Here is a 111034-nt window from a genome sequence, read left to right on the forward strand (position 1 = left end):
TTTCGATTGGCCAGGGGCAGGCAAGGAAGAGATGTTCCGCTACCAGAAGGTCGTCAATGAACAGGATTTTGCTCCGCTGGAGGTCGTGCATTTCCTCCTCCTTTCTTTGCGGCTTGGGCGTCACGTCAAGGGTACGTTCCGGCTGACCAAGCGCGGCGCAGAGCTCCTGCATTCGTCTGGGCGATTGTTTGCAGAGTTGATTACTTACTACGTGCTCCGCGTCGATCATGCGTCCTACGCCCGTTTTGACGACCGTCCATTCGGGAAATGGGATGTGTGGATGAACGTGATGAATGTCGAGGCGGATCATGGCACGACCGAGGCCGCCCTTTTTGAGACCTTCTACGGTGAACCAGAGGAGCACACTGCAGGCTGGCGCGAGATGGCGAGCGTTTACCTCTTTTGTTTTGCGGCCCCTCGACTGGGCGGGTTTGATCTTGCTGATACGTGACGCGCACGCCGAGGCGCGCGTCTGCCATGTGGTCAAGACCCTGATCTCGTGCTGATCGCCCCCGGCTGACCGCTTGGCCGCTGTCAGGCCGAGATCTTTTCCGAAGCCGAGACCTGCAGCTGGCCTATTCAGTGAAGGATCGTCGTGCTGAGGCCCGCTTCATCCAATCGCGCCCGCCAAAGGCGACGAGAGCGAGATATATCTGAGAAGCGTTTAAATTCGGTTTGAATACGATGGTCAGTCGGTGGCCTGCACCGCCATGGCGCACGAGCCATCCGTTCAGCTTGCCGCTGAGCCGAGCTCCGGATGTCGGGTTTGCGGCAATTTCTTGAATAAGGGCATCGACTTCATCCAGGCGTCGGGCCGCTGCGGCAACGTCACCGTCGGTCACCTCGATAATGTGGTCAACGATACCGATGAGGTCCCGTTCGAAGAACGGATGCCTGACAAAACGCATCAGGTCTTTCGGGCCGTTGCGGCAAGATGCGCCCGAGCGCCTGCAGTGACCTCAGAGGCTTGGCCAACGGGGTCCCATTGATCGAGAGGCAGAGACAGGCGACGCTCCAATTCTGCCTCAAGCAAAGTACGTTCACGGTCACGCTCCGCCTTGGCTTTTGCCAGCTCACCGGAAACTGCCGCGCTCACATTTGGGTACTCTCCAGCTTCGACCAGTTCCTTGGCAAAGGCATAGGCCGCGTCGGTGAAACTGACAGATTGCTTTTGAACGCTCATAGTACCTCCTCCGGTGCTCCAACAGACTACTATCAGCAGTCTCCCTCTACAATAACTGTCAGAGGCTGGCAGCGCGGACGTATCCGAAAGCCGATTTCTTCGCCCTCTCCCGCGCGGCTGCCAAGTCGCAGGGGAGAACGGCCCTTCGGTCCGTCGCGCATTCGGCCATGCGGCCTCACCGCGGCGTCGCACCCGGCATCCCGGTTTGCCCGCCTCGCGAGCACGTCCCTCCCCGGCCGCTCCGCCGGATTGCGCTCTGGTCTGTTTTGGCCAGAGGCCAAAACGATCCCGCCGCTTCATCCGTCTCCCGCGTCCGGTCGGGCCGTTTGCCTGCTCTTGTCGGGCAAACCTACCGTCAAAACACACACACATGAGTGCGGAAGCATATCCTCCGGATGGCCCCCAAATCAGCCCGCGTCAAGGATCGCAAAACTTTTCGGCGAGGGCGGAGCCTGTGGCGAGGGGCAGTCCTGTGCGTGAGGCCGCGCATGTGTTGGGTGCTGCGCGTGGAAAACTTTTGCGCCCGGCAAGCCGGCGGCTGCGCCGTCCCTGACCCGGGCAGATTCGGAAACCAGGCATTCGGCCATGCCCCCACACTCACGTGGTGGCTCCACAACCGAACACCGGAGACCAGACATGGCTTACGACACCGCAAACACCTACGAGACCATCGAGCTTTTCGGGCTGACCGAGAAGGACGCGCAGCTCCCGATCCCCGAGGATCACATCCTGACTGACCGCATTATCCGCGAGAGCTTCGAGGCTTTGCTCGGGCCGCTGCGCGGGACCGGGCTGAAGCGGAAATCGAACCGCTGGCCCATGGGCTCGGCGACGATCCTGCAGCGCCGCAAGGTGGCGCTCGGCAAGGAAGGTCGACCGCACCGCCGACAAGATCGGCGCGCTGGCAAAATCCCACGACGGATCGGAGATCGCCGAGACGGCGCTCGAAGAGGCGCAGGCGCGCATTCTGCAGCTGCGCGAGATTACCGGCGCCATCGAGGTGATGAGCGAGGCGGCGGCGGAATGCTACGAGATCGAGACGGGCCACGCCTTCATCCCGGCAGCAGGATCGCGCGCGAGCGTCCGGGCGCAGGAGACCGGGGCGGTCTTCGAGGCGCGGCAGCTCCTGGAGCAGCACGACCGCGAGACGGCTGCGAAGTCGAAAGTCGAGGGGGTGCCCCTGATCGTCTCAGGCGCCACCGACTGGACCGATGTCGATGTGATCTTCAACACGCTCGACAAGGTTCGCGAACGGATCAAGCAGAACCGCAACCAGGAGATCTTCCTCTGCCACAAGGGTGGCAAGCATGGGGCCGAGATGATCGCGGCCCGGTGGGCCCGAGCCCGCGGTGTCGCGCAGGCGCGCTTCGATCCGCGCTGGTCCGCACATGGGCGAGCCGCACCGTTCAAATGCAACGACGAGATGCTGGACGACAAGTTCGCGGCGACGGGGGTTGTACTCTTCGGCGGCAACGGGGTCGCGCTGAACCTTGGGCAGAAGGCGGAAGCGAAAGGTCTGACAGTCATGCGGGTTGCGGCTCCGGCGAAGAAGGCCGTGGAGGATTGAAGAGAGGGGGTCGCGCTTGGCGCGGCCCTTTCGTCATGTCTCAAGGGCGGTGTCGCTGCTGTATCGCGCAACGCTGATCAAGAGACGTGGCAGCGGGGGCCTGGCCTTTGCGTTTCCTGGTGCCCGGTTTCGGGGTGGTTTTGAAGGGGTCGGTCGCACATCCTGGAAGCTCAGTTTCCGTCTTGCCTGGCAGTTTCCTGTTTTGATAGGCATAAGCGTGCCAAGCAAAAGATGAAAATGATAGGCATGGCCCCCCTCAGCGGTATCGCGATGAGCGCCTACACCGATCTGGTGCGACTCCTGAAGGATGACGCCTTGTCCGGTGTGGAGGGCAAGCCAACGCTCAAGGAGCGCGGCGAAGGCCTATTGGTACGCGGCCCGCCGCGTCGGAATCGAGATGCGGTTCATTTATATCGGAGAAGACAGCGACGAGACACGCGCGCGCATCGACCGGATCGAAGAGCTGCGCGCAACGGCCAAGGAGCGGCAGGCCGAGCGCTCGCGGCTGGTCCGGCTTTTGCGCGCCGAAGGCATGACGCCCACCGACCGGGCGACCGGCTCGATCCTCTCCGCCATGGCCGCTGTCGGCACCTTCCGCCTGGGCGGCACTATTGTCGGGACATATGCGTTCCGGCTCTATGAAGGCGAGCTTGGCATCCGCCTGCCTCTTGGCGGCATGGCCAACACCGGCGATATCGACATCGCGCAGTTCGAGAAGCTCAGCGTCGCCTTGCAGGATCAGGTCGATCCGGGTCTGGCCGAAACCTTTTCGGCGCTGAAGTTCGATCCCGTGCCCGGGCGCGACAAGGGCCGGACCTGGCGATAGGGCGCAGGGCGGCAGTGGCCAGCTGGTCGAGTTCCTGACACCCGCTTTCGGGGATGAGACCGTCCGGGATCTGCCCGCCCTCGGGGTGGGCGCGCAAGCGCTCAACTACCTCAACTTCCTGATTGCCGAACCGATCCCTGCGGCGGCCCTCTATCGGTCCGGCGTTCTGGTGCAGGTGCCGCGCCCGGAGCGCTTTGCTGTCCTACAAGCTGATCATCGCTGACCGGCGACGCGACGGGGCAGGCAGCCTCAAATCCGCAAAGGATCGGGAGCAGGCGGCCTTCCTGATCGAGGCGATGGCCGAGGACCGCCCGGATGATCTTGCCCGGGCCCTTGCCACTGCGTTGGAGGTCGGCCCGCGTTGGCGAGGGCACATTGGAAATTCGCTGGAAGCGCATGCCGGAGACGAAGATGATCCTCGAGAGCCTGGGCGCGTGATCGCCAAGGTGGCATCGGCTGCCGTGCTGGGTGTCTCCAAGAGACCTCTTATGGCATTATTGACCAGACCGACGCCGGGTTGTGTCTGTGACCCGAGGCTCTTGCCAGCGCCCCATTCCCGTCGGAATGGCTTCGGATTGTCGCAATAGTGCAGCTTGCCAAGGGCATCGCAATCATGATTCCGAGATACTCGATATGCGTGTGGCTTGGCCCGGGACCAGCGGCGTCTCGGCTCTTGTCCCAGAGCCATAAATGACATTTGTTGCGAAGCACAACACAAGGACAGTTTTTCTAGTCAATGCCCTTTTCTCCGGAACGCACCAAAGAAATTCAATCGCGCATTGATGCGCGTTTGCGGTCTGGGCAGGCAAACGATTGGGAAGTGTCGTTTCTCACAAACATGGCTGAACGGTTTACGCGGTACGGGACAGAGACGCGTCTGAGCAAAGCTCAGTATGCCAGCCTGCACAAAATCCTGAAACTGGAGCGGGAAGAACCAGCCCAGGCAAACTCAGCTGCCGACAACAGCACCTCTAGAACAGCACCAAAGCGCAGTTCCAGATCTGTTCAGGCGAGACCCCGTCCTATCTCCTTGCCCCGCGTGATCACTGCGCCTCGGCGTGCCGCGCGCAAGGCTCAACGCCAAATCATGGTGCCGTTGGTTATCGCTGTCGCGCTCTTCGCGTTGGTTGGATCATTGTTTGAGCCATCAAAGTCACGATCCACACCCTACAGCCCGTCAGCGGTTCCCGCATCGCAAACGACAAAAACCGCTTACGTCTATGTGACAGGGACACGTGTCAATCAACGTGCTGGGCCGTCTACCTCGAATGCTGTGATGGGCGCATTGAGCGAAGGGACACGCGTCGAAAGCTTCGCGATGAGGGGCAGTGGACCCAAATTCGGTCCAACTGGAACGGGCTGGATGTCTTCCAGTTTCCTGTCGCCGGTCTCGCCAACTGCAGAGCGACCCGCTTCCCAGGACCGGTTGCTTCGAGCCAGCGATGTACGGATCATTGATGGTGATACGATTGATATTCGAGGCCTGCCAGCGAACGTGCGTCTCGTCGGGTTCAACGCGCCTGAGACATGGAGACCGTCCTGCACTGCGGAGCGTCAGGTCGGGGAACGCGCAACAGCGCGTCTCGGTCAATTGGTGCAGGGTGCGGCGTCAATTGAGTTTGAGCGCGTGGCCTGTTCCTGTCGGCCCGGGACAGAAGGCACGGATCAGTGCAATTTCGGGCGACTCTGTGGCTCGTTGTTTGTCGACGGTCGGGACGTGGGCAGCATGCTCATTGCTGAAGGTTTGGCCGTGCCATACCGATGTGGCCGCACCAGCTGTCCCCCACGCCCTCAATACTGGTGCCGATAACAGGGGTGCCCACCCGACACAGACGACGGATCTTCGCTCGCGGCTGAAAGCTGACCTGCCATGTGCTGAGCGCGAAGGATTGTTTTCCAGACGCGTTGGACCAGAACGAACCAAGCCGATCTCAGATCGGGGTCAACGGGTTTGGTGACGACTTCAAAGTGGCGGCGCAAATTTGGGCCCCTCCTTCGCTGATAGATGCGGATCGCACGGGGTCGGCCCGTCCGTGCCCTCCGCTTCGTTCGGCAAGCGCAAATACGGCTTCCACGGCGGGGCCGCGGACCCTCCGCATTTGCGCTTGCGACCGGGCCTCTTGCCCCCGTGCTGTGAGATCCCCATCGCAAAAAGGAGAGACACAAATGACCAACCACTACGTCGCCACCGTCCCCGTCAAGTTCACCGACAATGACGGCCAGGAACGCACCCGCTTCCAACGCGTGGGTGCCATGTTCCGCAACACCCGCAACGGGGATGGCTCGGAGTTCTTCAGCCTCAAGCTCGACTTCCCCGTCGCGGTCTCGGAGCTGGTGATGTTCCCGCCGAGCTCAAGGGAACCTAGAGTACATCCTCTCACGAGGATGGGCGCGCAAAGCGCGGCCCTGTCCCTGTTCCAGGGACGCCGCCACCGGCAGGGGCGGTCGCCACCGGCGACCGCCCTTGGTGCCGGTCGATGCGTATTCAGGGACGATCGCCGACCGGAGGATCAGGTCGCGACAGGGCCGCGTCCCTGCGGGCCGCGGGGGAAGCGGACACCAAGGCTGCCTGAGACTGGGCGCGACGTTAGCATATTATTGACATCTCGGTATAGTATCGTAAGGTAGGGGCAGCCTTGGTGGAAGGTGGCAGGAAATAGGGGTCTTTTCTTCCGCATGTCTCGAACAAAGCGCCTGACAGAGATCGAAAAGATGCAGATCGTCCGCGAGGCCGCGGACGGTGTGTCGACGTCTGACTTGGCAGAGCGCTTCGGGGTGACGGCGCGGGCCGTCCGCTACGTCTTGAAAGCCGATGCCGAGCGCCAGGCAGATGCGGCCATTCCGGTTTCCGCCGTCAGTGTGAAGGTGACGGTCGCGGAGCTTGCAGCCCTCGACGCGGTCCTTGCGACAGCCGGAATCGAGAGCCGTGCCGACGGGCTGCGGCGGCTGATCCAGGCGGCAGGCGGGGTGTTCGTTCCGGACGCGCAGTTAGCGGCGGAGATGGCGCGCTACCGCGCGTCTCTGCACGAGGTCGGCAATGGAGTCGTGCAGATCGCCAAGCAGATGACGCTGGCCAACCGGCAAGGGCAGGAGCCTGGGCAGGGGGCTGGTTCGGAGTTCACGGAACTACGTCTTGCGCAAATGCGTGGGCTGGCGCGGTTCATTCTGGATTCCGCTGACGAGATTGACTTGGCGATCCGGCGCCGTCGCGACGCGATGCAGCTCGAGGCCACGGCCGTGCTGAGGGAGTTTGCCCATGCGGCTGAATGATGCCGTTGACGCCGTCACGGGCGAGGTCTTCCGGGATGGCTGGAGCCGGATCCGAGGCTCGATGCAGGGGCTGCACGTGGCCAAGCAGACCCAGCTTGTGCGTGCGGCAGCAGGGCACCGGCCTGCGGTCTTCAAGGCGATCCGCAGCGGCGGTACGCATGCCAAATCACAGCTGGCAAACCAGCTCGAGTACCTCACAACCAAGTCCACCCATATCGTGGACAGCAGTGGGTTTCTGGATGGCAAGGCGAAGCTCGAGGCGGGCGAGATCAAGGATCTCACCGCGCGCTTTGCCAAGCGGTGGGATGCGGGCTTCAAGCCCAAGCTTGGCCAGACCACCCATCTGCTCATGTCCTTCCCCATGGGCACACGCGGCGAGGATGTGCGCGACATCGCAACGGACGTGGCCGAGCGGTTCTTCCAGACCGACGAAGGGCATTTTGACTATATCATCGCGGTGCATGAGGACCGCGATCACCTGCATGCGCATCTGGTGCTGAACCGCCGGTCTCAGGAGGGGAGTTCTTCTTTCTGGGGCGCAACCATCGGTTCAACTACGACGATTTCCGCCTCGCCATGGTGGAGGAGGCGGAGAAGTACGGTGTGCGCCTGGAAGCCACGCGGCGGGTGGACCGCGGGGTCGTGCATTACCCGGCCCGAACCCGCGAGGTTTATGCCGCGAAGGAGGAGGGCAGGGTGCCCGCCGTCCGGGAGCGCGTGGGGCAGGACCTGACCCGGACGCTGGCGGAGATCGCCAACACCAGAACCATCTACCATTCGCTTGCCGCGGAAGCTTCGCGCGAGGCCCGCGAGGATATTGCCGCGGCGCTGTTCCGCGCGGGCGAGGTGCTGGCGCATGGCGGGCAGGTGGAGCGAACAGGAGATGTGTATATGGCCGAGGATCAAAGCTTCGAGGATCTGAGAAGCCTCTATGCGGAAAAGCTCGCGCGGGTGCAGGGCATGATCGCCGAGAAGCCGGATGCCGAACGGCCCGCGCTGGAGAAAAGCCTCATCGCGATCCAGGCGCAGGTGCAGCACATGCAGCCTCTTGGATTGCGATCATCTACGCTGTCAGAGGCCCCCTCGGAGGGCGGGATCTATTCCGAGGCCAATATCGACCCCAGCCAGCTTGAGCGTCTGGCCGAGCCCGGCCTGAGATCGCGCATCGACACCGCGCTGCGGGGCACGGGGATCAGCACAGCGGAAGTGGTGGCCCGGATCGAGACGGGGCGCCTCAAATGCAGCGCTCGAGCATCAATGGATCGCCGATGATCTTGCCAAGGTGGCCGAGGCGCGGGATCTCAATCTCGAACGCCGCGCCGATCTGGAACAGGCGCGCGACATTCTCAACGATGTCCATGTGGACCTCGGCACGCTTCTGGAACGGGAACAGGTGCTACGCCGGGATGGGGTCATGGAAGCGGAAACGGTCACGGAGCGTTTCCATTATCAGCGCGACGCGGTCCGGGCGATGGAGGGGACAATCCGTCAGGAGATGCGCGCGGAGGGTCTGACAGCGCAGCAGATCGAGGATCGGGACTGGGAGGTTGTCTCGCGGGCGGAGCGCCGGATCGAGACGGAGCAGCGCACGTATCTCGAGGCACACCCGGATCTGCTCGCACGCCCTGGCGATGTGATCGACCGGTCTGAGCCCTACCGCGAAACCATCACCGACGCAGCCCAGGCCGATGAGATTGCCCGCGAAGTCGACCGGATCATGGACGGGCGCGATGTCCGGACGCCGGTGGCGGAGGCGGTCTCGGAAAGTTTTCGGGACCGGTACCCGGACATGCCCGCGCATCTCGCCCGCGGGCTTGGGGCGACATATGCGGCCGTCGTGGACGCGCGGGACACAGCGGCGATCGATGAGCTGCGGCGTGAGGCGGAAATGGACAGTCGCACTATCGTTGCAGAGATCACGCGAGGCGTTACTGATCAGTTCGACAGGGCGCCGAGTGAGTTCGCGCGCTTCGAACGTGTTGTCGTTGAGCGTGATCTTCTGGCGAATGACCGCCCGCACGAGGGGAGCGGCGTTGATCTGAGTTCGGCTGTTCAAGACTTGCACGATGATCTCAAATCGGGGCGGCTGGATCGGGTCACGGCGCAACGGGCAGAGGTTCTGATCCAGGATACAATCGTTCAGCACGGCGATCGCATGTCCCGCGATGTTGAACGTGACTATTTGGAGAGAGCCGCCGCCCGTGACACCGCTCTTCTGACGGGCAGCGACGGCGACAGGACCCTCACAGAGCTTGAGTATGAAAACATCAAATCGGAGCGGGAGGGGCTGGGTACCCTCATGCGGGAGTATGCCCCGGCTTCTGAACGCGAGCGCATTGGCGCCGATGAGATCCGCCGCGTCATCAACCATGAACGCGCGGCTAATTGGTCGTCGCCATTCGAGGATGCTGAGCAGCGCGCCAGCTATCGCGAGGCAATCGAGCGAGACTTGGATGAGGCCCGGATCGACAGGTTGCGCGATGGCGACGTCGATGTCCTGAAAGACCAGATCGAAGACCGGCTCGACCGGCTCTACGCGGCAAAGCACTACTTGCAATCCGCCGCCACCACGGCGAACAGCGACGCGACGCGTGCCGTGGTCGAGGAGATCGCCGATCGGGAATACGAGCTGCACCGGGCTGACCTCACCGATGGCGAGACCGAACGCGGGGAGACCCACTGATGGGACCGCTCGCACCGGCAAAGCTCGCCTTCGGGGTCCTGTCGGTCGCGCTTGTGGCGGTGGCCATGGGCTACGTGATCGCCTCGGCCGTTCTGACCTTCCAGGATGTCGGCTTCCAGGCCGAGATCGACTTTTTCTATATCGCGCGCAACTACCTTTCGATCCGGACGTACCGGCCCGAGGACTTCCGCCTGATTAACCTCATCATGGGCGGTGCAGGGGTGGCGGGGCTTCTGATGAGCCTCGCGATGTCCGGATCGGCTCTTACGCGGTTTGGTCAGACCCACTGGCAGACCCGGCGTGAATTGAAGCGCAACGGATTCTTCGGCAGCCCCGGCACCGGTTTCATCATCGGCAAGCTGGGCAAGCCCGGACTCGCGGGCGCCATTCCTCTCCTCGACGGATCTTCCCGCATGCGCTGATCGTCGCGCCCACCAGGCGCGGCAAGACCACGGGGTTCGTGATCCCGAACCTTCTGACCTGGCAGGGGTCAGCGGTCGTGCTTGATGTGAAGGGCGAGTGCTACGAGGCGACCTCCCGCCATCGCGCATCCCAAGGCGACCGCGTCTACCGTTTCGCGCCGACCGACTGGGAAGGCCAGCGCACGCATCGCTACAACCCGCTCCTGCGCATTTTTGAACTGAAGGACCCTGCCCGCCAGCAAATGGAGCTGCAGCTTCTGGCGACGCTGTTCCTGCAGAGCGACAACGACCGTGTGCAGGGCCTCCTGAAAGGTGGCATCGATCTCTTCGTTGCGGCGGGGCTTCTGGCGTTCCAGCGCCGCCGTCCCACGCTAGGCGAGATCTACCGGATCTCCGCCTCGGGCGGGAACAAGCAGAAGGAATATCTCGCCCGGGCGCATGAGGTCGACAACCGGGCGGCCAAGTTGATCTTCATCCGGCTTGCCTCGACGAACAATGACACGCTGACCTCTTATGTCTCGCTTCTTATGACCTCCGGCCTCGATCAGTGGCAGAACCCGGCGATCGACGAGGCGACCTCGGTCTCCGACTTTGATTTCCGGACAATCCGTCAGACCCCCTTCAGCGTTTATCTCGTTGTCCAGCCCCTCATGGTGAAGCCCCTGGCACCGCTGATCCGGCTCTTCTTCTCCGATCTCCTCTCCGCCATGCAGGAAAAGGACCCCGGGCCGAATGAGCCCTGGCCCGTGATGATCATGCTCGATGAGTTCAATCGCTTGGGCAAGATGCCCATCGTGGTCGAGAGTATCGAGACCCTGCGCACCTATCGCGGCCACCTGGCCGTGGTCACGCAAACCATCCCCGCCCTCGATGAAATCTACGGGGAGAACACGCGTCGCGCCCTACAGGGCAACGCGGGCGTGAAGCTTTACCTCACGCCCTCGGATGAGAAGACCGTCGAGGAGCTGAGCAAGGCGGTCGGCAAGACCACGAAGACCGTCGTCACGCGCTCGCAGTCCATCGGCAAGAACCCCTTTGAAGGGCGCAGCCAGTCCACACGGACCGAAGAAAGTTCGCTGTTGCCCGAAGATGAAGCCCGCCGCCTGCCGCTTGATGAGATCGTCATGGTCATAGATGCGCAAATGCCTGTCCGCGCAAAGCGGATCCAGTATTTCGACGATTGGCTGCTCAAGGCGATCCATGATGCGCAGTCGGGGGAACTGCCGTTTCCGGAGCCGGGGGAGGAGGGTCGCAGGGAAATCTGCCACTGAGTGTTCAGGCGATGCCGATGGCGCCTCGGTCAACGGGAGGAACTGAAAAAGAAGCCGAGCCTGAAAACGCGGATCATGCGCGGAGTGAGGCGAAACAGTCGCCGACGCGAGCCGACGGCTCGCCGAAGACGGCCGCGGCCGTGGTGCAGGCGGTTGTCGCCGAGGAACAGCGCCAGATGGAGATGGATTTTGAAGGGTCGCTGCCTGTAGATGGTCTGGCAAAGACGGAAGATGACGCCCAGGTGCGGGCTGCATTGGATAGCCTAGATGATTTGCAGTCTACGATGACCAAAAGGTTGGAAGGTGCGCATGTGGAGCAATCATAGGCCTGTCGTGCAGCGAGCTTCACAACGAAAAATTCCATTTTTAGATTGTATGCCGCAGGCAAGATGCACTCAGAATGATGGCAATTTTTGCCATATATTATGACATGAAATGCCATATTATGATATGTGGATCAAATGAAGGAGGATGACCCATGGCGACGATGAATGTTTCTCTTCCCGATCCAATGAAGACGTGGATTGAAACGCGCCTGAAAGATGGGAACTTCAGCAACACAAGCGACTATGTGCGCCACCTCATTCGCCGCGATCAGGAACGCGCGCAGGCGATCGAGGCTTTGCAGAAAGCCATCGACGAGGGTGTACAGAGCGGGGAGCCAGAGTCGTTCGATTTCAAGGCCTTCAAAGCACGCATGCGGGAGCGATATGCCCGCACGTGATCTGACGGCGTATCGGCTGACGCCTGCGGCACAAGGCGACTTGGCAGATATCTGGCTGTACACTTTGCAGCAGTGGTCGATCGAACAAGCTGATCGTTACGCGGACATTCTGGAAGACACCTTTGACAGGTTGCTGTTCATGCCGGAAATGGCGCGTGACCGCACTGAGTTCGATCCGCCTGTTCGTATCCATCCAAGTGCGGACCATCTGATCCTTTATCGGATCGACCGAGATCATCTGGTGATCTTGCGGGTGCTGGGAGCAGGGCAGGATTGGCAAGCAATCCTGAGGGCTGCTGATCAGTAGCTGGGTGCATTATGTGTGGTACTTGAGGAATCATCACCGTCGCCCCAACCGCCCAAGTCTTGCTAGCTGCGCCAGCATTTGAGCGCCTGTTCCAGACGATCCTGCCCCGCCTTGAGGACCGCCCGACCCCATGCCTTGCCGCACTGGCATCTGCTGCACGCCGAAGAACTGCCGCGCCCTGAGGGCTGCGTATTCTGCTCCACTGGCACCGCCGGTCAGGTAGCGTTTGTAGGCTTGCTGGCTGCCCATGGAGGCGCGGGCGAATCTGTAGCTGCCGCCGAGGCCCCCGGAGAGCGCCGGCATCATGATGTTGCCGGAGATTGCGCGGACGATGAACGGGGTCGCGATTATGAACCCCTTGGCCATGAGCACCATGATGAAGAAGGGCATGAGCGCGCCAATGTTGGACGCGCCTTCCGGATCACCCAACTCGCCGATGAGGGCCGAGGAGACGCCGGTGATGGTCGCGAAGACCCCTGCAATCGACGATTGGGTAGAGCGCGAAAGAGATGAGCGCGGATAGCCAGCGCGCGAAATAATCTTTGGTGACCTCGAAGAGGGTCAGGAAGATCATGACTGGGGCAATCCCGATCAGAAGCGCGATCATCAGGCGAGAGGCCACCAGGATGAAGGCGGCCAGCCCGCCGAGGATCGAAAGCAGGAGGACGCCAACGATGTCCAGCATGGCGCCGGCCATCCAGTTCAGCTCAGACCCGGCAGCGTTCAGGTAGTCGCCAAGTTCCACGATCAGGCGGTCGAATTCTTCGGCGAAGGTGCCCGAGGGACCCGGGCTGCCGCCGCCGACCGAGGCCACCAGCGCGCCCGCGATACTGTCGATCCCGTAGAGAATGGCAGACGAGAACGCGTTGAACTGCATCCAGTTGGTCGCGAATATCCCGATCAGGCCCGATCTTGACCGCAAGCCAGAAGGCCGTTCGTGCCCGTCCATGGCCCGGTATTGGTAGATCATGTTCAGGAATACGAGGATCACCACCAGTGTTGTTCCCAGCACCAGAAGCGTGCCGACTGTTGTCGCGACTGATCCGAACTGGGTTTCGGCAGCGGTGTCGAGATAGGCTTGGGAGGTTTCAACGAAGTAGGTGACGACACTCATCGCGGGGTTGCCCTACCAATTGTCTGCGGCGTCGCAGATGGCCTTGGCCGCAAGGCGGACCTCATTGGCGCGACGGTTGTGGCCGTTCGAGGCTTGCAGCATCTCCCATCTTTCGTCGTTCGCGTGCCTCTCACGAAACACGGTCTCGGCCGCGTCCCAAGACGGGAACCGGATCTCGCAGGTCGCAGCTGCCGGTCTCGACGATGCGCTCAAGGTTCTGGGCGCGGTAGATGTCCTGGACCAGCACGCGTTGATAGGCTTGGCGCGGGGGGATTTCTTGCATCCAGACGGGTTCCGCTGGTCTGTCCGGACAGACATCGAAGTTGCGCTCGAGTGTCGGCACCAGGTTGCGCTCGGCGAAAGCTGGCGCGGCTGTCAGGCCCAGGGCCAGCGCGGTCAGGGCAAGGGGACACCTAGTCTGCCTCATGCCGTGGCTCCAATGGTTGTCGTTTCGCGTTTCAGAAAGACCGTGAGCCCGATATTGGCGAATTCCGAGGAGCTGATCGACACCACCTCCCACCCGTCTGCGCCCTTCTCGTTCAGGCCGGTCCGCATGTCGGCAAGGCTGGTCTTGCGGGTCATGGGAAAGGACAGGATGTCGTATTCAAAGGTTTTCATGGGGAAGTTCCAATTTCAGTTGCGCCCGGGAGGTAGAATTCGGTGATGCCGCGTTTGCCGTCATGACGACCGGCCTGGATGATCACATCGATGGAGTTCTCGATGTACTGGATCATGTCGGCATAGGTCATCGGGATCTCGGTCTTGAGGGCCGCGATGGCGAGACGCTGCACGGCGAGTTGCGGGGTTTCGGCATGCAGCGTGGTCAGGGAGCCGCCATGGCCGGTGTTGATGGCTTCCAGAAAGGTCATGGCCTCCTTGCCGCGGACTTCGCCGAGGATGATCCGGTCGGGGCGCATGCGCAGCGTTGCGGTGAGCAGCACATCGGCGGTCTGGAATTCTGCGTCGCGGTTGGCGATGAGGGTCACGGCATTTGGCTGGGTCGGCAGAAGCTCGGCCGCTTCTTCGATGGTGACGATCCGTTCCTCGGTCGGGAACGTAGGAGAGGATCTTGCGCGCCGCGACGGTCTTGCCGGTCGAGGTGCCGCCGGAGACGATCATGTTGAGCTTGTTCTCGACGCAGAAGGCCAGCGCATCATCGATCACACCTGCGGCCACCACGGCGCGCAAGGCGCGCTTCTTTTCCACGCGCAGTTCTTCGAGTTTGCGTTCCTTTCCGTAGAGGAAATCGAGCGCAATGCCCTCGAGCGGCAGGCTTGAGAAGAACCGCAGGCTGATCGACATGGCCGAGAGCACGGCGGGCGGGGTGATGACCTGTGCGCGGATCGGGCGACCTGCGATAGGTGATCGAGACCGAGACGATGGGGCGGTCCTTGCTCATCGTGGTATTTGCAGAGGAGGCGATCTGGTTGCCGAGGTCCCTGACCTGAACTCCGGTCAGCGTTTGATCCATCGCGCGCATGAAATGATCGCCCTGGAACTCGCCCCAACAGGTCCCGTCGGGATTGATGCAGATCTCGATGACATCGTCGCGGGCGGCGGCGTCGATCCGGTCGAGCGAGGTCTCGAGATAGCTCAGCGACATCGGTTCAGAATATCTCCAGATCGCGGTCGACCATGACGGTGACGCGCGCGCCCTGGTCGACATAGATGACCGGGCCGATAGAGAGGTAATCGCCAATGACGCTGTCCGTGGCATCGGCCAGATCATCGCCTACGTCTTCGAGAACGTCGGCGGTAGCTTCGTCCTGGACATCAGAGGCGGCGGCACCAGGTGCTGCGGAAATCAGCGAGATCAGGGCTGCGGACCCGAAACGCTCGGCGAAGCGTGTGTCCACGAAACCGCTGACACCGGAGCGACCCAGTTCATCGCCCCCGAAGGAGCTGATCTGGACGGTCTGGCCCGCGGGCAGGATGATCCGGTCCCAGGCGATGGTGACGCGGCGCTGCGCGATATCGACAGCCGGCGCGGTAGCGTCCAATGAGACGGGAGCCTCGGGGGATCAATAGGCGCGCGCCATCGACGCTGTAGACATCCTCGGAGACCACGGCGCGGGTCTGGCCGGGCAGTGAGCTGTCGAGGGCGGTTTCCATGACAGCCTGGATCATGGTGCCCTGGATGATGGTGTTCGAGGGATTGGCGATCACCTCGGCTTGCGTCACCGTCGAGGGCAGCGCGCCGTTCAGCACGAAATCTGTCACCTCGCCGAAGGTGCGTTCGGTCAGAGCCGTTTCATTCGCACTGGACGTGCCGCCGAAGGCGATGGTCGGCGAGCGCGATGCGCGCGTCCTGGAAAGCGCGTTCCTCGGCAGCGCGGCGTTCCAGCTCGGCCATGCGCCGGGCTTCTTCCTCGCGGCGCAGTCGCTCTTCTTCGCGCGAGCGCAGCTCATCCTCCGTGGGGCCCGTTGGGGCGGGTTGCGGGCGGCTGGCCTCGAGTTGGGCCAGTTCCAGATCCATGCGCAACTGCTCAAGGCTTCGATCCCGCGCCGCCAGTTCGTCCTGGAATCGTTGCTGTGCGGCTTCCGAGGCGGCCTGTAGTGCCGCGATCTGGGCTGTCAGCGCATCGATGGCTTCTGCGGCGGCGGTATCTTCCTCGACGACCGGTTCTGGGGCGTTGCGCAACTCCTCGATCTGGGCCTGCAGGGCGGTGATCTGCGCCAGAAGCTTGGCGTTGGGCTCGACCGGATCGGGTGCGACGAACACAACCTCGGGCTCGGGCGTTGGCAAGGTCTCGATGGCGCCAAAGCCGTCACCCTCGCTTTGGAATACATCCGGTGTGGCCGTGGGCAGGACTTCCTCTTCCTCGGGCTGTGAGAGGAGATAAAGCAGTGCACCGCCCGCGCCGATGACGAGGACCACGACCAGGGCGAGAAGGAGTGACCGGCGCTGCGGTGCAGTGGGGGCGCGGGCACTGTCTTTCTCAAGGGTGGCGAGGCGTTTTTCCAGCTCAGTGTTCTCGGTGTCGCTCATGAGGCGGCCTCCGCGGACGGGATCGCCTCGATGCAGACCACCTCTTCGCCCAGTCGCAGGACCCATTGGCGGTTCACGCCAGTGACGCGGATCACGCCGTCCTCTGGGGTTTGCGTGTTGACCGTGCGTTCACGGCCGCTCGCGTAGCGGAAGATTGCGGGCACGGGCGCGTTTCTTGGAAACGCGAAATACGTGAAAGTCCCATCATCCCAGATGCGGGTTGGCGTGAACTCGGTGCGTGCGCTGGCACCGTAATTGTAGTTGGGAGCTTGGGCCGCGATGGCCCGGGTTGGGCGGGCAGTGTCGTCCGGGTAGCGAAACTGCACCACGTAGAAGGTGGGGCTGCGGACCTCCTGGACGTTGAAATAATAGCTGCGCCGATTGGTGTAGACGGTCACGTTGGTATGAACGTCGCGCGCGACGGGCTTGATGGCGAAGGCCTGGCCGCCCGGGACGCCATCGATCTCGAAGCCCTCGGTGTCGCCCGCAATGATCGAACGGATGCTTTCACCCTCACCGAATTCGACGGTGGTGACATGGGTGAGCGAGACGCTGAGGCGGTAGACTTGGGCCTCCTGGTAGGTGGCCAGCCGCACGCGGTTATCATGCGGGCCCCCACGCGGGATGGCTTCGGCGAAAGCGAGGCCCGGCAGGAGGGCAAGCCAGAGAAGGAGCAGGCTGAAACGAGACACGGTCAATTCTCCAATCTGTCGGAGCGGATGGAATATTCGAGCACGGTGAAGCCGAAGGGGTTGGTCCAGACCTCGTCGATGGAGCGACGGGTCTCGGGGCGGAACTCGAAGAGAAGCGTGGCGGTGAAGAGTCCGGTCTGGGTGCCGCCCAGTGGATGTCAGACGCTTGCGCAGGCGCACGGTGGCACGGTTCGTGCCAATCCGGTTGATACTGAGGATTTCCACATCGAGCCGCGCGTTCGGCCCGTAGACTGTGGGTGGGTAGTTCTCATTGGCACTGTTCCAGATCTGGCGCAGCCCGCTTTCGGCGGCCCCGTGCGAGCGGCGCAGCACGCTGCGGATACGCAGATCGTTGTCGAGCTGGTTGTAGACCTCCCGGTCGGTCACGTAGCGGAAGACTTCCGCCTCGATGATCGCCTGGTTGGCGGTGACGGAGGTTGCGCCCACCGAGGCCTCGGGGAGCGCAAAGCCGGTGGCAGGATCATAGGGGACAACGACGGGGGGTGGGTCGACATCTAGGATCGCAACCGTCGCCGCACCCAAGCATCCGAGGATGCCGAAGATGAGCCCTATCAGCCCAAGGCGCTGCCAGAGCCGTTCGCGGCGCAGCGCGCCGTAGACCAGTTCCTCCTCGATGATGGCGGTGTTCACTCGCCACCCGTCATGCCCCCGCGATCACTCGGCCCGCAGGTCCGGCAAGGTGAAATCCATGAATCGCTGCTCTTCGGCAATGGTGGCGGCATCGATCACGCCGCCAGTGCCGTCGCCGACGGTCTGTACGGCTTCGAGCTGCCACATGGCGACAAGCGCAATGGCGAGCTCCGCCGTCACGCGCGTGTTGAGATCGATGCTTTCCTTGAGTTCGTCCATGTCGTCGATCAGCCCGACCAGCCGATCGACGCGTTCAAGGGATTGCCCGGCATCCTCGTAGCTGTTCTGGGCGGCGGCCGAGACCAGCGCGCCGGTCGTGGCCTGCGTGGCCACGCGGTTCGGCCCCGGGATTGCCGCTGGTGGCCATTTCCGAGAGCGTGTCTTCATCGAAGCCGAGATCGGCCAGCACCCGGTCCATCTGGGTTTCGATCTCGCCTGGCGCCGGAGCCGGACAGGCCGGAGAAGTCCCCTGTCTTGATGGCCTCGATGGTGGCGAGGATGTCGCCGAATTCCTGGTCGAGAAGGCCGTTCAACTCGTCTTCCATTTCCGTGCGGATGATTTCGGGGAGCTCGGCAAGGCGGGTGAGCGCCTCGTAGGTGCGCTGCAACTCGGCAAGTTGATCCGTGAGTGTGGCAAGCTGTTCGCGGAGCTGCGTCAGCTGCTCGTTTTGCAGGATCTCGTCCTCGATCATCTGCCGCAGCTGCTGGATGTTTTGCGCGATGTTCTGGGTATCGACGACGGGCACGCCCTGTGCCGCGGCAGGGGGTCATGGGCGCTGATACTGCAGGCCAATGCCCGAGCACCATGGCTAAGGCCCGTGTTCAAGAGCGGCAGGTCTCATCAGTCAATCTCCCTGATCGTGAACTCCATGAAGGCGCCTTCGGCCATGCGGGCGCTGGCCTGGGCCAGATCTTCGGCGGAGAGCAGCTGGGTACGGGCGGCCTGAAGCCGGATGCGGGCAGCCACGAGGCGCACGAGTTCGGCGCGGGCATAGGTGTTGAGCGCGACGCTCTCCTGCACATCCTCGGTTTCGGAAATCCGCGTGACGATGTCGGAAATGCGCAGCGCGGCCTGGCGGATCGCGGCGGGTGAGTTGCTGCCATAAAAGGCCGCCCCATGACCTGTGAGTGAGAGATTGGCATTGGCCAGACAACACCGGGTCGATCGTGCCGAGCGCGTCGATCCCGCCGATGCGGCTCAGGTAGAGGTTGTAGCGCTCCGGGATGACCTGACACGTAATGCTGGGTCTCGCGGAAGGGCGGCACGCCGCCATACTCAAACACCCGGCCCGGTCCGGCGTTATAGGCGGCGAGCGCGTTGATGATATTGCCATCGAAAGTGTCTGAACTGGGCCGCCAGATAGCGCGCGCCGCCATGTACCTGCAGGTAAGGGCTGTCATAGTATTCCGGGTTGATGCCCAGATCGCTGGCGGTGCCCGGCATGATCTGGGTGAGACCATAGGCGCCGACGGGAGACCGTGCACCGATCGTAAACCGGCTTTCCTGCCAGATCAGCGCTTGCAGCAGCGCGCGCCATTGGACGGGTGAGAGACCTGCGCGGGCCAACACCGGCAAAGCCGCTGGTTTCCTGAGCCACGCGTATGATGAGCTGCTCGATAGTCTCGGAGGCGTCCCCGAACATCTGCGCGCCGCCGGGGTTGGGGTCGATCTCGGCCGTGCCATAGACCGCTTCCGCCGATCGGTCTGGATCACCGTTGCCGCTCTCCAGCCCCGAGACCATGGCCGGTAAGCCCTGACCGCCAAAGCTTGTCTGCGCATCAAGGATGCGTTGCAGGGTCTCCAGCTGTTCGCGTTCAATCTTGGCGATGAGTTCGCGTACGGCAAGCTTGTCCGCCTGCAGGGCCAAGTCTGCCTCGCGATCGCCGGTCTCGATGGTATCGCGCGCGGTCAGCCCGCTGTCATTGGTCGGCACGCCTTGAGACGGCGGCCAGACCGGGCAGCAGGCAAAGCGCCAGTATATGGGAGCAGCCTAGACGTCAATGCCGCCCTCCGGCGTGCTGAGCGGCGCAAAGTGGCAGTCCAGGGCCGCCGCACCCGTCGCGCCTGTCGAGGCGAGAAAGGAAAAGCAGTTGGCCTGCGGTTCGCGATACTGCGCACAAGAGGCGAGCAGGCCGAGTGCGGCCACTGACAAGAGAATACGGATCATGAAAGCCTCCAGAAGTCTGGGCGGTCGCGGTAATCGGCGCCGACGAGGGCCTCGCCTTTCTCCATGCCGCCAAGGATGGTGAGATTGGGACCGAGGGCGCTCAAATCGGCATCGACGACGATTGAGCCCTGATCGTCGCGGATCAGCGCCAACCGGCTGTTGCTGCCCGTGTTGAGAAGGACATCGAGTTCCTTCTCTGTCAGGTTCAGCATGGCGTAATCCGCAGGTTGCGCGCGGATGTTGGGCAGCAGGATCTGCGTCGGCACGGCCTCGACGATGGTCTTGCCGGTCCGGGTGCGCTCGAGCTGGCTTGCATATTGCGTCATCATCACCGCGACGGTGTTCTGCTTGCGCGCGGTCACCAGCCAGTTCGACAGCCGCTCGGCGAAATACGCGTTGTCGAGCGCCTTCCAGGCCTCGTCGATCACGATGATGGTGGGGCGGCGATCCTCGATCTCGCGCTCGACCCGGCGGAAAAGATAGGAAAGGACGGCCATCCGCTCCTTGTCAGCCTCGCTGTCGAGAATGCCGGTGAGATCGAAGCCCACCACATCGCCTTCGAGCGAGAACGTGTCCTCGAGGCTCTGCCCGAAGATCCAGCCATAGCGGCCGTCTTCGGTCCACTCGAGCAGGCGCTGGTGCAGATCGCCACCATCATCGGTGGACACGAACAGCGACGCGAAATCCCGCCAGTTCCGCAGGGCCGGGTTTGTGGCCTGTGCGTTCTGGCGCACAACTTCCTGGATGCGATTGGTCTGCGCAGGTGCCAGGGGCTTGTCGGCGCGATAGAGTAGGGTTCCGAGCCAATCCGAAAGCCATGCCGCCCCGCGCGCATCGGTCTCGGTCCAGAGCGGGTTGAGGCCCGTGGGTTGGCCGGCTTTCAGCGACGCGTAGCGCCCGCCATTGGCACGCACCGCCATTTCCATACCGGATCGGTAGTCGAAGACGAAGATCCGCGCCCCTGCGCGACGGGCTTGGGTCATGAGAAAGGCCGACAAGCACCGATTTGCCCGACCCGGGCCGTCCCATGATCAGCGTGTGCCCGCTGGTGGGTTCTTTCTCGGGCGAGCCTTGCTCGTGATAGGAAAACCGGTAGGCGCTCTGCTCGGGTGTAGGCAAATATGTGATGACCCGGCCCCAGGGCGTTTGCTCAGACGGTTTGCCGAGCTGCGTCCGGTGGAAGGCCGCAAAATCCGCGAAGTTGCGGTTGGTGACGGCGCTGGCGCGGACGCGCTTGGGCTGATTGCCGGGGTGCTGGCTGAGGTAATGCGCCTTGGCCGCGACCCGCTCGCCGATCATTTTCACGCCTTCGGCTGCGGCAGCGTTGACGATCTCGGCGCTGAGGGTCTGCAGCTCTTCGAGCGTGTCGCAGAAGAGCGTCACGACCATGTGGTGCTCGCCAAAGCTCTGGCGCTTGGCCTCGAGATCATCGGCGGCGATGTCGAGGGCGTCCATGAGCGAGAGGGCCGCGTCCTGGCTGGCCTGCATCTGGCGCTTTTGCCGCTTGATGCGGCCCGCCATGAGGTTCGAGTTGATCGGGGTGAAGGAATGCGTGACGATCATGTCGACCGGCAGGTTCAGCATGTCGAACATGGTGCAGGAGGTGCCTTCCGAGTATTCCCCGATGGTGAAACTCTTGCCGTAGCGATGTCCCACGACGCCTTCGGAGAGCTCGAAATGATCGCCCTGAAACGTCACGCGGGTATTGGCGACGTTGACGGACAAAAAGCCGTAGGTGTTGGCAGGCGTAGAGCGGCAGCTCCCGGCCCGTGTTCAGTGCGCCCAGAAAGCCCACCAACTCGCCGGACTGCAGCCGACAGCAGGCGCGGATTGAGCTCTGCGAGGCCGGACAGGAAGACGTTCACGGCCTCGCCCAGGCGCTGCAGGCGTTTGCGGGTCTCCTCCCTGAGTCTGTCCGGAGCGCTGCGGCCGAGGTGCGGCAGGAGGCTCTTCGGGGGCGGGCGGTGAATGACGGTGAGGGTCAGCGTCTTGTCGCGGAGCCCGCTGGTCTCGAGTTTCGCGCGCCAGAGCCGGTCGACCTCGCCTGCGAAGCTGTCCTCAAGAATGGGGTCGAGATCACGGTGTGATGGCTTTGGAGACCTTGTGGACGTAATAGCTGAATTCCGGCCCGAGCTGCGCGACGATGCGGGCAAAAAGCGCCGTCACCTTGTCGAGATAGGCATCGTCGGTCGTGTAGCTGTTGATCCCCTCGAGCCGGATGCAGCGGAAGAGCTCGTTCACCCGGGTGCGCACGGTCTGGTCGTCAACGAGGCTCACATAGGGCAGCATATGCGCGAGGCGGGTCTCGCGCGCATACCAGTCCGGCGTCATGGTGCGGGGATCGAGCGCTCGATCCAGGGCATCATCACGGGGCATAGCTGTCCCCGCCATGGATGGATCTGTTGCGCGTGGGCGGTGTCTCCTGCAGCGCGGTCATCATCACGTCGATGAAACGCGGGTCCCAATCCGCGGCCTTCCAGAGCACCGGATAGAGCAGGGCGGCGACACCCAGCACCGCGATGTGCTGCACCCAGACGAACAAGAGCACCGAGCCGAAGAGCCAGACCATCGCGTACATGATGGGCAGGCCCAGAAGCTTGGGCGGGCGCACGAGGCCCAGAAAGAGCGGCGAGCGTTCAGCCACGGCAAACTCAGGCGCCAAAGACCGCGGCAACGATGGTCGGGGCTGCGGCGACACCGGCGATGCCGACCAGGACCCAGAGCGCCTGGCGCAGATCGATGATGTTGAAGAACCAGCTGAGGAAGACGCCGAGAACCGCGAGTGTGGCGATGACGACCCCGAGCGGCCCGGTCAGCGCATCGACAATGCCCTGCAACAGGCTCTGGATCGGGGAGAGGTCGATGCTCTGGGCGAGCGCAGGCTCCGCCACAAACAGGAAGAGCGTCAGGCTGGCCAAGAATACAGATGATATGTGTTTCATGAATTTGATCCTTCCAATCGGGCGACCACAGCCATGACGCGGGCCACGTGGTTCTGGGTTTCTCGGTAAGGGGGAATGCCACCGTGTTGGCGCACGGCGTCGGGCCCGGCGTTGTAGGCCGCCAGCGCCAGGCGCGGATCGCCGAAGGTTTCCAGCATCATCGCGAGGTAGCGGGCGGACCCGTCGAGGTTCTGCAGCGGGTCATTCGGGTCGACGCCGAGGTCACGAGCTGTTGCGGGCATCAGCTGACCAAGGCCAATGGCACCCGCGCTGGAGACCGCATCCTGCCGGTAGGCGCTCTCCACCTCGATATTGGCCCGGTAAAGGGTCAGCCAATCCCTCACGGAGAGCTCTGCGCGGCGCAAACCGGGATGGCCGGCATAGCGCAGGGCGGTTGCCTCGATGCCCAAGAGAACGTCTGCGCGGGGCAGGGGTGCTGGCTGGGCGAGTGCCGCAAACCTCAGCGCGTCAGGTTCGGAAGCTGCTTCAGTCTCGCCAAGAATGGCCAAACCATCGGACGCCGATCCCTGACCAATGCCGTCATTGTAGTTCCGGGCAAAGCCGCTCTGGGAGCGGGACGGGGTCAGAGAGCCGTCGCTATCCATGACCAGGACCATCTGTGCAGAGGCTGGCGCGGCGACCAGCCAGAGACAGACGAGAGTTAGTTGCCAGCGCCCTTGTCTGATGGGGCTTTGTCTGGCGGGGCGAGTTTATGCGTACGGCTTGCTGCCCGCCTCAAGCGGCAGGTCGACATGCGCAGAAGCCAAGGCCAATGAAGAAAGACACCACGCCGGAGATCGTCTTGAACTCGCGGATCTTGATATCGTTGTAGGTCGTCCGCGTGCGGGCGGTGACCAGGAGCTTTTCCACGCCGTCGTCAGAGACAACGCGCATGACCCAGACCCCGTAATAGCTGGGGCCTTTCTTATGTGCCGACTCCTGGCACAGGATTTCTGCGCTATAGCCGCTTTCCACGAGCTCGCGGAACCTGGCTTCCGTAACCACATTTGGTGCTTCGATGTCCCAGTTCATGGCCCGGCTCACGCTTTCTCCAATGGCGCAACCCCGGGCATTCCCACTTGAAGCCCAGAGTTACGATAGTATATTATCGACCGCAAGATGTAATATGCAGATGCTTTAGCTGTAGTCTTGGTTACACAAACACTAGTCACGGCCAGTGTCCGTCGATCAAGGAGATAACGGGCTTGAGAAACCCAAGGTTGACAAGTCTCCTCCCATTGCAAACCGTCGCCATTCTCGTCGTGTATCCCGGGGCCGGGTTTTGCGGCGGCCTGCCTCGCGCCGCCCCGTCCCTTCCTGCCAAGCGATTCGCAAGCGGCCCGTGATTATGCCGGACATCATCCGGCGCGATTTCGAAGACTACATTCGAGATATCCAAAGCTACTTCCGTTGCCTCGACGGTGAGCGTGCCCGGGCGTTCGATGAAGCGCGGGACGTCAGCGAGGACTACGGGCGGTTCCTGCAGCTGGTGGGGGATTGATGGGTCACGTCGGGATGCATCAGACTTGCAGCCCATGGAAACCAGACGCCGATAACACCCTCAAATATCTACTTTTTAGATAACGGATTTCATCCGCTAGCGACGTCACAAAAGGTATGTGACGCGTGGCAAATACAATCAGAGCAAATGGACAGGTGGCGCTCGTGCCAGTGCGTTGGTCGATGCACGTCAGAATGCGGGTCTCAGCCAGCAGCAGATTGGCGGACGAAGCTCAGACGCCACCAGTCGCTTGTGGCACGTCTCGAAAGCGGTCGAGCGTCGGATCGACGTCGTCGAGCTGGCGTTCTGGCGAGGGCCTATCGGCTTTGACCCGTGCGAGGTCCTGGCGATCGTCGAAGCCGCCACGGAGCCCGACCACAGGATTTGAAGCCATTAAATTGATTGAGAACACGGGAGCTGCATTCACCCGGTGCTGAAGGTCGTTACCTCACGAGGACCAGCAGTAACCGATATTAACGAGGCCCGGCATGCGGTTGCAGCAAACGCTTTGCATATCCGACGCCGCCATCCGCAACGCCAAATTGCAGGAAGTCAGTAAACAGTGAACGAAGATGAGGTCGAAGGCGTCGCGATCGCCAATCTGATCGGGACGGATGAGAGCAGTGTTGTCGGGTGGGTGTATCGCTGGAATACGGGCGCGCTGGCGGTGATGTGGGACGTCAATGGCCCCCAGCGGGTTGCACGATGTCAACCTGATCTCAGTGATACCGAGAAGCGTGAAATCGACTTTGACGGTTTGGCTCACATTGTGGCGAAGGACAGCGGAAAAGATTAACCTTGGCGCATTTTCAATTGAACGAGTGAAATGTCTGCCAGCACACCGGTGCAGTCATCCCATTGATATTGTAACATAAATATGAGTATCAGTGTCTGATCCAGTTGGTGTGGACTGGTCCAGCATGCAGGCGTCGCCGCATCACAGCTGATGAAGGTGGGTCAGTAATTCACCTGTTCGAACCCATAGTTACCCGCGTAGTCGCGCCACTCCACGAATACCGATCGATGAGAGATGCTTGGGCAGCCTTGCCCCCAACGTTCGAGGCCAGCATGTGCCTCAGGTAGAGCAGACACGGCGGATGGCTGCCAGAAAAAGTCGCCTTGGGTTCCATAGCCGCCCAAGAAGACCGTCGCGATCCGGCTGCATTCGCCATCCCGTTCATATATGTACTGCCGGGCATATCGCACGTCGAAGACTCGAATGGAGCGGACGAAATTGAACTCCGGCCCACTGATGTCGATGTCGGCGCGGTCTTCTACGAGATGGAGGGCGTAATCAGCCCGCACGAGGTTGCCCCAGGCAGCGTCGGTGCCTTTAAGTCCGAGCATGCCGCCTGCCCTAGAGGCCTGGTCGAAGAGCGGGGCAGAAGAGTTTGATGGGGCCCCAGCACCGCCGAACAAGGCATCAAAGATCCGATCCGTCGGGCGCGACCTGCCAGGCCCATCGTAAGACGCACCCATCGGGCAGCGCCAAATCTGAAGCGGCGGCTCCACCGGCCAGGGCGTTATGCGGCGGATGAACTCGGCGCGCGCGCGCGCAAGGCTCGGAAGACGGCCACCCACCGGACAGACAAAGCAGGATGGCGCAGTCAATCGGATAGGTTTGGGCGGGTACTTGCGTCGGAATTGTTGGCCCGACCAAGGTAAGAGCCAAAAAGGCTGCCTTCAGGAGGTTTGTGAATTGGAGATGCATGGCAAAGACCCTGGGCAATCATTACCCAGCATGCATACATAAATATACTATTGCAACATATATAATACGCATGACGGTCTCGCTGGCGAGCAAGATCGCAAGGTGACGGCGTCGGTTGACGCTAGCGATCAAGCCGTGCCGAGCCGTCTCGGCACGCAGGATGAAGCACAATCAGATCAGCACTTGACCAAGGCGATCAGAGAACCTTGACGGACGAGCCCCCCAGAAGCGAACAAGGACTTTGACACCCTCGACTCTATCACTCTTCCCAAGACCCCGAGCGAGAACAGGGGCCTCAAGAATCTTCGGAAGCAGATCGAGCGCACGCTCGGCATTATCAAGCTCGGCGATGGAGTGATCCTCACGCTGCTGACCTTGCGCTGGCCGTGGGCTTGAGTGCACAGTGTGCACAAGTCAATCAGGTTGCCTCCATAGCCCATCAGGCTCCTCGGCGCAGTGCCACTCCTCGCGCTTTTATCCGCTGTGATGGACCAAATCGAAAGAGGAACTGTCGGCAGCCATCTGCGGGTTTGCGCTTCTGTTTCCAGACGCATTTCAAACCGGGCTCTTCAGAACTCCAGTGCCCACCGGTCCGCACGCTCGATCCGGCGGTAGACATGATGGACAAAGCGCGGGTCGTTGGTTCTGTAATAGCCCCCGAACCAGTAGGACGATACGAACTCTCCCTCGACGGCCAGGCAATTCGACAACCCCTCGAGCTTGAAATTCGCCGTTTCGAAAATCGCCCTGATCCCTGAAGGTCAGCGACACGGCTTTCAGTATATCTATCTGTTTGGCCGCCTGTTTCTCGGTCAGGCTGGCGTATCGCCCGGTCCGGGTCTTCAATTCCTTCCAGACCGTCTCGTCGATCACGAAGGTCACGACAGCCGATGTCCGGGCGGCCACTTCGAGGACAATCTGGAGATTTGACGCATATCCTTCGTTGACCGGCTGTCCTTGCCGTTCGGCGCGCCACACGTCCTCGGTCTTGAAAAGATCGGGGATGGTGACAGGCAGCAGGAACACCTTCTTGCCATTGGCATGCACCAGCGCCCACAAGGGATGCTTGTCCTTTTCGTCCATCGCGCCGGCGACATATGACCCGGAAACCGATGGAAAGCTGATGTGCTCCTGACCTGCATCGTCTGACCAGGATTTCAGGGCGTCGGCCAGGGGCGTTCTGGCTGTGGGGGATCTGCGGAATTCGGACGCATCCGAGAAAAGCTGCGAGATCTGACGGTCAAGCAGATGGGAAACCACCTCGACCGTCTTGGGCTCGACGCTTGGCAGTCTCGAAAACTCCTTGAGAAAGTCATTCTGCTGCAACAGTGCGTCGCCCACGGTCATATCCAGCAGATCATGCTCCAGAATGGCCTTGCGCAGTTGAAAGGTCTCGTGATCCTGCGAAAGCAAGTCACGCATGCTGGCCGACAGATTTGTGTTGCTCTCCATTGGCCGGGCTCCATTTCGCAAGACTAGGAACCATGCGTCGGTTCGTCATTGGATTTCAGAAGTGATGCGGTGTCACGTCACCGCGCTGAACGCACAACCGACAACAATGCGCCGAATGCCGTAGCTAGCAGTCAGTGTCCTTGCGGTCAAGAAAGCCCGGATGGTGAAAATCGCCGCGTGCCTTTGGAGAGGTCCGGCAAGACCCTGATAAGGCACGGACAAAACGATATGCGATGATCCCTTGCGGGTGAGGCGCGCCTGGCGCGGCGGATGGGGAGCGCCCGCCTGCAGAAACCTGGGATCAGCGCAGTGTCGGGTCGAACAGATCGCGCAGCCAGTCGCCAGCAGCGAGACGCAGAGTGTCGTCCACCACGATCGCCGCCGCCGGGGCCAGCATGATCCAGGGCGCCGACTGGATATGTCGCGGCCGTATCCCACCATCGCACCCAGGCTGGTTTCGGGCGGTTGCACGCCCAGACCCAGAAAGGACAGACCCGATTCCAGCAAGATCACCTCGGGGAAGTTCAGGGTCATCGACACCAGCAGGGTCGAGGCGATGTTGGGCAGGATATGCAGGCCGTAGATCCGCGAAGGGCCAGCCCCAAGGTCACGCGGCGGCGGCATAGCCCTGATCCTGGGCGGCGATGGCAAGGCCACGCGCGATGCGTGCGATCCGCTCCCATCCGTAGAACCCCAGCAGGATGGTGAACAGCGTCAGCGAATTGCCCAGAAAGGCCGGCACCGCCAGGGCGATGATCATGAAGGGCATGGCGTCGCGCGTCGATCACCATCAGGATCGCCTGTTCGGCGCGCCCGCGCAGGAAGGCCGCCAGAAACCCCAGCGCGACACCGATCGTGGCCGAGACCAGCGTGGCCAGAAAGGCGATGGTCAGGCTGATGCGGATCGAGGCGATCAGCCGCGACAGCACATCGCGGCCCAGCTCGTCCGTGCCCAGCGGATAGGCCCATGTGCCGCCCAGCCCCACGGGTTCGGACAGGCGCGCGGTCAGGTTCATCGCCATGTAATCGCGCGGGGCGAACAGGTGGCCAAGGCCCGCCACCGCCAGCATCAGCACGATCCAGAAGATCGCCAGCAGGATCAGCACCGGGTATTTCTGGAAAAACGCGGACAGGCGCGATTTCGTGGTGAAGACCGAGGCTGTGCCGCGCCGGGGGTCGGGTGTGGTGACGGTCATGTCGGCCCTCTTTCATTTTGCGGTGGGCTTGGCGGTTGACAGGGTGCGGATGCGCAGGCGCGGGTCGACCCAGCCGTAGGCCAGGTCGACCGGCAGCGTTGGCAGAGACCATGGTGAACCCGATCAGGATCAGGATGGTCTGCACCACGCCAGATCACGATTGGCCACCGCCCCCACCAGCAGACGGCCGAGGCCGGGCCAGGAAAAGATGCTTTCGACCACCACGGCCCCCGCCACCAGCGAGCCGACCATGAAGCCGATGATGGTCAGCACCGGAATGGCGGCATTGGGCAGGGCGTGGCGAGCACCACCGCACCAGCTCAGCCCCTTGGCCGAGGCGGTGCGATATAGGCTGGCCCAGCACCTCGAGCATGGCCGAGCGGGTAAAGCGCGCGATCACCGCTCGATCATGCCCATCGAGATCACCGGCAGGATGGCATGCGCCCATGTGCCCGACCCGCCCGAGGGCAGCCATTTCAGTTGCACCGCGAACACCATCGCCAGCACCAGACCCATGACAAAGCTGGGCACGGTAAAGCCCACCACCGACAGGGTCATGATCGCGCGGTCGATCCATGTGTTGCGGTTCAGCGCGGCGATCACCCCGGCCCCCAGCCCCAACCCCAGGTTGAACACCAGCGCGGGCAGGGTCAGCGCCAGCGTCATCGGCACGCGATCCATCACCACCTCAAGCGCGGGGCGGCCATCGCGCATCGACCGGCCCAGGTCGCCTCGAAGATGGCCGCGAATGCCTGAGGTATTGCACGACCAGCGGCTGATCCAGACCCCAGTTGCGGCGGAACGCCTCGTAGGCCTGCGGCGGCGTCGAGGCCAGGATGATCGACGGATCGCCGGTGTCCCAGGATCACGAAGGCCAGCGTGACGATCATCACCACGGTGACAAGGGCGCGGGTCAGGCGGGAGAGAGTGCAAAACAGCATCAGGCGACCTTTGGTTCGCGGCGCGCAGGGCCGGGGACAGGGCCCCGCCCGCCCCTTGCGCCAGATGGCAGGCCACGGCGCGGCCTGCGTCGCGCATCAGCGCAGGGATTTCCGTGCGGCAGCGCGCGACGGCGGCGGGGCAGCGCGGATTGTCGAGCGGCGGGACAGCGACCAGGATCGTCCGCGAAGTCGCACGCGAGCCTCGACCCGGCGCGCTGCGGCGGTTAAGGATGCGGCGCTCGAGCACCGTGACCAAGCGGCGCGCCCTCCTCGACGATGCGGCCCAGATCACCGCCACCCGGTCGGCACATCAGGCGCACCACCTTCAGGTCATGGCTGATGAACAGCGCGGCAAAGCCGGTGCGGTCGCGCAGATCGGACATCAGGTTCAGCACCTGCGCCTGCATCGAGACATCCAGCGCCGACACGCGGCTCGTCACAGACCAGAATGTCGGGGTCCAGCGGCCAGTGCGCGCGCGATCACCACGCGCTGGCGCTGCCCGCCGGACAATTCATGCGGATAGCTGTCGGCCTGATCGGGGCGCAGGCCCACCGAGGCCATCAGCGCCGCCGCCCTTTCGCGCCGCTCGGGGCGGGGCATCTCGGGGCAGTGGATGTCGAAGGGCTCGGCGATTTGCGCGGCGATGGGCAGGCGGCGGTCCAGTGCGCCCAGCGGGTCCTGATAGATCATCTGCATCCGCCGCCGCATCCGCCGCCAATCGCGCGCGGCGGTCAGTGGGCACCGGCGCGCCATCGACCGCACTTCGCCCGCGCTGGGGGCACGGCCCAGCAGCCAGCTTGCGGTGGGGACTTGCCGCAGCCGGATCGCCCACCAGCCCCAGGCACCTCGCCCCGAGCCAGGTCGAAATCCACGCCATCCACGGCCTTGAGCGTGGCAGGGCGGCCAGCAGACCACCGGGCAGGCGCACCGGGTAATGCCGCGCCAGCGCGCGGCGGACAGCAAAGGCAGGGTCATGCGCTGGTCCTTTCCAGTGTCTGCGATGCGGTTTTGAGACTGTTTTTTCCGTGCCACAGCGCCTCGATCAGGGCGCAGGCGGCGTGACGCGCGGGCGCATCCGGCAGGGCGCGCAAAGGCGGCGGGGCGGTTTCGCACACCCCGTCCACATGGGCGCAGCGCCGGGCAAAGCAGCCGGGCGGCAGCGCGTCAGGGGCGGGCACGGCGCCGGGAATGGCCATCAGCCGGGTGCGCGGGCCGTCCAGATCGGGCAGGGCGGCCAGCAGCCCGCGGGTATAAGGATGCGCGGGCGCGTCCAGCACCGTGGCAACCGCGCCCACCTCGACCACGCGGCCGCCATACATCACCGCCACCCGGTCGGCCATGTCGGCGATCACGCCCAGATCATGGGAGATCAGCGGAAGGCTCATGCCCTCGGCGCGTTTCAGCTCCGCCAGAAGTTCCAGGATCTGCGCCTGGATGGTCAGCGTCCAGCGCAGTGGTCGGCTCGTCCGCGATCAGCAGTCGGGCTCGCCCGCCAGCGCCATGGCGATCATGATGCGCTGGTTCATGCCGCCCGACATTCATGCGGGTACTGCCGGCCGGGTCGGGGCGAGGCCTACCCGGCCATCAGCGGCGCGCCTCGGCCCGTGCGGCGCCGCCGCGCAATCCGCGATGCAGCGCGGCGCCTCGCCGATCTGGCGGCCCACGCCGAGAACATCGCCAACCGCATTTCCAACGGCAGCGCCACGCGCCCGCCGCGCACCTGTGGACAGCGCGCGCGGGGCCATGCCCAGCAGGTCGTCGCCGTCAAACAGCACCTGGCCCGACACGCGCGCGCCGCCGCCCAGCAGGCCAAGGGCGGCCAGCCATGTGATCGACTTGCCGCAACCGGATTCGCCCACCACGCCCAGCGTCTCGCCGCGGCGGATCTCCATGTCGATCCCGTGCAGCGCGCGCACGAACTGCGGGCCGGTGTCGAAATCCACGGTCAGGCCGCGCACTTGCATTGGGGGGGATCATTTCTGGCTCCGGTTGGGGAAAGTCGAAAAAGGAAAACCGGGCCGCGCGGGGCGGCCGGTTCGGAGTGGGATGCGGTTACTGCATGCCCTTGACGCGGAAGTTCTCGGCGCGGAAGTCCATCGACTGCAGGCCCGACCATTCCCATTCGATATCCTGGCGCTTGCCATAGAAGATCGCGTTCTGGTGCAGCACGGTGTAACCGGGGTCTTCGCGTTCGATGATTTCCAGCATCCGGGCAAAGGCGGCCTTGCGTGCGTCCTGGTCCATCGAGCGTTCCAGGATCAGGCAGTTCTCGTTGAACTCGGCATTGGTCCATTCGCCGGTCTGCTGCTGGCTGCCGTTCTGGCAGTGCTGGTTCACGATGGACGACACCGGATCGGGAAAGGGGGCCGAGTTCGACCAGTCGCGGATCGCGCGCTTGCCATCGCTGGGATCGGTGATCTGCTGCCAGTTTTCCTTCATCTGGAAGTCGATGTTCAGGCCGATCTGGCGCAGGCTTTCGGCGCTGATCTGCGCGGTCGAGACCTGGTTGGTGTAATAGTTGTTCAGCACGCGCATCTGGATCGGCTCGCCGTCATACCCGGCCTCGGCCAGCAGTTCCTTGGCCAGGTCGGGGTTGTATTCGGGCACGTCCCAGCCATCGACGAACATGTCGCCGTAGTATTCACTGCAATCCGGCGGGCACGCGGGTGCGACCGTCCCAGAGGGTCTCGACGATGGTCTCCCGGTCGATCGCATGGGTCATTGCCTGGCGGATCTTGGCGTTCTGCATCGGGCCGTTGTTCTTGTCGAACACCATCAGGCGGTGGTTGGTGATCGGGCCACGCGACGTGGAACCCGGCCTCGCGTTCGATCAGGTCGATCTGGTCCGGGGGCACATCGGTGATGAAGTCGTATTCACCCGACAGCAGGCCGTTCACGCGGCTGGCCACCTCGGGCACCACCAGGAATGTCAGCTTCTTGATCGGCGGGGTGCCGCCCCAATAGTCGTCATGGGCCTCAAGTTCCAGGATGGTGTCATCCTCGAAGCGCACAACCTTGTAGGGGCCGGTGCCGACGGGTTTCTGCGCATGGGCCAGCCAGCTTTCGGCGGCGCCGTAGCCTTGCTGCGAATAGATTTCCGAGCCATTGCGCGAAATGCGTCCGATCAGCGTGGGATCGGGCTGCGTGGTGATGAACCGCACGGTCATGTCATCGACCTTCTCCACATGGATACCAGCGCGGTTGGGGACCGCTCAGCGTGAGAGCGCACGGTCAGATCGTCGATCTTCTCCACGGTGGCGACCTGCTGCGCGCATCGTGGCCGCTTCCCGCTCGCTCAGCTACCTCGTTCTCCAGAACCATGCCGGACGGTGAACACCACGTCATCGGCATCCAGCGTGTCGCCGTTGTGAAACACCACGCCCTCGCGCAGGGTCAGTTCCACGGTCAGGTCGTCCACCTGGCGCCAGTCGGTCGCCAGCATCGGTTTCTGCGGCAGGTCCGAGTTCTGGCGTTCGAAATCGATCAGGGATTCAAAGATCGAATAGAACACCCGCGCGCCCACGTTCGAGCGTTCGCGCATCACGTCCAGCGCACCGGAGGTGACTATATCCTGCACCGCCACGGTGATTTCGGGGCGATCATCGGACAGCGCGGGCAGCGGCAGCGCCAGTGTGGCGGCCAGCAGGGCTGCGCCGGGCGCCTTGGTGAGTGTCGAAAAGACTTTCATGGGGTCCTCATGGGTGAAGCAAAGACATGCGGCACGCTAGGGCCGGGGCGTGACGGCGCGGCAACGCGCGGATGACACCTGGATCAAGGCTTGGTAGGCACCTGTGTGTGCGGCAGCGGCGCGGGCCTGTCGCTTGCCAGCACCACCCGACTGTCATGCGGGCTGTTGCGGGGCTGTTACCGCGCGCGCCTGGCGCAGCGCATCGCCATCCGAAAGGACGAGGACCGCATGAGTGCTGATCTTCCCGTGATCGGAGACCTGCCTGCCGGTCGGGCGCTGGCGCAGTATCGTGACTGGCTGTTCCAGGCCGACCGCGACATCGAGTGCGCAAAGTTTCTTCTTTGCCGAAACGCTGGACAGCGACTGGCAACCGGCCGACGAGGCGCGTCGCCAGCTGGACGGTCTGGGCGGATCGGCGTTAGGCCATTTTGAGAACTACCATCCATTCGATGGACCCGGCCATTCTGCGCGGCGGTGGGGTACGCATGATGCAGAGCTGGATGTCGCAGCGCGCCATCGGCGCGGACCAGATGATCCGTTAACCTATACCACATGGGATTACAGCAACCTCGATAACATCCCCGGATCGCGCGCCAAGGTGATCGAGTTCACCCGTGACATGGCCGCGGTGGTCAAGCGGGCCGAGGATCAGGGCGTGACCCTGGTGATCGAGAACATCATGGACATCGGCCCCGCCGAGCGCTCCGCGCGCTGGCCGGCGGCGCTGGATCCGGAGCGTGTGAAGCTGTCGGTCGATGCCGGCCACGCGCATTACGCCCATGGCTCGACCGGGGCACCGCCGGTGGATTACTTCATCCAGGACGCGGGCGCGCAGCTGGAACATGTGCATCTGCAGGACGCCGATGGCTATGCCGACCGGCACTGGAGCCTGGGCGAGGGCACGATCCTGTGGGACGCGGTGTTCCGCGCCATCGCCGCGCTGGAGCACAGCCCGCGGCGGGTGCTGGAACTGCGCGACAAGACCCGCATCCCGCGCGCGATGGCCTATCTGGCGGACCGGGGCCTGGCCCGCTGAGCCGGGCGCGCCGACGCGTAAAGAACAGGCTCTGTGCGGCTTGTCAGAGCCTGTTTTATGTCAGGCCACGCCGGTCTGATCCTCCAGCGGCATGAACAGCTCAAACCAGATGCGCAGCCCGTCAAGCCAGGCCCGCGCGCTCGTGCCGAAAGGCGCGCAGGCGTGACACAGGGTACCCATGCCCATCGCATAGGCGCGGCGTTCGCCGCAGTCAATGTTGGGCGAACAGCATTTGCCGTCATTCTGTGTCGCATCGGCGGCGTAATGGCGATGGGTGTCCGACAGCCGGTTGCCGCAATCCACCGCGACGCCCTGCGCGTCCAGCTGCCACAGCCGGTCGGCGGGCTGGGTGATCCAGTCGTTGTAATGCAGGCTGTAGCGCACGGTTTCGGGAAACCGCGCCATCGCGGTGACGATCCGCGCCCGGGCGGCGGCAAATTCGGCGGGCCCCATGCGCAGGTCGTCATCCAGCCGCATGTAATCGCCCGCATCCGCCGGGCCCACCTGATCCGTGGCCTGATCGCGGCCCTGATACAGGTCGGTGGGTGAAAAATAACTGTAGGTCAGCCGCGCGCCATGTTCGGCGCAGAGCTGCGCCACCGGCACGATCTCGTGGATATTGGCGGCGGTGATGACCGAGGGTGAACACCGCCCGCGGGTCGCGCGCATAAAGCCGCAGCGCCTTGGCCGTCACATCCGCCTTGCGCAGGTTGGGTCGGGTCATCGCCCAACCCCAGGCGAGGACATGGATGCGATAGCCGATGTCGAGGTCGATCCGCCGCGTGCCGTAGATCACCCCGGCCTTGATGTGATCCCAGGCCGCGCAGCCAGGCGGGCACCATCGATGGCTCGGCCTGCCGACCTGGGCGTAATTCACCCCGCGCGGCCTCGGCTGAAACAGTCGCGCCCAGTCGGCATCGCGGCCCTGCGGGATGTCCGCCACGTCAACGCGGAGCAAGAACAGGCAGCCCTCGCAGGTCAGGTTGCAGGTGGCCGATATGTCGTAGGCTGCCCCTGGAACCGTCCGATGCGGCGCTGCATCGCGCGCAGGTCGGACGGGGCGGGGCGGCTGTCGGCATGGGCGGCGGTGTCGGTATCCTTCATGGGTGAACCTTTGATTGTGGATCGCAAAGGCGTTCCAGCGCGGTCATGTCGCCTGCCAGAACGGCGGGCATCAGCCCGGCGTCGCACAGGAATTTCTGGGTCGAGTGGCGGGCCAGCCCGGCAATCGGATACAGCCGTACGCTCGGCGCGCCGCGCAGTTGCTCGGCCTGGGCGCGGTCCTCGGGGTTGTCGGTGCCATAGACCATGTCGATCCGGGGCGGTGCGGCGCTGGCCTCAAGACGCGGGCGCACACGGGCCAGGTCGGGCGGCATGGCCTTTTCCAGCCGGTAGAGCAGCGCACGCGCGCGCCGGTCGCCGGTGGTGTCCAGAAAGGCGCGGTCAACGGTGGTGACACCCGACAGGCGCAGCACCCGGTCAGCACCCAGCAGCCGGTGCCGTAATGCCGGGCTCGAACCCGCCCGCAGGTGACGCAGCGTAGTCCAGGCTGGCAGCGCGGGCCGAAGCCCCCGATCAGCCGCTGCACGCCCTGTGCGGCGCTGTCGAAGTCATCGCCCAGCCCGGCAATCCCGGTGGTGAACAGCAGTCGCGTGGGGTCGGTCAGGTAGATCGCGGAATAGCCCGCCCCGACATAGGAACCTCGAGGTCACCGGCCCGCGGTTGAAGCCGCGTACGATGCCGTTGAAATGCACCAGAACATCGCCGGTGCCGGTGTTTTCCGTCACGATGGGCGCATCCTCGCCATCGGGTTGCGCCCCCATCCAGACCACCGGGCGGGTGAATTTTCCAGGTCGATATCGGCAGGCAGCCGACCGTCGTCCTCCTGGCTTTCGGGGTGTAACAGGGTCTTCATGGTGCGCAGTTCGGGGCTATCGGGAAATTGCTCTTGTGCCTGCGCCAGCAGTCGTGCGACCGCGCCATCGGCCGCCCCGCGTTCCTGCGCCAGACGTTGGATGCCAAGGATGTGGCCGGCATGCGTGCCGGGGGCGAAGATGCGCGCGCAACCCGTCCTCCAGCGCCTTGGCAGGCAGACGTGCTGCGGCCGCGGTGTATTTCACGGCGATGGCCCTGCATGATCGGGGATCAACGCCAGCGCGGCATCGGCGAACCGCTCGGCCTCTTGCGGGTGGCCCTGGTCCAGCGCGGCCAGCGCCAGCGCGACATACCCGGCCTGTGTCGGGGCCTCGCCGCGTGCCAGCCCGGCCGTGCCGGTGGTATAGGCGCGCGCGGTCTGGCCCAGTCCCATCAGGCAGCGCAGTTCGATATCGAGACAGGCCCTGGATCAGCCCCGGCGGTGCGTGCGTGAGCTGCCGCGTCAAGCGCGCGGTCATGGGTGCCCTCGGCCAGGGCCTGGCGGGCGGGGCGCAAGGGGGCTGGTGGGGCCTGTCCATCGTCGTTGCATCTCTGGACATGTTGGTCGTTCCTTCCTTGTCGTCTGCCGCGACACAGGCGCGGCATGTCTGCGGCCCCCGAGGTGGAGGGCGCCTGACCCGCGATACCCTGCGGGCAAACCGCTCGACACGAAGATCGTGGATGGATGCTGGCCCCTTCGGGGTTCAGCGCTCCATCAGGTCACGGTAATAGCTGCGCAACAGCAAGAGCCCCGCCACCGCACATACCAGTGCCACGCCATAGGCGTACACCGGGTCAACATACGCGCCCACATAGCTGTAGTAGACAGCGCGCCGCGCTTCGCCGACCACATGCACCAGCGGGTTCCATTCCAGCCAGCCGCGATAGGGCTCGGGGATGCGACTCATGCAGGAAGATAACACCTGAAATCAGTATAAGTGGCCGGGTGAGCACCGACCAGACGGTCTGCCACAGCGCGTGGCGCGACACCATCAGGCAGTTCAGAACGCCGATCCCGAATCCCAGCGCCGCCGACATGGCATAGGCATTCAGAAGCGTGCCGATCCGCAGCACCGTCCGGGTTTCGTATATCGTCAGCACGAAGGTGAAGATCAGCGCGCCGACCACCAACTGTGTCAGCACACTGAGGACGAACCGCGCCAGCAGTGCGTCGACGAAGGTCACCCGCGGATAGGCCAGCAGTTGTTTCGAATAGTTGATCGCCTGCTGCACCTTCATCGCCGCTATAGGCCAGAAACGGGATCATCCCCGTGGCGTAGAACATCGCAAAATTCGAACCCATCGGCGGCGCTTCGAACGCGACCGAAAAGACCAGAACCAGAAGGCCGATACCCGCTGCGGGCTCCAGCACCGCCCAGATATACCCCCCCGGAGACCTGCCATAGGTAACGCTCATCTCGCGCAGGATCAGCGCCGCCACCGCGCGCGCCGTCGCGCCGGAAATGCGCGCTCACAGGGGCCAGTTTCTGCGCGGGATCGGTGTCGGAGGTCATCGGTTCGCGGCCTGTCGGTCGTCTGTTGGGGCGTCTGTGGGTCTTGGGCCGCACCAGCGCGGATGGGTAAGGAAGGCCACAGGAGGATCACGAAAGGATCGCGGCGGGGGCACAGACGGGGCAAGATGTGCCAGGCCGCATACCCGGACGTTTGCGGGATCCATCTTTCGCATGCGAAAGGTCAGATCACCCCGGCACGCAGGCAGTCGCAGACATGCAGCAGCCCCACCGGGCGGCGGGCGTCATCCACCGCCAGCAGGACCGAGATCTTGCGCTCGTTCATCACCGCCAGCGCCTGGGCGGCCAGCATGTCGGGCGTCACCGTCACCGGGTCGCGGGTGGCGATCTGGCCTGCAGTGCGCGCCAGCAGGTCGGCCATGTTGCGCCGCAGGTCGCCGTCGGTGACGATGCCTGCCAGCGTGCCCGCCGTATCCGTCACCGCCACGATGCCAAATCCCTTGGCCGACATCACCAACAGCGCCTCGGACATCGGCGGTCCACGCCCACCAGAGGCAGGCTGTCGGCCCCGTGCATCAGGTCGGACACCCGGCGCATCCGCGCGCCCAGCTTGCCGCCGGGGTGGAAAGCCTCGGAAATCCTCGGCCCGGAAGCCCTGCGCGCCTCCAGCAGCGCGATCGCCAGCGCATCGCCCAGCGCGAGCTGCATGGTGGTCGAGGTGGTGGGCGCGAGCTTGTTCGGGCAGGCCTCTTCCGCGCGCGGCAGGACGAGGGCGATGTCGGCGGCGGCGCCGAGCGCGCTGTTGGCTTCCGCGGTCATGGCGACGAGCGGGATGCGCGAAACCGTTGCGCGTGTAGGCGATGATGCTGGCCCAGCTCGGCGCGTTTCGCCCGACCTGGAGAGCAGCCAGGCTGACGTCGCCGGCCGGCGATCATGCCGAGGTCGCCGTGCGCTGGCCTCGGCCGGGATGGACGATACTGGGCGGGCGTGCCGGTCGAGGCGAGCGTCGCCGCCATCTTGTGACGCGACATGGCCGGACTTGCCCATGCCCGACACGATCACCCGGCCCTGCAGGCCCAGGATGGCGGCGGCGGCGGGGGCGAAATCGGCCGGTATGTGATCGGCTAGCCGGGTCAGGCCCTGCGCCTCAAGCCGCAGCACCCGCGCGGCGGTATCTGCTGCGGTGTCGGTATCGGTTTCGGTCACTGGTATGCCTTCTGGATATCTGCCGGGGTGGTGTGCCATCAATCAAGGGGCAGGGCAATCGCGAGGGTCAGCCTCGGCATCCGCGCGTTGATCACCAGTTCCGCAAGCGCTGCCTGTTTTGCCGTCGATCCCCGCGCCAAGGACAGGGCGCAAAAGCAGATCCTGCATTTGCTTTGACTTTTTCCTGAGATACCGATCTCGATATCCGAGAAGTGATTTGAGTCAACATTTTAACGAGGTGCGCCATGAGAAGCTGGCTTGGTGGACGGTTTGCGTCTGGCAAACTGCGGTTTTCTTGCAGGCAGATTGTCCATACTGGATGAGAATGGCGGTCTTGCCGGATGCGTGGATCGGGCCGGGTTCAACGGAAAGGCCTTTGAAGTCGAGGGGTGGATCAACGCCAGTGCCATCACGCTGTATGTCGGCGGTCAGCAGGCGACGACAAGCCCGGAGTTTTCCCGCGCGGATGTGGCGCAGGCGCATGGTCTTGGCGAGAACCTGGGTTTTTTCATCAAGGTTCCCACGACAGTGCGGGAAATGGAGACCGGCGCCGCCCCCGGCATCACCGCCCGGACCGAACCCGGTGCCGTGGCGATCCCGCCCCTGAGCCTGCCAATCTCGAGAGGCTGAGCCCGCCGGGCCATGAAGCCGGTGCGGTCGTGCGATCGGGCTGCCTGAATTCCTTGCAATGCGCGGTGAGTTTGCAAACTGCAATCGCATGGAGTTCTTTTCATCCATGCCCCGCCCTTTACAGTGTGGTGGCATTTGCGTACTCCGATCACACGCGATTTGATTGCCCAGTTTACTTGTAAATGCAGATCTTTCACCGGCTTTTTCGAACGGTTTCACATGATTGACTTCGAAACATGGAAAAAGGCCTGGGCGTTGCTGGACGGGCAAGAGCGGCGCAATGCCTGGATCACCCTGGGCGTCATCGTTGTGGGGGCGTTTTCGGCGGTGTCATGGTCGGCTCGATCATGCCGTTCCTGGCCGTGCTGGCCGATCCCGATCGTGATCCGCAGCGTTTCTGCCCCGTCCTGGGCCTATGAGTGGTTCGGCTTTACCAGCGATTACGCCTTTCTGGTCGTGCTGGGGCTGGTGTCGTTCGGGGTGATCCTGGCGGCCAATGGCATCCAGATCGCCAAGACATGGGTGGTGGCCCGCTATACGCTGATGCGCACCCATTCCATCAGTTACCGGCTGATGGTGGCCTATCTGCGCCAGCCTTGCGAATTCTTCCTCAACCGGCATTCCGGCGAAATGGGCACGCGTATCCTGTCCGAGGCGGGCAGCGCGGTGCAGCAGTTCCTGCGCCCCGCCGCCGACCTGATCGCATCCGCCTTGACCGTGCTGGCGCTGCTGGGCTTCCTGATCTGGATCGAGCCGGTGATCGCAATCGTGGCGCTGGCGCTGCTGGGCGGCATCTACGGCGCGATCTTTGCCTTCAGCCGCCGCTTGCTGGGCCGTCTGGGTCGGGTGCGGGTCGAGGCCAACAGTGCGCGGTTCCGGCATCGCCAACGAGGCGCTGGGGGCATCAAGGATATCAAGCTGCTGGGCCGCGAAGGCGCCTATGCCGCGCGCTTTGCCGTGCCCTCGCAGCGCATGGCGCGCACGCAGGTCACGGTGCAGGTGATCGCCCAGGTGCCGCAATCCGCGCTGCAGGCGGTGGCGTTCGGCGGCATCATCCTGCTGTGCCTGGCGCTGCTCGATCCTGCGCGGCTGGCCGGATGGCTCGGGGGCGGCGTTGGGGGATATCCTGCCCACGCTGGGGGTGTTCGCCTTTTGCCGGGCAGCGGTTGATGCCGGAACTGTCCAAGCTCCTACCGCGCGCTGGCCACGCTGCAGCGCGGCGCCGCGGCGGTGGATATCGTGCACGAGGACCTGGTGCAGAAGGCGGGTGCCTAGCCACCCGCCGCGTGATCTGCCCAAGGGGTTGGGGCTGACCCGCGGGCTGCAACTCGACGCGGTGTTCTATCGCTATCCCAACGCCGAGGCGGCGGGGCTGCGCGACATCACGCTGGACATCCGGGCGGGCGAAAAGATCGGCATCGTGGGCAGCACCGGGGCGGGCAAGACCACGCTGGCCGATGTGGTGCTGGGGCTGCTGGCGCCCACGGCAGGGCGCGCTGCGGGTCGATGGCGTGGCGGTGACTGCCGACACCCTGCGCGCCTGGCAGCAAAGCGTGGGTTATGTGCCGCAGGACATCTTTCTGACCGATGCCAGCGTGTCCGAGAACATCGCCCTGGGCGTGCCCCCGTCCGAGATCGACCAGCCCCGCGTGTACGAGGCCGCGCGCATCGCGCAGTTGGATGCCTTCATCCGGGCCGATCTGCCGCAGGGCTATGACACCCATGTCGGCGAGCGGGGCGTGCGCCTGTCGGGCGGTCAGCGGCAGCGCATCGGCATCGCGCGCGCCGTATCATGCCGCGATCCTGCTGCTCGACGAGGCGACCAGCGCGCTCGATGCCGAAAGCGAAACGCTGGTGCAGCAGGCGCTTGACGCCTGATGCAGGGCACGCACCACTGCTGCTGATCGAGCACCGACATGGGCGTCGTGCATGGACCTTGCCGACCGGATCGTGGTGCTGGACTGCGGGCGCGGTCGTCTGCCGAAGGGACGCCCGGCATGACAGGCAGACGCGACGCGTTGCTAGGATCGCAAGGCTGGGAGAGGCGGCGTGACGGGAGGAGGGAGAGAGTGCGCTGCGCTCGGCCGTGCCTGCGCCTGCGCCCGGTGCGGCCCGGCGATGCGGCCTATATCCACGGGCTGCGCGTGAACCCGGCCTACAACCACCACCTGTCGCCCGTCACCGGCACGGTCGCCGATCAACGCGCCTGGATCGAGAGGTATCAGGCACGCGAGGCGGCAGGGCGGGAGATCTATTACCTCATCGAGCGCCGCGACACCGGCCAGCCCTGCGGCACCGTGCGGCTGTATGATATCGAGGCGGATCGCTTCACCTGGGGCAGCTGGATACTGGATCAGACCAAACCGCCCAAGGCGGCGCTGGAAAGCGCGGTGTTGATTTATGATGTGGGGTTCGCAGGACTGGGCCGCGATCTGGCGGTTTTCGATGTCCGCCGTGACAATGACCGGACGCTTGCCTTTCATCATCGCTTTGGTGCGCAGGAAACCGGCTCCGATGACGTGAACATCTACTTCACCTACCCCCGCGCCCGGTTTCAGGCGGACCGGGACGGATACATGACCATTTTAACGGAGGCCAGCGCATGACGGCACCACGCGGGCTTGTTCGGCAGATCGACCTGCCGCAGATCCACGACCCACGGGGCGATCTGACCTTTGTCGAGGGCGGCAATCACATCCCCTTTGACATCGCGCGGGTCTATTATCTCTATAACGTTCCGGTCGATCCTGAACGCGGCGGCCATGCCCATCGAGAGCTTGAGCAGGTGGTCTTTGCCCTGTCGGGCAGTTTCCGCATGAAGGTGGATCGACGGCCACGAACAGCGCGACTACTGGCTGCGCGACCCGCGCAAGGGGCTGTACATCAGCCGCATGATCTGGCGCGAGATGGACGCCTTCAGCCAGGGCGCGGTCTGCATGGTGCTGGCCTCGCATCGGTATGACGAGGCGGATTATATAAGGGATCACGGGGCGTTTCTGGAAATGACGGGGCATGGAAAATGAGTGACCCATTTCAGGCAAAGCTAGTTTTTGTTGGTGGTTCCCCACGCTCGGGAACAACTTTGGTGCAGCGCCTTCTCGGTGCACATTCACAAGTTTATGCCGGGCCGGAATTCGATTATATGCCTGCTTTGGCTGCTTTGCGTGACAAGATGGTGACCTCGGTCGAGAATGGCTGTATTTCCGCGATTGCGGATAAGAATATCGTGGACGATCTGTTTCGGGTATTCGTGCAGACTATTTTTTCTGCAAAGGCCTTTTCTGCTGGGAAGTCTGTATTTAGCGAAAAGACACCCTCCAACTTGCTGCATTTCAGAACTCTTCTCGATCTGTTTCCGGATGCGCGCTTCATGATGGTCGTGCGCCATCCGTATGACATCGTAGCCTCGATGAAAGAGGTGGCCCGTAAGCATAGGCAAATGGGTAAGCGGCCTCCTGCCTTCTGCTCGGACGTGCAGATGAGCGCCAGGGAAGTCGACCGTTATTGGCATGCAGGCTTTGAGGCGGCTTTGGCTTGTCCGGGCCGCGTACACATCGTGAACTATGAGGATGTTGTCGAAGCACCTGGCAAGGCGGCCTTGGATATGTGCCGTTTCCTCGAACTGCCCGAAGAGCCGGACATGATCAGGATTGATCAGGCCGATTTCGAGGCGACACAAACCGGGGTTTCAGGCTGGTACACGCAAGAACAGTTGCAAACGCCTATCCGGCAGCAGGGCGCTGATGGTGTTGGCCAGCGGTTGTCACCTGCAGAACGAGCGGTTGTTGCCAATACGATCACCGTCAGCCATCCCGCAATCAAGCTGATATGATCTGGACGCTGATCGCGGAAAAGCTGGAAAATCTCTTGTCGTGCGTTTGAAGGCAGGGAGAAAATTGCGCCAGCTGGGGCGTGGGGCGCGTCGCGTTTTCGCCGGTTGAGGAACATATAGAATGAAAATACCCTTCCTAGATCTCCGCGCCGCCTATCTGGAACTGAAGCCGCAGATCGATGCGGCCGTTGCCCGTGAATACTGGACAGCGGCTGGTATATCCTTGGCCCCGAGGTCGAGGCGTTCGAGGCGGAGTGGGCCGCCCATTGCGGGGCGAAACATGGCGTCGGGCTGGCCAACGGGCTGGATGCGCTGACGCTGGCCTTGCGGGCGCTGGATATCGGGCCGGGGGATCAGGTGATCGTGCCGTCGAATACCTATATCGCCACATGGCTGGCGGTGTCGGGCGTGGGGGCCATCCCTGTTCCGGTGGAGCCTGACCCGGCCACCCACAACATCGACCCGGCCCGGATCGAGGCCGCGATCACCCCGCACACCCGCGCCATCCTGCCGGTGCATCTCTATGGTCCAGCCCGCCGACATGGACCCGATCCTGGAGATTGCCCGCCGTCACGGGCTGCGCGTGATCGAGGATGCCGCGCAGGCCCATGGCGCGCGCTACAAGGGGCGGCGGATCGGGGCGGCATGGTGATATCGTGTGCTGGAGCTTTTATCCCGGCAAGAACCTTGGTGCGCTTGGCGATGCCGGGGCGGTCACGACCGACGATGCGGCGCTGGCCGAGCGGGTGGCGCTGCTGCGCAACTACGGCTCACGCCAGAAATACGTGAACGAGGAACCGGGGGTGAACTCGCGCCTCGATCCGGTGCAGGCGGCGGTCCTGCGGGTCAAGCTGGAGGCGCTGGACGACTGGACCGCGCGCCGCCGCGCCGTGGCCGGGGTCTATGCGCAGGGGCTGGCGGATACCGGGCTGATCCTGCCCCATGTGCCCGACTGGGCCGAGCCCGCCTGGCATCTTTATGTGGTGCGCAGCCCCGACCGTGACGGCCTGCAAGCGCGGCTGGGACAGGCCGGGGTGGGCACGCTGATCCACTATCCCATCCCGCCGCACATGCAGGCCGCCTATGCCGGAATGGGGATCGCGCCCGAGGCCCTGCCCCTTGCACGCCAGTTGGCCGACGAGGTGCTGAGCCTGCCGATTGGGCCGCATCTGCAAGAGGCCGAAGCGGTGGTGGGGGCTGTTGTGGATGGCTGAGTCTGCACCAGACCCTGTCAAGGTCAGCGTGGCCATGCTGACCTATAATCAGGAAAGCTATGTCGAGGATGCGTTGCGGTCGATTTTGGCGCAGGATTGGGTATAGGGCTTAGCAGATCGTTCATTTCTGATGATGCTTCGGTTGACCGAACTGCCAGATTTAATCGAACAAATTCTTGCCGAGTACACTGGTCCGCATGACGTTGATTGTTCATGAGGAACGATAGAAACGCGGGCTTGATCGGAACGTTAACCAGACCCTTGCCCAATGCCACGGTGACTACATTATCTTGGCTGCGGGAGATGATATTTCCTGTATGGATCGAGTAAGAAAGACCGTTGCCGCGTTTCAGGAAACAGGTGCGTTTCTGGTACGAATTGTGTTGAGTATATTGATGAGACGGGCCAGGTCTTGCCGCGACAAGACTATTTGTCGCCACTGTTTCATGGAAATTATACGTTGGAGGACGCTGCGCGATCAAACACTTTATACATTGGAGCGACCGGGGCAATACACCGTAACCTAATAGATAAATTTTCTGAAATCGAGCTCAAGCATTCTTATGAAGATCTTGTTCTTGGTTTCCGGGCTGCTTTGCTAGGAAAAACTCACCACGTCAGAGAAAATCTTGTTGCGTACAGATACCAAGTCGGGATGAGTTCAGTTCGCTTTTCCAAGATAACAACAGCAGAGAAAGTTAAATCCAAGTTGCGGACTTTGACGACATATCTTGACGTGATGAAGCAAAGACAAACGGATTTAGCTCACATAAAACCTGATCAGGCGGCGCTAAGAGAAGTGTTACGAGTTGAACTGGCGCACCTAAGTGCAAAGCATGCGAACCTGTCTTTGGTCCAGCATGCGGTTTCTAGCCCAGTAGGCTTTGTTCTAAGAAATATTGGTAGGCCAAGTGCTCTTTTTCAGCACTTGGTTGGTTGTGGAACCATTCGGTTCTTTCAGTTCGAGTGAGGCGGAACTCGAAGATTTCCTAAGATAAGCAAGCTAAACCCCCTCACCCCCGCTGATACGCATCCTCATACCGGACAATGTCGTCCTCGCCCACATATCCGCCGGTCTGGACCTCGATCAGCACCATGGGCAGCTTGCCGGGGTTTTCCAGCCGGTGCACGGCCCCCAGCGGGATATAGACGCTCTGGTTTTCCGACAGCAGTTGCACGGTGTCGTCCACCGTGACCTTGGCCGTGCCCTGCACCACGATCCAGTGTTCCGAGCGGTGGAAATGGCTTTGCAGGCTCAGCGAGGCGCCGGGGTGGACCAGGATGCGCTTGACCTGGAACCGCGCGCCCACCGCCAGGCTTTCGAACCAGCCCCAGGGGCGGTGATCCTTGGGAAACTGCGTGGCCTGCGGGGCACCCTGTTCCTTTAACGCCGCAACCGCGCGTTTGACATCCTGTGCGCGGCTCATGTCGGCCACCAGCACCGCGTCGCCCATCGCCACGGCCATGATGTTGGACAGCCCGATGCCGACGATCTGCTGGCCCGTATCCTCGGCGCGCAGCAGCGTGTCGGTGCAGTCGATCAGCGGTGGCGTTCTGGCCAGCCACCACGCCGCGCCGCGTCGGGGCCGCTTTCGCGCCAGACCGCATCCCAGCCACCCAGATCCGACCATGCCGCCGGCAAAGGGGACGACCGACAGGTTGGCCGCCCGCTCCATCACCGCGTAATCGACCGAGATATCCTGCGCGCCCGCCCAGGCCTTTGGGTCGAGCCGCAGAAAGCCCAGATCGGGCTTGGCCCGCTCCAGCGCGTCGGTGACCGGGGCCACCAGATCGGGGGCATGGGTGTGAAAGGCCGCGATGATGTCGGCGGCGCGAAACAGGAAAATGCCCGCGTTCCACAGGTAGGTGCCCGCGGCCAGCATGTCGGCCGCTGTCCTGGCATCGGGTTTCTCGACAAAGCGGTGCAGCTTGACGGGGGCGTCCTGCGGGGCCTCGGCCAGTTCCAGATAGCCATAGGCGGTTTCCGCATGGGCAGGGGTGATGCCGAATGTCACCAGATCGCCAGCCGCCACCGGCCCCAACCCCTGTGCCACGGCGGCATGAAAGGCGGCCACGTCGGGCACCACGTGATCGGATGGCGCGACCAGCAGGATGGCATCGGGGTCCTCCGCCTGCGCATGCAGGGCTGCGGCCAGGATCGCGGGCGCGGTGTTGCGGCCCTCGGGCTCGATCAGAATGGCGACGGGGTCGATGCCCACCTCGTGTAACTGTTCGGTCACGATAAAGCGGAAATCGGCATTGGTCAGGATCAGCGGCGGGTTGAACCGCACCGCATCGCTGCCCCCCGACAGTCGCCTGGCCGAGGCCTGGAACAGCGCTCTCATCCCCCATCAGCGGCACGAACTGCTTGGGATAGCTCTTGCGCGACAGGGGCCACAGCCGCGTGCCAGAGCCGCCGCACAGGATGACAGGGGTGATGGGCGTGGGCATGGGCAATGTCCTGAATGAATACGCTTTGGGGTTTTGTGCAACGGGCAGGGGGGTGGGGGCAAGCAATGAGCACAGAGTCGGATAAATCCCGGGGCATTGGGCAGATAGGGGCTGGAAAACTTGACCCTCTTGAAGCGGGTGGCTAACGGTGAGGCGTTTGAGAGGGTGCCGCGACCTGGTGCCGGTTTTTCAGGACGCGATGCAAGGAATTTCAGCCCCGTGACAGACCGCCCCGCTCATTCGCGTCGCCTTCGGCTCGGTCCCCAAGGATGGTGGCACGTTCACGTTCTATCGCAATCTCCGGCTGGCCCTGCGTGCGCACGGTGTGGATCTGCGGTGTGTCAGTGTCGGGCGTGACGAGGCGCGGCTGTGGGAAGACGGCTATGCCGATGCGGGCTGCACCCTGCTGGCACCGCGTGCCATCGGGCTCAAGGCGCAGGCACGGGCCTTTGCCGACTGGTGCGAGGCAGAAGAGATCGACATCGTGATGGGGATCAATTCGGGCGGCATCCTGTCGTCTTTCCCCCATCTGCCCGCGCGTATCCGCGTGATGGCGCGCTGCGCCAATGCGTTTGACCAGGGCTATCGCGTGACCATGGCGGGGCGTGACCGGTTGGCGCGGATCGTGGCCCTGAGCCCGCGGTTGCGCGATGATCTGGTGCGCGACTATGGCGCCGATCCTGGGATCCTGCGGCTGATCCCCAATGGCATCGACCCTGCGCGCTTTGATGCCGCCGCCGCGCAGCCACGCGGTCAGGGTGCGCGGCTGGAACTGGGGTTCCTGGGGCGGCTTGAACACGGGCAAAAGGGTGTGCTGCACCTGCCCGCCATCGTGGATGCGTTGCTGGCGCGCGGTGTGGATTTCCGCCTGCGCATCGCGGGCAAGGGGCGGCATGGTGATCAACTGCGCCGCGCGCTGGCCGGGGCCGAGGCGGCGGGGCAGGTGGAATTCGTCGGCGCGCTGGGGCCCGATGACATCCCCGATTTCCTGGCGCAGACGGATGTGTTTGTCTTTACCTCGCGGTTCGAGGGGATGCCCAATGCGCTGCTAGAGGCAATGATGGCCGGCGCCGTGCCGGTCTGTTTCAACATCGCAGGCATCACCGATTTCATGATTCAAGAGGGCCGCACCGGGCATCTGGTGGCGCAAGAGGATGCGGCAGGGTTTGCCGATGCGGTGGCAGGGCTGGCCGCCGATCGCACCCGGCTGGCAACCCTGCACAAGGCGGTTGCGCTTGACGCGCGCGCGCGGTTTTCCAATGCCATCGCCGCCGCCAGCTATGCCGCGCTGTTCACCGAGATCATGGCCGAGGCCCCGCCGCACTGGGTGCCCAAGCCTTGGGCCGACTTCGTGCCGGATGCAAACTTTCCCCAGACCTGGCGACGGTTCGTGCCACCGGGGGTTAAGGAATGGGTTAAGGGGAGGCGCTTTGCCTACCAGTGATAAGAAATGTCAATAAAGTACAGAGCGACCATGTTTCCAGCATCAATCTCACGTAAAGTATACGATTGGCCGATATGGCAGCCAATAACCAAAAAGTAAAAACACCATGAATGAGAAATTTCACGTCAATTACCGTTTCCTGATAGACCAGGCAAATCAAGATTTTCCCCAACGCGGTAGATTGCTGGATTTTGGTACTGGCAAGGGCGATATAGTCGCCCTTGCACTGGAACAGGGTGGGACGCCTCAGGGGTGGAGTATTTCGCGGCAGGTAGCGGTACCAATATCCGAGATGTTCTGCAACAACGCGGCCTTCTGGGAAGCCGCGTCTTCGGCTATGATGGGCGCATCCTGCCCTTTGCCGATGGTAGCTTTGACGTGGTAACATCGAATCAGGTGTTCGAGCATGTCCCCGATCTGGATACCGCCCTGCGCGAGATTGCCCGTGTTCTGAAGCCCGGCGGGCGGCTGTATTTCACCTTCCCCCATCAGGACATGTGGCGTGAGGCCCACTCCAACGTGTTCTTTGTTCATTGGATGCGTCCCGGTTCGTGGCTCCGGCGGACGTGGTTGTATCTCAACCGTTTGGTCGGCCGAGTGCGATTGAAACGCAATCGCCCTGGGCGCATCTGGGTGGATTTCTTCGACCGATGGCTGGTCGAGAACACGTTCTATTTATGTTTAAGTGAAATTGAACAGTTATTTTCAAAAAATGGATCTGATGTAAAATTCAATGAAGATCGCTATCTTTTCTATCGCTTGGTTGGAGGTTTGGATAAAAAATCTAAGTCCCGCACTCGATTGATGCGCGGATTGGCTGGCTGGTTTTCAAGACGCTATGGAGGTTTGGCAGGTGTGGCCAGAAAGCAGTGAAATTCGCTCGGCTTTCGATCGTGGACCGAGGTATAACTGGAGAGGCATGGAGTGATGGCAAACCAGACAAGATCGTGGCCTAACCTCTATTTCATCGGGGGATGCGGTGCGGTTCGACGTCGCTTTACCTGCTTCTACAGCAGCATCCCGAAATATTCATGTCTCCGATAAAGGAGCCGATGTTCTGGGCTGCAGAGAATCTACGCCGTCATGGCAGGGATGCGGGCACCGTGTTGTCCGGGAAATATATCACGCAAGAGGCCTATCTTGGCCTTTTCGCAGATGCGCAGCAGGAAAGCTGGCGAGGCGAGGCCTCGCATTATCTCTATCACGGGGATGTCGCGGGCCTGTTGCACGAAGAAGTGCCGGATGCTCGCCTCATCGTGTCGTTACGCAACCCGAGCGACCGTATCTTTTCGGAGTATTTGTTGCGGGTGAGAAGTTGGGGCCTCGAAGGTTCTTTTGAAGACTTTCTGGACCAGAAACGGAGCGGAGTGGTCTGATAACCGGGGTATTTATGAGGCCCCGGGTAACACCCGTCTGCCCAAGGGACTGCAAGCCGAAAAACTATCGACCTGGCTGGACACTTTCGGAAGAGACCGGATGCATATTGTTTTCTTTGAGGACTTGGAAAAGACGCCGGTTGCGATGTGCGCAAGGCATCTACCGGTGGCTGGGTGTTGATGACACTTTCAGTCCTCAAGTAGTACATACGCAAAAGGGTGGGGTCCCTACGAAAAAAGGGATCATGCGGATGCTCAACTTTCCGAAACGTCGGATCAAGCGTTTCGTGCCACGCCTCCTGCGTGAAAAGATACGGGCAAGAGTTTATGACAGAATCCTCGAACGGCCCGTTCTAGACCCACAGATACGCGCCATGCTGGATGACTATTACGCCGAAGACGTTGCTCAACTGGCCCGGCTGACTGGGCGCGACCTATCGCATTGGTCCGGGTCGCGGGCCTGATCCGATGCGCATCTTCCAGATCATCAACCATGCGGGGCTTGACCGTGGCGGGGCCGAGCGGCTGGCGCGGGGGCTGCATCAGGATCTGCGTGCGGCGGGATATGACGCACGGCTGATCACTCCTGACAGCATCCGGCGAATGGTTCTGGAAGCCAGTGTGCGGGCAAGCGATCCGCGCGCGGTTCTGGTTGGCCGCGATGCCTATCTGGACGCGGGCCGGCGACGTGGTTCACGCGCATCTGTTTCCCAGCACGCTTTATGTATCGGCCCTGCGGCAGGCGGGGCTGTTGCGCGCGCCCTGCGCCATGACCGAGCACAATACCTGGAACCGGCGCCGCGACAAGGTGTTGGGACGCGGTCTGGACCGTCTGATCTATGCGGGTTCGGCCAAGTCGCCGCGATCAGCACGCAGACAGAAAAGGCGCTGCTGCAAGCTCAGCCGCGGCTTGTCGGTCGGACATACGTAGTGACCAACGGTACGGATTTGCGGTTCGAGGCTGTTCCCGAAAGATCCCCAGATCCGGTATGCCCCACCATACTGTCCGTTGGGCGGTTGGTGAGGCAAAAGAACTACCGCGCAGGCTTGCAGGCGCTGGCGCGTCTGCAAGAGCGGGACTGGACATATCGGATTGCAGGGGCAGGACCGGATGAGGCTGCATTGCGCGCGCTGGCCGGATCGCTGGGGATCGGCGACAGGGTGCAGTTTCTTGGCCATGTCGCCGATATCGGCCCGGTGCTGAAAACGGCGGACATGTTTCTGATGCCGTCTCTGTGGAGGGTTTCGGGCTGGCGGCGGTCGAGGCGATGAATCGCCGGCCTGCCGGTCGTGGCCAGCGACGTGCCCGGCCTGCGCGAGGTGGTGGTGCCCACCGGCGCGCCGCTGGTCCCGCCCGAGGATATCCCCGCGCTGGCCCGTACCATCGCCGGGCTGCTTGACGATCCGGCCCTGCGTGCGACATTGGGGGAGCGCGGACACGAGGTGGCGCAAGGCTATGGCCGCGACCGCATGGCGCGCGATTACCTGACGATGTGGCAGGACATGGCCGGGCAGGGCAAGAGAGGCTGAGATGCAGCGCACCAAGGGAATAGGACTGGTCGCGCTGCTGGCGTTCCTGATCTTTGCCATGCCGCGGGCAAATATCCGCGTCGGGCCGGTCCCGGTCTATGCCATCGACATGGTGGCGGCGCTGATCCTTGTCCATGCCTCATATATGGGCAATGCCGCCCGCAGGGTCCGCTATCCGTTCCGCATGATCGTGGTGGTGATGGTGTTCCTGTGCGTGATCAGCGAACTGGCGGCGATCCTGTATGGCGGGCGGCCGATCGATGCGATCTATCTGACGACGCGGTTTTTCCTGGCCCATGCGATCCTGCTGGCGGTGCCCTTGATGGTGCGCAGCCCGGCGGATATCGAACTGGTGCTCAAGGCGGTTGCCGTCGCGTTGCTGATCAACGCCGGGCTGATGATCCTGACCTCGCTGCCGATGACGCGGCGGATCGCCATGACGACGGTATTTTCCATCCCGATGCTGGACCCGGCCAGCGACCAGGTGTTGAGCAGCTACCTGTATGAGGTCGATGGCGATGCCGGGGCGCGGGGGCGTACGCTGGTGGGGGTGTCGATCATCGGAGCGACCTATGCCTCGATCGCCTGGCCGCTGGTGGCCTATCTGCGATCGGGCGATTTTCACCTGTCCCCGCTCTGGCGGGGGATCAGCTATGCCGCGGTGCTGCTGGCGCCGATGGGGGTCGTGCTGTCCTATTCACGCGGGGCCCTGGCGGGGGCGGTTCTGGTGGTGCTGGCGGTGCTGGTGCTGCCCGGCGGACGCCTGCGCCGCAACATCATCCAGCCGATCCTGTATTCGGTGGCGGTTGTGGCGGTGGTCGGAGTTGGGTCGACGATTTTTTTCTTTGACCGATACGTGAACAGGTTTGCCGCCGTGATCGAGAACCCCGTTGCGGATGTGCGTGAAACCGACCGGCTGTATTCCTATATCGAGCCGTTTGCCCATGTGTTGGAGAACCCGCAATTCCTGCTGTTCGGTGAGGGGTTGGCACTGGATCGTCTGGGCATCGGCGAACAGGAGGTGGCGGCCAACCATTCGCTGCTGGGGGCGGGATACTACGCCCATGGCATGATCTGGACCTTCCTGTTCCTGTTTCTGATCCTTGCCGCCGTGCGGTTCCTGAACCGGCAGCGCAAGGTCTGGCGGGGTCATCCCGGTCAGCACTGGCCGCAGGCGCTGCTGCTGGCCTATATGCCGATCTTTACGCTGGCCGCTTTCGCACCCGGCCTGGCCAACCATCCGCGCACCGTGATGATGTATTTTTTGATGTTGTCGCTGATTGTGTCGTTGCGTGCCGCGCCTTTCGCGCAGGCAGCCAAACCGTACCCATAACCTTACTATGCCTAATCGTCCCTCTCATCCTCGAATGCCCGCTGCATCATGACCGCAGAACCGGGTGCAAGGGTTGCCCTTGCAGGTCAAACCGGGTCTAACCGCGCTTATCGAGAAAGCTATTTGCAGACATGACCCAGCCATCCCCCACCGTCGTCATCCTGCTCTCCGGCAAGCGCTCGGGGTCGACCATATTCCAGACCGAGGTCCTGCGGCATCCGGATGTGCAGGGGTTGGGCTACAGCTCGCACACCTATCTGGAAAGTCACCACTGGCTGAAGGCCGCGGTGATGCTGGAGCGGCCCGCGCGGTTGTTTGCAGGGGCCAGCCCCTATGCCAATTACGGCCCGCCGCGCAATGCGCGCACCTACATGATTGACACGATTCAGGGCAACCTGCCGGATTTCGCGCCCCCGGCAGGCGATCGCCGCCTGATCCATGACGGCTGGGAGGCGCTGTGTGCCGCCCATGCCGCGCCGGTGTTCTTTGAAAAATCGCCGCAGGTTCTGGCGCATTGGGCCGCCCTGTCGCTGCTGCTGGACTGGCGTGCGCGCACATCTTTCCGGGTAAAGCTGATCGGGCTGGTGCGCAACCCGCTGGCGGTGATGCATTCGTCGGAGCGGCTGTTCGGCTCGGCCCCCGACACCCGCCAGATCGGCTGGGTCGAGATCTATCGCAACTTGCTGGCGCTGCGTGCGATGCTGGAACCGGACGACCTGATGATCCTGCGGCATGAGGATATCATTGCCGATCCGGGCGCGCGTTTTGCCGATGTCTGCCGTTTCGTCGGTCTGCCCCCCGATCCGGCCATGGGGGCCGAGGTCAGCGATCGAACCCAGAACCGCTGGCTGGATGATCCCGATTACGGCTTGCAACTGGACGACAGCGCGCGGCAGGTTGCGATGGCGCTGGGGTATACCGAGGACGAGTTGGAGAACCCCAAGCCGCAGGCCACGCAGGCCTATCGCCCCAGCCGACCGGGGGTGATCCAGTTTCTGCGCACCCGCCGCAACCGCCTGCGCGACCGGGTGATCCGCCCGATGCGGATGCGCGCGCGGCAGAACAGGGCTGGCCGGGCATGACGTGCCCCATGATCAGCGCCGTGGTCATCACCCGCAACGAGCAGCGCAACCTGCCCGGCTTTCTGGCCAATGTGGGCCGGATCGCGGATGAGGTGGTGATCGTCGATGACGGATCACAGGATGACACGGTGCGGATCGCGCAAGCGGCCGGCGCGCATGTGCATCTGATCGCGCGCCGGATGGATGAGGGTGGCTTTGCCGTGCAGCGCAATGCCGGGATCGCGGTGGCCACGGGCGACTGGGTGCTGAACATGGATTGCGACGAGCGGCTGTCGCCCGGGTTGGCGGCCGAGATCCGGACGACCCTGCCGGGCAGTCGGCTCAATGCCTATCGTTACCGGCGGCTGAATTACTTCATGCATCGGCCCATGCGTCATGGCGGCTGGAACACCTGGAACCGACCGCAGATCGCCCGGCGCGGGGCGCATCGGTTCGAGGGGCGCCTGCACGAGGCCTGCGTGATCGACGGCGGAGATGCCATGACCGGGCAGATGGCCGGGCCGATGCATCATCTGAACGATTTCGACCTGATCCAGCGCTTTGACAAGAGTGCGCGAGTACACCGCGATCGAGGCTGACCGCATCGCCGCCCTTGGCCGCGTGCGCGCGCGCGACCTGTGGTGGCGCCCGGCGCGCGAATTTCTGAAGAAATACATTGCCCAACAGGGGCTGCGCGATGGTGTGCCAGGCCTGATCGCGGCCATGCATTCGGCCACCGCCATCTTTCGCGCGCAGGCTCTTGCCTGGGACCGCCAGAACGCCATTCCACGTGCGGAGCTGGAAGAACGCTGTGATGCGGAGGAGGGGGAGGAGCGATGACAGACCTCCTGATGGTCACGGTGGTCATCCCGACATGGCAGCGCGCGCACCTGATCCGTGACGCGCTGGACAGTGTTGCGGCGCAAACATGGCGACCGCTCGAGATCGTGGTGGCTGATGATGGTTCGACCGATGGGACAGGGGATGTGGTGGCGAAGTGGGCCGCAGCGCATCCGGTGGTTCCGCTGCGCCATGTCTCGGCAGGAAAACGCGGGCGGCAACGCGGCGCGCAATCGCGGTATCACCGAGGCGCGGGGCGATTACGTGGCATTTCTGGACAGCGACGACACATGGTCGCCGGACAAGACCGCGCGGCAGATGGCGCTGCTGACAGGCGGTGGTAGGATCGGTGCGGTCTACTGCGGGTTGGAGGAAACCGACGCCAGGACCGGGGCAGTGCTGCAGGTGCCACCGATACAAATGCCGACGCCCGACATGCTGGGCCGATTGCTGGTGCGGGATGAAACCGCGCCGACCTCGGCCTGGATCATCGCGCGGGACGTGTTGCGCCAGGTGGGAGGATTCGACGAAGACCTGCGCGCGCGTCAGGATTGGGATCTGTGGATACGGGTGGCCGCTGTGACCCGGTTGGGTGCGGTCGATGCGCCGCTGATGCAGTTGCGTCACCACGACGGGCCGCGCACGGCCAGTGATCCCACGCGCGAGCTGCGCTCCTATGCGGCGATCCGGGCCAAGAACCACGCGCTGCTGGCAGCCCAACCACTGACCTTGCGGTTGGCGGCGCGCGCCGCCTATCACCGTCGTGCCGGCCGGGTGCATCTGCACTACATGGGGCACCGTGGCCGGGCATTGGGGCATTATATCGTCGCCGTTACCTGCTGGCCGGTTGCGCCCGACAACTGGTATGCGCTTGCAGGCTGGTTCCTGCCCGGTGGCCTGCGGGCGCGGTTGCGCAAAGGCTGGAACCGACTGCTGGGCCGGACACGGTTCGGCATCAGGAGTCATTAACACATGACCGCCATCGCCTATTTTGCCAACCAGTTCGCCGATGCGCAGGGGCATGGGCTGGCGCGCTATGCGCGGGACTTGCAGGTTGCTCTGGCGGGGCAGGACGGGCTGTCGGTGACCCCGGTGGCGGGGTGGTCGTCATTGCCGCCGGATCGGTTGGCCAATCTGAAACGTGACACCGGGCTGCGGCTGTTGCCCACGGGGCGGCGGGGCACGGCCTGGGGCTGGACCTTTCTTCGGGCGCCGCGCGTGGAATGGATGCTGCCCGCGCCGGTGGATGTGGTTCATGGGGTTGCCATGGGATACCCGGTGGCCACGGGCAAACCGCTGGTCGTCACCGTGCACGATCTGGGTCCGCTGACCCATCCGCAGTATTTCAGCAACAACCGCCCTGGCTGATGCGGGCGGCGCTGCAACAGGCGGTGGATCATGCGGCCGCCATCGTCTGCATCAGCCATGCCACCGCCGCCGAGGTGCGCGCGCTGCATGGCGACGCGGTGGGCGACCGGCTGCGGGTGGTGCATTCGGGTGTCGCGCCGCAGTTCTTCGATGATCCCGGCGCGCAGGCGTTGCAGGGCATGACCCTGCCACCGGCCGACACGCCCTTTATCCTGACCGCGGGCAAGATCAGCCCGCGCAAGAACGTGCAGGGCGTGATGGCCGCGCTGAAGATCGCGCTGCGCGAGATCCCCCATCACCTGGTCGTCACTGGTGGCGATGGCTGGGACATGGCGCAGATCACCGCCCTGCTGGACGATGACGATCTGCGCGCGCGTGTGCACCTGGTGGGCTATGTCTCGGATGCGGCGCTGCGCGCGCTGTATCGCCGGGCCGCGATGTATCTGCATCCCTCGTTCTACGAAGGTTTCGGGCTGACCCTGCTTGAGGCGATGGCGGGCGGTGCGCCGGTCATCACTTCGGATCGGTCGTCACTGCCCGAGGTGGCGGGGGATGCCGCGCTGCTGGTCGATCCGGGCGACACGGATGCCATTGCCAGGGCCATCGTGACACTGGCGCAGAATACAGCCCTGGCCGATCGGTTGCGCGTGGCGGGTCGGGCGCGTGCCGAAGGGTTCACATGGGCGCGCACGGCGGCGCAGATGGCCGCGATCTACCGCGAGGTCGCGCGGGCATGAGCGGCAAGCACATCGTCATCACGGTCAACGCGGCCTGGAACCTGTGGAACTACCGCACCGGCATCATCCGGATGCTGCTGGCCGAGGGCCACCGCGTGACCCTGCTGGCGCCGCGGGACGAGACTGTGCCGAAGCTGACCGCCCTGGGGTGCGATTTCATGCCCATCGAGATGTCCCGCCGGGGCCGCGCGCCCCATACCGAGGCTTTGGTCCTGGCCGGGCTTGCCCGGAGCCTGCGCCGCCTGCGGCCCGATGCGGTGCTGAGCTTCACCATCAAGAACAACATCTATGCCGGGATCGCCTGCCGCTTTCTGGGCATTCCATTTTTGCCGAATGTCAGCGGGCGCGGGGCGGTGTTTTCACAATCGCCACTGCTGGTGCGAATGGTGGTGATGGCCTACCGGCTGGCCTTTGGCCGGGCGGCGACGGTGTTTTATCAGAACCCCGAGGACCGCGCGTTTTTCCTGGCGCGTGGCATTGGCCGGGCTGAACAGGCCGCGCTGCTGCCCGGCTCGGGCGTCGATCTGACGGCCTTTGCCGCAGTCCCGCTGCCGGGGGCGGATGACGCGCCGGTTTTCCTGATGGTGGCACGGCTGTTGAAGGACAAGGGTGTGGCGGAATACGCCCGGGCGGCGGCCCGTGTGCAGGCGCAGTTCCCGCGCGCGCGGTTTCGCATCCTGGGGGCGCATGAAGATGGTCCTGACTATATCTCCGCCGCCGACCTGCGGGCCTGGCAGGGGTCAGGATGGCTGGAGCACCCCGGAACCGTCCCCGACATCCGCCCCGAGATTGCGGCGGCGGATGCGGTGGTTCTGCCCAGCTATTACCTTGAAGGGACCCCGCGCGCCCTGATCGAGGCCGCGGCGATGGGCCGTCCCATCGTCACCACCGACACGCCCGGCTGCCGCGATACGGTGATTGACGGGCAAAGCGGGTATCTGGTGGCGCCCCGCGATGCCGAAGACCTGGGCGACAAGCTGTTGCGACTGTGCGAGATGACGGCCCAGGATCGGGATGCCATGGGCCGCGCCAGCCGACGGTTGGCCGAACAGAGGTTCGACGAGGCCATCGTGCTGCGCCTTTACCGGACCGCGCTGGCAGATCGGGGGATCTGATCGCACGACCCGGAAGGACGGGCATCACGCGGGGCTGAAGCTGACCTCGTACCAGTCCGTTCCCCGTTTCTCCACGATCAGCGTGGCCTCGGGGTCCGACAGCGCCCGATCCTCGGGGAGGATCAGATTGCCGATACCGCGCTTTCGCCACCACCGCACGACTCGGCATGCAGCGCGCGCAGCACCAGCCGGTCGCCGGGGTGGCCGCCAACCAGCATCTCCAGGTCGCCGGTGGTGGTCTGAGCCTGGGTGTCGATCCGATGGTTGGCATGGCTGAGGGCCAGGGTGGTGCCGTTCAGAACGGCCACCGGCCCGCTGCCGGTGTTCAGCCGTCCGAGATCGTGGTTTTCCGGCATGGTCTGGAACAGGCCCGCCCCCGGTTTCAAGCGCGCCGCTGAACACGTTGCGGTTCACGCCAGCGCCCGCAAGGATCGTGCCAACCCCGCTCAGGCGCAGCCCCGACCGCTTGCCCAGGTGCAGCCCGTCGATCGTGGCCCCCCAGGCGACGACAAGCTCGGCCAGGTTTTCGCATTGCCCGTCGATCCAGATGTCATGGGAATTGGCCTGCACCATGACCAACGCACCGCGCGTCTGTGTGCCCTCGTGGTGGCATTCCAGGTCAAAGCGGACATTCCTGGCCCCGGCCAACCCGAAGACATCGCTGTCACCGACCATGTGGGCAGTTTTGTCCAGCGCCCGGACCGTGCCGGTGATCTGGATATTCGTCCCCCCGATCTGAACATAGGATGTGCCGTTGAGCTGCATGGTGGGGCTGCCGCGCGCGTCCCAGCGGATCCCCTGCATCTGGATGTTGCGGGGCAATATCCCGGCTGCGGAATTGTCGTCGACCTTGAGCATCTGAATCCCGATCCGGGAATGGCCATTCGGGGTTCTGAACCAGTTGCCCGCATAGGTATCCGTGGCCGCGTCATCGATGCGCGCATATACCGACTGGTTCACGCCAAAGCTGATGCCGTCCACGGTTCCGGCCACGGATACGGTGTAGAAGCTGTTTGCGACGGCACCGGATGGGAAACTGCCTGTCGAGGCGTCCCAGTCGCCGGCAGGTGTGCCTTCCCAACTACGGAAGATCTCGTTCTGCGATGTGATGCGATGGGTGGATTTCGAATAATGCGCAACCGTGTTCTTGCCCAGTCTGGGCCAGTAGATGTTGCCATCGCAAACGATGTCGCGCACCGCCCAATCTTCGTCATAGGGCAGGCCGACGCCAGATTCGCTCCAACTCGTGGTGTAGACAATCCCACAGCCCACAAAGACGTTGTTGCGGATCACCACGCCGCAATAGTCGCGGGTGAAATAGCCAAGATCCGAAGCATTCCTGAAACTCGTCTTGATGTCGATCCCGGCGAACCCGACCTCGAAGTAATTGCCTTCGAACAGCCAACCGTAAAAGCCCCCGGTGCCATCCGGCCCGTCGCGGGTGTCGTTGATGAAGCGGTTGTCCCTGACGGTGCAGAACCGCGGCCCGCGCCGGGCCAGAGGGGCGGTCTTGATGTAATCGTCAAAGATCTGTGAATCGACGCCGTTGATCTTGAGTCCGACGAACCCCATCCGCCCGGCGTTGCCCTCGTACAGACCGAAATCCGAGGCCCCGTTGACGAAAAGCAGGTATTTCTGCGGTCCCGCATGGTTGCGGGTAAAGCGCCAGCTTGGTGATGCCTGGATGTCGATCCCGATCCCGCCCTCGAAATCGAACCGGCACTTGTCGATCGACAGGCCGCGCGCCCGGTTGCCGCAGAAAAAGAACGCCCCCTTGTTGCTGCCGCTCACCAGCGTACGGGCATCGACCGGACGATCATGGGCCAGACGCAACCCGCCCACGGTGAAGCCCGATGGTGCCAGGAACACGCGTTTGAGGTTTACCGGCAGGCCATTGCCCTCGGCGGCGGCCGGGACGGCATCCATCATCATCAGCGACCGGGTCGCCTCTTCTCCGTGGTTCAGGCGTTTGTAATCGTCCGAGTACCAGCTCGACCATGGTGTCGGGAATGACATATTCTCCGCCGCGGAGGCGGTAAGAGCCGTCAAAGCGCAGGATGCGGATATCGGCTGGGGCATCGGCAAGAAGCCGCGTCAGCGCCTGCGTGATGTCGGCCCCGTCCTGCCAGCCCAGTTGTTTCGTGCTGACCTCGCCGCGCCGGTCGGGCAGGGCATACAGCTTGACGCCCCCGGCGGTAGCCAGGTGATGATCCACCGCGTCGGTCGGAGCCACCAGATAGGCCAGCGCCGCATCCGCGGTCCTGACCTGCTGGCCTGCGACCACCTCTTCACGGCCTTTCATGCTTTGATAGCTCAACAGCTGATCCGACTGCAGGTCAAAGGCGGTCTGGATATCCTGCAGGGTGTCGGTGACGGACGACCCCACCGGCACGCCATCGTCATCCAGCAACGTCGTGCCGAAACGGTCCTCGATCCGGATGCGGTATTTTCCGGTTGGCAGAAAACACCGCCCGAACCAACCGCCGTCGTCGGCCTTTTGCTGCGAGGGCTGCGAATAGGTCAGGTGACTGTCTGAATAGGCCGTGCTGGGCCGCTCCGAAGCCATTGAAAAGATATAGCGCACCGCTCCGGGTACAGGAGTGCCCTGCGAATCAAGCGCCCTGAGCGCGGGTTTGTAGGTCAGCAATGCCATGGTATCCTCCGAAGGTCGGTGCGTGTGTCGTGTGGCCCTGACTGGCAGGACGGACCCCGGAAAATTGCTTAAAGGGTATTAACATCCCGACGATCTACCGCGCGTTGCGCCCCTCCTTGGCCATGCATCCTTTGCAGCATTGATGCTGAACGGGCTTTTCTCTGGAACTTGAGGGATCGCCTGTAAACATCGCCCCTTTGGCCAGGCGAGACAAAAATGGGTCCCATGCTTGGGTGCGCGAGGCGTATCCGGTAGCCAACCGAGGGTGAATCGTGGAATACCCAGCAGGAAATCAAGTGATTGAGGCCAAAAGATTGACCCTCGCGGCGTTGCCCTTGCGAATAAGAAATTCACTTTCCTCACGTCTGGAAACCCGTCGGTGGAAATCCCATGAGGCACGCAAGGAAAAACACCTGAGAGAGTTTCGGGAAACACCTGCCGGTCCGATTTTTATCTTTGGATGTCAGCGGTCGGGCACTACCCATGTAGAGCGTTTGTTTCGCGCCGATCCGCGCAGCAGGGTTTTCGGAGAATTCAGCGCGCTTTCTGTCACGCCCGATCACACCGTCTGGCAAGGCAGGGCTGCGATGCAGCATATTTTGGCAGAGCAACCGGGGGCCTATTGGGTGATACGCTCGCTTCTGGCCTCGCATTCCATTGTCGACATCCTGAATGACTGGCCGGAGAGCACTGCGATCTGGATATTCCGGGATGCCAACAGTGTCGTCGACTCGATGATCCGCAAATGGCAGGGCGATTTTCGCATAGTATCCGAGCGCGTGGAAACCGATCTTTCCGGGCAATGGGCGTTGCGCGGACAGTGGGACGAGATCGAGGCCGAAGCGAAAGCGCTTGCACCAGAAGCCGAAGGCGAGGCGCATTGGCGCAATCTGTATGCGCTGTTCTGGCTTGCGCGAAATCAACTGGTCGTTGACCTGGATTTGCCGGGACACCCTCGTGTCCTGTTGTCGGACTACGCCGATTTCACACGCGCGCCCGATCGGTGGCTGTCTGTTCTGCTTGGGCGTGCTGGCCTGTCTGCGTCCGCCGCATCCTATCCTTTGGAAACACGCCCTGCCGCACGCGATACCAGCCACAAGCCGCGGTTCTCACCCGAGATCCAGGCTAGATGTGATGCTCTTTACACCGTGCTTTGTGACGCGGCCCGTTCAGATCGTGATCTTGTGGGGGGCACATGACCCTTCTTGTGGCCACCCAGAATCCGAATGCAACGGCCGAGACATATGTACGCCAGCATATGCGCCAGATCGCACCGGGACGGACTGTGGGCCTTGGTCTTGCTGTGCAGGGTGCGGTCCCGACGGATCTGCCGTTTCTCTCCGTGGTTCAGCCGCACAATCCCCTGATGCGCAAGCTGTATCTGCTGAAGGGCAAACGGGCACATGGGTTTGCCGGAGCGCCGGTTTTGGCATCAGTGGCAAGCGGTGATTTCCTTTCTGCGGGCCCACAATGTGAGCTTGGTGCTGGCGGAGTTCGGACCCACCGGGGCGGCACTGCGCGCAATATGCAAAGCCGAAGGTATCCCCTTGGTGGTCAACTTTCATGGCTATGATGCGACGGTCATGCCAAGGCGCGCCGATATCCGTGCGGCCTATGGCTTGCTTGCAAGGGATGCCGCGGGGTTCTTGTGCGGCTCGCAGCATTTTCGTGGCACAGTGGCGGGGGCGGGCATTCCGCAAGATCGTATCACGGTGATCCCCTGTGGCGTATACACGTCCGATTTTCGCGCGGCATCTGACCGGGCGGGCAATCGCCTTGTGGCTGTTGGCAGGTTGACGCCAAAGAAGGCTCCGCTTTGACCTTGCAGGCATTCGTGCAGGCGCGCCGCGTATGCCCTGACCTGCGTCTGGACATGATCGGGGACGGCCCGCTCAAGTCCGACTGCGCCGCATTCGTGGCCGCGAACGGATTGGGTGATTGCGTCACTCTGCATGGGGCCTGCGATCATGACACTGTGCGCGCGACCCTTGGTGCGGCTGATATCTTTGTACAGCATTCAATCGTTGCGCCGAACGGCGACACCGAAAGCCAGGGGATTTCTCTGGTCGAGGCGATGGCCTCGGCCCTGCCGGTGGTCGCAACGGACCATAACGGATTCTCCGAAACGGTGGTGCATGGATCAACGGGCTTTCTTGTTCCCGAGGGAGATGTGACAGCCATGGCCGGTCGCATTGTCGACTTGGTGGGAAACAGGAGGTTGCGCGTCGCCATGGGGCAGGCCGGACAAGAGCGCGCGCAGTCTGTCTTTGACGAGGCCGTTGTCACCTCACGCATGAAAAAGCACCTTACAGACTTCGCGGAGATCTGAGGCATGATACCGGACATCCAGTTCTTGTCGAAGCTGCCGATTTCGGGCCATGGGACCACCGAAATGCGCTGTGTTCAACCGGCTCGGTATCTTGAGCATGCAGGATGGTCAGCGTCGGTGGGATGTGTGTATCGCACCATGCCGCATGCCCGCAGAGCGATCGTGTTTCATCGGGTGATGGCCGACCCGATGGGGCTGCGGGCCATGAGACTTGCGCGCGCGATGGAGTGTCGCGTTGTTTATGATGTCGATGATCTTCTGTTTGATGGGGCGGCCTCTGCGCACCTCGCGCGTTTCACGTCTGAATTGGAATCTGACCTGATGGTGGCAGGGTATCGTCAGGCGATGGAACTGAGCGACACGGTAATCTGTTCCACCACGTATCTCAGGGATATCGCGGCGCGCTTTCATCCGCATGTCGTGGTCATGAAAAATGGCTTGTCTGACAAGTTGATTGAGGTTGCGCAGGCAAAACAGCGCGTGCGGCCTGTCGGATCAGCCGATGTGACCCTGGGATACTTTAGTGGCTCACGCCATCATGACGCTGATTTTGCAGTTGTGCAGCAAGCCTTGCTGAAGCTCATGCGCGACTTTCCGCAAACCCGTCTTCTGCTGGCGGGTAAATTACAATTCGACCCGGCATTTCGGTCCTTTGGTGACAGGTTCGAGTTCCGTGAGTTCGTGCCTTATGCGCAATTTCTGAGTATGCCGGGTGAGGTTGATATCAACCTGGTTCCGTTGGTGCATCGCGATCCTTTCGCGCAGGCCCGGAGCGAGTTGAAATACATCGAGGCAGGTGTGTTTGGCGTCCCGACGGTGGCATCCCCCACGCACACCTATGCCGAGGCGATCTCACACGGGCAAACCGGGATGATCTGCGCTGATGAGGATTGGTACGAGACCCTATTGCATTTGGTCGCAGATACCGATTTGCGCAAGACGCTTGGGCAGGCCGCCCGCAGGGATGTGATCGAAAACCATGGGCCTGCGCAGCGTGTCGGGGAATGGGACAAACTTTTTCGGGAGGTGTTGCAGACTGGTGATCTTGCGCAGAAAGGTCAGGCTGTATTGCCTGACAGGTTGCGACAGCGCGTTGATATCAATAGGCGCGCACTCAGGCGGTTGCTGAAATCAATTAAAAAATAACATAACAAAGATTATCCGCCAAAAATGCTTCCGACCGGATTTGACCGTTCAGCGCGCGCCGAACCCCGACAGGATCACGCGGATGGTGTCCAGGATGATCTGCAATTCGGATCCGAACCCCTGCTGGCGGATATACACCCGGTCCAGTCGCGCCTTGGCCACGGTCTGATCGATGCCTTCGGCGTAGCCTTGGCGTACCTGGGCCAGGCCGGTGATGCCTGGAAAGACCGCGTGGCGGGCCATGTAGCCGGGGACTTTGGCGGCAAAGACGGTTGCATGATCCCAAGCGTCGGGGCGCGGGCCGATCACGCTCATCTCATGGCGCAGTACGTTGATCATGTTCGGCAATTCGTCGAGGCGGTATTTCCGCAAGATACGGCCAAGCCGGGTGATGCGCGCGTGTTCTACCCCGTCGGAATGGCCGCGTGTCACCTGATCGGTGCTGATCATGGTGCGGAACTTGATCATCCGGAACGGTTTGCCGTGACGCCCCATGCGAGTCTGGCTGAAAAACAGCGCGCCGGGATTGTAGATCGGGTTCAGCACCAGAAGGATCAGGGCGACCAGCGCTATGATCGGCAGGCAAAGCACGGCAACAAGTTTGTCAAAGGCCATCTTGAACACGCGGAAAGTGATTTTCTTGATGGGACGAAGCTGCCTGCGCAGGTTCGGCGACTCGCCGGTGGATTCGTAATGGAAATCAGCTTGGCTCATGATAATTGTCCCCCGAAAATAAACGCAGCAGCAACAATTAAGAACTTATTAATCTTCTTTAATCAGTGCAACGGTTGACTGTTTGGATGCTGGACAATTCCCGAAGGCTGGACGATTCTTGTGCAAATGGCGCTTGCATGTCTATGCCATCCGGTTGGCGCACTTGCGATTCTGATGACCTGCGGTCGTCAAGATGGATTTTAAAGGCATTGATATCAAGAAGTTAATCTTGGTGATCCGGTTCGGGCAATGTGGTATGCCCAAGCGTGCCATCATGTGTCCGCAGCATGCCCCGGGACGAAGCCCCAGTATTCATAAGACTGTACCGGGCAATTGGATTGCAGCACCGCAGAAACAGTCGAAGGACTGGCACTGAAAAGCAACCCAGAGCTGTTTCATGTATAACATTATCTATTTCAGGTTCATCAACTTCACACCCGAATGATCAATTGTGGGAAAATTCGAATCATCGGACAGAATGATCTGTCCAGATTCTCATGCCCTTGGCATTGCCCAAAAGCGCGTCCCGACGCATAAACGATCAGACAAGCAACGGGGGCGCGTCACGCCATGAAGCGATTTCTGATCACGACAAGCGCGGTTGCAATCCTGCTGACCGGGGTGGGATCTGTGGTGGTTCTGGTGGCAAACGCGCCGGCCTTCAACGCCGAATTGCGCCGCGAGAACGTCTTTGACCAGACGATCCTAGCGGTCGGCGCCGACATGTATGACCGCGCCAGTTACCTGATGCAGCAGGCGGTATCGTATACGCGCGCCGATCTGCTGCCCTATGGTGAAGATCCCGACCGGCTAACGGCACCTGCCGATGTCGTTGCCGAGCGCGGCGCACAGGCGGTTGCCCTTATGCGCGAAAGTCTGGAATTGAATCCGGGCAATGCCCATGGTTGGGCGGTGATGGCGATGGCGCGAATTCATGCGGGCGACATTACCGGGGCGCGCGATGCCTTGCGCGCCTCATGGCAATTGGCACCGAATAATTTCTCGCTTGCTCCGGAACGTCTGGATCTTGTGCTGGTGTTGTTCGACCCGCTGACCGACGATGTGGCCGATATCCTGACCGACAAGGACCGCGCCGCGATCGGTCGCGATCTGGAAACTGTGGCCCGGCATCATCGGGACGGTGATCTGGACTACTATACCGAGCAGTTCAAGATGTCGGGGCTGGATGTGCCGGAACCCGGATCGTAACGCCCTGTTTTGCACCGCCGTAAATGCAAAAAGACCCCCGCGATGCAGAGGCCCTTTGCAAACTATTCGATCTGAATCAACTTGCGCTGACCGGCAGATCGTAACGTACGATCAGCGTATCTAGCTGCGTAGCATTGTAAAAGTTGCGCGCCATGCGGCGGGTTGTCACGAGAAACTGGAACCGTGCGCGAAGGCTGCGAATTTTCTGACGCAGCAGATCCCGCTCGGCACGGTCTCTGGAAGCCCGGAAGTCCGCCTGTGCAGCATCGAATTCAGTGCGCACCTCGGTCAGGATGTCTCCGAGCGCGTGGTAAACTTGGTTGCGCTGCTGTTGCAGCGTCATCGTGGCCGCTTGGGCCGCGGGCGCTGTTGTAAACAGGCTCAGCGCCAATGCCATGGTGATGAAGAGTTTTTTCACGAATCCGCCTCGAAATAGGTTTCAATCTCTTAGTTTGTATAGACCTTCGTAATTCGATTGTCCATTAGGGGTTAACGCCGCAAGGAGGAAGTTTTGGTGCAAAAAGCAATTCTGCAGGCCCAGGCGCTTATTGGTTGGGCACTTCTGGTCGTTCTGATGGTGGCCACCCTGGCACTGGGCGCAAATCGTCCGGTGAGCTGGACCTTGATGGCCATGGCTGTGATGGGGCTTTTTGCAATTCTGTTACTTTTTGACCTGCTGCAAAGACGCCCACCGGTATTCAATCAGATCTGGCTGCCCGCGATATTGTTCATGGCCGTACTATTATGGGGCACGGTGCAAATTTCCCCGTCGCTTCTGCCTGCGTCATGGTTCCATCCGGTCTGGCAACTGGTCCCCGACAGCCCTGGTAGGGTTGCGGCCGATCCGGCGCAAGGGCTGCATATGCTGATGCGCCTGGCCAGTTATGCCATGGTGTTCTGGATCTCCATGCGGGTCAGTGCGGATAAGGATCTGGCCCTGCGCTACCTGCGGGCCTTTGCCGTGTTTTCCATGGCGCTGGCGGGGTTCGGGATTTATGCCGCCGTGACCGGAAACAATCCGATCCTGGGTGATCTGGGCAACAGCAACGTGTCGGCCAGTTTCGTCAACCGAAATAATTACGCCACTTTCGCGGGCTTCGGGCTCGTGACGTGCCTGGCACTCTTGTTGCGGGCGGCCAGCCATGGGCAAACCGGGCGCAGCAATGCCATGGCGGGAATGTTGCAGGGCATGATTTCAGGTGGCTGGATCTGGCTGGCGGGTGTGACCCTGACCGGCGGGGCGCTGATGCTGTCGCTGTCGCGCGGCGGGGCGGCGGCGGCGATCGTTGGCGTTCTGGTTCTGCTGGCCACGCGGGTGCAGCGCGGCAATCGCGCCTCCTGGGTGCCGGTTGTCATCGTCGGCGTGATCGTGGGCGCGGTGTTTCTGTCGGCAGCCACAGGCACGATGAACCGGGTGGTGACCACCTCGGACGAGGCGGGGCGTTTCGCGGTGTTTCCCGCCATCGTGCAAGCCATCGCGGATCGTCCGTTGCTGGGGCACGGTCTGGGCGGGTTTCAGACCGCCTTTCGTGCCTCGGTTCCGGCCGAGGCGGCGATGGGCGAATGGGACATGGCGCATAATTCCTACCTGGAAAACGCATTCGAACTGGGCCTGCCCGCGGCGCTGGTGTTCTATGCAGCCTTGGCGCTGATTGGCTGGCGGTTGTGGCGCGGGGTGCGCGACCGGCGCCAGAACCGCACGCCAGTGTCCATCTCGCTGGCCTGTTTCCTGCTGGCGGCGTTTCACGCGCTGTTCGATTTCAGCCTGCAAATGCCGGCCCTGGCCGGGGTCTTTGCCTGGCTCCTGGGGCTGGGTGTCGCACAATCCTGGCGCAGCTCTGACCTTGGATCCGGCCCCCGCTAACATTACCGACAAAAAACCGGCCCTCTTGCGGGGGCCGGTTTTGTTTGCAGGACCTGTGATGCCTGCGTGGCGGCAGCCTTAGAGGAAGATGAAATCGTCGTTGTTCAGGTCGGCATCCTGCGTCCCGCGCAGATAGATCATGCCGTCCCCGCCGATCTGCGACACGTCGATGATGTGCTGGCCGTTGCCCGCGTCATATGTCAGCGCACCGGCGTCTTCCAGCGCGTCGCGGCTGTCGATGCCATAGGCCGTCAGGTCCAGCAGATCGGAATCGACGTTGTCGAAGGCATTGATATAGGTGTCGCCGATATCCCCTGCGAAAACAAAGGTATCCGTGCCGCCCCTGCCCACGATCACCTCGGTGGCGCTGGTAGCTTCGATGGTCTGATCATCGTTCGACCCTTCGATCCGGACAAGCCCGTTGCCCCGTGTCGAGATCGAGTAATCAAAGGCGCCGGTCTCGTCGAAGAATTCCTGCACCGACACGAAATTCTCGGTCGCGTCGTTCAGGGTCGACCGGGAGCGCAGCACCATGCCAGTACCGTCGGATTCGTAGAATTCCTCGATGCTGTCATAGGTAAAGGACGACCCGTCAAAGCTGTTGTCGATCAGCAGTTGATAGGTGACTTCGCTGTCAGAATTGAACAGCTGCTCTTCCAGAAGGTCGTTGTCATATTGCGTGATGCGATATGTCAACGCGCCGGTGCTGTCGTTGACCAGGCTACGGAACTCGAAGTCGAACGCGCTGCTGCCAGAGCTGAGATCGAAGAACTGCTGCTCTAGAGTAACGCCGGTGGCCGGATCGTAGATGTCGGTGATGTTCAGCCCGTTGTCATTGGTGCGCACGGTCTGGAACAGTTTGGAAATCCTGGTTGTAGTAGTTCACCAGGGTGTCGACGCCGATATTGCTCGCTCCGTCATTGACGAAGGTCTCGACATAGGCGGTTTCGCCGCTGTCCTGATCAATGATTTCCTCGGTCAGGGTGATGCCGCCGGTGTCGCGGCCCCGCGACCAGCTCACCGCCTCGACGCCGCTGTCGATCAAATTGATCGCCTGCGACAGGTCGAACGTGCCGTCCAGCACATCCCAATCGGCGATGTACACGCTTCCACCTGTACCATCCGGTGTTACGCCAAACTCGGATGTCGCAATCTGTGTGCTATTGACGAACAGCGTCAGGTCGGTGTCTATTCAGCCGCCCCGTTCGATGTGGACGCCGTTCGGGAAATGCTGCCCCTGATCGATCTGCTCTTGCTGAACGAGGGAGAGGCCGCTGCCCTCGAAAAGGCTCTGAACCGGGAGATTTCGGCCCTCGGCGATGTCGAAACGGTCGTGACAATGGGTGCCGATGGCGCGGTCTGGACCTTTGCACATGGCCGGATCGTTCAACCGGCTTTCCGGGTTTCGGAGGTCGTCGATACGACATAAAGCGCATCATTGCCGCCGCCGCCAGACATCACGTTCGAGCCGCCGAACCCATGCACGGTCTCGTCGGCATTGCTGCCGATGAAACGGTCCACCTCACCACCGATATTGGTCAGCAGGAAGCGCTCGATGTTGGAATATGTGTCACCTTCGGCCGTGTTGCGCGTGCCCCCGTTCAGGACGTCTACGGTCACGCCACCAACCTGGTTTGCCTCATAGTTGGCATTGTCGCGCACGCCAACGGTGCCGTTGAAGGCTTCTGCCGCGAGAGTCGCTTTGAAATTCGCCATTATATCCCCACAGATTTAGAAGGACACGAAAAGCCGAGCGTCCTTGGATGAATCAATTTTAGTGCGTGCGCACATTGGCAGGCTCGCCCTTTCTATATCGCGGACATTAACGAAATAGCAACAATTCTATGATCGCCACTTTATAGTTCTTTGCGGATTGCCATATTTCACGGCATTGGAATTACAGAATTCAACCTCAGGGCGATCTCAGTCGACATAATAATCTTTATACTGGCCGCCGTAATAGCCATAGCCATAGCCGTCATAGGAATACTTCGCGGCTTTTGCCTCGTTCACCATGGTCATGACGACGCCGACCATGGGAGCGCCGATCCCGTGCAACTGCTTGACTGCCTCTGACGCGGCGCCGCGCGGCGTGTCATCCCATTTGACCGAGAACACCACCCCGTCGACCAGTCCCGACACGATGCGCGAATCGCTGACCACCAGGGTTGGCGGCGTGTCCAGAACCACCAGGTCATACTCCGCTTTCAGACGCTCGATCAGGGTGCGGAACTTCAGCGACGACAGGATGTCGGCGGCGTTCTGGGTGGGCCGTGTGTCACCCGCGCGCATCAGCAGCACATGCAGGCCGGTCTCAGCCTCGGTGCTGACGGCATCCTCCAGCGCGTCGGGATCGTTCAGCGCGGCCATCAGGCCGGGCCGGTCGGCGTCGATGTCGATCAGGGTGGACACCGCGGGCAGGCGCAGGTCGCAATCCACGATGATGGTCTTGCGCCCCATCTGCTGACTGGTCAGCGCCAGCAGCACGGCCGTGGTCGACTTGCCCTCGCGCGGGGTGGAGGATGTCATCATCACCACCTTGGGCGGGGCATCGACATTGGAAAACAGGATCGAGGTGCGCAACCCCCGGATCGCCTCGGCCAGGGCCGAGCCGGGCTTGTCGCGGAAATGCTCGACGATCTTGCGCCGCTTGTTGTCGGTTCCGGGGATCATCGGGATGCTGGCCAGCACCGGCAGGCGCAACTGATCCTCGACCAGCGCGGGGCTGCGGAAGGTGTTGTTCAGCCGGTCCAGCAGGAACACCAGCCCCGCCCCCAGCACCAGCCCCGCCACACCGCCGATCGCCAGCAGGCGGCGCTTGCCATCGGTCACCGGGCCGCGCGGCACCTCGGCGGGGGAAATCACCCGCGCATCCGCCGATTGCAGGCTTTCCTGCTGCGAGGTTTCCTGCAACCGGCCAAGGAAGTTCTCATAGAGCAACCGCGAGGCCTGGGCCTCGCGCTCCAGCTGGCGCAGTTCGATCGCAGCCGCGCTCTGATCCAGCGCCTTGCCTTCCAGGTCGCGCACCCGGCGGGCCAGTTCGGCCACCTGATCGCGCGCCGCGTCGCGTTCGACCGCGACGGATGCCACCACCCGTCGTGCCTCGGCCATGATCTTGCGCCGGGTCTCGTCCAGCTGTGCCTCGAGCCGACGCACCGAGGGGTGATCGGGCCCGACGCTCGACCGCAGCGCGGCCATTTGCGACATCAGATCGCTTTCTTCCTCGCGGTAGGTCTGGATCAGCACGGTGCGGCGAAACTCGGGCACGGCTCCGACATCGGCCCCCTCGGCCAGCGCCTGGCGCAGGCGGTTGACCTGGGCCGACAGCTCGATTTCGCGGGCGCGCGCGGCCCCCAGGGCTGCGTTGAACTCGGTCAGTTGCGCCTGGGTGATCTCGACGGTCTGGCCCGCATCGGTGGCCAGTCGCGCCTCGGCCTCGGCCACGGCGTTCTCGGCCACTGTCACCCGTTCCTGCAAATCCAGCACCCGGTCGCTCAGCCATTGCGTGGCCGAGCGCGTGGCCTCCAGCTTGCCCTCAAGCTGATCGACGATGTATTGATCCGCGATCGCGTTGGCGACCTGGGCCGCCGTGTTGGGGGTCTTCGCCACGAATCCGATCTGGATCACGGTCGAGCCGCGCACCGCGGTCAGTTGCAGACCGTCCCGCACCCGGTCGATCATCGCCAGGCGCAACCGACGCTCCTGCAGGGCGGGATCGGGCGGCGGTGGCGGCAGGCTGGCCAGCCCCATGGATTGCAGCATTTCGGTGAGTTCCGGCGGCAGGGTCAGCCAGTCGAACCAGCCCGGCTCGGGCGGGGGGGCCATCGCGGGGTTGAACTCGGGGTTGCGGCCCAGGTTCAGCGTGTCGATCACCCGCTCGATCAGCGCGGTCGAGCGCAGGACCTCGATCTGGTTTTGCAGATCGGCCCCGCGTTCGTAATTGCGATCGGCCACCACTCTGCGTCTGTTTAAGCAAGCTTGCGCTGCTGCTGGTCAAAGATCACGCTGGCGGTGGCGCGATAGACCGGCACCTGCTGGCTGGCAAAGAACCACGCCAGCGTCAGGCAGAACAGCATCGCGCCAAGGATGACCCATTTGCCGCCCCACAACATGCGCAGCAGCACGCTCAGGTCGATGCTGTCCTCGTCACGCGCTTCGGAAAGGCGCGCGCCGGGGGCGGCCATGATGTCGGTGGGTCGGTTGGGGCTTTGCATCATGTCGCTTTATCCGGTTTGGTCATTTGGGCCAAGCACCTGCCTCTGTGCCAGGATCAATTTCCAATTCGCTCGATCGCGGGCGTCCTGCACATAGGCCGCCGGGTTGGGGGTGAAAAAGCCGGTGATGCCAAAGAAGTTGGCCAGCTTGGCATTGGCGCTGTCGGACACGTACAGGATGTCGTCGTCGCGCATCCGGAATGCCTTGGCGGTAAAGAACGCCCGCGGATCGGTCATGTCGAAACGATAGATCGTGGGCACCTGCGTGCGGCCCACGAACTTGCTCAGGTCGGTGCCGATGGCCTGCAACTCGCGTGGCGGGGCCTGGCGATAGACGAACACGCCCTTCAGGCTGGCACGCGGTGTGGTCAGGCCACCCGCCTCGCCCAGGACGTCGATCAGCGATACATCGACCTGCTCCAGCGTGACCAGCGCGTTGGACCCGGTGGCCCCCATCACCTGAACCTGCGTGCGCCGCGGTTCCAGCGAGATCAGATCGCCCTTGCGCACATAGGGGTTCAGCCGCGACGTCCCGTAGGCATCGCGCAGCACCGCACGCCAGGTGGTGCCGCCGCGCGACAGGGAAACGATGATGTCCTCGGCCGCGCCCGCAGGTCCGCCCGCGCGCCCGACGATGTCCAGCAGCCGCCGGTCCGACAGGTTGATCGGATAGGTGCCGGGACTGGTGATGCCATCACCGATCACCGACACGGTGGCGCTTTGACGCTCGACCAGTTGCACAAAGGCGGTGGGGTTCACCAGCACCTCGGACAACTGCTGGGTCAGCAGGCTTTCCAGCGCCTGCACGCTGCGCCCGCGCGCGGTGACGCGGCCCAGAAGCGGCACCGCCACGGTGCCATCCTCGGCCACCACCTGGCGCGGCAATGGCGTGGTGGCGATGGGGTTGATGGTGGATTGGGCAAAATCGATGAACCCGGCGTCATTGTTGGACACGATCGAGATATCCAGCACATCGCTGACCCCGATCGTGAAACTGGTGGGGCCGCCATTGGGCATCTGCCAGTTCGTCTCGGACACGGTTCTGGCCAGGGTCTGCGCGAAATTCATGCCCACATCGACCAGGACAAAGGGTTCTTCGGTGCCGCTGCGGTCCACCGCCTGCGCACCGGGCGTGCCGGCGATCCGGCTGGCATCGGGTCCGGTGCCGCCACAGGCGACAAGCCCGGTCATGGCCACCAGCAGCAGGCAGAAGCGAAAGAATGTCATACGTCCAAATATCCCCAAGCAACCCTTACAGGCCCATTTCCCCTTACAGGACACATCCCGCAGGCGACACGGTGCCGCACGACCGACACGGCCCATGAATCCCGCGCGCCAGACAGGGCAAGTATCCCGAGGGGACCGGCCCGCATGGCACCGCCGCGATCAATTCAGACCGATCCCCCCAGGGTCCGGCATTCCTTGTGCTTCATCTCAGCCGGGGGCAGCATTGCAACAGGTTTTGCCCCGAACCGGCTTGGCGCGGGGCACAAAAGCCCATATCTGTGCAGCATGTTTTCATTCCTGCGCAAACAGCCATCGCCGGTGTTCGATGCCGCCCCTGCCCCGGATGTCCCGCTGGCGGTGATCGGTGACATCCACGGCAGCGATGGCCTGCTGGAACGCCTGCTGGACCGGCTGGACGCCCAAGGCGACCCGGCCACAAGGGTCTGCGTGGGCGATTACGTTGATCGCGGTGAAAACAGCGCCGGGGTGATCGACCTGCTGATGACGCGTCAGCAGGCCGATCCCGACCGGCTGATCTGTCTGATGGGCAACCACGAACGCATGATGCTGGATTTCCTGGATGCCCCCGCCCGCTGCGGGCCGCGCTGGATGAAACACGGCGGGATGCAGACGGTGGCCAGCTTTCGCATCACGCCGCCTTCGGCCGGGGCCGGGGATGACGACTGGCGTGATCTGCGCGACAGGCTGGAATCGGCCCTGGGCGCGCGGCGCGAGGCTTGGTTGCGCGCGCGGCCTCTGCTCTGGCAATCGGGTAATGTGGCGGTGGTGCATGCCGGGGCCGATCCGGCCCTGCCGCTGGCGGACCAATCCGAACAGGCGCTGCTGTGGGGCCATCCCGATTTTGACCGCACCCCGCGCCGCGATGGTATCTGGGTGGTGCATGGCCATACCATCGTGCCTGAACCGACCGCCGATCAGGGCCGCGTGGCCACCGACACCGGGGCCTATGCCACGGGGCGGTTGACCGCGGCGATGATCGACAGCAGCGGCGTGCGCTTTATCCGGGCCTGACGTGTGGGGGTAAGGCCCGTTCAGACCGGGCTGGTTGCTGCCCAGTCTGAAACAAGCGCGGCAAAGCCGTCCTCCAACGCGCTGTCACAGTGCCACGTTGCCTTGTGCCGTCGGCCCGCATTCTGCTGGCCAGGGATCAGGAAATGCGTCTCGTCCCCGCCGATGTCGCGCAGCATCTGGCCGTTGATATCCAGCTTGAAATACTCGGGTGCGATGGTCAGAACCTTTGCCCCCGGCCGGGTGCAGAATGCACACAGGTGCAGCTGCGATCCGACAGGCCCCGCCATATGCGTGGCCCCGCGCGCCAGGGCGACCTGGTCGGCAAAGGGCAATTCCTGCGGATGGATGACGGTGAAACCGTGGCGTTCCATCAGCCCGTCCAGCGCGGCCAGACCCGGCCCGCCGCGGCTGTCGTCGGTCAGCCGACTGCGCGACAGCCACAGGCGCGCGGGCGTGTCGCCGGGGCGGGCATCGGCGGCAATACGCCCCCCCGCCTGGCGCATCATGCGCGAAAACACCGGGTTCCAAAGCGCCCCGTAGGGCGCGATGCGGCGGGGCACGATCAGCCGCTCGATCCGCACGGGCCTGTCGGCAAACCGGATCTGATCGTCGGCAATCCCGATCCCGTTCAGCACCTGCCGGGCATAGGACGGAAACCTTGCACCCGTCGGCCCGGTGCCCAACAACCCTTGCCCCAGGATGCCGTCGATCTGGCCCGGATCGACCAGACCGGCCTCGAACGGCCACAGACGCGCAGGCATGTCGGTCAGGACATGGCCGAAATGGGCATAGAACAGTTCGGCGAACAGCCATGTGCCCTTGATATCGTCGATATCCATGGGCAGATCGGCCGCCCATCGGTCCTGTTGCCGCGTGACCACAGAGGGCACGGCCCAGGATTTTCCGAAACTGTCGGGAAACAGGCCACCATCCGGCTGCCACCGGCAGGCCGACGATCGCTGCGCGCCGACCCAGCGTGGCGGCGCGTCCATCGCGCATCGGTAGTGGGACTGCGTCGCCGAGAGTGCTACTTCCGATGCAGAACAGGGCATGTCGCGCGGCACTCATGACATAGTGCGCGCCCGATGGGTCGTGCTCGTCTGCGGCGTGGTCTGACGCCGGGCAGCTCGGCAAGTGGTTCGCGTCGCCTGTCGCGGTGGCGATCTGCGACGGGTCGACCCTGGGCAGTGCTGTCGAGCTGGCGCGTGCAGGCCCTGCGGCGCAGCAGGGCTGGGAGCTGCCGAGCTAACGCCAGCTGGAAGACGTCGTCGATGCTGGGACCGGAGCGTCGAGCAGTGCCGCCGCCTTGCCCGCCCGCAGCCGGTTGCTCAGCCGCATCGCCTTGCCGACAAGGCCATCGCCCGGCTTGCGGCCCTGCCCTTTATCCGGTGCCATGCGCCAACTGGCCGGGACAGCATCACCAAATCGGGCCGTCACCGCGGTGTATTGCGGGGCCAGCGCTGCGGCCAGTTGCGCGGCCAGCTCGGGCGGCAGGCTGGTGCTGCGCCCCAGGTTGACCCGCTTGTCGGCCTGCACCGTCACCGGGGCAATGCCCAGAAAGGCGCAGATGCGGTTCACGCTGTCTTGGGTGAACAGATCCTCGTAAAAGGCATAATGGATGCGCTCGGCAGGCACTGCCGCCTCGAGCGCGGTCATGGTGCGGGCGTAATCGACACGCGGAATGCGGGCCGGGTTGCGCCGGGCCAGCAACTCGCGCGCGTGCCCGATGCATTTGTCCAGATAGGCGGCATCGGACAGCTTCTTGGCCTTGGCGCTGTTGGACATGCGGATCTGCGACCACAGCCGCTCGACCGGGTCGCGCAGAATGAAGATGAACCGCGCCAGGCCTGATGCTGTCCATCTGGGCAAAGGCGTCGCTGTCCAGCACGGAATAGGACGGGGTGAAATCGCAGATGATCCGCTGGCCGTCATAGCCGGTCAGCAGGTGCTCGACATAGGGGCGGTGATCGCCCGGCGTGGTGGCATGGATCGACAGCCGGTCCACCAGCAGCCGGGCCCGGCGCAGGCGCGCGCGGTTGGCCGGGTCCACCTTTTCGGTCATCTCGGCCACGGTCCGGCGTAATTGCGCCAGCCGGTCGGTCATATGCCCGGCCTCGCCCTTGTCATAGAGCGCGTCGAAATAATGCAGCTCTTTCGTGGGCAGGCTGTGGCAGTCGTCGCTCTGGCTCAGGCAATCGAACAGCCAGCTTGTCCCGGCCTTTTGCGCCCCGATACCATAGGCCATGCAGGCGCCCTCGGGCAGCAGCCTGCCGCCCTTTGCCGCTGGTTTTTTCGCGGCGGCTGGTTTTGCGGGTGATTTATTTGCCGATTCTGATGCCTGGGTCGCGTCGGGCAGCCCGACAAAGCGGCGCACGTCCTGTGCCACGGTGGCGGCCTGGGCGGGCTTGTTGAAAAACCCGTGGCCCGCATCGGGAAAGCCCCGAAACCTGCACTGCTCCTTGGGCCACAGCGCGGCAAAGCGGCGGGCCTGGGCGATCGGCACCACCTCGTCGCGCCCGCCATGGGCGATCAGACAGCGCAACCGACCCGTCAGCGGATGCCCGGCATAGCGGATCTGCGGCGACAGGGCGGTGTGGACCACGGGCGTCAGCACCCGGTTGGCAAATCCCTCGGGGCCAGTATCGGTGACCGGGTTCAGCAGGATCAGCCCGGACACTGCCTCCTGCACCGCCGCGGGCGCACCCATCACCGCGTCCAGCGCCAAGAGCCCGCCAAAGGAGGCCCCAAGCACGAAAAGCCGCCCATCCTCGGGCAATTGGCCCTGCACCCAGACCAGCGCCCGGGCCGCATCGGCGCGCATATCGTCGAACACGGCTCTGTCGCGGTTGAGCGTGCGATATTGCGGCACCGTCACGCAGATTGGGTGGGTTGCAAGGCCGCCTTGTGTCAGCAGGCGCAAGAAAGGGGCCATCATCGCGGGATTGCCATCGACCCCGCCGCCGCCGTGAAAGGCCAGGATGCTGATGCCGCCGGGGGCTGTGGGGGTCATGGGGTCCGTGGAGCTCCACAGATCCGCCATCAGGCCCTGTCCGATGTCGTGCCTTTGTGCTGTGTCCATGGTGACCTGGCTCCAATCTGACCGCTGCGGGCTCCTGCCCCGTATCCCGTCATGGGCGGCTGGTGGCCTTCAGGCGTCATAGCATTGCCCATGGGGGCGCGAAAGATGCCCCGGTACAGCCATGCTCCAGCCTGCCGCGCGCAGGAATATGTGGGATTTCTCACTTGCAACAGGGCGCGTCGCGTGCTGGTTAGAACGAGGTCGGCAGGCAAGATTTCCCGCCGGGAAAACACGTTCTGGAGACTTGCCCGATGCTGCGGCGTCTGATCAGCCTTTATGCCCGATACGCCGCCGCGCACATGGATGTCACCCTGCCCCGGCAGTCGATCACCGATCAGACCGGCGAGGTCATCGGCTATGTCGATGCCACCCGCCTGCACGCGGGTCGCCTGCGGGTGACAGGCTGGGTGCGGGCCGCGCGGCTGCGGCTGATGCTGGCCGGGGCCGAGGTGTCCGGCGCCCCCACCCTGCGCCGAGAGGATGTGGCCACAGCCCTGGGCCTGCCGCCGACGCTGGGGTTCGACCTGTCGGTGCCCGCCAGCCCGGCCATCCTGCGCAACAGCGAGGCACCGGGTCTGATCGTCACGCCTCTGCCCGGCGCGGCCGAGGTCGATCCGCTCAGCCTGCCTGCGGCTCTGCCCCGCCGCCATCGTGCGCGGTTGATCCTGGGGTTTGCCCGCGCAGTCACGCGGTCGCTGCCCGCGATGGTGGGCCTGGCGCTGACCGGCGACCCCGTCCATCGCGCCCGCTGCCCGCGATGGTGGGCCTGGCGCTGACCGGCGACCCCGTCCATCGCGCCCGCATCAAGGACCGGCTGGGGCTGGGGCTGCCGCAATCGGGCGGTGCGATCGCTGCGGGTCTGCTGCCTGGCGATGCAGCACCCGCACCTACGCACGGGCAGACCGCGGCGCGCATCGACATCGTGCTGCCGGTCTATAACGCGTTCGATCTGTTGCAGGAGTGCCTGGCCCGGGTCGAGGCCCATACCGACCTGCCCTACCGGCTGATCCTGGTCGAGGACGGCTCGACCGATACCCGCATCCTGCCCTTTCTGCGTGACTGGGCCGCCAGCCGCGCGCAGGTCGACCTGCTGGAGAACCCGCAAAACCTGGGCTTTATCGGGGCGGTCAATCGCGGGCTGGTCCATGCGCTGCAGGACAGGGACACCACCGGGGCGGTGGTGTTGCTGAACTCCGACGCTCTGGTGCCTGCGTGCTGGGCCAGTCGGCTGGTGGCGCCGCTGAGCGACCCCACGGTGGCCAGTGTCACGCCGATGTCCAATGACGCCGAGATATTCTCGGTGCCCGCGATCTGCACACGCACAATGCTGCGACCCGGTCAGGGCGATGCCATCGACGCCGTGGCCGCGCGCATCGCCCCGGACGCCCCCCAGGTCGTGGCCCCAACCGGGGTGGGGTTCTGCCTGGCGCTGGGGCGGCCCTGGCTGGCGCGCCTGCCCGCACTCGATCCTGTTTTCGGGCGCGGATACGGCGAAGAGGTCGACTGGTGCCAGAAGACCGCGCGCCTTGGCGGGCAGCACCTGGGCTTGCCGGGGTCTGTTCGTCGAACATCGCGGCGGCGAAAGCTTTGGCTCGGATGAAAAGGCGGCGCTGGTGGCAAAGAACAACGCCATCGCGGCGCGCCGCTATCCCGGATATGATCAAAGCGTGCAGGATTTCATCGCCGCCGATCCGGCGCTGACCGCGCGGCTGGCGCTGGGGCTGGCCTGGGTCGGCACGCTGGACGCGGATCGCGCGGTGCCGGTCTACATGGCTCATGCGATGGGCGGCGGGGCCGATCACTGGTTGGAACGTCGAGTGGCCGACGATCTTGAGTCGGGGCATCCATCGGTCATCCTGCGGGTGGGCACGGCGCATCGCTGGCGGCTGGAGCTGGTCACGCCGCAGGGCCGGATCACCGGCTATGGCGACGAGGCCGCAGAAATCACCCGCCTGCTGGGCCTGCTGCCGCGCAAGGCGGTGATCTATTCCTGCGGTGTGGGCGATCCCGATCCGGTGGACCTGCCCGCGCTGCTGGTGGCATTGACCGGGCCACAGGATCATGCCGAGATGCTGTTTCACGATTACCTTCCGTTGTCGCCGTCCTACACGCTGCTGGACAGCAACTGGACGTATCGTGGTCCCGTGGGCACCCCGCGCGATGATCCGGCCCATACCGCGCGCCGCGCCGATGGCAGCATCGTGACGCTACAGGACTGGCAATCGGCCTGGGCCGCGTTTGCCGCCCGCGCCGACCTGGTGGTGTTCTCGGAGGACAGCGCGGCGCAGGTCGCCGCGGTCTGGCCGGATCTGGCCGATCGCATCGTGCGGCGGCCCCATGTCATGCGTCACGCGGTGCCGCGCCTGCCTGCCCCCGCCCCCGACGCGCCCCCGGTGCTGGCGGTGCTGGGCAATATCGGGCGGCAAAAGGGTGCCGCCGTGGTCCAGCGCCTTGCAACCATGCGCGCACAGGACGGTCACGGGCCGGGCCTTGTGCTGATCGGCAATATCGATCCGGCCTTTGATCTGCCGGGCACAATCGCCGTGCATGGCGATTACCACGTGGCCGACCTGCCCCAACTGGCGCAGCGGCATGGCATCACCCATTGGCTGATCCCCTCGGTCTGGCCGGAAACCTTCTGCTTTACCGTGCACGAAGCGCTGGCCACCGGCCTGCCGGTTCTGGCCTTCGGACTGGGCGCGCAGGGGGCGGCGGTGCGCGCAGCGGAGAACGGGATCGAGATGCCCTTTGACCTCGAGGCCGATCTGGCCCAAACCGTGCGCGACTGCATGGCCCGCGACCCGGCCGAAGCACAGGCGGAGATACCGGCAGGCAAGCGGGCCGAAACACGGACCGAAACTCGGGACAAGACACCAGCAGGCACACGGAAACAGGCCGGAACAACAACGGAAAAAACGTGATGAACGAGACAGTATCGATATCCTGGCTGAAATCGCGTGGCGTCGAGGTGCTCAATCGTCCTGGCGGCAAGGTGAACCTGCCCAGGCACACGGTGATCGAGGCGCCCTCAAGCCTGAAATGGACGCAGTACGAGTATCTGATCGAGCTGGGTGCGTTCTCTTACCAGGTGTCGGGCTATTGCTTTGGGGCCAAGATCGGCCGCTACTGCTCGTTCGGCGAGGATGTGCAGATCGGCCGCCAGAACCATCCCACCACATGGGTATCCACCAGCCCGGCGTTCTATCTGGGCGAACGGCTGTTCGATCTTGGCACCGGGTTCGAAGGGGCCGAAGGCTATCACAGCTACAAGTTTGATTTTCAGGGCCCGCCCACCAAGGCACGCGTCACCACCATCGGCAACGATGTCTGGATTGGTCACGGGGCCTATATCGGCGCGGGCGTGACCATCGGTGATGGGGCCATCGTGGCCGCCCATGCGGTGGTGACAAAGGATGTGCCGCCCTATGCGGTGGTGGCGGGCAATCCCGCGCAGATCCGCAAATGGCGCGTGGCGCCGCAATTCGTGACCCCCCTGCTGCGCCTGAGATGGTGGCGCTATGCGCCCTGGCAGCTTGATCACCTGGACCCGTCGGATATCCAGGGCTTTCTGGCCGGATTGCACCAGATGAAGGATGTGGAACCCTTTGCCCTCGATGTGGTCGACCTGCGGACCAAATGACGATGACCGCATCCACGGACACCACCATCGTCTTTCTGCATATCCCCAAGACAGCAGGTCAGACCATCCATTCCGAACTGGCCCGCGTGGTCGGGGCAAAGGCCGTATCGCCGGTGCGCGTGCATACCCAGGCCGCCCGCGGGGTGGCGCAGATGCCGCCCGGATACCGGCTCTATTCCGGGCATATCGACTGGGAGGCGCTGGACACCCTGCCCGGAGCCGCGGTTCGTGTTCACCGTGCTGCGCGACCCGCTGGAACGCATCGCGTCCTTCTATTTCTACCTGCGCCGCCAGGGCGAGGGCCTGAGTGCCGAAGAGCTTGCCAAGCCTGAGCGCACAGGGATGCGCATGGCGCTGGAACATGGGCCGGACACGTATTTTTCGGCAACGAGACCCCGGCGCGGCGCAAGTTCATCCTGGATCATTACCACAGTCATTATTGCGCCTATCTTGCGACCCGCAGGCTGCGTGGCTATTCGCAGGTCGCCGATGTGCCGCGGGGCGAGTTGGTCAAGCGCGCAGTGGTGGCCGCGCGCGGGCTTAACGGGGTCTATGGCGTGGATGGGCTGGACCGGCTGGAACAGGATCTGAAAACCCGTCTGGGCATCACCGTTGATTTGACCGGAAAGTTCGTCAACGCCGATCCGGCAGGGCAAGAGACCCGGCGCTGGCCCGGCTGGAAGCGATGATCGAGAAGGAACAGACAGTGGTGCGCCTGAAACGGTTCGCGCTGGCCGATCAGCTCTTGATGTTCCGCCTTGGCCTGGGGCCGAAACCCGAGCGCCCCGAAGGCTGAAACCATGAGGTCGAATAACCGCGCTAAACCATCTTCTTGCTGAAGTTGTCGATTTCCGACGGGCGCGCGTGTGACGCCGGTACCGGTATCCCGAAACCAGACGCTGATGCCGCCGCCCTTCCCGGGGATCACATTGGAGCTGCGAGACAGCTGAAGGTCGAAACGGTCCTTCCTGATAGCCTCAGACTACATGGCCTCGGACGCTACGGGCTTTTCGCATCGTATCAAGATGCGTGACCATCTGCTGCGGTGTGATCGTCAGCGGCAGGATATGGGCATCGGGCACGGCCAGGTCACGCAACCGCGACTGCGGCGCGCCGATGTCGAAGATCACGATCGGCAACCCGCTCTCGATCGCGGCGGACAACGTATAGGAATAGGTTTCGGGCAAGCGTGAGGGTTGCAGGATCACGTCAAGGCCCAGCGTCTCGAGCCGTTCGGACAGGGTGTCATGGCTGTAGCGCCCGGCCACCTCGATCCCAGCCTCGGCCGCCAATTCGTCATTCTTGGTAAACCCCACCACCACGAATGTCAGGGGCAGCTTTTGCGCCTGGATCAACCGCGCGCAATCGATCAGATAGGTAAAGCCCTTGATCTCAGAAATCGCCCCGATCACGCCGACCCGCAGATCCTCGGCGCCCTTGCGCCGTTTCACGGCGCGCGCGCCGGGGGTGGCGGTGCCATGCGGCGCGACCCGGATGGCGATTTCCGGAAAATAGCGCGTCAAACGCTCGGCCACGTCACGGTCGGGCACGACGCAGGCCTCGGCCCCGGCCAGCAGCCTGCGGTTCTCGGCGCGCCACCAGTCGATATCGACGGTGCCGAATTCCGAGTGCAACGCCTTGAGGCAGGCCGCGCAGCCCTCGCTGCCCGGCTCGCCGCAATAGACGCCGTGCTGATCGGCCAGGTTGATGCGCGGACATACCGGCAGGTAATCGTGGATGACATAGCGCCAGGGCAGGCCCGCCTCTTGCACCAGGCGGTGCAGTTTCTGCGCCCCGAACCGGCCGAAATCGGCCAGGTGATGCAGATCGACGCGGGTGATGCCCAGTTCCCGCCACAGGGCGATGATGGCCTCGCGGTCACGCTCCAGATCCAGCGCCTTGAGGTTGGGCAGATCCGGGGCCTCGGCATGAAAATGCACGACCCGCCCGCGGCGCGGGCTGTCGGCGCGCATGCGAAACACCGAAATGCCGTCGCGGGCCATACGATCGCACTCTTCCTGCACGGCCTGTTCGGTGCCGCCGCCGCGCCCGTGCGAGATCACCAGCACGTTCTGCGCCCCCACCAGCCGCGCCATCCGCGCCTGATCGAGGCGCGCGCGGTGCGGGCGCAACGGATCGGCGGCGATGAACCGCTGCACGCGGGCATCGTATTTGGGATAACGTTCGTTGATCACGGCCGTTGCATGGCGCACCCTTTCGGCCTTTTGCCCCTGGAACGACATGTTGCCCAGGTGGCGAATCACCACGTTGGCCGTGATCATGTCCAGCCAGCCTGCCGCCTGCGCGCGCTGGCAGAAATCGTTCTCTTCGCCATAGCCGGTGCCAAAGGCCTCTTCATCGAAATAGCCCACCGCCTCCAGCACCGCGCGGCGAATATACATCGCAAACCCCACCCCGGTGGGGGCAGGCACCGGCTCGGCCTCGGCGTTCACCTCGACCGCGATGGCATCCAGCGTCTGATAATCCAGCTCCAGCGTGTGCGGATTGTCATGGGGAAAATGCGGATAGCTGCAAATCGTGCCGTTGTTGGTCAGCGGCGTCAGCGTGCCGATCATCCGGTCGGCCTGCACCGTGCGATACATCCGGTCGGCCCAGCCGGAATAGACCTCGGTATCGGAGTTGAGCAGGATCACATCCCGGTCGGGGTGCAGGCGCATGCCGCGGTTCACGCTTTTGACAAAGCCCTGGTTGGTGTCGTTGCGCAACAAGGTGACATGGCCGCTGTCGGCCAGGGTTTGCAGCGCGGCGCTCAGCTCGGGCTCGGGCGAGCAGTCATCTACCACCACCAGTTCGACCGCCAGGTCGTCGCGCGCGCGCAACACGTGCCATAGGCACGACAGGGTTTCGTCCAGCCCGCGATAGACCGGCACGATGATATCCAGCACCGCCCCTTGGGCCTCCTGCGGTGGCAGCGCCGCGATGGCGGCCATCAGATCGTCGGGGCGGGCAATCGTGACCCCGTCGGCGCGGCGCAGGCCCAGGTCGGCGTAATGCACCGGGATCGCGCCCTGCGCATCGCCCACGGCCAGGTAATGCGCCAGCGCGTGCAGTTCCGATTGTCGCGCCTCGGGGTTTTCGGCCAGATACCGCTGCGGATCGAAGATATCGCAGGCCACGCGGTCTGTCATGCACGCCGTGGCGGGCGTAATGGGAGAACAGATCGCCGCCTTGCTCGACCACGTCGCGGTTGCGCTTGGCATAGGCGTCATGATCGAAAAACGGCGTAGGCGAGACGCGCTGCCCCCGCCCGTGGCGCAGGAAATGCACCAGAGGGTTCATCCCCCGGTCGCCCTCCGGCATCTGGCGGGCGTAATAGGCGGTGTTGAACACCGCGCTGGGGTCGCGACCCTCGTCGGCGCCATAGGTCAGGTAATGGGCGATGGGGTCGATGCCAGCTTCGGCCACATCCGGGTACATCAGCCGATAGAAATCGGCGTCGAACAGATCGGGTGACAGGGACAGCAGCGCATGATCGGTGGGCGCAAACGGGCGCGCAGATCGTTGCAGCAACCGGCGGAGCCTGGAAATCACTCGTCTCATCACACCCTCAGATGTCGCGCACCATCCCGGCGACATCATCCAGTTTGTCCAGCCACACCGCGCGCTCGGCCGCGATTGGGGCCAGCCAGTCGGCCTGCTCGTCCCGGAACCGCTGCGCGTAATCGGTGTTGCGCGCGGTGCCCAGCTTTTCATGGCGGGGCTGGATATCGACGGGTGGCACATCGGGCCGCCCGGCATGACGCGCGATCACGTTCAGCATCTGATGCGGGGTCAGGGCGGTGATCTGCTCATAGCTCATGCGCAAAGGCCGCAGGCCCCACTCGGCAAACCAGCTCTCGCTCAACCGTTCCATAGACATGATCCGCATCAGGGATTTCCGGATCGCCAGCCGCTCATAGACAAACGCCGCATCGGCCGCGGCGCGCTGTTCGGCGCTGGCGGCCACGGATTGCGCAACATTGGTTGCCGCCATTTTCGCCAGCGACACCGCCTGGGCCACGATATCCTGCCGGATCAGCCAGAAGGCCGGGTCGGCCACAAAATGCTGCTTGAACCGCGCGGGGTCTCCAAAGGTCCGGTGTATATGATTGGCCGTGATCTCGAACCCGAAGACGCCGCCGCGATTGTCGCGCCGCATCACGTAATCAATATATTGATCAAGACTGGCAATGCCGTGCCTTTGCGCGTGCCGCCGGCAGAAATTTGGGTTGAAGACCTCTGTTGCGCACCCCAGCCTGTCCGACTGTTCGACAATGCCGGTCAACCACGAACTGCCCGAGCGGGGGGTGAAAAAGACCGCATAGCGGTTTTGCGCGGCTCCGCGCGTTAGCATGCGCCGCAACCGGGGCGTGGCGCTGGCCTCGGGATCGAAAATCACAGGTCCGGCAACGGGCAATTTCACGGCCTAGCGCTCCTTGAGCAGGTGTTCGACCAGCATGGCATAAAGCCGGATCGGCGGGGGCGTCTGATCGGCCTTCTGCTCCCGATCGACACTGTCGGCCCGATAAGGGTTGGGCTGACCGAAAGCGGCAAACAGCGCGTCGAAATCTCCCTCGTATCGTGCCAGAACGCGGCGGCGATCCGCCCCGGACAGCGCCTTCATGGGATAGTCCGCAAACAGCTTTTGCGCGTGCTGAAACAGTGTCTTGCGCAGCGCAGGAGCCATGTCTGTGGTCTTGCTGATGCGCATCACCTCCAGCACGGCGGCCGACACGCTGCTGTTGACCCTGGGGCCCGGGGTGATCGCGTTTTCCGACAGGCCCAGCAGGCGCAGACAGTCAGGGATCACATCCGCAGACTCGTAAGACCACAGGATGACCCGGTCCTGACCGAACGCATCGATCCAAGTGGTGACACATCCCGGCTGATCCATGACACGGTGCAACTGGTCAGGCGCATCCACAAACCCCTGCAAGGGTTTCCTGAACTTGTTCAGGGGTGATTTCATGCTCTGATTGTAGATCGACAACAACAGCTCGTCGGGGCGGCGCACCACCGCCAGAACGCGGATGTCGTCGCACGCGATCCCGTCTTTCAGGTGCTGCACCGCCTCGGGCGGCAGGGCCAGCAATTCCTCGCTCGACACGAATATGCGCGCATCCTTGTCCGCCCGGGCAATCACCGCGTTCAGCGCGTCCAGCTCGTCGGACAGGACCGGCACATCGCCCTTGTCCTGATCGCGCCGGCCCAGCAGGGCAAAGGCAAGGCGATGATGGCCATAATGATACCAGTTGGTATCGGGATAGATCACCCCGGCCCGGGCCAGCGTGCCGCGGTTCTGGTAGAATGTGCTTTGCAGGGCGGTGGTGCCGGTCTTGTGCGCCCCCACATGCAGGATGACAGATGCCATGTGATACCTCTTAGCCCTGACCGTGCGGGGTACTTGTGAAATGCGCGGCAAAAAACTCGACCGGGCGCGGAAAGGGCAATGTGCCCGCCGGGTCGCCATCCTCCCTTCGGGCAGGGGGTCGTGGAACAGGATGCCATCCGGTCGGCCCAGGTAGTCGCGGGCGATGCGGGCGTAATCCTCGGCCTGATCCATCGCCAGCTTGCGGCGCAGGGGGCGGGCACAAGGGCGCGTTCGGCCCCGCCTTCATCCTCTTGCATGATGGTGTGAATGATCCGCCCCCTGATCTCGGGCTCGATCTGCGCGCGCTGCACGAAATCGATCAGCGACAGGCTGCGCGGCGACAACGCGACATTCACCCGCTCGGCGGGGGCGGCACCAGGTCGGCCAGATCCGGCACGCCGATCCGGTTCAGGAAATGCGCCACCAGGTTGGGCTGGTTCTGCCCGGCCTCGTAGGGGCAGACGATGATCCGGTCGCGGCCAAAGATCGCCGCCATGTCATCCAGCAATGGGCCGAATTCGAAATACTGGCTTTGCCGCTGGGCATGGAACGCGTGATAGCTCTCAAAACTGCGCCGCCAGGGTGGCTTGGGCGTGGTCTTGATCGCCTGCGCAAATAGCGAGGGCCACCAGGCGTCATGACGCCTGAGATAGACCACGACGCTGGCATCAAGCCCGTCAAAGAACTCGGCCAGCATGTCGGGCTTGCGCCGTAGCACGAAATACTCGGAACTGATCACCACCGTGCGCGCCTCGGAGGCGGCGATTTCGGCCTCCAGCGCCTTGCGCAACGCGCGCCGTTCGTTGGCATCCCCAGCCTCGCGCGGACCGGCCCCAAAGCCAAGCGCGGTGCTGAGCCTGTAATGATAGCCTTCGCCGGGGCCACCCATGTCCAACCCGGTTTCTGGCCACAGCAATCCGGCCTCTTTCAGAGCCTGCCGGTTGTGATGCAGATAGCTTTGTATCGCGCTCGACCCAGTCTTGTTCATGCCGATATGAAGAAAGACTTTTGCCATCGCTATCCGACCTGCCCCGTCATTTGTAGTGTCTGCCCTCGGCAAAGCCGTTCTGCACGAAATGTGCCTTCAGATCGTCCAGCGTTCCGGCCTCGCAGGCCTCTTTCAGGTCGGTGTTTTTCGCCAGGTAGGCGGCTTCGTCGAAATCCAGCGGACAATACGGGCGCCCCTCGACATAGCCTTGGGTCACGAAATGGATCGTGGCGTCCTTTACCCCACCAGAATGGATGGCCTGATCTATGTCACTGTTGACCGCGCGATACCATGCCTCGTCCAGCGGAAAGCCGCTGACATAGGCCCGCAACAGCCATTCCAGCCCCTCGCGGCTCATCACCACGGCTTCGTGGCCCTGATCGAACCCGCGCAGATCAATAATTTCCTTGAGACGGTCGAACGTGACCATTTGACGTGTGTCAAACATGATAGCCCCCTGATCCGGACTGTAACGCGTTACTGTTTTCGGCTGTTCCCGACACGGCAGGACCGCAGGGCACCTGTAGCTGGCAGCATCTGGATGAGGTGCCTGTGATCACGGTGGGATGATTTCTGCAATGTGTGTCGAGACTTTTCGCAGCGCGTGGCTCACAGCCTATCGGCGAGTTCAACCACAAGGGCCAAACGCGATTCCGGTATGTCGTCATATGCGTATTCCCGTAAATAGGTTTTACTATCAGTTGATTTGAATTTCTCAGCCTTTGAATGGGCCGGTTGAGTATATCGCAGTTCTATAGGCGCAGTCTGCATCAAGTGACATGACCTGCACAACACGGTTCTGGGGCATGCAGGCGCGGAACAAAGGGGTGCCAAAGAGAGGAGCCAGAGCCCGCCCATGACCATGCCAGGCCGGGCGGTCAATTCGGATGCCCTTGTGCTTGAAGAGGATTTCGCTGCACGTGATGAGCGAAAACGTGTTCTCAGATTTAATCGGAAAAGTGGTTGTGGCATTAAAGAAAAAGAACAGTTCACGGCGTGGAGCAGCGATGAGCGCCGCGCTGAGAGGGCCTCTGGGGACCAGCGTTCATGAAGAAAAATCACCGAGGCCCTGTCAGAAGTCCGCTTTGACGGTACCGCCCCGGTGCTGAACAAGGATCTGTGCATCCTGGCCTTCTCCAATCGCAGCGGGTCCAATTTTCTGGGTGAGCAACTGGCCTCTCTGCCGGGGTCGGGGGGATCGGTGAGCAGCTGAACTGGAGCCGGGTCCTCAAATTCTCGCAAAAACACAAGCTGGACAGCTTTCCCGCCTATATCCGCAAGCAGGCTGAAATCAATGGCGGCGCGCGCTTGTGGGTGGTCAAGGCCAGCCCAAGCCAACTGTCGTTTCTACTGCGCTGGAACATCCCGGCGATGTTCCGCAATACCCGGATCATCCATATCCGGCGCAACGATCTGGCCGCGCAGGCAGTGTCGTTGCAATTTGCCAACCACACCGGGGTCTGGGTATCGCGCCAGAACCAGCTTGAGACTGCGGACAGCGATGTGCCTTATGACCTGCCTGCGTTGCAGAACAAGATCCATGCGGTGCAGGCGAAGAATGCGAATATCGAGATCTTGACCACCGCTGCCGGTTTGCCGTTTCAGACCGTCGTCTATGGACACCTTCTGGAACATCCGGGCCAGACCATGACGGATCTGGCCGCGTTTCTGGATGTCGACATTACCGGCTGGACCCTGCCTGAAACCAGGATCAAGAAACAGGGTCGGACGACAAATCGCGGATGGTCGCGCGCCTGCGCAAGGATCTGGCCGATATCGTCCTGTCCGACGGCTAAACGCACCGGCCCCTGTGGGCGTCACAACCGCCCCGACAGCGCCATCAGCCGCAGCAGCCGGTCGCCCTGCGGGGTCTGGCGGTGCAGGCCCAGCCGCGGCAGGGCTGCGGCCAGCGTCGGCCCACCGCGGCGGCGCGCCAGTATGAAGGCCCGTAGCATCAGCCGTGCCGGGGGCGTCAGCATCGTCTCGTGTCGGCGCAGCGCGATCAGGTTGGCGTTGATCCAGGCCGAATAGTCGCGCCGCGCCACCAGCCCCAACCGCCGCAGACGCCCGCGCACCGGGCCGTGATGGCCCAGCATGTTGCCACCGTGCTGGCGATACAGGACCAGTGGATCGGGATCGCACTGCACCCGCGCGCCGATGCCGGTCAGCACCTGGTAGACCCACCAGTCGTGATAGGGCACGCCCGCCGCCAGAGCGCTGTCCACGGTGCCCACCACCGCGCGGGCGGCGGCAGGTGACAGCACCATGGTATTGCCCGCCAGGATGTTCTGCACCAGCGCGTTGCCGAAACCCGGCGGCTGCGGGAACTGTCGGCTTTCGCCCAGGGGCACCAGCGCGTGATCGGTCAGAACCGTGCGGCAGGTCCAGAGCAGCGCGGCCCCCTGTTCTGCCCCGTTGGCCAGCAGCCAGTCATTGGCGCGGGCCAGTTTCCTGCGGCAGCCAGACATCGTCCTGGTCCGAGAACGCCAACGCCGCCTGTGGCGCATCCTGCGCCGCGCGCGCCAGCAGGGTCAGGAAATTCGCCGCCGCCCCGCACCCCGGCCCCGGCCCCGACCAGGCCAGCCGCCCCGGGTTGGCCCGGCCCCAGTCGGTCAGCAGGTCGGGTGTGGCGTCGGTCGATCCGTCATCGGCCGCCATCAGCGCCCAGTCGTGATGGGTCTGGGTCGTGAAACTGTCCAGTTGCGCGGACAGATGCGCCGCCCCGTTGCGCGTGGCCATCACGATGCGGATATGCAGTTGCGTCACGCAGGCGGCCCTTTTCGCAAACGCCTCCGGCGCTGCTGGCCTTGGCGGACGAAGTTCTGTAACTTGCCCGCGATCAACGCATTTCATTGGGCGGGGCACCATTTGACCGCAAAGACCACTCCGGCGCAATCGGCACCGACCACGGACCGGGACGCCACCAGCGATACATCCGGCAAGCCCGACACGTCAACGCAGCCCGGCACCGGCCCAGCCCCGCGGCGCAGAGCGCGGCAAGGCGCAGGGGGCCAATCATCCGGGCCGTCATCCGAGCAATCGGCGGGCAAGCCACAGGAAACTTCACAGGATCCTCCTCAGGACGACGCCCATGCGGCCGTGGCCGAGCGTCAGCGCATGGCGCAGCGCCTGCAGGAACTCAAGACCCAGAAGCTGCGCCAGCAGGTCGCCGAAATGGAGGCCGAGGTTGCCGGCGACAAGGAGGACAAGACCGACCAGCAGGACAAGCCAAAACCGGCGCAGCGCCAGATCGCCCCCCCGGTGGCGCCTGCGCGCAGCAAGCTGCGGCACTGGCTGGCACTGGCCAGTTTCGTGGTGCTGGTCGGGCTGCCGGTGCTGGTCTCGGCCTGGTATCTGTGGACGCGCGCGCAGGACCGCTATGTCTCTTACGCAGGATTTTCCGTGCGCACCGAGGAAATCGGCTCGGCGTTCGAATTGCTGGGCGGGGTTGCGCAGATGTCGGGCTCGTCCTCGTCGGATACCGATATCCTGTATAAATTCATCCAGAGCCCGGAGCTGGTGGCGCGCACCAATGCACGGCTGGACCTGCGCGAGATCTGGGGCCTACCGGCAAGGACTGGGGCGACAGCAGCCATGATCCGGTGTTCGCCTACAACCCTGCCGGGGTGATCCCCAGTTTCTTTGGCACCGAGGCACGCCCGCCACGGGGGTCGATCGAGGATCTGACCGATCACTGGGCCCGCATGGTCAAGCGTCTCATTCCGACAGCGGCACCGGGCTGATCGACCTCGAGGTGCAGGCCTTTACCGCGACCGAGGCGCAGGCCATCGCGCAGGTATCTATGAAGAAAGCTCGGACATGATCAACCGGCTGTCGGCCATCGCGCGCAACGATGCCACCGCCTATGCCCGCGACGAGCTGAATCAGGCGGTGGAACGTCTGAAACAGGCCCGCCAGGCGATGACGCGGTTCCGCAACGAGACCCAGATCGTCGATCCCTCGGCCTCGATCCAGGGGCAGATGGGCATTCTCAGCTCGCTCCAGTCGCAGCTGGCGCAAACCCCTGATCGATCTCGACATCCTGCGCCAGACCACCCGCGAGAACGACCCGCGCATCACCCAGACCGAACGCCGCGTGCAGGTGATCGAGGACCGCATCGAACAGGAACGCCGCAAGCTGGGGCTGGGCAGCAACAGCGCGCAGGCCAGCGACGAAAACGCATTCGCCAACCTTGTCGGTCAATACGAAAGCCTGGCGGTCGATCTGCAATTTGCCGAGCAAAGCTATACCGCCGCGCTGTCGGCCTTTGACACGGCCCAGGCCGAGGCGCAGCGCCAGAGCCGCTATCTGGCGGCCTATGCGAACCCGACGCTGCCGGAATCGCTCGACCCGGCCCGACCGGCTGGAACTGACCGGGCTGCGGCGCACGCTACGCGCTTCGACATGGGCCACGCTGGTGCATGGCGGTCTATGCCGCTGCGGGATCGGCGATGATCGTCCTGCACGATCTGACCAAGGTGTTCCAGATCAACGACACCACCAAGGTGGTGGCCAACCGGCTGAACACGGTGTTTCCAACCGGAGTGTCGGTGGGGCTTCTGGGGCGCAACGGGGCGGGCAAGTCGACTCTGCTCAAGGTGATCGCGGGCACTTCGGCACCGACCAGCGGCGAGGTCCTGTCGGATGGCAACATCTCGTTTCCCGTCGGGTTGGCCAGCTCGATGCACCCCGACATGACCGGGGCGCAGAACACCCGCTTTGTCGCGCGCATCTATGGTGCCGACACCCGTGAGATGAACCGCTTTGTCGCGCATTTCGCGGACCTGGGCGAGCATTTCCACCTGCCGGTGCGCACCTATTCGTCGGGCATGCGCTCGCGGCTGTCGTTCGGCATCAACATGGCGCTGCAATTCGACACCTACCTGATCGACGAGATCACGGCAGCAGGCGATGCTGCGTTCCGCGAGAAAAGCGGGAAGGTGTTCCGCGCCCGGATGGAAAACTCGGGCGCGATCTTTGTCAGCCATTCGATGAACACCATGCGCGACATGTGCGAGGCGGGCGCGGTGCTGGAAAACGGGCAACTGACCTATTACGATGATATTGAGGATGCCATCGCGCATCACGAGGACAACATGGCGGCACATCGGCAAGGCTGAGCAGGCAAGGCGGGCGCCGGGCCTTTCGCATGCGAAAGATCGGGGCACGGGCCACGGTCAGCCAAAAAGATATCCGGCGCGGGCAGGTCAGTCGCCTTGATGCTTGTCCCTGTGCTCGCCCAGCACCGTGTCATATATGCCCACAAGCTGATCGACCTGGTCGCGCACCTTGCGGGCCGCGGGCGGCTTGCCCGGCGGGCCAAGATAGCGGCCGGGGTCGCCATCGATCCGGCCCAGCACCTCGGCCAGACCCTGATAGCTGGACACATCCACCCGGTGCCCGGTCACGCCCTCGACGATATCCGCCCCGATCGCCCCGCGGTCCGAGGTGACGACCCAGGCCCCGCAGGCCATCGCCTCGCGGGTAACAAGCCCATAGCTTTCGGGCCAGATCGACGGTGCCAGCAGAACGTCGATGCGCGCATAGAGATCGGCGATGTCAGATTGCGCCACCTTGGCGGTGCGGGTGACAGGGGTGGTGCCCCAGATCTCGTGCGTCACGGTGCCCGGCGGCAGGCTGTGGTCGATCAACAGCAGTTCCAGGTTCTCATACGGGTTGGCCAACAGCGCGTTATGCACCAGGTGGATGCCCTTGTGCCGCGACGCACCGCCGATATGGGCCAGCGCGCACGCACGTCGACGGCCAGGCAGCACTTGGTGCCAGTCGGCAGGGTCCGACACCCCGTTCTCGGTGATCTCGATCCGCTCCAGCCCGCAGGTGCGGTGCAGCTCGGCAAAGCTGTCGGAGACCGCCAGCAACCGCGCCGCGCCCTGCAGGGGACGCGCCAGCGCCTGTGCGCGGGTCGGGAAATCCGCCCTGTCCTGCCGGGTGTAGTCATAGAATTCGGGGCAATCACGATCGTCGATGACGAACTGGTTGGGCGAGATCCACCAGGCGTCATGCAGGGTGATCAGATGACGGGATGCGCCGCAACCGCGCCACGTTGACAGCACTTGCCGTCAACCGTTGGATGCAGTGAAAATGGATCAGGTCGGGTGACAGCCGCTCGACCAGCTTTTCGAACACCTGCGCCATGCGGCTGTCTTGTGCGGTCATGTCGCCCTGCGGCTGGGCCGGGGCGGTGATCGTCCAGATCCGCACGCCGTCTGCGGCATAGGTGCTGACCGACATCGGATCGGTGCCGCCCTCAAGCGTGCAGACCACGTCGATCTCGTAACGATCGCCATACGCCTCTTGCGGCAGGCGCACGTTGTCATGCACCACCCGCGTGGCCCCGCCGATGGCCTGGTGGCGGGTAGAACACGTTGACCACCATCAGTCGGGTCTTGGGCGCGGCCACCGGGCGCAGCCGGTCGAACCCGTCGCGCAGCGCGCGGCCCATCGTGTCGATGGCGTAATCACGCATCACCCTTTCGCGCGCCGCCGCCCCGATCCGGGCGCGCAGGTCGTCATCAGTGATCAAGCCGGTCCAGCGCGTCGATGAAGCCGTCCGTATCGGCGGCCAGGAACCCGGTCTCGCCATCCGCGATCACCTCGCGGTGGGTGGTGGTGTCGCTGACCACCGAAGGCAGGGCGAACATCGCCGCCTCCATCCACTTGATCTCAGATTGGCAGTTCAGCTGAGCTGCAGCGAGAGCACCGAGCAGGTTAATGTCGGCGCGTGCGACAAGACCCAGGTAGGCCTCGAAATCCCAGACGGGTTCGCGGATCTCGACCGCGTCGCTGTCGGGGTCCAGATGGGTAAGCGTGCCGAAATAGCCCACCAGCCGCACCTGCACCCGGCCCGGATGACGGCGCAGCATTTCCGCCAGCGCGGGTTCCAGGATCTCGTGGAAATCCTCCTTGTGGGCCTTGGTCCCCGAGGCATAGAGCAGCGTCAGCGGCGCATCCCCCTCCTCGGTGCCCGCAGGCGCGGGCACGGGCAGGTCCAGCGCGGCCATGTGCAGCCGCCCCAGCGCGTTGTGATGCTCGATCACCTCGCCGCTGCGCACCCGCCCCGCCATCAGCCCCGCCACCGTCGCGGTCGAGGCGATGCCGTAATCGCACAGCGACATGGCATGTTCGAACAGCGGCACGCCACAGGCCATGGCGGCGTAATCGGTGGCGCTGATCTGTTCGGCATAGCTGTCCAGGCTGGGCGGGAAATGCGCGGGATCGAACACGATGTCGTCGATTTCATAGAAGGTCAGCAACCCGTGCTCGGCGGCGGCGGCAATGGCGTCGATCATCGGCAGAAAGGCCGGCACCCGGAAGAGACACCGCCGCGTCGTAATCGTCCAGCCGGGCCTTGAATCCGTCCAGGTCGCGCCCCGGCGAGATCACCGCGTCACCTCCAGCCCCGCCGCGCGCAGCTGTTCGGCCTTCTGATCGACGCGGTAAAGCTTGCACTGGTACAGATCCTCGTTGCCCACCAGCGCCACGCGCCGCACCGGGCGCGAGCGCACCGCCGAGGTGAACCGGGGCGTGTACAGCCGCATCGCCGCGCGCAGCTGATCCTGGGTGCGCGCGATGCCGTAAGCCGCCACATGCGGGCCAAGATTGCCCCAGATCCGGTGAAAAACCTGTTCGGCCAAGGCGCGTTTCTTGGCGGCGACGGCGACATCGGACAGGAACCCGGCGGGCAGGGTATCCAGCGTGGCGCAGGCGGATTCGTACTGCTGCTGCTGGATCTGCGCCTCGGCCAGGGCCAGCACGTTCCAGCCTCCGCCTTGGGCGGGGTCCTGACCTATGCGCAGGCTGCGCGCCATCTCGAGTCGACCCCGGCGCTGCACCAGGTCGGCCAGGTGGCGACGCGCGCGGCGAATGGTCGGGCCGCGCGCTGAGGACCAGCCAGTACAGCCATTCGGCGGTGTCGTCATTGCCGCCCACCGCGGCGCGGTCGGCCAGCGTGACGGTCAGGTTTGCGGTATCGGGATCGGCAATGTCCAGCGCCGCCGCCGCCGGGCGCGGATCGGACAGGAAGCGTTGCAGCTTTTCCAGCTGCGTGGTGTCGGACGGCATGCCAGCGGCCAGGCCAAAGACCGGCATCTGGGCATAAAGCGCCTGCGGCACCTTCAATCCGATGACCCGCAAACCCCAGCTTTGCAGGTTTGCCGCATGGCCCTGTCGCAACCCGTGCCGCAGCCAGTGACGATACAGCACAGCCGCCGTCCCGGGTGCTCGGGGGTCGGCATCTTCGGTCGGGTGGGCGGGCAGCAGCGCGGCGCGGGTGGCCTCATCAAGCTGCTGAAGATAGAACGCCGGATCGAACTCATGGTCGGGATGCACCGGGGCGCGCGCATCGACACCATGCGCCAGGAAATGCGCGATCACCGTGGCGCGGTCATAGGCCTGCGGGGCCAGCGTCTGGCCCGTCGCTGTGACAGATGGCGTGGTAATACTCGTGATCAGAGATCCGCGCCAGCTCGGGGCCATGAAGCCCCGCCAGCTCCCACATCTGGATCTCGTCCAGCACCACCTCGAGCGGCGAGACCCCCTGCCCCAGCACCCGTGCCAGCACGGTCGTGGCGGTGTCGCTATCGGAATCGGTCGCAACGCCGTGGCGCGCAAGGACAAAACCGGCATCCCATGTCTCGGGGCGGCCCAACCGCCCTTCTTCCAGCCCGAATTCCAGGAAATGGAACGCCGCCTCGAGCGGAGTATCCACCGCCACCGCCACATCGGGACATTGCCGCAGGTAGCCCGCAAGGGTGAAGCCGGTCTGCAACCATGCCGCACGGGGATGATCAGCGATCAGATCGGCCAGCGGCGCAACTGCCTCGCGCAGCACATCCTGCCAATGGACGCGCTCGGCCGGGTCGAGGGCACGGCTGGCGGGATGATTCAGCCCCTGCCCCGCGGGCAGCACCGCGCGCAGTTCGGCCCGACCGTAGTCGTGGTAATGGCGGGCGGCATCCACCCCGCCCTGGGCGGCCACATCCGCATTCAGCGCCAGATAGCGTGGCGGCATCGAACCCCGGCAGCGGCGGGGGAATCTCATCATCGTCGGAGGCCTCGGGCACAATCTGGTCGGTCATCAAATCCTCGGGCTGGCGGACAGGTCACATCATCGGCGCCTGCGCTTTTCCGGTGTATCCTGCACGCCCGCGCGGATCAATTCCACCACGGCTTACATGGGGCGGGCGCTTTGCGCTGGTCAACGGGTGCAGAAATGCTACGACTGATCCTCAACCGGGCAAAACACGAAGGCAAGGTCGACCATGGTGCTGAAGTTTCTGATCTGCGGGCTGGAACATACCGGAACCACCTGATATCGGATCTTTTTCGCCAGGTGCCGGGGCTGGATTCAGGGTTCGAATGCGGTGTTCTGCTGGACGCCACCCCCGACGGGTTCCGCGACCGCCAGCCCTTTGCCCAGAACATGCTGCACGGTTGGGGCATCACCCAGGGGCAGTTCGACCAGTGCTGCGCCGCGCTCGACTTTGCCGAACTTCTACACCCGGCTGCTGGACTGCCAGCACCGTGCTCGACTCCCGGCACAAACGGGATTTTCGACAAGACACCGCGCTACCTCGCGGCATTGGATCCGGTGCTGACGCGCACCGACGTGCCGGTGGTGATCAGCTACAAGGACCCGCGCGCCATTGTCTGTTCCGATTTCAAACGCGCAGGCACCGATGATTTTGCCGCCTGGTATGACGGCTATCGCACTGCCAAGCTGGACTATGTGCAGGCCTGCTATGACCAGTTCACCGTCCCATGCCGACAATCCGCGTGTCACCACCGTGGGACTTGAGGATCTGGCGATGAACGCGCGCGCCACGATGGAGCGGATGTTCAACCACGCCGGGTATCCGTTCGAACTGGATTATGCGATCATCGACAAGCTGCGCTACGACAACGTCAAGAACCGCACGGTGTCCGCCGATATCGCCTTTGAATACAAGACCCGGCTTGACCAGGCGGCCCAGGACAGCATCATGGCGGATTTCGACCGTTTCAAGGCCTGGATCTACGGCTGAGGACGTGCGCGGGTGCCGAGCAGAATCCTTGATCTGTCGAAAAAATCAGGTGATCGTGCCCGCGACAGGTTGGGCATCCGGAAAATGTCGTCTGCATGCCCAAGGCGAAGCGTGATCACGACCTGACAAGGCGTTATCACCGAGCAGTAAACTCAGGAGCGAAACATGAGTGGAAATTCCGGATTGATCGTTTTTCAAAGGGCAGACCCACAACGGCTCAGGCAAGAAGCGTTGAGGGATGTTCCGGCCGAGGAGCATGATGAACTGGGCTTGAAACTAGGGGCCGGCGCCGACCATCCACGCGCCTGGGTCGGTCCGCCCTTTGTCTACGACATGATCGGGGATGCAATTCCAGCTTGCTGATGGATCTGGGGCTGCGCCCGAACACCACCGCTTCCTGGATGTCGGATGCGGCAGCCTGCGCCTGGGCCGATCTGCGCTGATGCATCTGCTGCGCGGCAGGTATTTCGGCGTGGAGCCGAACCGCGATATCCTGAACGCGGGCGTAAAAATGCATTTCGGCGCTGATATGGCCGAGTCACAGGTCATCGCCGCCAAGGCACCGACATTCACGCATAATACCGATTTCGATTTCTCCTTCACCTCAGGCCCCGTCGATTACATCTTTGCGCAATCCATCGCGTCACATACCGGAATCGACCTGACACCAGGCTGCTGTCCTCGATTGCCGATACGATGCACGAGGACTCGATCGCGATGGTCACATACATCCGCTGCGAAGATCCCAGGAAATCGAATACCGAAGATGGCTGGTTTTATCCGGAATGCGTGACCTATACCGACAGCAAGTTCGGCGAGATGGCACGCGATCATGGTCTGAACGCGTATAGGACCGTATGGCCCATGTCGAATATCCGGTCTGATGGTCTTATCACGTCACAGCATCCGACAATCCTGACCAAGTCGGAGTGGAAACCGTCCCTTGGCCAACGGATGTCTGCGGCCTTGTTCGAAGGCGTTCAGAAAATCAACTGACCAGGCCGCCATACCCCGGTTCAGGCAGGCCGATGGCAGATCATTTTGCGAAGGGCCGGATATCTCCGCGCCCCCAAGACCCGACGAGAAAGACTGCCACCATGCGGCATCAAACCGTGAACGTCATCACGGATTGATGCAGTTTCGCGGTCTGGCTATATGCACACTCACAATAAGACCGCACACAGCGTGACCGCACGCGCGACACACACCGAACGTATTTGACCCAAAGGACCTTGCGATGATCATTCCCGATCTTCTTTCATGTGTGGGCGCACAGAAAAGCGGCACGACATGGTTGTATAACCGGCTGGCCGATCACGAGCAGACCCGCCAGGGCAGCCACAAGGAGTTGCATTATTTCACCACGGTGCATTGCGGTGGCATGCTGGGGCCGCAGATGAAGATGAACGTGATGAAGCGGATGATGGAACGCCATCCGCGCCGGGTGGCAAAATTCATCCAGGCCCAGGCCACCGGCGAAAAGCTCCCCGCGGGACATGATGCGTCTGTTCCGGCCGATGAATGACCACTGGTAGTGCTCGGCATCTTTCGGGGCACCGGGCGCTATGCGATGGATTTCAGCCCGGAATACGCGCTGCTGCCCGATGCAGGGCACGATCATATCAAGCGCATATCCGAGCGGCAGAAGGTGATCTTCATCATGCGCGAGCCGCTGGACCGCGCGCTGTCGGCGGTGCGCTACGTGTTCAAGGTCGGCGGTCAGGACATCACCAAGGCGACCCCGGACGAGATCCTGGCGGTCGCGCACAGGCCGGTGATCATCAACCTGTCGCGCTATGATGACACCGTGGCCACGCTGGAGCGCAACTACTGCCCCCGAGAACCTGCGGTTCGAGTTCTACGAGACGATGATGGCCGACAAGGCGGGCGCGCTGAACGGGGTCTGCGACTGGCTGGGCATCGAGCGGCTGGACCTGCCCGCAGCCGAGCTGGAACGGCGCGACAATGCCACTGACGCCTTTGGCCTGCCCGCCGCGGTGGTGGACGAGCTGCGCACGGTGCTGGCCCCGGTGCGCGCCGCAATCGAGGCCAAGTTCCCCCAGGCCCGCGCGCCCTGGGCCGATGTGACGGCACGACAAGAGGCCGGGGCATGATCATTTCGCACAGGCACAGCTTCGTCTTCGTCAAGACCACCAAGACCGCTGGCACCAGCGTGGAAATCGCGCTGAGCAAGCATTGCGGCCAGACGACGTGATCACACCCATCATTGCCGAAGACGAGGCGATCCGCCATGCAAAGGGCCATCCTGGGCCGCAGAACCATGTGACGGCGCTGGCCGATGGAACACCGTGGCAACTGAACAACCACTCCCCGCCGCCAAGGCACGGCGGCTGCTGGGGCAACAGGCCTGGCGGGACTATTTCATCTTCGCCTTTGAGCGCAACCCGTTCGACCGCACAGTGTCGGCCTATCACTACATGAAGAAGAACCGTATCACCAAAGGCATCTGGTCAGACAGCCTGACCTTTGACGCCTTCGTGCGCAAACCCAACGTGCTTGAACGGATACACAAGCGCGGCTGGGGGCTTTACACGGTGAACGACCGGATGATTGTCGATCACATCTACCGCTTCGAGGATCTGAACGGGGGCATGGCCGATATCTATGCAAGGCTTGGCATTGACGAGTCCGAGCCGCTGATGCAGACCAAGGTGTCGAAACGCGGAGCCAGCTATCGCGATTACTATGACGAGGCCAGCCGCGCCATCGTGGCAAAAGCCTTTGAAAAGGAAATTGACACTTTCGGGTATGTCTTTTGATCCGACAGATACATCATCCCTTGCCGCGCGCCTGAAACAGGCAGGGTTCTTTCATCGGCGCGGGCGCGTCTGGTCTGTGGAATTGCATCGTTACACTGTCGATGTGCTGCTGCGTCCGGCGCGGCAACTGGTGGTCTGTTTCGATCATGCCGGCATAGCCGAAAACAACCCCAGACGCACCCGCGCCGGCTGGGGCTTTGGCTTTGTGCGCGACCGCACCGACAAGGCAGGCATATTCGTCAAGCCCACCCGCTCGCACTGGTTCCGCCCGCCGGGCCTGCGCGATCTGTGCGAGCGGCTGGCAGAGGCCGGCGTGTTTTGCCCCTATGACAGCGTGATGACCTATGGCGGGTCGATGGGCGGCTATGCAGCACTGGCCTATGCCGATGCGTTCCGGGCCGACAAGGTGCTGTCGATGAACCCACAGGCCACGCTGTCGGCCGATCTGGTGCCGTGGGAAACCCGGTTCCCCCAAGGCCGTGCGCAGGAATGGGACAGCTTTCCGCAAATCGCAGATCAGGGCTGCCGCGCACCCGCCCGCGCGGTGGTGGCGTTCGACCGCCGCTGCGCCGAGGACGCGGCCCATATCGACCTGCTGGACATCCCCGGCCGGGTCGATCTGAACATTCCCTTCGTGGGACACGGCATCCCCTATCACCTGCGCAAGATGGGCCTGCTGGAGCGGCTGTTCGAAGACGTGGCCGAAAACCGGTTCGACATCGCCGAATGGCGCAGGCTGGTGCGTGCCCGCCGCGACCTGGACGACTACAAGGCCCGGATCGCCGCGCGCGGATAACGGTCGGATTCAGGACAGGTTCAGGGGTAAATTCCGAGGCAGTTTCCTGCGTAGATCAATAAATTTTTTACCAAACCTTTAAAAAAACAGCTGTTTCGCCTAACCTGCCTGTGTCTTGCCATCCAGCGTGTTGCTGGCCCGCACCAAGGGCGCAGCGCATTTCCACAATGGTCTCTTCTTCAGGGACGGTTGTTTTTCTTACCCGTTGGCAAGGCGCGTGAAGAGGCGATGGAAATGACTGTGCTGCGCAATTTGATTCATTATTTGACAAGGATGAAACAATGCCAACCACACCTGAAACCTGGCTCTCGGAATTTACCGTCAACATCGGCAACCTGACCGGCAATCAGCGGGAACAACAGATCACCCAGCTCAGCAACGGCAACATCCTTGTCGCCTGGGAGGATGACACCGACAACGTCGATTCCGCCAACGGCACCGACATCATCGGACAGATCTACGATCCGCTGGGCGAACCTGTCGGCAGCCCGTTTCAGATGAACACCAACTGGTTCGCGGATGACGAGGGCGAGTTCGAGATCGCCGCCAGGCCGGACGGCGGCTGGATCCTGGTCCACGAGGATACCGACGGCACCGGCACCTCTGTCGCGGTCGAGGTGTTCGACAGCACCGGCACGCAGACCGATACCGAGACCTTCTTTGAAGGAACCGGCGAATCCTTCAACGACCCGACCGTCACGGTGAATGACAACGGTGACGCCATCATCGCCTGGAACGTCGACGACGGTCCAGCGTCACCGCGCATTACAGCTTTTACAACACCTCGACCGACACGTTCAGTTCGGCCTCCTCGTTCCTGGCCTCGGGCAACACCTCCACGACCGGCGGCAACCAGAACCTGAGCGTGGCCGCCCTGAGCAATGGCGGTTTCGTGCTGGTCACCAACCGCGACAACTCGATTAACAACGACATCATCGGGCGGCTGATCACCTCGGGCGGGGCCAGTGACGGTGGCTTTTTCACCATCTCGACCTCGGGCACGGCATCGACCCGGCCCGATGTGGCCGCACTGGAGGGGGCGGCTTTGTCGCAGTGTGGCAGAATTTCGATGACACCGACCGTGACGCGGTCTTTCGCATCTTCGACAATTCCGGCACCGCCAGTCACCGGCCAGACCTTCATCGACTCAGCATCGTCTCACGAACAACAACAACGAGCTGTCGGTGACGGCCCTGGCCGATGGTGGCTTTGCCGTGGTCTATGACAATGACGAGGACGACACCATCGACATGGTCCGCTATGACGCCAGCGGCGCCTCGGTCGGGGGCGTGGTCACGGTCAATTCGGCAGGCACGGAATCGCAACCCGAGATCCTGGGCCTGAGCGATGGCCGCATCGCCGTCACCTGGCAGGAAATCGGCACCGGGCAGGACATCCGGATGGCGATCTATGACACCCGCGACACGGTCAACGATCCGGTCTATGAACCGGACGATTTCCAGATCGGCACCGTGGGCGATGATATCTTTACCGCCACTGCCGATTTCGCCTTTGGCCATGACGGCGACGACGAGATCGCCGACGGGGGCGGGAACAACCAGATCGACGCCGGGGCCGGCAATGACACCGTCACCATCCTGGGCGTCGATTCCAACGAGACCGTGGATGGCGGCACCGGCATCGACACCTTGACCGGACAGTCGATATTCAACGGCACAGTCTATGACTTGGCCGCACAAGAGGTCCGCGACGGGGGCACCACGCAATCGGCGCTGAATTTCGAGAACGTGACCGGCACCACCGCGAACGAAGAGCTGATCGGCAGCTTTGACGACAACACCCTGCTGGGCGGCGGCGGCGATGACACCATCAGCGGCGACAGTGGCATCGATATCCTCGAGGGCGGCGCGGGCAACGATCTGCTGTTCGGCGGATCGACCTTTGACGACACCCTGCTGGGCGGCATCGGCAATGACACGCTCGAGGCGGTGGGCGGCGGCCTGATCGATGGCGGCGCGGCAATGACGATCTGTTCGTGGTGCTGGACGGCAACGTCATCGGCGATACCGACACCGGCGATAGCGACCTGTTCGACGGCGGTGCCGGCGAACGACACATTCGATGCCAGCAACGAGACATCGGTCCGGGTATACGATCGACCTGGGCGCGCAGACGATCGACCGCGACACAGTGGGTTTCCGCACGGTGCAGATCCAGAATTTCGAGCAGGTGGCCGGAACCGGGCAGGACGACACCCTGCGAGGCTCGAACGGCCATGAGACGCTGATCGGCCTGGCCGGCGACGACCTGATCGAAGGCGACGACGGCTTCGAACTGATCACGGGCAACGCCGGCAATGACAGCCTTTATGGTGGCCGCAACAGCGACACCATCGACGGCGGCGTCGGCAATGACTTTGTCGATGCTGGCGGTGCCGCGGATATAGTCTTTGGCCGCGGGGGTGACGACACGCTGGATGCCGGCGGCGCCGACGATACCGTTGACGGCAACGCCGGAGCGGATTTCCTGATCATGCGCGGGGGTGCCGACCTGGGCCGTGGCGGCATCGGCAACGACCTGGTCAACGGGATGGCGGGTACCGACACTCTGCTTGGTCAGGGCGGGACGATGCCATGAACGGCGGCGGGCAGGATGACGCGCTGTATGGCGGCTCGGGCAATGACACGCTGAACGGTGGCAACGGGTTCGATTACCTGGACGGCGGGGCAGACGACGACCGCCTGCTGGGCGGCTTCAGCTCCGACACGCTGCTGGGCGGCTCGGGCGACACTCTGCAGGGCGAGGCCGGAAACGACCTGCTGAATGGCGGGGCCGGAAACGACCTGCTGGTTGGCGGCAGCCAGGCCGAGACCTTTGTCTTTGCCGACGGGTTCGGGCAGGACACGATCACCGATTTCGATGACATGGACGGGCGCGAAGATATCGACCTGACAGGCGTGTCAGAGATCACCAACTGGGCCGATCTGTACAACAACCACATGACGCAGGTGGGCAGCCGGGTGATCATCGAAGATGGCTCGGGCGATTTCATCCGCGTCGACGGGGTAACGATCGCCGAACTGGATCCCACCGATTTCATCCTGTGATCCAGGCCCCACAGCCTTGATATCTGGCCGTCCCTTCGGGGGCGGCCTTTCTTTCGAGCCCAAACGACCTGCGAGCATGGCAAAGATGCTCTAGAAGCTGCTAACGGGGTAGTCTGCGCGCGTCCCGACATGGGAACCCGTGCTTATTATGCACTCTCCCACAGCTTTCGGGCAGCTTGCTCCCGCGCTGCATCAACCGTTTCCGCGGAGCATCCATACTACGACAATATATTTTTACTTCAAAGGATACTACCATGCCCGCCACACCCGAACTCTGGCTTTCGGAATTTACCGTCAACATCGGCAACCTGACCGGCAATCAGCGGGAACAACAGATCACGCAGCTGAGCAACGGCAACATTCTTGTCGCCTGGGAGGACGACACCAACAATGTCGACCTTTCCTCTGGCACCGACATCATCGGACAGATCTACAATCCGCTGGGTGTTGCGGTGGGTGCGCCGTTCCGGATGAACTTCTACGCGCAATGGCGACAACGAAGGCGAATTCGGAAGTCGCGGCAATGCCCGATGGCGGTTGGATGCTCGTCTACGAGGACGACAACGGAGCAGGCGCCAATGCCATTGTGATCGAGCGTTTCAACAGCGCCGGGACACAGATCGCTTTTCAAGAGTTTTTCGAAGCCTTGGGCCAGACCGTAAACGATCCGACCGTCACGGTGAACGGCACGGGCGATGCCGTCATCGCCTGGAACGTCGACAACGGCTCCAACGTCACCGCGCATTACAGCTTCTACGACGTCTCGGCCGGCACGTTCACGGCGGCGGTCACCTCGTTCCTGGCCTCGGGCAACACCTCCACGACCGGCATCATCCAGAACCTGAGCGTGGCCGCCCTGAGCAATGGCAGCTTCGTGCTGGTCACCAACCGCGACAACGCGCTTTCCGACGACATCGTCGGACGGCTGATCACCGCGTCCGGGGGCTCCGGCGGCAGCTTTTTCCCGATCTCGACCAGCGGCACGGAAACGTCCCAGCCCGATGTGGCCGCCCTGAGCGGGGGCGGCTTTGTCGCAGTGTGGCAGAATTTCGACGGCACCGACAGTGACGCCACCTTCGCATCTTTGACAATGCTGGCGTCCCCGTCACCGGCCAGATCTCTTGTCGCCGCGGGCTCGACCTCCAACAACAACAACGAGCTGTCGGTGACAGCCCTGGCCGATGGCGGCTTTGCCGTGCTCTACGACAATGACGAAACCGACACCATCGACATGGTCCGCTATGACGCCAGCGGTGCCTCGGTCGGCAGCGTGGTCACGATCAATTCGGCGGGCACGGAATCGCAGCCCGAGGTTCTGGGTCTGAGCGATGGCCGTATCGCCGTCGTCTACCAGGAGATCGACACCGGGCAGGACATCCGGATGGCGATCTATGACACCCGCGACGTGGTGAACAATCCGGTCTACAGTCCGGACGATTTCCAGATCGGCACCGTGGGCAACGACACCTTCACCGCCAATGCCGATTTCGCCTTTGGCCATGACGGCGACGACATGATCACCGACGGGAGCGGGGTCAACCAGATCGACGCCGGGGCCGGCAATGACACCGTGATCATCGTGGCTGTCGATGCGATCGAGACCGTGGATGGCGGCACCGGCATCGACACGTTGGTCGGACAGTCGATGTCGGGCGGCACGATCTATGACCTGGCCGCGCAGGAGGTTCGCAGCGGCGCCATCACGCAATCGGCGCTGGGGTTCGAGAACGTCACCGGCACCAGCGCGAACGAAGAGCTGATCGGCAATGGTTTTGACAACGCACTGCTGGGTGGCGGCGCTGCGACGACACCATCAGCGGCGGCAGCGGCATCGATTCCATCGAGGGCGGCGATGGCAATGATATGCTGTTCGGCGGATCGACCTTTGACGACACCCTGCTGGGCGGCATCGGCAATGACACGCTCGAGGCGGTGGGCGGCGGCCTGATCGATGGCGGCGCGAATGACGATCTGTTCGTGGTGCTGGACGGCAACGTCATCGGCGACACCGACACTGGCGACGGCGACCTGTTCGATGGCGGGACCGGCAATGACACCTTCGATGCCAGCAACGAAACATCCTTTGGCTACACCATCGACCTGGGCGCGCAGACCATCGACCGCGGCACGCCGGGCGCCCGCACGGTGCAGATCCTCGGGTTCGAGCATCTGATCGGCACCGGGCTGGATGACACGCTGGATGCCGGGGGGGGTAGCAACATCACGATCGAGGGCGGTGATGGTGCTGACATCATCACTGGCGGGGTCAACTTTCAGGATCTGCGCGGCGGGGCCGGCAATGACACCATCGACGGCGGCCTTGCGGCCGGGTCCAGCATCGGTGACCTGATCGACGGCGGCGGCGGCGACGATATCATCACCGGGGCCAACGGCGCCGACACGATCGACCGGCGGCGACGGCAAGGACGCGTTGAACGGTGATGCGGGCAACGACACAATCCTTGGTGACCGCGGCGGCGATACGATCGACGGTGGCGATGGCGACGACACCATCGACGCGGGCGGCGCGTCCGATCTGGTCTATGGCGGATCGGGCAATGATACGCTCGACGCGGGTGGCGGCAATGACACGGTCGAGGCCGGGGTGGGCGCCGATACGCTGATCCTGCGCGGCGGAGCGGACCTGGCCTATGGCGAGGGCGACAGTGACGCGATCAACGGCATGGCGGGGCTGGACACGCTTTATGGCAACGCGGGCGACGACGCCATCAACGGCGGCGGGCAGGATGACATGCTCTATGGCGGGGTCGGCAATGACACGCTGAACGGCGGCAACGGGTCCGATTACCTGGATGGCGGCAATGATGACGACCGCCTGCTGGGCGGCTTCAGCGCCGACACCCTGCTGGGCGGCGCGGGTGACGACACCCTGCGCGGCGAGGGCGGCAATGACGTGCTGAATGGCGGTGCCGGAAACGACCTGCTGGTGGGGGGCGATCAGGCCGAGACCTTTGTCTTTGCCGACGGGTTCGGGCAGGACACGATCACCGATTTCGACGCCCTGCTCAATGCCGAGAAGATCGACCTTTCGGCCATCTCGGCGATCACCAACTGGGCCGACCTGGTCAACAACCACATGACGCAGGCGGGCGCCCGTGTGATCATCGCGGATGGCTCGGGCGATTTCATCCGGCTGGATGGTGTCAGCCTGGCCGATCTGGACCAGAACGATTTCATCTTCTGAACGGCGTCAAACGGGCCGTTCCCGCGCGGGGGCGGCCCAAAAGTTAACAAACTCTTGTCACACCCGCAGACCGGATCTGTCCTATTCCCGGCACGCACGCCCCCTGCGCGCGTTCGTGAAAGGACACAGACATGCCCACCACCCCCGAAACATGGCTTGGCGATATCGCGGTTCTGGCGGCAGGCAGCACCGGCACGCAGACTGCCCCCCAGATCACCCAACTGGCCGACGGGCGCATCCTGATCGCGTGGCAGGACGAGGGCGGCAGCGCAGATGCCAGCGCGGGCACCGACATCATCGGGCAGCTCTATGACAGCCTAGGCCAGCCACAGGGCGGGCCCTTCCGGCTGAACACCGGATTCGCAACCGATGACGAGGGCCAGTTCGAAATCGCAGGCACCCCCGATGGCGGCTGGGTGCTGGCCTTCGAGGACAGCGACAGCAGCGGGGTCCACGCTCGATCCGGATCGAGGCTGTTCGACGACAGCGGCACCCGCATCGACGTGCGCAGCTATCACGAGGACAGCGGCCAGACCTTCAACGATCCCACCGTCACCGTCGCGGCGGATGGCGATATCGTGGTGGGCTGGACCGTCACCTCGGGCGCAGGCACGCAGGCGCATTACGTCCATTACGACGCCGATTGGGGCGAATGGAGCACGCGGCCGTTTGCCCATCTGGCCGCCACGAACGCCGATCTGGCGGGCGCGGTGCAGCCGGTCTCGGTGGCCGCGCTGTCGGATGACGGGTTTGTCATGATCGCCGGTGCCGCCGGTGCCGAAATCACGGGCAGGCTGGTCAATCCCAACGGCACCAACGGTGGCACCACGGCCTTTACCGTGTCGGGCGGCAGCGGCGGCACGGTCGCGGGTGTGGATGTGGCGGCGCTTGCAGGCGGCGGTTTCGTCGTGGTCTGGAGCGAGACCACCAGCAACCAGACCGAAGCGCGGTTGCGGATCTTCGACAACGACGCCACCGCCATCGGGGCCGCCATCCCCATCAACGACACCGGCCCAAATGATGACGCCCGCGCCCTGTCGGTGGCCGGTCTGGCCGATGGCGGCTTCGTCGCGGTCTGGGACGATGCCAGCCTTGGCCTGCGCGCCCAAGGGTACGATGCGCAAGGTGCGGCACTGGGGGATATGTTCGCCCTGTCCACCGCCCTGCCTGCCGATGCCAACCCCGAGGTCGTGGCGCTGGCCGATGGCAGGCTTGCGGTGACATGGGAAGGCGGCGGTGGCATCGGGGCGGCCCTGTTCGACCCGCGCGACAATGCCAACGCCACCTGCATGTCTACAGCCGCCGACAGCCAGCAGATCGGTACGCTGGGCGATGACATGATCACCGCCACCGCCGCACTGGTATACGCGGGCACGGGCGACGACGTGATCACCGATGGCAGCGGCACCAACACGATCTTTGGCGGCGATGGCAATGATACCATCACCACGCTTGGCATCTCCTCGACCGAAGAGCTGTATGGCGGGGCGGGCACCGACCTGCTGATCGGCACCGGGATCGACGCCGGATCGGTCTATGACTTGGACGCGGGGGAATTGCGCACCGCCTTTACCACCCAGATCGCCGAAGGGTTCGAAAACGCCCGCGGCTCGGATGTGGCCGAGATGTTCATCGGCACAGGGCGCGCCAACCGGATCGAGGCGGGCGACGGCCATGACACGCTGGATGGCGGCACCGGCCGCGACGTGCTGGAGGGCGGCGCAGGCGACGACGTCATCTACGGCGGGCGCGGGGCTGACACGATCGACGGCGGCGATGGCGATGACAGCATCGACGCGGGCGGGGCGTCCGACCTGGTCTATGGCGGGATCGGGGCCGACACCCTGGATCTGGGCGGCGGCAACGATACGGTTCTGGCCGGTCTGAACAATGACACGCTGATCCTGCGCGGCGGGGCGGACCTGGCCTATGGCGGCGCGGGGGCGGATATGCTCAACGGCATGGCGGGGCTGGACACGCTGCATGGCGAGGAGGGCGACGACGCCATCAACGGCGGCGGGCAGGATGACCATCTTTATGGCGGCACTGGCAACGATGTGCTGAACGGCGGCAACGGGTCCGATTACCTGGATGGCGGCAATGATGACGACCGCCTGCTGGGCGGCTTCAGCGCCGACACCCTGCTGGGCGGCGCGGGTGACGACACCCTGCGCGGCGAGGGCGGCAATGACGTGCTGAATGGCGGTGCCGGAAACGACCTGCTGGTGGGGGGCGATCAGGCCGAGACCTTTGTCTTTGCCGACGGGTTCGGGCAGGACACGATCACCGATTTCGACGCCCTGCTCAATGCCGAGAAGATCGACCTTTCGGCCATCTCGGCGATCACCAACTGGGCCGACCTGGTCAACAACCACATGACGCAGGCGGGCGCCCGTGTGATCATCGCGGATGGCTCGGGCGATTTCATCCGGCTGGATGGTGTCAGCCTGGCCGATCTGGATGCAGGCGATTTCATCTTCTGACACTCATGCTGATCCAACGCAGTCGGCACACCACTTGCAAGAGCAGCATGATGTCAGAGCCGCACTTCAACGCCCCTGATCGCCCTGGCAACCTCTGAAACCATGGTGCAATTCGCAAACAGGGCCCGCCCCGCCGGTTCCTGGGACATCCGGCACTAGCGATATTCTACCAGAGAGGGTTGATTTCTCGTAAACGTAGCTGCACCATGTAGGTGGGTGAGGGCGCATTGCAATGCGTGGGAGGCAAATAAATGCCGACAGAAAACCTGACCGTTCGCCAGTATCTTGGCTCACTTCTTGACCTTTCGTCACTGTCCACCGATTCAACCGTCCTTCTGTCGAATTATGGCAGCACGACAACAGCCCCCCTGAAAGACGACCAGGGAACACTGAGTACGGCTGACGACGGCATATCAACCTTCGATGGCGATCCGATAACCTATGTCGGCCAAGGCACGTTCACACCCGGCTTGCAGGTCGGCGACATTCTTGTTCCGACAGGATGCGGGGGTCAGCATTGTCATCGTCGATCGGAAGGGGGGGGTAGTCCGTTCTACAGACAAGGCGACGGGCCGTGGAACAGGCTAGGGGCCGTGGCGGCTGTGATCGTCAACCACGCAGACTTCCTCTTCAGATGTTCTGGGCGAGGCCTCAGACAGGCACTGCAGGCCCGGTGGCTGTACCGGCGACGAAGTCGGACGGAGACAGCACGTCCGGAGCTGGGGGCGACGACACGATCGACGGTGACGCGGGCAAGGACACGATCGACGGCGGCGACGGCAACGATTCGATCAGCGGCGGCTTGGGCAAGGACGTGTTGAACGGTGATGCGGGCAACGACACAATCCTTGGTGACCGCGGCGGCGATACGATCGACGGTGGCGATGGCGATGACAGCATCGACGCGGGCGGGGCGTCCGACCTGGTCTATGGCGGGATCGGGGCCGACACCCTGGATGCGGGCAACGGCAATGACACCGTCGAGGCCGGGACAGGCGATGACACGCTGATCCTGCGCGGCGGGGCCGATCTCGCCGGTGGCGGCGGCGACAACGATCGGATCAACGGAATGGCGGGCAACGACACCCTTCTGGGTCAGGACGGTGACGACGCCATCAACGGCGGCGGGCAGGATGACCATCTTTATGGCGGCAATGGCAACGATGTGCTGAACGGCGGCAACGGGTTCGATTACCTGGACGGCGGGACAGGCAACGATCGCATGCTGGGTGGGTTCAGCGCCGATACCTGCTGGGCGGCACAGGAGACGACACGCTGCACGGCGAAAACGGCAATGACGTGCTGATCGGCGGTGCCGGAAACGACCTGCTGGT

Annotated in this window: 122 protein-coding genes and 25 pseudogenes (1 of these 147 cut by a window edge); 79 read left to right on the plus strand and 68 right to left on the minus strand. The window is 63.4% G+C overall.

Annotated features, from left to right (window positions below):
- Nucleotides 1-451 (plus strand): annotated as a pseudogene (locus ACQ651_RS20180) (hypothetical protein); the annotation flags it as partial.
- Nucleotides 452-575: 124 nt separating this feature from the next.
- On the opposite strand, the gene ACQ651_RS20185 reads toward ACQ651_RS20180, so the two are convergent.
- Entirely contained in the window at nt 576-908 is a 333-nt protein-coding gene (locus tag ACQ651_RS20185) for a type II toxin-antitoxin system RelE/ParE family toxin (protein ID WP_430450361.1), read from the minus strand.
- On the minus strand, nt 908-1183 hold the full coding sequence (locus ACQ651_RS20190) for a hypothetical protein (protein WP_430450362.1): 276 nt from the start codon (nt 1181-1183) through the stop codon (nt 908-910). The genes ACQ651_RS20185 and ACQ651_RS20190 overlap by 1 nt, the downstream gene beginning before the upstream one ends.
- Nucleotides 1184-1819: 636 nt before the next feature.
- Between ACQ651_RS20190 and ACQ651_RS20195 the strand changes: the two are divergent.
- The 12 genes and pseudogenes from ACQ651_RS20195 (at nt 1820) to ACQ651_RS20250 (ending at nt 12253) form a co-directional block, all read left to right on the plus strand.
- A pseudogene (locus tag ACQ651_RS20195) lies at nt 1820-2750 on the plus strand (DUF2493 domain-containing protein).
- Between the two features lie 397 nt (nt 2751-3147).
- A complete protein-coding gene (locus ACQ651_RS20200; protein WP_430450363.1) occupies nt 3148-3576 on the plus strand; it encodes a GSU2403 family nucleotidyltransferase fold protein in 429 nt (142 codons plus the stop codon).
- A 34-nt stretch (nt 3577-3610) separates the two neighbouring features.
- Nucleotides 3611-3799, plus strand: a complete 189-nt coding sequence (locus ACQ651_RS20205; RefSeq protein WP_430450532.1) for a GSU2403 family nucleotidyltransferase fold protein — start codon at nt 3611-3613, stop codon at nt 3797-3799.
- Nucleotides 3771-4163, plus strand: coding sequence for a GSU2403 family nucleotidyltransferase fold protein (locus ACQ651_RS20210; RefSeq protein ID WP_430450364.1), 393 nt, complete (start codon nt 3771-3773; stop codon nt 4161-4163). Before ACQ651_RS20205 ends, ACQ651_RS20210 begins: the two co-directional genes overlap by 29 nt.
- A gap of 1579 nt (nt 4164-5742) precedes the next feature.
- Nucleotides 5743-5943 (plus strand): annotated as a pseudogene (locus ACQ651_RS20215) (hypothetical protein); the annotation flags it as partial.
- A 309-nt stretch (nt 5944-6252) separates the two neighbouring features.
- Nucleotides 6253-6846, plus strand: coding sequence for a helix-turn-helix domain-containing protein (locus ACQ651_RS20220; RefSeq protein WP_430450365.1), 594 nt, complete (start codon nt 6253-6255; stop codon nt 6844-6846).
- Nucleotides 6833-7579: a relaxase/mobilization nuclease domain-containing protein gene (locus tag ACQ651_RS20225; RefSeq protein WP_430450366.1), complete on the plus strand. Its 747-nt coding sequence runs from the start codon at nt 6833-6835 to the stop codon at nt 7577-7579. Before ACQ651_RS20220 ends, ACQ651_RS20225 begins: the two co-directional genes overlap by 14 nt.
- Complete coding sequence (locus tag ACQ651_RS20230) at nt 7543-8118, plus strand: hypothetical protein (protein WP_430450367.1); 576 nt, start codon at nt 7543-7545, stop codon at nt 8116-8118. The genes ACQ651_RS20225 and ACQ651_RS20230 overlap by 37 nt, the downstream gene beginning before the upstream one ends.
- A gap of 10 nt (nt 8119-8128) precedes the next feature.
- Nucleotides 8129-9529 (plus strand): hypothetical protein, encoded by a 1401-nt coding sequence (locus ACQ651_RS20235; protein ID WP_430450368.1) that lies wholly within the window; start codon nt 8129-8131, stop codon nt 9527-9529.
- Nucleotides 9529-11548 (plus strand): annotated as a pseudogene (locus ACQ651_RS20240) (type IV secretory system conjugative DNA transfer family protein). The gene ACQ651_RS20235 and the pseudogene ACQ651_RS20240 overlap by 1 nt, the downstream one beginning before the upstream one ends.
- 152 nt (nt 11549-11700) lie before the next feature.
- Complete coding sequence (locus tag ACQ651_RS20245) at nt 11701-11946, plus strand: type II toxin-antitoxin system ParD family antitoxin (protein WP_430450369.1); 246 nt, start codon at nt 11701-11703, stop codon at nt 11944-11946.
- Nucleotides 11933-12253 (plus strand): type II toxin-antitoxin system RelE/ParE family toxin, encoded by a 321-nt coding sequence (locus ACQ651_RS20250; RefSeq protein WP_430450370.1) that lies wholly within the window; start codon nt 11933-11935, stop codon nt 12251-12253. The genes ACQ651_RS20245 and ACQ651_RS20250 overlap by 14 nt, the downstream gene beginning before the upstream one ends.
- Nucleotides 12254-12286: 33 nt before the next feature.
- Here ACQ651_RS20250 and ACQ651_RS20255 read toward each other — a convergent pair whose 3' ends face one another.
- The 16 genes and pseudogenes from ACQ651_RS20255 to ACQ651_RS20330 all read right to left on the minus strand — a co-directional run bounded on the left by ACQ651_RS20255 (nt 12287) and on the right by ACQ651_RS20330 (nt 23841).
- The gene (locus ACQ651_RS20255; protein WP_430450371.1) at nt 12287-12643 is read right to left on the minus strand and encodes a hypothetical protein; all 357 of its coding nucleotides are present in this window, start codon (nt 12641-12643) and stop codon (nt 12287-12289) included.
- Nucleotides 12644-12674: 31 nt separating this feature from the next.
- On the minus strand, nt 12675-13367 hold the full coding sequence (locus ACQ651_RS20260) for a type IV secretion system protein (RefSeq protein ID WP_430450372.1): 693 nt from the start codon (nt 13365-13367) through the stop codon (nt 12675-12677).
- Nucleotides 13368-13497: 130 nt separating this feature from the next.
- Nucleotides 13498-13794, minus strand: coding sequence for a hypothetical protein (locus tag ACQ651_RS20265; RefSeq protein WP_430450373.1), 297 nt, complete (start codon nt 13792-13794; stop codon nt 13498-13500).
- On the minus strand, nt 13791-13985 hold the full coding sequence (locus ACQ651_RS20270; protein ID WP_430450374.1) for a hypothetical protein: 195 nt from the start codon (nt 13983-13985) through the stop codon (nt 13791-13793). The genes ACQ651_RS20265 and ACQ651_RS20270 overlap by 4 nt, the downstream gene beginning before the upstream one ends.
- A pseudogene (locus ACQ651_RS20275) lies at nt 13982-14970 on the minus strand (ATPase, T2SS/T4P/T4SS family). The gene ACQ651_RS20270 and the pseudogene ACQ651_RS20275 overlap by 4 nt, the downstream one beginning before the upstream one ends.
- A gap of 4 nt (nt 14971-14974) precedes the next feature.
- Nucleotides 14975-16356, minus strand: a pseudogene (locus ACQ651_RS20280) (TrbI/VirB10 family protein).
- A complete protein-coding gene (locus ACQ651_RS20285; protein WP_430450375.1) occupies nt 16353-17054 on the minus strand; it encodes a TrbG/VirB9 family P-type conjugative transfer protein in 702 nt (233 codons plus the stop codon). The pseudogene ACQ651_RS20280 and the gene ACQ651_RS20285 overlap by 4 nt, the downstream one beginning before the upstream one ends.
- Nucleotides 17051-17699: pseudogene (locus tag ACQ651_RS20290) on the minus strand (virB8 family protein). Before ACQ651_RS20290 ends, ACQ651_RS20285 begins: the two are co-directional and overlap by 4 nt.
- A gap of 24 nt (nt 17700-17723) precedes the next feature.
- Nucleotides 17724-18463: pseudogene (locus ACQ651_RS20295) on the minus strand (type IV secretion system protein); the annotation flags it as partial.
- A gap of 77 nt (nt 18464-18540) precedes the next feature.
- A pseudogene (locus tag ACQ651_RS20300) lies at nt 18541-19679 on the minus strand (lytic transglycosylase domain-containing protein).
- Between the two features lie 11 nt (nt 19680-19690).
- Nucleotides 19691-19867 (minus strand): hypothetical protein, encoded by a 177-nt coding sequence (locus ACQ651_RS20305; RefSeq protein WP_430450376.1) that lies wholly within the window; start codon nt 19865-19867, stop codon nt 19691-19693.
- Nucleotides 19864-22243 (minus strand): annotated as a pseudogene (locus ACQ651_RS20310) (type IV secretion system protein B4). The gene ACQ651_RS20305 and the pseudogene ACQ651_RS20310 overlap by 4 nt, the downstream one beginning before the upstream one ends.
- A complete protein-coding gene (locus ACQ651_RS20315) occupies nt 22233-22511 on the minus strand; it encodes a type IV secretion system protein VirB3 (protein WP_008327373.1) in 279 nt (92 codons plus the stop codon). Before ACQ651_RS20315 ends, ACQ651_RS20310 begins: the two are co-directional and overlap by 11 nt.
- Nucleotides 22512-22518: 7 nt before the next feature.
- A complete protein-coding gene (locus ACQ651_RS20320) occupies nt 22519-22809 on the minus strand; it encodes a TrbC/VirB2 family protein (protein ID WP_430450377.1) in 291 nt (96 codons plus the stop codon).
- Nucleotides 22806-23426, minus strand: a complete 621-nt coding sequence (locus ACQ651_RS20325) for a lytic transglycosylase domain-containing protein (RefSeq protein ID WP_430450378.1) — start codon at nt 23424-23426, stop codon at nt 22806-22808. The genes ACQ651_RS20320 and ACQ651_RS20325 overlap by 4 nt, the downstream gene beginning before the upstream one ends.
- A gap of 44 nt (nt 23427-23470) precedes the next feature.
- A pseudogene (locus ACQ651_RS20330) lies at nt 23471-23841 on the minus strand (hypothetical protein).
- Between the two features lie 206 nt (nt 23842-24047).
- On the opposite strand from ACQ651_RS20330, the pseudogene ACQ651_RS20335 reads away from it, so the two are divergent.
- A pseudogene (locus ACQ651_RS20335) lies at nt 24048-24310 on the plus strand (hypothetical protein).
- Nucleotides 24311-24872: 562 nt separating this feature from the next.
- Nucleotides 24873-25106 (plus strand): hypothetical protein, encoded by a 234-nt coding sequence (locus tag ACQ651_RS20340; RefSeq protein WP_430450379.1) that lies wholly within the window; start codon nt 24873-24875, stop codon nt 25104-25106.
- Nucleotides 25107-25267: 161 nt separating this feature from the next.
- On the opposite strand, the pseudogene ACQ651_RS20345 reads toward ACQ651_RS20340, so the two are convergent.
- The 13 genes and pseudogenes from ACQ651_RS20345 to ACQ651_RS20405 form a co-directional block, all read right to left on the minus strand.
- Nucleotides 25268-26021: pseudogene (locus ACQ651_RS20345) on the minus strand (hypothetical protein).
- A gap of 555 nt (nt 26022-26576) precedes the next feature.
- On the minus strand, nt 26577-27368 hold the full coding sequence (locus ACQ651_RS20350; protein ID WP_430450380.1) for a hypothetical protein: 792 nt from the start codon (nt 27366-27368) through the stop codon (nt 26577-26579).
- Between the two features lie 543 nt (nt 27369-27911).
- A pseudogene (locus ACQ651_RS20355) lies at nt 27912-28058 on the minus strand (ABC transporter permease); the annotation flags it as partial.
- Nucleotides 28004-28669 carry a hypothetical protein gene (locus tag ACQ651_RS20360; RefSeq protein ID WP_430450381.1) on the minus strand — a complete coding sequence of 222 codons (666 nt, stop codon included), beginning with the start codon at nt 28667-28669 and terminating at the stop codon, nt 28004-28006. The pseudogene ACQ651_RS20355 and the gene ACQ651_RS20360, both read right to left, overlap by 55 nt.
- A 129-nt stretch (nt 28670-28798) precedes the next feature.
- Nucleotides 28799-28993: an ABC transporter permease subunit gene (locus tag ACQ651_RS20365; protein WP_430450533.1), complete on the minus strand. Its 195-nt coding sequence runs from the start codon at nt 28991-28993 to the stop codon at nt 28799-28801.
- A gap of 72 nt (nt 28994-29065) precedes the next feature.
- Nucleotides 29066-29383: an ABC transporter permease subunit gene (locus ACQ651_RS20370; protein ID WP_430450382.1), complete on the minus strand. Its 318-nt coding sequence runs from the start codon at nt 29381-29383 to the stop codon at nt 29066-29068.
- A complete protein-coding gene (locus ACQ651_RS20375; RefSeq protein WP_430450383.1) occupies nt 29350-29610 on the minus strand; it encodes a hypothetical protein in 261 nt (86 codons plus the stop codon). The genes ACQ651_RS20370 and ACQ651_RS20375 overlap by 34 nt, the downstream gene beginning before the upstream one ends.
- 224 nt (nt 29611-29834) lie before the next feature.
- On the minus strand, nt 29835-30050 hold the full coding sequence (locus ACQ651_RS20380) for a hypothetical protein (protein ID WP_430450384.1): 216 nt from the start codon (nt 30048-30050) through the stop codon (nt 29835-29837).
- Nucleotides 30047-30586: an ATP-binding cassette domain-containing protein gene (locus ACQ651_RS20385; RefSeq protein WP_430450386.1), complete on the minus strand. Its 540-nt coding sequence runs from the start codon at nt 30584-30586 to the stop codon at nt 30047-30049. The genes ACQ651_RS20380 and ACQ651_RS20385 overlap by 4 nt, the downstream gene beginning before the upstream one ends.
- Nucleotides 30583-30996, minus strand: coding sequence for an oligopeptide/dipeptide ABC transporter ATP-binding protein (locus ACQ651_RS20390; RefSeq protein WP_430450387.1), 414 nt, complete (start codon nt 30994-30996; stop codon nt 30583-30585). Before ACQ651_RS20390 ends, ACQ651_RS20385 begins: the two co-directional genes overlap by 4 nt.
- A gap of 153 nt (nt 30997-31149) precedes the next feature.
- The gene (locus ACQ651_RS20395; RefSeq protein WP_430450388.1) at nt 31150-31575 is read right to left on the minus strand and encodes an ATP-binding cassette domain-containing protein; all 426 of its coding nucleotides are present in this window, start codon (nt 31573-31575) and stop codon (nt 31150-31152) included.
- Between the two features lie 88 nt (nt 31576-31663).
- Nucleotides 31664-32778: pseudogene (locus ACQ651_RS20400) on the minus strand (ABC transporter substrate-binding protein).
- A gap of 128 nt (nt 32779-32906) precedes the next feature.
- Entirely contained in the window at nt 32907-33299 is a 393-nt protein-coding gene (locus ACQ651_RS20405) for an ABC transporter substrate-binding protein (RefSeq protein ID WP_430450389.1), read from the minus strand.
- 289 nt (nt 33300-33588) lie between these two features.
- Here ACQ651_RS20405 and ACQ651_RS20410 point away from each other — a divergent pair, with 289 nt between their 5' ends.
- Nucleotides 33589-34335, plus strand: a complete 747-nt coding sequence (locus ACQ651_RS20410; RefSeq protein ID WP_430450390.1) for a sugar phosphate isomerase/epimerase family protein — start codon at nt 33589-33591, stop codon at nt 34333-34335.
- Between the two features lie 60 nt (nt 34336-34395).
- Here ACQ651_RS20410 and ACQ651_RS20415 read toward each other — a convergent pair whose 3' ends face one another.
- The 8 genes from ACQ651_RS20415 to ACQ651_RS20450 form a co-directional block, all read right to left on the minus strand.
- Nucleotides 34396-35004 carry a hypothetical protein gene (locus ACQ651_RS20415; protein ID WP_430450391.1) on the minus strand — a complete coding sequence of 203 codons (609 nt, stop codon included), beginning with the start codon at nt 35002-35004 and terminating at the stop codon, nt 34396-34398.
- Nucleotides 35005-35313: 309 nt separating this feature from the next.
- The gene (locus tag ACQ651_RS20420) at nt 35314-35439 is read right to left on the minus strand and encodes a hypothetical protein (RefSeq protein ID WP_430450392.1); all 126 of its coding nucleotides are present in this window, start codon (nt 35437-35439) and stop codon (nt 35314-35316) included.
- The gene (locus tag ACQ651_RS20425; RefSeq protein WP_430450393.1) at nt 35436-35810 is read right to left on the minus strand and encodes a hypothetical protein; all 375 of its coding nucleotides are present in this window, start codon (nt 35808-35810) and stop codon (nt 35436-35438) included. The genes ACQ651_RS20420 and ACQ651_RS20425 overlap by 4 nt, the downstream gene beginning before the upstream one ends.
- Before the next feature lie 641 nt (nt 35811-36451).
- Nucleotides 36452-36643: a hypothetical protein gene (locus ACQ651_RS20430; protein ID WP_430450394.1), complete on the minus strand. Its 192-nt coding sequence runs from the start codon at nt 36641-36643 to the stop codon at nt 36452-36454.
- A gap of 310 nt (nt 36644-36953) precedes the next feature.
- Complete coding sequence (locus tag ACQ651_RS20435) at nt 36954-37157, minus strand: hypothetical protein (RefSeq protein WP_430450395.1); 204 nt, start codon at nt 37155-37157, stop codon at nt 36954-36956.
- On the minus strand, nt 37154-37690 hold the full coding sequence (locus tag ACQ651_RS20440) for an ABC transporter permease (RefSeq protein WP_430450396.1): 537 nt from the start codon (nt 37688-37690) through the stop codon (nt 37154-37156). The genes ACQ651_RS20435 and ACQ651_RS20440 overlap by 4 nt, the downstream gene beginning before the upstream one ends.
- 254 nt (nt 37691-37944) lie before the next feature.
- Nucleotides 37945-38253 carry a CBS domain-containing protein gene (locus ACQ651_RS20445; protein ID WP_430450397.1) on the minus strand — a complete coding sequence of 103 codons (309 nt, stop codon included), beginning with the start codon at nt 38251-38253 and terminating at the stop codon, nt 37945-37947.
- Nucleotides 38232-38927, minus strand: a complete 696-nt coding sequence (locus tag ACQ651_RS20450) for an SIS domain-containing protein (protein WP_430450398.1) — start codon at nt 38925-38927, stop codon at nt 38232-38234. Before ACQ651_RS20450 ends, ACQ651_RS20445 begins: the two co-directional genes overlap by 22 nt.
- Nucleotides 38928-39233: 306 nt before the next feature.
- Between ACQ651_RS20450 and ACQ651_RS20455 the strand changes: the two genes are divergently transcribed.
- The 12 genes and pseudogenes from ACQ651_RS20455 to ACQ651_RS20510 all read left to right on the plus strand — a co-directional run bounded on the left by ACQ651_RS20455 (nt 39234) and on the right by ACQ651_RS20510 (nt 45573).
- Nucleotides 39234-39557 (plus strand): hypothetical protein, encoded by a 324-nt coding sequence (locus tag ACQ651_RS20455; protein ID WP_430450399.1) that lies wholly within the window; start codon nt 39234-39236, stop codon nt 39555-39557.
- 219 nt (nt 39558-39776) lie between these two features.
- Complete coding sequence (locus ACQ651_RS20460) at nt 39777-40727, plus strand: ABC transporter transmembrane domain-containing protein (protein WP_430450400.1); 951 nt, start codon at nt 39777-39779, stop codon at nt 40725-40727.
- A 166-nt stretch (nt 40728-40893) separates the two neighbouring features.
- Nucleotides 40894-41022: pseudogene (locus tag ACQ651_RS20465) on the plus strand (ATP-binding cassette domain-containing protein); the annotation flags it as partial.
- A 52-nt stretch (nt 41023-41074) separates the two neighbouring features.
- Nucleotides 41075-41428: an ATP-binding cassette domain-containing protein gene (locus ACQ651_RS20470; protein WP_430450401.1), complete on the plus strand. Its 354-nt coding sequence runs from the start codon at nt 41075-41077 to the stop codon at nt 41426-41428.
- Between the two features lie 198 nt (nt 41429-41626).
- Nucleotides 41627-42163, plus strand: a complete 537-nt coding sequence (locus ACQ651_RS20475; RefSeq protein WP_430450402.1) for a GNAT family N-acetyltransferase — start codon at nt 41627-41629, stop codon at nt 42161-42163.
- Nucleotides 42160-42324, plus strand: a pseudogene (locus tag ACQ651_RS20480) (WxcM-like domain-containing protein); the annotation flags it as partial. The gene ACQ651_RS20475 and the pseudogene ACQ651_RS20480, both read left to right, overlap by 4 nt.
- 115 nt (nt 42325-42439) lie before the next feature.
- Nucleotides 42440-42580, plus strand: coding sequence for a WxcM-like domain-containing protein (locus ACQ651_RS20485; protein WP_430450534.1), 141 nt, complete (start codon nt 42440-42442; stop codon nt 42578-42580).
- The gene (locus ACQ651_RS20490; RefSeq protein ID WP_430450403.1) at nt 42577-43389 is read left to right on the plus strand and encodes a sulfotransferase family protein; all 813 of its coding nucleotides are present in this window, start codon (nt 42577-42579) and stop codon (nt 43387-43389) included. The genes ACQ651_RS20485 and ACQ651_RS20490 overlap by 4 nt, the downstream gene beginning before the upstream one ends.
- Before the next feature lie 219 nt (nt 43390-43608).
- Nucleotides 43609-43857 (plus strand): annotated as a pseudogene (locus ACQ651_RS20495) (DegT/DnrJ/EryC1/StrS family aminotransferase); the annotation flags it as partial.
- Between the two features lie 55 nt (nt 43858-43912).
- Nucleotides 43913-44041, plus strand: a complete 129-nt coding sequence (locus ACQ651_RS20500; protein WP_430450404.1) for a DegT/DnrJ/EryC1/StrS family aminotransferase — start codon at nt 43913-43915, stop codon at nt 44039-44041.
- A 4-nt stretch (nt 44042-44045) separates the two neighbouring features.
- Entirely contained in the window at nt 44046-44603 is a 558-nt protein-coding gene (locus ACQ651_RS20505) for a DegT/DnrJ/EryC1/StrS family aminotransferase (protein ID WP_430450405.1), read from the plus strand.
- A gap of 460 nt (nt 44604-45063) precedes the next feature.
- The gene (locus ACQ651_RS20510) at nt 45064-45573 is read left to right on the plus strand and encodes a hypothetical protein (RefSeq protein ID WP_430450406.1); all 510 of its coding nucleotides are present in this window, start codon (nt 45064-45066) and stop codon (nt 45571-45573) included.
- A 43-nt stretch (nt 45574-45616) separates the two neighbouring features.
- Here the strand turns inward: ACQ651_RS20510 and ACQ651_RS20515 are convergent, their stop codons facing one another.
- Nucleotides 45617-46948, minus strand: a complete 1332-nt coding sequence (locus ACQ651_RS20515) for a mannose-1-phosphate guanylyltransferase/mannose-6-phosphate isomerase (RefSeq protein WP_430450407.1) — start codon at nt 46946-46948, stop codon at nt 45617-45619.
- Between the two features lie 43 nt (nt 46949-46991).
- Nucleotides 46992-47054, minus strand: a pseudogene (locus ACQ651_RS20520) (sugar phosphate nucleotidyltransferase); the annotation flags it as partial.
- A gap of 238 nt (nt 47055-47292) precedes the next feature.
- Between ACQ651_RS20520 and ACQ651_RS20525 the strand changes: the two are divergent.
- The 13 genes and pseudogenes from ACQ651_RS20525 to ACQ651_RS20585 all read left to right on the plus strand — a co-directional run bounded on the left by ACQ651_RS20525 (nt 47293) and on the right by ACQ651_RS20585 (nt 57858).
- A complete protein-coding gene (locus tag ACQ651_RS20525; protein ID WP_430450535.1) occupies nt 47293-48498 on the plus strand; it encodes a glycosyltransferase family 4 protein in 1206 nt (401 codons plus the stop codon).
- A gap of 180 nt (nt 48499-48678) precedes the next feature.
- Nucleotides 48679-49371, plus strand: a complete 693-nt coding sequence (locus ACQ651_RS20530) for a methyltransferase domain-containing protein (RefSeq protein WP_430450536.1) — start codon at nt 48679-48681, stop codon at nt 49369-49371.
- 101 nt (nt 49372-49472) lie between these two features.
- On the plus strand, nt 49473-49874 hold the full coding sequence (locus ACQ651_RS20535) for a sulfotransferase (RefSeq protein WP_430450408.1): 402 nt from the start codon (nt 49473-49475) through the stop codon (nt 49872-49874).
- A 603-nt stretch (nt 49875-50477) separates the two neighbouring features.
- A pseudogene (locus tag ACQ651_RS20540) lies at nt 50478-51404 on the plus strand (glycosyltransferase family 4 protein).
- 1 nt (nt 51405) lies between these two features.
- On the plus strand, nt 51406-52737 hold the full coding sequence (locus ACQ651_RS20545; RefSeq protein ID WP_430450409.1) for a hypothetical protein: 1332 nt from the start codon (nt 51406-51408) through the stop codon (nt 52735-52737).
- A gap of 131 nt (nt 52738-52868) precedes the next feature.
- On the plus strand, nt 52869-53819 hold the full coding sequence (locus tag ACQ651_RS20550; RefSeq protein ID WP_430450410.1) for a sulfotransferase: 951 nt from the start codon (nt 52869-52871) through the stop codon (nt 53817-53819).
- Between the two features lie 8 nt (nt 53820-53827).
- A complete protein-coding gene (locus tag ACQ651_RS20555; protein WP_430450411.1) occupies nt 53828-54397 on the plus strand; it encodes a glycosyltransferase family 2 protein in 570 nt (189 codons plus the stop codon).
- Nucleotides 54369-54638, plus strand: a complete 270-nt coding sequence (locus ACQ651_RS20560) for a hypothetical protein (RefSeq protein ID WP_430450412.1) — start codon at nt 54369-54371, stop codon at nt 54636-54638. Before ACQ651_RS20555 ends, ACQ651_RS20560 begins: the two co-directional genes overlap by 29 nt.
- Before the next feature lie 11 nt (nt 54639-54649).
- Nucleotides 54650-54793 (plus strand): annotated as a pseudogene (locus tag ACQ651_RS20565) (glycosyltransferase family 2 protein); the annotation flags it as partial.
- Nucleotides 54794-54830: 37 nt separating this feature from the next.
- On the plus strand, nt 54831-55607 hold the full coding sequence (locus tag ACQ651_RS20570) for a glycosyltransferase family A protein (RefSeq protein WP_430450413.1): 777 nt from the start codon (nt 54831-54833) through the stop codon (nt 55605-55607).
- A gap of 3 nt (nt 55608-55610) precedes the next feature.
- Nucleotides 55611-56006, plus strand: coding sequence for a hypothetical protein (locus tag ACQ651_RS20575; RefSeq protein WP_430450414.1), 396 nt, complete (start codon nt 55611-55613; stop codon nt 56004-56006).
- A complete protein-coding gene (locus tag ACQ651_RS20580; RefSeq protein ID WP_430450415.1) occupies nt 56006-56743 on the plus strand; it encodes a glycosyltransferase family 4 protein in 738 nt (245 codons plus the stop codon). Before ACQ651_RS20575 ends, ACQ651_RS20580 begins: the two co-directional genes overlap by 1 nt.
- Entirely contained in the window at nt 56740-57858 is a 1119-nt protein-coding gene (locus tag ACQ651_RS20585; protein WP_430450416.1) for a glycosyltransferase family 4 protein, read from the plus strand. The genes ACQ651_RS20580 and ACQ651_RS20585 overlap by 4 nt, the downstream gene beginning before the upstream one ends.
- A 24-nt stretch (nt 57859-57882) precedes the next feature.
- On the opposite strand, the gene ACQ651_RS20590 is transcribed toward ACQ651_RS20585, so the two are convergent.
- The gene (locus ACQ651_RS20590) at nt 57883-59874 is read right to left on the minus strand and encodes a hypothetical protein (RefSeq protein ID WP_430450417.1); all 1992 of its coding nucleotides are present in this window, start codon (nt 59872-59874) and stop codon (nt 57883-57885) included.
- A 909-nt stretch (nt 59875-60783) separates the two neighbouring features.
- Here ACQ651_RS20590 and ACQ651_RS20595 point away from each other — a divergent pair.
- The 4 genes and pseudogenes from ACQ651_RS20595 to ACQ651_RS20610 all read left to right on the plus strand — a co-directional run bounded on the left by ACQ651_RS20595 (nt 60784) and on the right by ACQ651_RS20610 (nt 63986).
- Complete coding sequence (locus ACQ651_RS20595; protein WP_430450418.1) at nt 60784-61710, plus strand: sulfotransferase; 927 nt, start codon at nt 60784-60786, stop codon at nt 61708-61710.
- Between the two features lie 204 nt (nt 61711-61914).
- Nucleotides 61915-62331, plus strand: a complete 417-nt coding sequence (locus tag ACQ651_RS20600) for a glycosyltransferase (RefSeq protein WP_430450419.1) — start codon at nt 61915-61917, stop codon at nt 62329-62331.
- Nucleotides 62325-62840: pseudogene (locus ACQ651_RS20605) on the plus strand (glycosyltransferase); the annotation flags it as partial. The gene ACQ651_RS20600 and the pseudogene ACQ651_RS20605, both read left to right, overlap by 7 nt.
- Nucleotides 62841-62843: 3 nt before the next feature.
- Entirely contained in the window at nt 62844-63986 is a 1143-nt protein-coding gene (locus ACQ651_RS20610) for a glycosyltransferase family protein (protein ID WP_430450420.1), read from the plus strand.
- Nucleotides 63987-64034: 48 nt separating this feature from the next.
- Here ACQ651_RS20610 and ACQ651_RS20615 read toward each other — a convergent pair whose 3' ends face one another.
- Nucleotides 64035-64700: a sugar transferase gene (locus ACQ651_RS20615; RefSeq protein ID WP_430450421.1), complete on the minus strand. Its 666-nt coding sequence runs from the start codon at nt 64698-64700 to the stop codon at nt 64035-64037.
- A 570-nt stretch (nt 64701-65270) separates the two neighbouring features.
- Here ACQ651_RS20615 and ACQ651_RS20620 point away from each other — a divergent pair.
- Nucleotides 65271-65909 (plus strand): hypothetical protein, encoded by a 639-nt coding sequence (locus ACQ651_RS20620; RefSeq protein WP_430450422.1) that lies wholly within the window; start codon nt 65271-65273, stop codon nt 65907-65909.
- A 76-nt stretch (nt 65910-65985) separates the two neighbouring features.
- Here ACQ651_RS20620 and ACQ651_RS20625 read toward each other — a convergent pair whose 3' ends face one another.
- The gene (locus ACQ651_RS20625; RefSeq protein WP_430450423.1) at nt 65986-66327 is read right to left on the minus strand and encodes a hypothetical protein; all 342 of its coding nucleotides are present in this window, start codon (nt 66325-66327) and stop codon (nt 65986-65988) included.
- Nucleotides 66328-66423: 96 nt separating this feature from the next.
- On the opposite strand from ACQ651_RS20625, the gene ACQ651_RS20630 reads away from it, so the two are divergent.
- Nucleotides 66424-67773, plus strand: a complete 1350-nt coding sequence (locus ACQ651_RS20630) for an O-antigen ligase family protein (RefSeq protein WP_430450424.1) — start codon at nt 66424-66426, stop codon at nt 67771-67773.
- 78 nt (nt 67774-67851) lie between these two features.
- On the opposite strand, the gene ACQ651_RS20635 is transcribed toward ACQ651_RS20630, so the two are convergent.
- Both ACQ651_RS20635 and ACQ651_RS20640 read right to left on the minus strand, forming a co-directional pair.
- Complete coding sequence (locus ACQ651_RS20635; RefSeq protein ID WP_430450425.1) at nt 67852-68619, minus strand: hypothetical protein; 768 nt, start codon at nt 68617-68619, stop codon at nt 67852-67854.
- The gene (locus tag ACQ651_RS20640; RefSeq protein WP_430450426.1) at nt 68606-68878 is read right to left on the minus strand and encodes a hypothetical protein; all 273 of its coding nucleotides are present in this window, start codon (nt 68876-68878) and stop codon (nt 68606-68608) included. The genes ACQ651_RS20635 and ACQ651_RS20640 overlap by 14 nt, the downstream gene beginning before the upstream one ends.
- 105 nt (nt 68879-68983) lie before the next feature.
- Between ACQ651_RS20640 and ACQ651_RS20645 the strand changes: the two genes are divergently transcribed.
- The gene (locus ACQ651_RS20645; RefSeq protein ID WP_430450427.1) at nt 68984-69202 is read left to right on the plus strand and encodes a PfkB family carbohydrate kinase; all 219 of its coding nucleotides are present in this window, start codon (nt 68984-68986) and stop codon (nt 69200-69202) included.
- Here the strand turns inward: ACQ651_RS20645 and ACQ651_RS20650 are convergent.
- The 4 genes from ACQ651_RS20650 to ACQ651_RS20665 form a co-directional block, all read right to left on the minus strand.
- Nucleotides 69160-69489, minus strand: a complete 330-nt coding sequence (locus ACQ651_RS20650) for a hypothetical protein (protein WP_430450428.1) — start codon at nt 69487-69489, stop codon at nt 69160-69162. The two genes, ACQ651_RS20645 and ACQ651_RS20650, sit on opposite strands and share 43 nt — an antisense overlap.
- 207 nt (nt 69490-69696) lie before the next feature.
- Nucleotides 69697-71727, minus strand: coding sequence for a GumC family protein (locus tag ACQ651_RS20655; protein WP_430450429.1), 2031 nt, complete (start codon nt 71725-71727; stop codon nt 69697-69699).
- A 14-nt stretch (nt 71728-71741) separates the two neighbouring features.
- Nucleotides 71742-71990 carry a Wzz/FepE/Etk N-terminal domain-containing protein gene (locus tag ACQ651_RS20660; protein WP_430450430.1) on the minus strand — a complete coding sequence of 83 codons (249 nt, stop codon included), beginning with the start codon at nt 71988-71990 and terminating at the stop codon, nt 71742-71744.
- A 6-nt stretch (nt 71991-71996) separates the two neighbouring features.
- Nucleotides 71997-73214 (minus strand): polysaccharide biosynthesis/export family protein, encoded by a 1218-nt coding sequence (locus ACQ651_RS20665; RefSeq protein WP_430450431.1) that lies wholly within the window; start codon nt 73212-73214, stop codon nt 71997-71999.
- Nucleotides 73215-73499: 285 nt separating this feature from the next.
- On the opposite strand from ACQ651_RS20665, the gene ACQ651_RS20670 reads away from it, so the two are divergent.
- A complete protein-coding gene (locus ACQ651_RS20670) occupies nt 73500-74246 on the plus strand; it encodes a metallophosphoesterase (protein ID WP_430450432.1) in 747 nt (248 codons plus the stop codon).
- 20 nt (nt 74247-74266) lie between these two features.
- On the opposite strand, the gene ACQ651_RS20675 is transcribed toward ACQ651_RS20670, so the two are convergent.
- The 4 genes and pseudogenes from ACQ651_RS20675 to ACQ651_RS20690 all read right to left on the minus strand — a co-directional run.
- Complete coding sequence (locus ACQ651_RS20675) at nt 74267-75298, minus strand: glycosyltransferase family 61 protein (RefSeq protein WP_430450433.1); 1032 nt, start codon at nt 75296-75298, stop codon at nt 74267-74269.
- 193 nt (nt 75299-75491) lie between these two features.
- The gene (locus tag ACQ651_RS20680; protein WP_430450548.1) at nt 75492-75641 is read right to left on the minus strand and encodes a hypothetical protein; all 150 of its coding nucleotides are present in this window, start codon (nt 75639-75641) and stop codon (nt 75492-75494) included.
- Between the two features lie 210 nt (nt 75642-75851).
- A pseudogene (locus ACQ651_RS20685) lies at nt 75852-76178 on the minus strand (hypothetical protein); the annotation flags it as partial.
- A gap of 718 nt (nt 76179-76896) precedes the next feature.
- Nucleotides 76897-77325, minus strand: a pseudogene (locus ACQ651_RS20690) (alpha/beta hydrolase); the annotation flags it as partial.
- A gap of 251 nt (nt 77326-77576) precedes the next feature.
- On the opposite strand from ACQ651_RS20690, the gene ACQ651_RS20695 reads away from it, so the two are divergent.
- The 6 genes from ACQ651_RS20695 to ACQ651_RS20720 all read left to right on the plus strand — a co-directional run bounded on the left by ACQ651_RS20695 (nt 77577) and on the right by ACQ651_RS20720 (nt 81654).
- Nucleotides 77577-78101 carry a hypothetical protein gene (locus ACQ651_RS20695; RefSeq protein ID WP_430450434.1) on the plus strand — a complete coding sequence of 175 codons (525 nt, stop codon included), beginning with the start codon at nt 77577-77579 and terminating at the stop codon, nt 78099-78101.
- On the plus strand, nt 78083-78925 hold the full coding sequence (locus tag ACQ651_RS20700) for a glycosyltransferase family 2 protein (protein WP_430450435.1): 843 nt from the start codon (nt 78083-78085) through the stop codon (nt 78923-78925). The genes ACQ651_RS20695 and ACQ651_RS20700 overlap by 19 nt, the downstream gene beginning before the upstream one ends.
- Nucleotides 78852-80246: a hypothetical protein gene (locus tag ACQ651_RS20705; RefSeq protein WP_430450436.1), complete on the plus strand. Its 1395-nt coding sequence runs from the start codon at nt 78852-78854 to the stop codon at nt 80244-80246. The genes ACQ651_RS20700 and ACQ651_RS20705 overlap by 74 nt, the downstream gene beginning before the upstream one ends.
- Complete coding sequence (locus ACQ651_RS20710; RefSeq protein WP_430450437.1) at nt 80246-80965, plus strand: CatB-related O-acetyltransferase; 720 nt, start codon at nt 80246-80248, stop codon at nt 80963-80965. The genes ACQ651_RS20705 and ACQ651_RS20710 overlap by 1 nt, the downstream gene beginning before the upstream one ends.
- 2 nt (nt 80966-80967) lie before the next feature.
- On the plus strand, nt 80968-81297 hold the full coding sequence (locus ACQ651_RS20715) for a hypothetical protein (protein ID WP_430450438.1): 330 nt from the start codon (nt 80968-80970) through the stop codon (nt 81295-81297).
- 159 nt (nt 81298-81456) lie between these two features.
- The gene (locus ACQ651_RS20720; protein ID WP_430450439.1) at nt 81457-81654 is read left to right on the plus strand and encodes a hypothetical protein; all 198 of its coding nucleotides are present in this window, start codon (nt 81457-81459) and stop codon (nt 81652-81654) included.
- Nucleotides 81655-81942: 288 nt separating this feature from the next.
- On the opposite strand, the gene ACQ651_RS20725 is transcribed toward ACQ651_RS20720, so the two are convergent.
- Nucleotides 81943-84114, minus strand: coding sequence for a glycosyltransferase (locus ACQ651_RS20725; protein ID WP_430450440.1), 2172 nt, complete (start codon nt 84112-84114; stop codon nt 81943-81945).
- A gap of 19 nt (nt 84115-84133) precedes the next feature.
- On the opposite strand from ACQ651_RS20725, the gene ACQ651_RS20730 reads away from it, so the two are divergent.
- Nucleotides 84134-84439: a hypothetical protein gene (locus ACQ651_RS20730; protein ID WP_430450441.1), complete on the plus strand. Its 306-nt coding sequence runs from the start codon at nt 84134-84136 to the stop codon at nt 84437-84439.
- A gap of 94 nt (nt 84440-84533) precedes the next feature.
- On the opposite strand, the gene ACQ651_RS20735 is transcribed toward ACQ651_RS20730, so the two are convergent.
- The 4 genes from ACQ651_RS20735 to ACQ651_RS20750 all read right to left on the minus strand — a co-directional run bounded on the left by ACQ651_RS20735 (nt 84534) and on the right by ACQ651_RS20750 (nt 87772).
- Nucleotides 84534-85388, minus strand: coding sequence for a Stf0 family sulfotransferase (locus ACQ651_RS20735; RefSeq protein ID WP_430450442.1), 855 nt, complete (start codon nt 85386-85388; stop codon nt 84534-84536).
- 3 nt (nt 85389-85391) lie between these two features.
- Complete coding sequence (locus ACQ651_RS20740; RefSeq protein WP_430450443.1) at nt 85392-86336, minus strand: hypothetical protein; 945 nt, start codon at nt 86334-86336, stop codon at nt 85392-85394.
- Nucleotides 86337-86688: 352 nt separating this feature from the next.
- A complete protein-coding gene (locus ACQ651_RS20745) occupies nt 86689-87351 on the minus strand; it encodes a hypothetical protein (protein ID WP_430450444.1) in 663 nt (220 codons plus the stop codon).
- Between the two features lie 19 nt (nt 87352-87370).
- The gene (locus tag ACQ651_RS20750; protein ID WP_430450445.1) at nt 87371-87772 is read right to left on the minus strand and encodes a hypothetical protein; all 402 of its coding nucleotides are present in this window, start codon (nt 87770-87772) and stop codon (nt 87371-87373) included.
- A gap of 923 nt (nt 87773-88695) precedes the next feature.
- On the opposite strand from ACQ651_RS20750, the pseudogene ACQ651_RS20755 reads away from it, so the two are divergent.
- A pseudogene (locus ACQ651_RS20755) lies at nt 88696-89013 on the plus strand (Stf0 family sulfotransferase); the annotation flags it as partial.
- Between the two features lie 128 nt (nt 89014-89141).
- Here the strand turns inward: ACQ651_RS20755 and ACQ651_RS20760 are convergent.
- The gene (locus ACQ651_RS20760) at nt 89142-89792 is read right to left on the minus strand and encodes a hypothetical protein (protein ID WP_430450446.1); all 651 of its coding nucleotides are present in this window, start codon (nt 89790-89792) and stop codon (nt 89142-89144) included.
- Nucleotides 89755-90090 carry a glycosyltransferase gene (locus ACQ651_RS20765; protein WP_430450447.1) on the minus strand — a complete coding sequence of 112 codons (336 nt, stop codon included), beginning with the start codon at nt 90088-90090 and terminating at the stop codon, nt 89755-89757. The genes ACQ651_RS20760 and ACQ651_RS20765 overlap by 38 nt, the downstream gene beginning before the upstream one ends.
- Nucleotides 90091-90441: 351 nt before the next feature.
- Here ACQ651_RS20765 and ACQ651_RS20770 point away from each other — a divergent pair, with 351 nt between their 5' ends.
- The 3 genes from ACQ651_RS20770 to ACQ651_RS20780 all read left to right on the plus strand — a co-directional run bounded on the left by ACQ651_RS20770 (nt 90442) and on the right by ACQ651_RS20780 (nt 92445).
- Entirely contained in the window at nt 90442-90954 is a 513-nt protein-coding gene (locus tag ACQ651_RS20770; RefSeq protein WP_430450448.1) for a hypothetical protein, read from the plus strand.
- Nucleotides 90955-91420: 466 nt separating this feature from the next.
- Complete coding sequence (locus ACQ651_RS20775; RefSeq protein ID WP_430450449.1) at nt 91421-91780, plus strand: hypothetical protein; 360 nt, start codon at nt 91421-91423, stop codon at nt 91778-91780.
- On the plus strand, nt 91777-92445 hold the full coding sequence (locus ACQ651_RS20780) for an ABC transporter ATP-binding protein (RefSeq protein ID WP_430450537.1): 669 nt from the start codon (nt 91777-91779) through the stop codon (nt 92443-92445). Before ACQ651_RS20775 ends, ACQ651_RS20780 begins: the two co-directional genes overlap by 4 nt.
- An 87-nt stretch (nt 92446-92532) precedes the next feature.
- Here ACQ651_RS20780 and ACQ651_RS20785 read toward each other — a convergent pair whose 3' ends face one another.
- The 6 genes from ACQ651_RS20785 to ACQ651_RS20810 form a co-directional block, all read right to left on the minus strand.
- Nucleotides 92533-93399 carry a glycosyltransferase gene (locus ACQ651_RS20785; RefSeq protein ID WP_430450450.1) on the minus strand — a complete coding sequence of 289 codons (867 nt, stop codon included), beginning with the start codon at nt 93397-93399 and terminating at the stop codon, nt 92533-92535.
- Nucleotides 93344-93670 carry a glycosyltransferase gene (locus ACQ651_RS20790; RefSeq protein WP_430450451.1) on the minus strand — a complete coding sequence of 109 codons (327 nt, stop codon included), beginning with the start codon at nt 93668-93670 and terminating at the stop codon, nt 93344-93346. Before ACQ651_RS20790 ends, ACQ651_RS20785 begins: the two co-directional genes overlap by 56 nt.
- The gene (locus ACQ651_RS20795) at nt 93660-93869 is read right to left on the minus strand and encodes a hypothetical protein (protein WP_430450453.1); all 210 of its coding nucleotides are present in this window, start codon (nt 93867-93869) and stop codon (nt 93660-93662) included. The genes ACQ651_RS20790 and ACQ651_RS20795 overlap by 11 nt, the downstream gene beginning before the upstream one ends.
- Nucleotides 93859-94653 carry a glycosyltransferase gene (locus ACQ651_RS20800; protein ID WP_430450454.1) on the minus strand — a complete coding sequence of 265 codons (795 nt, stop codon included), beginning with the start codon at nt 94651-94653 and terminating at the stop codon, nt 93859-93861. Before ACQ651_RS20800 ends, ACQ651_RS20795 begins: the two co-directional genes overlap by 11 nt.
- A gap of 72 nt (nt 94654-94725) precedes the next feature.
- Complete coding sequence (locus ACQ651_RS20805) at nt 94726-95154, minus strand: hypothetical protein (RefSeq protein ID WP_430450455.1); 429 nt, start codon at nt 95152-95154, stop codon at nt 94726-94728.
- Between the two features lie 575 nt (nt 95155-95729).
- Nucleotides 95730-96389 (minus strand): hypothetical protein, encoded by a 660-nt coding sequence (locus ACQ651_RS20810; protein ID WP_430450456.1) that lies wholly within the window; start codon nt 96387-96389, stop codon nt 95730-95732.
- A gap of 144 nt (nt 96390-96533) precedes the next feature.
- Here ACQ651_RS20810 and ACQ651_RS20815 point away from each other — a divergent pair, with 144 nt between their 5' ends.
- The 9 genes from ACQ651_RS20815 to ACQ651_RS20855 all read left to right on the plus strand — a co-directional run bounded on the left by ACQ651_RS20815 (nt 96534) and on the right by ACQ651_RS20855 (nt 101807).
- Nucleotides 96534-97142 (plus strand): hypothetical protein, encoded by a 609-nt coding sequence (locus tag ACQ651_RS20815; RefSeq protein WP_430450457.1) that lies wholly within the window; start codon nt 96534-96536, stop codon nt 97140-97142.
- Entirely contained in the window at nt 97087-97368 is a 282-nt protein-coding gene (locus tag ACQ651_RS20820) for a hypothetical protein (protein ID WP_430450458.1), read from the plus strand. The genes ACQ651_RS20815 and ACQ651_RS20820 overlap by 56 nt, the downstream gene beginning before the upstream one ends.
- Nucleotides 97369-97533: 165 nt before the next feature.
- Nucleotides 97534-97731 (plus strand): hypothetical protein, encoded by a 198-nt coding sequence (locus tag ACQ651_RS20825; protein WP_430450459.1) that lies wholly within the window; start codon nt 97534-97536, stop codon nt 97729-97731.
- The gene (locus tag ACQ651_RS20830) at nt 97712-98161 is read left to right on the plus strand and encodes a hypothetical protein (RefSeq protein ID WP_430450460.1); all 450 of its coding nucleotides are present in this window, start codon (nt 97712-97714) and stop codon (nt 98159-98161) included. Before ACQ651_RS20825 ends, ACQ651_RS20830 begins: the two co-directional genes overlap by 20 nt.
- Nucleotides 98162-98605: 444 nt before the next feature.
- Complete coding sequence (locus ACQ651_RS20835) at nt 98606-98893, plus strand: hypothetical protein (protein ID WP_430450461.1); 288 nt, start codon at nt 98606-98608, stop codon at nt 98891-98893.
- Between the two features lie 271 nt (nt 98894-99164).
- The gene (locus ACQ651_RS20840) at nt 99165-99482 is read left to right on the plus strand and encodes a hypothetical protein (RefSeq protein ID WP_430450462.1); all 318 of its coding nucleotides are present in this window, start codon (nt 99165-99167) and stop codon (nt 99480-99482) included.
- A 195-nt stretch (nt 99483-99677) separates the two neighbouring features.
- The gene (locus ACQ651_RS20845; protein WP_430450463.1) at nt 99678-100148 is read left to right on the plus strand and encodes a sulfotransferase family 2 domain-containing protein; all 471 of its coding nucleotides are present in this window, start codon (nt 99678-99680) and stop codon (nt 100146-100148) included.
- An 82-nt stretch (nt 100149-100230) separates the two neighbouring features.
- Nucleotides 100231-100944: a hypothetical protein gene (locus ACQ651_RS20850; RefSeq protein ID WP_430450464.1), complete on the plus strand. Its 714-nt coding sequence runs from the start codon at nt 100231-100233 to the stop codon at nt 100942-100944.
- Between the two features lie 281 nt (nt 100945-101225).
- Nucleotides 101226-101807 carry a hypothetical protein gene (locus ACQ651_RS20855; protein ID WP_430450465.1) on the plus strand — a complete coding sequence of 194 codons (582 nt, stop codon included), beginning with the start codon at nt 101226-101228 and terminating at the stop codon, nt 101805-101807.
- Here ACQ651_RS20855 and ACQ651_RS20860 read toward each other — a convergent pair.
- Entirely contained in the window at nt 101719-102087 is a 369-nt protein-coding gene (locus tag ACQ651_RS20860) for a hypothetical protein (protein ID WP_430450466.1), read from the minus strand. The genes ACQ651_RS20855 and ACQ651_RS20860 overlap by 89 nt on opposite strands.
- Nucleotides 102088-102128: 41 nt before the next feature.
- Between ACQ651_RS20860 and ACQ651_RS20865 the strand changes: the two genes are divergently transcribed.
- The 10 genes from ACQ651_RS20865 to ACQ651_RS20910 all read left to right on the plus strand — a co-directional run.
- On the plus strand, nt 102129-103184 hold the full coding sequence (locus tag ACQ651_RS20865; protein ID WP_430450467.1) for a calcium-binding protein: 1056 nt from the start codon (nt 102129-102131) through the stop codon (nt 103182-103184).
- Complete coding sequence (locus ACQ651_RS20870) at nt 103135-103542, plus strand: calcium-binding protein (protein ID WP_430450468.1); 408 nt, start codon at nt 103135-103137, stop codon at nt 103540-103542. Before ACQ651_RS20865 ends, ACQ651_RS20870 begins: the two co-directional genes overlap by 50 nt.
- A complete protein-coding gene (locus tag ACQ651_RS20875) occupies nt 103539-104012 on the plus strand; it encodes a calcium-binding protein (RefSeq protein ID WP_430450469.1) in 474 nt (157 codons plus the stop codon). Before ACQ651_RS20870 ends, ACQ651_RS20875 begins: the two co-directional genes overlap by 4 nt.
- A 254-nt stretch (nt 104013-104266) precedes the next feature.
- Nucleotides 104267-104602, plus strand: a complete 336-nt coding sequence (locus ACQ651_RS20880; RefSeq protein WP_430450470.1) for a hypothetical protein — start codon at nt 104267-104269, stop codon at nt 104600-104602.
- Nucleotides 104554-105960 (plus strand): hypothetical protein, encoded by a 1407-nt coding sequence (locus ACQ651_RS20885; RefSeq protein ID WP_430450471.1) that lies wholly within the window; start codon nt 104554-104556, stop codon nt 105958-105960. Before ACQ651_RS20880 ends, ACQ651_RS20885 begins: the two co-directional genes overlap by 49 nt.
- A complete protein-coding gene (locus ACQ651_RS20890; protein ID WP_430450538.1) occupies nt 105852-106454 on the plus strand; it encodes a calcium-binding protein in 603 nt (200 codons plus the stop codon). The genes ACQ651_RS20885 and ACQ651_RS20890 overlap by 109 nt, the downstream gene beginning before the upstream one ends.
- Nucleotides 106444-107217: a calcium-binding protein gene (locus ACQ651_RS20895; RefSeq protein WP_430450472.1), complete on the plus strand. Its 774-nt coding sequence runs from the start codon at nt 106444-106446 to the stop codon at nt 107215-107217. Before ACQ651_RS20890 ends, ACQ651_RS20895 begins: the two co-directional genes overlap by 11 nt.
- A gap of 131 nt (nt 107218-107348) precedes the next feature.
- Nucleotides 107349-109700: a calcium-binding protein gene (locus tag ACQ651_RS20900; RefSeq protein WP_430450473.1), complete on the plus strand. Its 2352-nt coding sequence runs from the start codon at nt 107349-107351 to the stop codon at nt 109698-109700.
- A gap of 673 nt (nt 109701-110373) precedes the next feature.
- Nucleotides 110374-111006, plus strand: coding sequence for a calcium-binding protein (locus ACQ651_RS20905; protein ID WP_430450474.1), 633 nt, complete (start codon nt 110374-110376; stop codon nt 111004-111006).
- On the plus strand, nt 110976-111034 hold the beginning of the coding sequence (locus ACQ651_RS20910) for a hypothetical protein (protein ID WP_430450539.1). 262 nt of this gene lie beyond the right edge of the window; only the first 59 of its 321 coding nucleotides appear in the window; its start codon is at nt 110976-110978; its stop codon lies off the right edge, out of view. The genes ACQ651_RS20905 and ACQ651_RS20910 overlap by 31 nt, the downstream gene beginning before the upstream one ends.

It is taken from the genome of Rhodophyticola sp., assembly GCF_965284195.1.
Taxonomy (GTDB): domain Bacteria; phylum Pseudomonadota; class Alphaproteobacteria; order Rhodobacterales; family Rhodobacteraceae; genus Rhodophyticola.

Bases quoted from the DNA above. Each gene is read 5' to 3' on its own strand.
- ACQ651_RS20185 (WP_430450361.1), bottom strand. From the start codon at position 908: ATGCGTTTTGTCAGGCATCCGTTCTTCGAACGGGACCTCATCGGTATC.
- ACQ651_RS20190 (WP_430450362.1), bottom strand. From the start codon at position 1,183: ATGAGCGTTCAAAAGCAATCTGTCAGTTTCACCGACGCGGCCTATGCC.
- ACQ651_RS20200 (WP_430450363.1), top strand. From the start codon at position 3,148: ATGCGGTTCATTTATATCGGAGAAGACAGCGACGAGACACGCGCGCGC.
- ACQ651_RS20220 (WP_430450365.1), top strand. From the start codon at position 6,253: ATGTCTCGAACAAAGCGCCTGACAGAGATCGAAAAGATGCAGATCGTC.
- ACQ651_RS20225 (WP_430450366.1), top strand. From the start codon at position 6,833: ATGCGGCTGAATGATGCCGTTGACGCCGTCACGGGCGAGGTCTTCCGG.
- ACQ651_RS20245 (WP_430450369.1), top strand. From the start codon at position 11,701: ATGGCGACGATGAATGTTTCTCTTCCCGATCCAATGAAGACGTGGATT.
- ACQ651_RS20250 (WP_430450370.1), top strand. From the start codon at position 11,933: ATGCCCGCACGTGATCTGACGGCGTATCGGCTGACGCCTGCGGCACAA.
- ACQ651_RS20255 (WP_430450371.1), bottom strand. From the start codon at position 12,643: ATGCCCTTCTTCATCATGGTGCTCATGGCCAAGGGGTTCATAATCGCG.
- ACQ651_RS20260 (WP_430450372.1), bottom strand. From the start codon at position 13,367: ATGAGTGTCGTCACCTACTTCGTTGAAACCTCCCAAGCCTATCTCGAC.
- ACQ651_RS20265 (WP_430450373.1), bottom strand. From the start codon at position 13,794: ATGAGGCAGACTAGGTGTCCCCTTGCCCTGACCGCGCTGGCCCTGGGC.
- ACQ651_RS20270 (WP_430450374.1), bottom strand. From the start codon at position 13,985: ATGAAAACCTTTGAATACGACATCCTGTCCTTTCCCATGACCCGCAAG.
- ACQ651_RS20305 (WP_430450376.1), bottom strand. From the start codon at position 19,867: ATGATCCGTATTCTCTTGTCAGTGGCCGCACTCGGCCTGCTCGCCTCT.
- ACQ651_RS20320 (WP_430450377.1), bottom strand. From the start codon at position 22,809: ATGAAACACATATCATCTGTATTCTTGGCCAGCCTGACGCTCTTCCTG.
- ACQ651_RS20325 (WP_430450378.1), bottom strand. From the start codon at position 23,426: ATGGTCCTGGTCATGGATAGCGACGGCTCTCTGACCCCGTCCCGCTCC.
- ACQ651_RS20350 (WP_430450380.1), bottom strand. From the start codon at position 27,368: ATGACCGTGGGCGACGCACTGTTGCAGCAGAATGACTTTCTCAAGGAG.
- ACQ651_RS20360 (WP_430450381.1), bottom strand. From the start codon at position 28,669: ATGACCGTCACCACACCCGACCCCCGGCGCGGCACAGCCTCGGTCTTC.
- ACQ651_RS20370 (WP_430450382.1), bottom strand. From the start codon at position 29,383: ATGCGCGATGGCCGCCCCGCGCTTGAGGTGGTGATGGATCGCGTGCCG.
- ACQ651_RS20375 (WP_430450383.1), bottom strand. From the start codon at position 29,610: ATGCTGTTTTGCACTCTCTCCCGCCTGACCCGCGCCCTTGTCACCGTG.
- ACQ651_RS20385 (WP_430450386.1), bottom strand. From the start codon at position 30,586: ATGACCCTGCCTTTGCTGTCCGCCGCGCGCTGGCGCGGCATTACCCGG.
- ACQ651_RS20390 (WP_430450387.1), bottom strand. From the start codon at position 30,996: ATGAGCCTTCCGCTGATCTCCCATGATCTGGGCGTGATCGCCGACATG.
- ACQ651_RS20395 (WP_430450388.1), bottom strand. From the start codon at position 31,575: ATGCAAGTGCGCGGCCTGACCGTGGATTTCGACACCGGCCCGCAGTTC.
- ACQ651_RS20405 (WP_430450389.1), bottom strand. From the start codon at position 33,299: ATGAAAGTCTTTTCGACACTCACCAAGGCGCCCGGCGCAGCCCTGCTG.
- ACQ651_RS20415 (WP_430450391.1), bottom strand. From the start codon at position 35,004: ATGCGCGCGACCCGCGGGCGGTGTTCACCCTCGGTCATCACCGCCGCC.
- ACQ651_RS20420 (WP_430450392.1), bottom strand. From the start codon at position 35,439: ATGAAGGATACCGACACCGCCGCCCATGCCGACAGCCGCCCCGCCCCG.
- ACQ651_RS20430 (WP_430450394.1), bottom strand. From the start codon at position 36,643: ATGGGACTGGGCCAGACCGCGCGCGCCTATACCACCGGCACGGCCGGG.
- ACQ651_RS20435 (WP_430450395.1), bottom strand. From the start codon at position 37,157: ATGAGTCGCATCCCCGAGCCCTATCGCGGCTGGCTGGAATGGAACCCG.
- ACQ651_RS20445 (WP_430450397.1), bottom strand. From the start codon at position 38,253: ATGTCCGAGGCGCTGTTGGTGATGTCGGCCAAGGGATTTGGCATCGTG.
- ACQ651_RS20460 (WP_430450400.1), top strand. From the start codon at position 39,777: ATGATTGACTTCGAAACATGGAAAAAGGCCTGGGCGTTGCTGGACGGG.
- ACQ651_RS20490 (WP_430450403.1), top strand. From the start codon at position 42,577: ATGAGTGACCCATTTCAGGCAAAGCTAGTTTTTGTTGGTGGTTCCCCA.
- ACQ651_RS20500 (WP_430450404.1), top strand. From the start codon at position 43,913: ATGGTCCAGCCCGCCGACATGGACCCGATCCTGGAGATTGCCCGCCGT.
- ACQ651_RS20515 (WP_430450407.1), bottom strand. From the start codon at position 46,948: ATGAGAGCGCTGTTCCAGGCCTCGGCCAGGCGACTGTCGGGGGGCAGC.
- ACQ651_RS20535 (WP_430450408.1), top strand. From the start codon at position 49,473: ATGCGGTGCGGTTCGACGTCGCTTTACCTGCTTCTACAGCAGCATCCC.
- ACQ651_RS20545 (WP_430450409.1), top strand. From the start codon at position 51,406: ATGCAGCGCACCAAGGGAATAGGACTGGTCGCGCTGCTGGCGTTCCTG.
- ACQ651_RS20550 (WP_430450410.1), top strand. From the start codon at position 52,869: ATGACCCAGCCATCCCCCACCGTCGTCATCCTGCTCTCCGGCAAGCGC.
- ACQ651_RS20555 (WP_430450411.1), top strand. From the start codon at position 53,828: ATGATCAGCGCCGTGGTCATCACCCGCAACGAGCAGCGCAACCTGCCC.
- ACQ651_RS20570 (WP_430450413.1), top strand. From the start codon at position 54,831: ATGTCTCGGCAGGAAAACGCGGGCGGCAACGCGGCGCGCAATCGCGGT.
- ACQ651_RS20575 (WP_430450414.1), top strand. From the start codon at position 55,611: ATGACCGCCATCGCCTATTTTGCCAACCAGTTCGCCGATGCGCAGGGG.
- ACQ651_RS20580 (WP_430450415.1), top strand. From the start codon at position 56,006: ATGCGGGCGGCGCTGCAACAGGCGGTGGATCATGCGGCCGCCATCGTC.
- ACQ651_RS20585 (WP_430450416.1), top strand. From the start codon at position 56,740: ATGAGCGGCAAGCACATCGTCATCACGGTCAACGCGGCCTGGAACCTG.
- ACQ651_RS20590 (WP_430450417.1), bottom strand. From the start codon at position 59,874: ATGTCATTCCCGACACCATGGTCGAGCTGGTACTCGGACGATTACAAA.
- ACQ651_RS20600 (WP_430450419.1), top strand. From the start codon at position 61,915: ATGGGTTTGCCGGAGCGCCGGTTTTGGCATCAGTGGCAAGCGGTGATT.
- ACQ651_RS20610 (WP_430450420.1), top strand. From the start codon at position 62,844: ATGATACCGGACATCCAGTTCTTGTCGAAGCTGCCGATTTCGGGCCAT.
- ACQ651_RS20615 (WP_430450421.1), bottom strand. From the start codon at position 64,700: ATGAGCCAAGCTGATTTCCATTACGAATCCACCGGCGAGTCGCCGAAC.
- ACQ651_RS20620 (WP_430450422.1), top strand. From the start codon at position 65,271: ATGAAGCGATTTCTGATCACGACAAGCGCGGTTGCAATCCTGCTGACC.
- ACQ651_RS20650 (WP_430450428.1), bottom strand. From the start codon at position 69,489: ATGGCGAATTTCAAAGCGACTCTCGCGGCAGAAGCCTTCAACGGCACC.
- ACQ651_RS20660 (WP_430450430.1), bottom strand. From the start codon at position 71,990: ATGATGCAAAGCCCCAACCGACCCACCGACATCATGGCCGCCCCCGGC.
- ACQ651_RS20665 (WP_430450431.1), bottom strand. From the start codon at position 73,214: ATGACATTCTTTCGCTTCTGCCTGCTGCTGGTGGCCATGACCGGGCTT.
- ACQ651_RS20670 (WP_430450432.1), top strand. From the start codon at position 73,500: ATGTTTTCATTCCTGCGCAAACAGCCATCGCCGGTGTTCGATGCCGCC.
- ACQ651_RS20675 (WP_430450433.1), bottom strand. From the start codon at position 75,298: ATGCCCTGTTCTGCATCGGAAGTAGCACTCTCGGCGACGCAGTCCCAC.
- ACQ651_RS20680 (WP_430450548.1), bottom strand. From the start codon at position 75,641: ATGGCACCGGATAAAGGGCAGGGCCGCAAGCCGGGCGATGGCCTTGTC.
- ACQ651_RS20695 (WP_430450434.1), top strand. From the start codon at position 77,577: ATGCTGCGGCGTCTGATCAGCCTTTATGCCCGATACGCCGCCGCGCAC.
- ACQ651_RS20700 (WP_430450435.1), top strand. From the start codon at position 78,083: ATGGTGGGCCTGGCGCTGACCGGCGACCCCGTCCATCGCGCCCGCATC.
- ACQ651_RS20710 (WP_430450437.1), top strand. From the start codon at position 80,246: ATGAACGAGACAGTATCGATATCCTGGCTGAAATCGCGTGGCGTCGAG.
- ACQ651_RS20715 (WP_430450438.1), top strand. From the start codon at position 80,968: ATGACCGCATCCACGGACACCACCATCGTCTTTCTGCATATCCCCAAG.
- ACQ651_RS20725 (WP_430450440.1), bottom strand. From the start codon at position 84,114: ATGACAGACCGCGTGGCCTGCGATATCTTCGATCCGCAGCGGTATCTG.
- ACQ651_RS20730 (WP_430450441.1), top strand. From the start codon at position 84,134: ATGGGAGAACAGATCGCCGCCTTGCTCGACCACGTCGCGGTTGCGCTT.
- ACQ651_RS20740 (WP_430450443.1), bottom strand. From the start codon at position 86,336: ATGGCATCTGTCATCCTGCATGTGGGGGCGCACAAGACCGGCACCACC.
- ACQ651_RS20745 (WP_430450444.1), bottom strand. From the start codon at position 87,351: ATGGCAAAAGTCTTTCTTCATATCGGCATGAACAAGACTGGGTCGAGC.
- ACQ651_RS20750 (WP_430450445.1), bottom strand. From the start codon at position 87,772: ATGTTTGACACACGTCAAATGGTCACGTTCGACCGTCTCAAGGAAATT.
- ACQ651_RS20760 (WP_430450446.1), bottom strand. From the start codon at position 89,792: ATGTCTGGCTGCCGCAGGAAACTGGCCCGCGCCAATGACTGGCTGCTG.
- ACQ651_RS20770 (WP_430450448.1), top strand. From the start codon at position 90,442: ATGGCGCAGCGCCTGCAGGAACTCAAGACCCAGAAGCTGCGCCAGCAG.
- ACQ651_RS20780 (WP_430450537.1), top strand. From the start codon at position 91,777: ATGATCGTCCTGCACGATCTGACCAAGGTGTTCCAGATCAACGACACC.
- ACQ651_RS20805 (WP_430450455.1), bottom strand. From the start codon at position 95,154: ATGGCGCGCAGCCTGCGCATAGGTCAGGACCCCGCCCAAGGCGGAGGC.
- ACQ651_RS20810 (WP_430450456.1), bottom strand. From the start codon at position 96,389: ATGATGAGATTCCCCCGCCGCTGCCGGGGTTCGATGCCGCCACGCTAT.
- ACQ651_RS20820 (WP_430450458.1), top strand. From the start codon at position 97,087: ATGACCAGTTCACCGTCCCATGCCGACAATCCGCGTGTCACCACCGTG.
- ACQ651_RS20825 (WP_430450459.1), top strand. From the start codon at position 97,534: ATGAGTGGAAATTCCGGATTGATCGTTTTTCAAAGGGCAGACCCACAA.
- ACQ651_RS20830 (WP_430450460.1), top strand. From the start codon at position 97,712: ATGCAATTCCAGCTTGCTGATGGATCTGGGGCTGCGCCCGAACACCAC.
- ACQ651_RS20835 (WP_430450461.1), top strand. From the start codon at position 98,606: ATGATCATTCCCGATCTTCTTTCATGTGTGGGCGCACAGAAAAGCGGC.
- ACQ651_RS20840 (WP_430450462.1), top strand. From the start codon at position 99,165: ATGATGACACCGTGGCCACGCTGGAGCGCAACTACTGCCCCCGAGAAC.
- ACQ651_RS20855 (WP_430450465.1), top strand. From the start codon at position 101,226: ATGCCAACCACACCTGAAACCTGGCTCTCGGAATTTACCGTCAACATC.
- ACQ651_RS20860 (WP_430450466.1), bottom strand. From the start codon at position 102,087: ATGAAGGTCTGGCCGGTGACTGGCGGTGCCGGAATTGTCGAAGATGCG.
- ACQ651_RS20875 (WP_430450469.1), top strand. From the start codon at position 103,539: ATGAACGGCGGCGGGCAGGATGACGCGCTGTATGGCGGCTCGGGCAAT.
- ACQ651_RS20880 (WP_430450470.1), top strand. From the start codon at position 104,267: ATGCCCGCCACACCCGAACTCTGGCTTTCGGAATTTACCGTCAACATC.
- ACQ651_RS20885 (WP_430450471.1), top strand. From the start codon at position 104,554: ATGCTCGTCTACGAGGACGACAACGGAGCAGGCGCCAATGCCATTGTG.
- ACQ651_RS20900 (WP_430450473.1), top strand. From the start codon at position 107,349: ATGCCCACCACCCCCGAAACATGGCTTGGCGATATCGCGGTTCTGGCG.